Genomic DNA, 115,343 nt, shown 5'->3' on the forward strand with positions numbered 1-115,343 from the left:
TCTAATCAGACAGATCAAGTTGAGACTGATTCACCTTAGTGAACAAAATACTTTTTCTCTCAAGATTTGTACGACAAACCTTATGATATAGAGAGTTTGTCACTAATGTTTTCCCTTGTAGAACGATATCTGACCAGCTAATATCAAATTTCATTTATTACAAAAGGATAGGTTATGTTGCGTACTTTATTCGCTTTGCCGTTGCTCTGTATAACGCCATTCTCGACGTTAGCAAGCACGACTACTCCCCCTAACTCTCTCTATGTTCTGCAACTTGCAAGCAATTTAGGCTGCGAATCTCTTGAAATTGAATTATTGCCTGAGTCTGGCGAAAAAGCTTATGCATTAACCTATAACACAAGTGCTTATGCCGCCGTAGAGCTAAAGCCTGGAAATTATCAGTTTGGTAAAGTCAGCTGTGAAACAGACGGAACAAAACAGGTGTTGAATATTCTTGAAGGACAACTACCTCCATTAAACCTTGCTGAAGAAAAGATTTACTTTGGAGGGAAGCTCATCTTTAAGCAAAGTTCTGCGCTCGCGCTAAACGACGCACCAGATGTTTTAGATAACTGCCCTCGTCACACAAGTCGAGCACGCGGCACACCGAATAATTCTTGTCGCGACGGAAACGGCATCAGTACGGGCCCGAAGAAAATTAAAAAAGTTGATGTTTTTGCCCCAATCGTTGAAGAAAAAGACATTTCGATAGTGAGAAACGCTTTTAACGTAACTGAATCTGAAATAGCGTATTTACCGCTACAACAATAATGACCAGCTAAAAAGCGTGCTTATGCCTAAGGTGCTGTATTGACACCTTTGGCATGCTTGATGCCAAGCCGAAGTTCAAACAAAGTACATAAACCGTAACTGTGCGACTGACATCGTAAGTCGCAATTAGCTTCCTCGTTTTAAGGTTTTCTCCATCGCGCTTTGATCCCACGGGTATCAATATGGATAAACGGCCCTCGATGTGGTTTTGGTCCGTACACACCAAGACCACCAATTAAGCCCTTATATTCACTGCGTTTGTTAAGCTCGCCAATCATGGCCGCCATAACGTCTGCATCTTTAATATTTATCTTTCCGTCTTGGTTTAAGTCGTCCATTCTGTAGTTACCGTCATTATCTACAAAAATGTCGGCAGCATCGCCATAGACATGTCGGCTAAATTTAACGTTGCCGATAGCTTTATTGTATTGCGGAGTTCTGTAGCCGCTCATGATCACCATATTTGAAACATTAATGTTGTTTATGTTCATTTCCCTTCTTAGCATTTCCAGCTTCAAAAGCAGAGACGGACGAAGATACACGAACTTTGGATAACCAGAACGCTGTTTACTGGTAAATTCCTTTAGTTTGAAATGAGGTGACAACAATAGCTCTCGGTTCTTTTGAGTTACTTCAATAAAACCTTCAGGCTCTACGTAAACATCTTTATTTTTAATTTCACTCTCATCTGGGTAGGGCCCGATATGGTAATATTTTAGGCGTCCGCCTTGGACTTCCTCTGCGGGTATCATTACAAACACATTCAAAATCAGATTAACGTGTCCGTCTTCACTTCTTATCTCTAAACGCTGCTCACCTGGTGAGTCTTTGGCCTGCCAATGCCATGTCATCGGCTCAATTTTTTCGATCTTCACGCCATCTTCAAACAGCTGATAGGTTTTATTCGGTTGCGGATAAATAATCTCAAGCTCGGTCACCTCATTAGGCAGCACGAATAACGAAAACACATTGTAGGGCACTACAATGTTATCGATTTTCAAACTAAATTCAGCGTCGTCTAGGTGATCTTTGTTTTCAACCACAACGGGCTCATGCGGGGCTGCTTGAGGCATTTCTTGATTAGCTTTCCCCATAGCCATATCAATGTTTTTTTCATCTGAACTAGGCATGGCCGGTACCGAAATCATGCTAAATATTGCCACTAGTAAAGCGCTCATTGTCATCATACCTTTTGTTACCTTCATTATTTGTTTGCTCTTTTATTATAAAGACGCGACCTGATTGAGCGCCTCGGCGTCACGTCTATCGCGTTGATAAATATCGTTTCTAAAGTTCACCTTTCCGTTCTCATCGGTCCATGCCGTCCAGTAGACCAAATGAATAGGAAGTGGCTCTTCAAGATGAAAGGTTTTCGACTGCTTTAATTCGCGGGCTGATATTACATTATCCATTAAGCTTGCTACGCCCTGCTCTTCTGCAATTAACTGTGCTAAAGAGAAAGGGTCTTGCAGTCTGATGCAGCCGTGAGACGCTGCGCGGTTGGTTTCGTCGAACCACTGTTGATAGGGCGTGTCATGCACGTACACCGCATGACGATTTGGAAAAAGATATTTAACCTTACCTAACGGATTTTTGTCGCTCGGTAGCTTTACAAGAAAATGGTCAAACTGATAAGGCTTAATGTTTTGCCAATCAATTGAACTGGGGTCGACTAGCTCATCATCGACAAAGCTATTTTTACGAATAACAATATTGTTTTCTTCTAGGTAGTCAGGGTTGTCTGCTACTTTCGGAGCAATTTCTTTTGTCGCTATTGAAAGAGGAATACGCCATTCTGGGTTAACTACGAATTTTTCAATATGATCGCTAAAAGAAGGGGTGGCCCAGCTCGGTTTACCGACTACCACATCTTTCGTGGCTTTTATCTCACCTCGACTAATATAACGAAGGCGATATTCAGGAATGTTTACCAACACGTAAGCATCGCTGTCTTTTTCTTCGAACATTTCTAAACGCGTAATATTTAGCGCTAGTTGCTTCGCTTTCTCGTTTGCGGTCACATTGAGGGCAGCAAGGGTTTTTCTTCCAACAATACCGTCTACCACAAGGCCATGACGTCGCTGAAAATCTTCCACTGCGGCTTCTACATCTTCATTGTAAACGCATGGCGCGGCACTACTCGACGTTAGTGCGTGCGTACAGTTTGTATTTAATGAGGTATATTCTTTGCCCAAACGGGAGACCAACGCAGTTATAGCTTGAGCTTCGTCTTCACCGAGGGTGAATGCTTCGTCAGTTTCAGGCTTTTTCAATGCGCCATGCTTAAGAAGCACGTCTTCGTTTAAGGCTTCCCAGCCCCCCTGTTGAGCAATAGAGTAATAAAAAGCATAGGCTCTTTTCATTTGCTCTAACTGGGTTTGCAAAACAGAAATAGTGCCATTCTCTTCTGACGCTTTTGCCGTTGAAGTGGAAACGGTCGAGGCAACACCTACCAAGGGTACCCAGAACGTAGCAGCAACAATAATGAGCTTTTTCGCCATGCTGAAAGCTCGCTTTCTATGCGCTGAGAAGCGACCAAAAGCGTGCACATGTAAACAATTACTCTGGTGCAACTGGGTAGTATGCTTAACGGTTCGATGTTCGGTCTCCATTTTTCCTTTCCTTGAAAATAAACACATAGTCAAGGTCGCAAAACGAGTGCCAAGGGAATATAGTCAGCGCAATCTATTGAAAAATATGATTTATTTGCATAATTGAGAGATAGAAAAACTTAGATAACAGAATTATTATGTGTAGGTAATTCAGTTTTTACGTAAGATTTTTACAGGAAAAGGTTAGAAAACAGCCGTAAATTTTACAAAAATAGACGTGTTTGGGAGAAATACACCAACACTCGTTCCTGCGATACCATCAATATGAAGTATGTATTTACCTATAAAAGCTTTCATCCGTGCTGTAACGCTTAACTTATCTCAACGTGGCAAAAATATGGCTATCGTAAAAATGTCCATTCTTGAAAATAGCGCGCCGTAATATGGCTTCTGGTTCAAAGCCAGCATCCAACAATAACTTCTGTGACGCTTTATTAGGCGAAAAAACACATGCAAAAATTCGTTCAATATTTGAATTTGAAAAAGTAATATCAAGGATTTGGCACAGCGCTTGGCGCATAATACCTTTTCGCCAATGAGAGGAACAAAGCCAGTACCCGACTTCTCCAGATCTTTCGTATTCAAAGTTACCAGGGTTGACACCAATACACCCTACTAACCTGCCCTCATATTCAATGGCTTTTATAAAGCCTTCAGTACTTCCCTGTTCTACCCACCACGTGGCATCTTCTTTTGTATAAGGGCAGGGAATTTTTGTCGATAAGTATTGGGTGACCGACGGTTGATTTAAAATTTCCACCAAACTGTCTACATCACTTATTTCGAAATTTCTCAGTGTTACCCTATGCATTATCTTCCACCAGCCACATCAACAAACGACCCAGTAACATAAGAGGCCTGCGATGATAAAAGCCAGACTATTGTCTGCGCCACCTCGTCAGCCGAGCCTCCTCTCTGCATGGGGATTTGTGGGCTCAACCGCTCTACTCTACTGGGTTCGCCGCCATCCGCGTGAATGTCTGTTTTAATAAAACCAGGTCTTACGCTGTTCACTCGAATATTTTGTGCAGCAAGTTCTAATGAAAGCCCTTTGGTAAATGAGTCCATCGCCCCTTTTGACGTCGCATAGTCTACATATTCAAAGGGAGCACCGGTACGAGAGGCAATAGAAGAAACATTGACGATTGCGCCTCCCGAAACGTTTTGCTTGGTAAAAGCCTTCGAACACAAGAACGCGCTTAGCACATTGGTGTTCAGTACTTTGGTAAAACGTGCCGCACTGACGTTAATTAACTCAGTTTTGGTAAATAAAACCCCCACATTGTTAACTAGATGTGTTATCTCACCCCATTGATTCCTTACATATTCGAACATGTTTATCACTTGCGCTTCGTCAGAAACATCGGCTTTATGAGCAAGTGCAATACCACCATTGTCAGCTATAGAGGCACACACGCTATCCGCTGCGTTTTTATCCGATAGATAATTTACGCAAACTTTATAATCGTTTCTTCCCAACAATCTAGCAGTCGCAGCGCCAATGCCGCGACTAGCTCCTGTGACAATAACTATCTTGCTCACTAATTTATTCCCTTAACCCAAGCATTGAATGCAACAATAATCTAACAAGACTACGTTACCAGCTGGTCCCGTCTTCACAAAGTCTTATTCGCCATTGACAGGTAAACAGAAAACTTCACAATAGTGATACTTCATATTTTTTCGCGATCATCAATGTTGTACCTTTCCGAATTTCAAACAAAGCTTTCTAATCAATATATTACCCCGGCATTTTCGATATCACTCTGTGCTGAAAACGCACCTTCACACTTTCTAATTGCTGGTAGAAATAGTAGCGGGAAGTCGCTCTTAATTTCCGCGCTTGCCGGTAACGGAAAGGCAAAAAGCGGTAGTCGTGAATGTAATTCGGTTGTTGCAGAGGTATCGGTTCTAAAACAACAAACGTTAATTGAAGAAGAAAAACAAAAAGACAGCGCGGATATTTTAGACGTAATAGCTGAGCCAACGCAGGTTCGCGAACTATTCGCACGCGCTAATGACAACTATCAAAATCATCCGTACTACAACGAGCTTGCCTCGACTCTTAGAATTGAGCATTTACTCGATAATGCGTTTCTTTCACTTTCGACGGGTGAAACCCGCAAGATTATTATCATGTTGGCATGGTTAAGTAATGCCACTATTATTCTGATGGACGAACCCTTTGAAGGCTTAGATGTTGAAGCTGTTAGCGCGTTTAGTCATTTTCTTGTATCTCAGCAACAGGCCTCGTTGGTACTAACCGCCAACAAACTTTCAGATATTCCCAATAATATGCAAGCCCAGTTAATTGTCATGGATGCTTTAACCATTACGTGGAAATCTGAATGCAAACTCAGTTATACCGACTTGCGCTCAGAATTAAGTACGTGGTTTGCGCTAGAGTCTGATGATATTGATGTACCCGCTGCGCTTAATGTGAACAACAAATACGCTAATGATTTAAACGTAAACGAACCAAACCGCAATGTACATAACAGTGAATTAGATTCACTGCCCGACACCTTAATTCAGCTTAAAGATGGATTCGTGCGTTTCGATGGGCGAACTGTATTTGACAAACTAAACTTTACGCTTAATAAAAATGAGCATTGGCAGATCACTGGTCCTAACGGTTCAGGCAAAACCTGCTTACTTCAAATGTTTACTGGTGACAATTCCCATTGTTATACCAACGACTTAACAATATTTGGCATAAAACGTGGCACAGGCGAGAGCATATGGGACATTAAAAAGCACATTGGAATTATGTCGAATGCGCTGCACATGCAGTACAAAGTCAACCCAAGTGTTGAACACGTTATTATTTCAGGTTTCCACGACAGTATTGGTCTATACACCCACCCCACGCTTGCGGAGCGCACCGTGGCAGAGCAGTGGCTTGAAGTACTGGGTTTAAAACAGAAAAAGAACACGCCATTTCAGTCACTGTCGTTCGGCGACCAGCGGCTAGTGCTTATTGCTCGTGCTATGGTGAAGCACCCCGCTGTGCTTATTTTAGATGAACCCTTAAATGGTTTAGACGACTTCAACCGTCAAAAAGCGCTGAAGCTTATTGATATACTCGCTAACGCAGGCACGAGCACGCTGTTGTATGTAAATCACAATTCAGAAGAGCGTATCCCTAGTATTCAGAAAACGTTGAATATGAAAGACTATCAAGTTTAAAGATTGCTATTTAAAGCATAGGGCCCATGTACTTTTAGTTTTTTTCTGCGCTCGTGTGGCAAACACAACAAACCTACACTGCTTTTAATTAACAGCTATAGCCAACGGCAGAAATACGGTTTTTATTGAGAAAAGAAAAAAGCGCTATCACTAGGGAAACATTTGATAACTGTGATAGCGCAAAGGTAACTTGGGAAGAGGTGGGGCAGTTTCTGCTGCCTACATTGGATCTAATGTTAATAACACCCGTTGGGTATTGGGGTGTACTTTGCACGACCGGTGTACGGCGGCAAAATCTTCATGGCCCTGCCACGACTTTCCTTTAAGTAGGCCCACATCAAACGCCCCCATTTGTTTTACGCTGCTCTCTAGGTAGCGCTGCCCTAGCCTGTTTTTCAAAAGTCCCTGATTATGTTTTTCACCAAGCCCAATCATTGGGCTGGTAACTACACATTCTACCGGAAGCCACTCTGTACCTCCGCCTAGGTAGGTATTCACTAACCGAACAGGAATATTGTCAACGTGAAAGCTTGGACACATAGCCGAAGATAAGGGCACGAGCCTTACTCCAACACTTTCACAATTAAAAAGCGTGGTGAGCATGTCTGAAAGCAAATAAATATCGTTAATGGCTGCCTGTTTTCCTGAACTACTTCTTCCATCAGGTAACAGTTTTTCGATTTCCTCTTTCAGTGATGTTAAAGAGAAAACACCGCGGATCCCCATGCCTAACGCTCTAAAAACCTCATGATAATATTGCGAAATAAGTGACTCTTCGGGGCGAGTCCACACGGCAACACTGACTCCTTTTTCAACGATATCCCCCAGCACCATAGCATCGGCGCTAGAACGCCAAGAGCAGCTGTGTTCGAAAGCAATGTCGTGGTTCTGTAGTGCCTGCATATTAGTGCTCCCATGCAGGAAATGGATCAGGCATTTCGGCCCAAACATGATGACCTTGTATCAGCTGTTCATCTGTTAACAAGCAATTATTTAAGCGTTCAATAATCTCTTCTTTGCTAAGCCCTTGTCCTATGAATACAAGCTCTTGGCGCATGTCACCGAAAGGCTCCATCCATTGTTCTTCAATCGCGTTAAGGTATTCAGGATCTTCGGGCCACTGCTCTTTGGGTACGGCTTTCCAAAACAATCCAGCAGCGCCGTATCTCGCCATACCGCCAGCCTGGCTCCAGCTGCCAGCTAGTTGAGGACGTGTTGCCAACCAGAAAAAGCCTTTTGAACGAATTAATTTACCAGCAATATCTTTGCTATGTAGAAAATCATAAAACTTCTGCGGGTCGAACGGGCGTCGTGCTTCGTAAGTAAAGCTGCTGATACCAAACTCTTCTGTTTCTGGTACGTGCTCGCCGCGCATTTCTTTCAACCACCCCGGCGACTGCGCGCGCGCTCAAAACTAAATCGTCCTGTGTTCAGCACTTTATCGAGTGGCACTTTTCCATGCTCGATAGAAATTTGGGTTGCTTCGGTGTTAAGGGTTTGCAAAATACTTTTAAGACGCGCCAATTCTCGTTCAGAGACCAAGTCGGTTTTGCTTATTAGCAATATATCAGCAAACTCTACTTGTTCGATCAGCAAGTCTGCTACGCTCCGCTCGTCTTCCTCTCCCAAGCTCTCACCCACATCGTTGAGAAACTTGGCTTCATCATAGTCTTTAAGAAAATTCAATGCATCGACAACGGTAACCATGGTATCAAGGCGCGATATTTCTGATAAGCTTTTGCCGTCTTCATCGGCAAATGTAAAGGTTTCTGCTACCGGTAATGGTTCAGATATGCCGGTTGACTCGATAACCAGATAGTCGTATTTTCCTTCATGGGCTAAACGTTCAATCTCTTCAAGTAAGTCTTCTCGCAACGTACAGCAAATACACCCATTACTCATTTCAACTAGCTTTTCTTCGGCTCGATTGAAGCTCACTTCATTTTTAACCGTAGCAGCATCAATGTTGATTTCGCTCATATCGTTAACGATTACCGCCACTCTAAGCCCATCGCGATTATTGAGTATATGATTTAAAACGGTGGTTTTTCCTGCACCTAGAAAACCAGATAGCACAGTAACAGGAAGCTGATTTTGAACAGACATAACGACTCGCTTATTTTTATATTAAATTTTCAACCCCTAAAGATGTTATAACATAACAATTGAAATGAAAATGGCGATACGATTAATTTCTTGCAAAACACTCTCGAAATTGCCACTAGCCACGCTTTCGGTGACAACCTATTCTTTGACGAATTGCACTGACAAACTGAATAACTGCCTTGCTGAGTAACAATAGAAAATATCGCCATTATTCAACTAGGAGCCAAGAAACATTGAGTCAACCGTTGCCTAAAAAAGCATGCTTATACTGGCACGCATCAAAAAGACCGCGCTTTTAAAGAGACTCTATGCCTGACTTGCCCGACTCCTTTGTTTAACACAAGAAATAAGCAATCTATTGGGTAAGACAAACTCTCTTACACAAACCGCAAAATCAACGAAATTATCACACCGGTTACGATAAGTTGAACTAAGCAAAAACCCATAACATCTTTAGCTTTTAACCCCGCTATAGCAAGCACTGGCAGTGCCCAAAACGGCTGGATCAAATTAGTCCACGCATCACCCCAGGCTACCGCCATGGCGACTTTATTGATTTCGGCGCCCAGTTCAATGGCAGCGGGCACTATTACTGGGGCTTGCACCGCCCACTGACCTCCTCCCGAAGGCACAAAAATATTAACAATGCCTGCACTAACAAAACTCCATACTGGCAACGATTCTGCTGTTGCGAAGCTAATTAGCCACTGTGACATCGTTTGTGCTAGCCCTGACTGTACCATTACTGCCATAATTCCCGCATAAAAAGGAAACTGTATAATAATGCCACTGCCACCTTGAACCGCTTGTTGAAGACTATGCAATACATTACGTGGCGTTCCGTGAAGGACAATAGCGAGAAACAGAAATAACGTATTCACGATATTGAGATTAAGCCCGCCCCCTGATACAAAATAGTGAGTAAGGTATGCAAGCCCAGCAAAACCAACAAGTAAGCCAAGTACCTTGCTATTTTCGAGTTTGTCGGCAGGCCGTTCGTTTGATGCAGACGGTAGCGCGCTATCTTGTAGCTTTTCGCTATCGACAATGACGCTTTCAGACTTAGAAGGTAGCATTAATCGGTTAACAAGCGGAATGATCACAAACATGGTTGCTAGTAAAAGTAGATTGAAGCCACTAAAAATAGTCTCGCTGGTACTCACTACGCCAATTTGTGCTTCTGAAAAGTGACCAGGCGTTGCAATAGTGAGCGGCACAGAACCCGCTAAACCGCCATGCCATACAACGAAACCAGAATAAGCGCTTGCCACTAATAACCGATAATCTACTGTTACCTTTCTTGCTAAGGCCTTGGCAAACAATGCGCCAACAACAAGGCCAAAGCCCCAGTTTATCCAACTTGCTATTAGCGATACCACAGTAACCAGCACTATGGCGCTGCCTGCACTTTTGGCAAGATTCGCCAGCTTTTCAAGTAACGCCTTTACTAACGGTGTGCATGCCAACATAAACCCCGTCACCAGCACCAAGAGCATTTGCATTGAAAATGTGAGTAGCCCCCAGAACCCGTCTCCCCACTGCTGAATGGTGGTAAGTGGCGATTGGTTTTGAATGATTACCGCAAAAGTAAAGGTAATAAGAGTTAGCAATAATACGAAGATATAAGGGTCTGGCAGGTATCGCTCTACAAGTTTTACGAAGGGTTTGGACGCTCGATTTAGCACAAATACGCTCACATCTTGTTAAGAAGTTGTTGCATATTAACGTACCTTACTATCTTCTTGGTAGCGGCTATGGCGTTTTTCCTAGCCATTTGTGTAACGTTGAAATTACTTTTTCTTGGTCAATAGGCTTTGTGAGAAAATCGTCCATTCCCGATTGTAAGCACATTTCCCTGTCTCGTTGCATTGCGTTAGCCGTCATCGCTACAATTGGAATTGCTTTATACTGGTTTCCACCATCCCCCTCTCTAATTCGGCGTGTGGCCTCAAACCCGTCCATTTCAGGCATTTGGCAATCCATAATAACCAGCGAATATACCGTGCGACTACCGCATTTCTTGAGCAGTTCTAATGCCTCTCGACCGTTGTTTGCTACGCTCACGACAAAACCTTCACTTTCAAGTAAACTTTGCGCCACGAGTTGGTTAACTGCATTGTCCTCTACCAGTAAAATGCGCGCTCCACGTGACATGTGCTCTGTTGTTAGCGGCGCTGGATAAAGATGTTTTTCTGCATTTTGTTGCTCATTCGCCTTTTCATCATTCCACTGTAATTGAAACTGTTTTGCCTCACTGCCTTCCAGTGCAGTAATATAGTCGCATGTAGTTAGCGGTTTTGGAAAGCTTGCAAAAACGCGTGTTGCCCCATACTCAACAACACTTTCGACATCTTTGAACGCCGTCATTAGGATTAAACGCAACTCTGCATGCTGCTCGGTTGTCCGTGTTGCCTCACAAAAGCTTTCAATCGATTTTGCAGGCAACTTATTGTCAATAAACACTACGGTAATAGGTTGACAGCGAGTTAGTGCTTCCCGATAGCGCGCAACCCCTTCCGTTGCATTGGACGCAAGAGATACTTCGTTGCCCCACTGTTCCAGCTGCCGCTTCATAACGCGTTTATTTGACGCATTTTCGTCTATGATTAAACAGTGTGTTTGGGTGGCACTTAAACTGAGCGAGCATTCACCGTTTTCTGCCGGTTGAACCTCAATTTCAACCGTGAAACAACTTCCTTTACCAAGTTCACTGGTGACACTAATATCACCACCTAATAGTTCACATAGCTTTTTAGTGATGGTTAAGCCTAAGCCTGTACCACCATACCTGCGTGTGGTTGAAGCATCGACTTGGACGAATGCATCGAACAAATTCTTTAACTTATGCTCTTCTATTCCGATACCAGTGTCTTTTATTGAACAACGAAACAGTTGCCCCTCGCCGTTTTGAGAGGGCTCTGTTGCGGCGGTAATAACCAGTTCACCGTGCTGCGTAAATTTCACAGCATTACTTAACAAATTAGTCAGTATTTGCTGGATGCGATTGGGGTCTGAATTAACATTGGATGTGTTAATGCCCGTCACGTCAACAATAACCTCCACCCCTTTTTCTTGCGCGGTGTGGGAAATTGAACGAGAGAGACTTTCAATCAGGTGGCGCAAGTCAAAATCAACAAAATCTAATTCCAGCTTGTTTGCCTCAATTTTTGAAAAGTCCAATATGTCATTAATCAGCACAAGCAATGACTTTGCGCTGCCGTTGGCAATGTTCACGCGCTGTAATTGTTCTGGTGTAAGCGCGCTTTTTTCTAAAAGGCCAAGCATACCGATAACACCATTCATTGGCGTTCTTATTTCATGACTCATGTTAGCTAAAAACTCAGATTTAAGTTTGGTCGCCTCTTCCGCTCTCTCTAATGCTAACTTCAAGTCATTCGCTTGAGACTCTAATGATGCTGTTTTCTCAGAAACTTGAGATTCTAAAGCCTGCACAAATCTTTTTTGCCTGATAATTTCAATTTGATGCAGGCGCGTTCTTAAATAGACGAAGATAGTCACCAAAATGGCTAACAGTAGAAAGTAAATCGAATATGCCCACCATGTTTTCCAGGGCGCAGTCGCGACATGAATATTCACGGCTAGTCGTTTATCTCCCCATTTACCATTGGATTTTAAGGCCTTCACTAGCAGCGTATAGGTGCCACCATCTAAATTTGTGAAAGAGACACTGTTGCGGCTTCCAATATCAATCCACTGTTCGTCATAACCTTCAAGTTTATAAGCGAAATGAGCCCGCTTACTCTGAGAGAAATCTAGCAGAGCAAATTCAACGGAAAAGAAGGCATCTGTGTAGGAAAGAAAAATATCTGAGACGTAAGATAGGGGCTTATCAAGTGTGGTATCAGCGCCCATTTTGTTAAAACCAGTCAGTACGATATTGGCATCGAACGTGTCTGTTTGGCTTTTATTCAACGAAAAGTATTCAATGCCTCTTTGGCTGCTGGTAAAAAGAACATCATTTGCCGCTTTTAATAAACTATTTGAATAATAGTTTTTGCCCAAACCAAACGATTCACTGTTAAAACTCACAGCGCGCTGTTCATCGGCATCATACAGAAAAATGCCTTTGTTGGTAGTCATCCAAAGTGACCCATCAGAACTATCTGCTATTGCTCTAATCACCGTAGCAGGCACGCCATTTTTTTCATTTAAGTAAGTAAAATCAGACGATGCTGCATTGTATCGGAATAGCCCTGTTTGGGTAGCAATCCAGACATCACTATTGGCAGACTGGTGAATATCCTCGACGATGCTGTTTGGCAACAAGCCACTACTTTCAGATGCCAACTCGCCAAAAGAGCCAAACCCATTTTCATCTGGCTTCCATACGCTTATTCCTTTGCCAGTGCCTACCCACATATTGTTATTAGCATCTTTTAAAATTGTATGGATTTCAGGGTGTACCAGGCCATCTTTTGAGGTTAGATGTCGAAATTCTTCAGTTACTGTATTGTAAAGGTATACACCGTTTTTATACGTGCCTATCCAGAGGTTTTTTGCATTGTCCATGGCAAGCGCTCTGAATTCTCTGAACTGGCGATAATTACTGTTAGACTGGGGGTATTCAATACGCTTTACACTGCCACGCTTTCTATCAACTTTTGCCAGGTAATCGTCTTGCGCAACCCACAAGGTATGGTCATCTTCTCTAACAAGGATAGGTCGTTCGATAGCGCTATTTCTCTCATACCCTTCAAAGTTTGCAAATATCGATTCATAGCGCTTTTCAAGAATTTGTTCACCTGGCTTCCAAGAGTAAATCTCAGCGTTTGCAGTGGCGATAAGTAAGTCGCCATTTTGTTCTAGAGACAACCCGTTAGGCGCCGCCAATTCATCGCTATTTATCAATTTAACCTGACGACGTGGCACCAATTTAAAAATGCCGTGTACCTCACTGGTAATCCACTTCGTATGAGTATGATCTTCAAAGATTATGCGAAGGCCATTGCTATAACCAAAGTCCATTTTCTCGACCACATTTCCGTCGTTTGTATGACGGTAAAGACCATTAGTCGAAACAAACCATACCTCGCCATTATGATCCTCAATCATTGAGTTAACTTGACCAAGTGATTTTCCATCACGCGTCACTTGAGGAATAAAGATCCCCGTGTCAGGCAGAAACAAAAAAGGCCCATCTTGCGTGGCAACATATATCTGTCCCTGCGCTGTTTTTAATAACCCCCGAATTTCATTGGCGCCGGTTGCCGTTTCATTTTCGTTATCAGGAAAATAGTAACGCACAGAACCCGTATTTTTGTTCAGCAAATTAAGTCCAAAGCTTGTTGCTATCCAAAGCGCACCGCTGTCGGCGTCCAAGATATCCCACACGCGATTATGAGAGAGCCCTGGCTCATTGCCTTGTGCTTTTTTAATATGTTCGAACCTGCCATCTCCGATATATTTATTCAAACCCTCATCATAGGAGCCTAACCATATAGTTCCTGTTTGGTCGTGTAACAGAGATTGGATACGATTTGAAGAAAGTGATGAAGGATCTTCGGGGTTATGACGGAATTGCTCAAATGTTCCACGCGACGGATTGTATAAATTTGCCCCTCCGCCCCAAGTACCAATCCATATATTTCCATCGTTATCTAGCATCAAGTTACCGGCGTCGTTATGAGATAGTCCGTTACGCTTGTTACCTTCAGACTCAAATAAGGCGACTTGATTTCCGTCATATCTCATTACACCGTTTTCAGCGGTGCCAAACCATAAAAAGCCCTGACGGTCTTGAACTATTGAATAAATTTCAGATGATACAAACCCGTCTTCCTCAGTGAGAAGTTCTATGGCGTATTCGTTCATGAGTTTTTCAGAAGGGGCTGTCCTACTCAAAGCGCTATAAGAGATAACTATCAGCGCAACAAGTAATGTGCGCAGTAAAACAGCTTGGTTGATCATTGTATTAAACAGTATGAAATCTCAGATTCAGAGTGTGTGCGCGATTCTTAAGAAAAACCTTAGTTTAATTCTGAATAAATAGCCATTCAACGAAAGGTGCATTTATCGTGAGGTAGTAGTAAATCCACTTTAGAAAGCGTAGTTGAACATAAAAAAACCGACGCTATTCAATAAATTATTTCACAAACAAAAAAGCCGAGGATGCAACAGCCTACGCAATGGGAAAACCCATTTGTAGGTCTCGTTGCAAGCGCCCTCGGCTTTTTCTAAATGGTATCAGTTAGAGCTCATTCATACTCTTAACTGTCACTTCACCAATGCCTGCGGCTTCTACTTCAGCCTGTATTTTGCTTGCATCGCCGATAATGACCCATGTCAACTTATCCGTTTTTATGACCTCTTTGGCCGCTTCGCTCAAGTCCGCAACTGACAGGCTGTTGTACTTTTCAACTAACGACTCAGGATAGTCATATGCACGATTGAAACGATTGCTTGAAAGCAGGCTGTTCATAACTGAAACTGCCGTTTCAAATTGACCTGGTAGTGAACGAACAGAGTCTAATCTCGCTCTTTCTAACTCAAACTCAACTGGCGGCTTTTCACCAAGATAGGCATTAAGCTCTTTCTTAAGCTCTTGAAGCGACGGTCCTGTTTTATCGGTTTGAACCGGTGCGTAAACCATGAATGGACGTTGACCTCTCGCGTCTTGTAAGAAGGTGTAAGCACCATAAGACCATCCTTTGTCTTCACGCAAGTTCATGTTGACACGTGCAGTAAATGCGCCGCCAAGCGTCGTGTTCATTGCATCAATTGCAATATTATTTTCGGCACCCGTTGATGGCGCTAGGTGCGCAGCAAGGATTAACGACTGCTGAGATCCCGGTCTGTCAATGATAATAGCTTGACCTTTTTCCGGCAGGCTTGCCGTTGCAATCTGTTTGCTGCCTTTAGATCCCGATACTTTCCATTTGCCGAATTCTTTCTCGAGCATTGGTTTTATTTCTTTCATACTGGTATCGCCTACAACAAAAATTGTCGCGTTATCAGGGCGAAGCCATGTATTTTTGAAATTCACCAAATCGCTACGGGAGATTGCTTTCACGTCTTCAGCAGTGCCTGTCCCTGTGAAAGGAATGCCATAGGCATGGTCATCACCATAGATGAGCGGCGGCAGTAAAGTAAGCGCAATGCTAATTGGGCGTGTTTTCTGCTGTGCAATACTGTTAAGTAAAAGTGCACGTTGACGTTCAATTTCTTCGTTGTCAAACGTTGGATCTTTTATAATATCACCTAAAATAGACAACGACGGCTTCATATTTTCTTTGAGCATTGACATACTTACTGTCGTTGTATCCAGGTTTGAGCCACTGCCTAGATTTGTACCCAGCTTTTCTAACTCTGCCGCCAGTTCAAGGGCATCGTAGTCTCCGGCACCTTCGTCTAGCATACGTGTAGTAAAGCTCGCTAACCCCAGTTTTCCACCCGCGTCAGCTGCGTATCCGGCGTCAAATTGAAGCGCAACATTAACCAAAGGAACGGTTGCGCGCTGTGCAAACACAACATTTATACCATTAGAAAGCGTGGTTTGCTCTACGTCTGGAAAGCTCAATTGAGTTTCCGTGTCGATTGATGGAAGCCCTGTTGAACGGTCTACGCCCTCTGCTGTTGCAGCATGCTCAATAAAGGGTACTACAGTAATTTGGTGCCACCCTTCTTTGAGCCACTCATTAGCAGCTGCTTTCACGGCTTTAGGCGTCGCGCTTTCTAACTCTGCCAATTCTGTTTTGAAGTAATTTGGGTCCCCAGCAATATACTCGCCCGATGCAAGCGTATCAGCTTTACCGCCAAAACCACCTACTTCTTCAAGACCACGGATAATAGATGCTCTAGACTTAGTCGAAACTAATTTAACCTCATCTTTGCTCGGCCCTTTACGCAGGAAATTGGCAATAACTTTATCCATTTCCTTCTCAACTTGCGCTACATCAACGCCGTCTTTCACATCAACAGTAACACCAAAAATTGAAGCCATTTGAAGCTCGTAATTAAATACAGAGGCGTTAGTCGCTAACTGCTTGTCATAAACAAGTTCTTTATATAGACGTGAGTTTTTGCCATCGCCGAGCACGCTAGCAGCAATGAACAAGTCGGTCGCTGTTGGCGATGTATTTTGCGGTGAAACCCATAGTCGATAAATACGAGACTGCGGCACTTTATCTTGGATAACTTCCCGAGTATTCACGGTGCGGTTTGGCACCCAGGCTTCCCACTTTGATAGTGCTGGACCTGGCTCAATGTCTCCAAAATATTTGTTTACAAGGGGTTTGGCTTCATCCGCATTGATATCGCCACTAAGCACTAAGATAGCGTTATTAGGGCCATAATATTGATTAAACCAGTCCTTAACATCGTCTAGTGACGCAGAATTAAGGTCTTCCATTGAGCCAATGACTGGATGATGGTAAGGATGCTCATCTGGGAAAAGCGCTTTAATAATGTGAGTAAACACGCTGCCGTATGGCTGATCTTCGCCTTGACGCTTCTCGTTTTGAACTACGCCACGCTGCTCGTCTAGCTTTTCTTGAGTTACCGCACCTAGCAGGTGCCCCATACGATCTGATTCCATCCACAATATGCGGTCGAGCGCAGGTGTTGGTACAGTTTGGAAATAGTTAGTTCTATCAAAGCTTGTGGTGCCGTTTAATCCTGTCGCACCTGCCTCTTGCAAAGGTCCAAACCACTCGTCGTCGTAGTTTTCAGAACCGTTGAACATAAGGTGTTCAAAAAGGTGAGCGAAACCTGATTTGCCCTGCGGCTCGTCTTTAGAGCCAACTTTGTACCAAACGGCAACTGCCACAACAGGGGCTTTTCTGTCTTCGTGGACGATAACCGTCAAACCGTTATCTGTCGTAAACTTTTCATAATCAATATTGATATCATCGTTTGCGATAGCCGAGCTCAACGCTACGCTGCTAATAGCCACCGCACCAAAGCCTAGCCTAAAGCTTTTGGTTAGATGTTTTAATAAAGTCATCCTAATTTCCTTTAAATTATTATATGCATGATTTGCTAAAGGTGGAGATAAACCAAACTAACAATAAATCATTTCTCGTAATAATAAAGTAAAGAAAATTAGTAAACTGTAACGGATTGTAAACGACGAGGGGTGGCCGTGAAATTCACATTAAACACATTGTCGAAGTCGACAATTTAAACGCAAACTTTGTTTAGCATCCTGTTCCAAAGCGCAACTACTTTTTCAGCGTCATCCTCTTCTAACTCTTTATTTTGAAAAGCGTTAGTGAGGCTTTTTGTAACTTTGGTGTGTAGTAATTCTATTGATGCTTCTTTAGCCATTTCCAGTTGGCGTGCCTCAACGGCGAAGTGGCCCTGTAGATAGCTAGCAATAAATAATTCATCATCACTGCCATGATTAACGACATCGTCCAGAGCAGCTTCAATATCGGCAATGGCTTTAATAACTTCTTGCGGTGCCGCAGCAGGTGGTAACACGTTATTCTCCTATTAATTAAAACTAAATTAAGCAATGCTAACGTAGGATGTAAGCACGCTAAATAATGCTTCAGCATCAGTCATTGCTTAAGTTAAACTGATGTGCAAAACGCCATTCACACCGCTTGGCAAAGTACTTTATCTTTGTAACCTGTAATGACGGTAAACGGGCCGGCGAGCTCAGCGTCTAATGCTGCATCGTTTGAGTCTAGGCGCAGCGGCTTACCGTTTAAGGCCTGTAACTTTTGTTTAGTGGCAACGACAAGCATATTCTTTTTGCCAATTTGACGTATAAAAGCAGGGCTTAACTGCTGATTTCCGCGCCCCAGTATGTGGCCCTGACCTCCGATAACCGTCAAAATAACTTTGGTGGGTTTGTCGTTAGTCAGCGCAATCAGTTCGCTGGCAGTCACGTCACTTGCGACTAACTCTCCTTGCTTGACCACGTCCACACCTAACAAGGTGTTGTCGAGGCCCAAAAAGTCCATAATTGCGCCAACGGTAGAGCCCGACCCCATGACAAAATAGGTGTCGGGCTCATCGTCCATAATTTCGCTAACATAAGCGGCAATATCATCGAGCACCAAGGCCTCGTCTTCTTTGCCGCCCATTTTTACTGCCTGAACGTAAGTAAGTTCTGCGGGTACGCGCATTTCACCGTAATGCTTTGCAATAACTTTACCTTCGCGAAATGCGTTTTCGTCAATGTCACGTACTTCGGCGTCCATTTCACTCACAAGTTCGCCTGCAATCATTTGACTTACCACCTGTCCTGCCGCTGACGGCGACACACAATAAACACCAGAGTGAATTTTACAACCTGCAGGCACACCTAACACAGGCACCTGTGTGCCAACTACACTACAGATATTACGCGCTGTGCCGTCGCCGCCTGCAAAAAGCAGCAAGTCGACGTTTGCGTCAACCATTGCTTTAGCTGCGCGCTCTGAATCTTCACCTTCGGTTTGCTCTGCAATAGCTGTGTAGATAACTTCACAGGGAATACCTAAAGACTCACATACGGTTTCGCCCATGTCGCCTGAGGCTGTAACCACTGTGAACTGGCCTGACAACGCCTCTAGAATACTGAGTGCTTTTGCCATTTTTTCATTGGCTTTTTTCTCTGCGCCCATGGCCAGTGCTTTTTCTCGAATTTCAGCACCGTCGCTGCCTTTAAGTGCAAGGGCTCCACCGATGCCGGCAAAGGGGTTCACTACAACGCCCAATTTGAATTTAGGTTTGCTATCAGACATTGATTGGCTAAGATGAGCTTGATTCATTCGGCATCTACTCCTATCCCGTTACCTAATTCACTGCTTACAGCACGTTGGCAGGAATCTGTTGATGTACGGTTAATTATGTTGGTATTTACAACACGGTTAGGCCACCCAGATACCTTACCTGTGCCGAACACAGACAGCAGCGCATTAATAAATCGCTCAGCCCGGGGAGGAAAGCCCTCGGATTTATAACGTTTAAGCTGAGCGGCTACGTTGCGGGTAAAGCCCTCTCGGTCGGGCTCTGCACCATTTAGATTATCCGTACTTACCTGAAACGTCCTTCCTGCCGCTTCTGTAAACGCCCACTCAATGGCTTGGGGCTTAACTTCTACTTTTTCGAAGTCAGCTTGCTGCGCTGCATCTCGTCCGTCTGGGCAATACCAGTAACCGTAATCTTCTAATAGTCGACGCTTTTCCCCTGCAATGCACCAGTGCGCTATTTCATGTAGGGCACTTGAAAAGAACCCATGGGCAAACACAATTTGATGGTAAGGCTTGGCGCCGCCTGCGGGAATATAAATAGGTTCGTCATCACCTAAAACTAAGCGCGTATTGAAGTCTTTGAATGTAGAATTAAATAACGTAATTAATGCGGGGACCTCGGGGTCTTTTTCTAAGCAGGATGTACTTGCAGGCGTTTCTTGATGCATGATCGCTTTTTCACTTGCCAGGTTTGCAGCATCGGAACGCTTGGTGTCTATATTTTTAGTTTCAATCTTGTCAAACAGAGCGTGACTACCGGCGATGTTCATAACGAGTAATAAATTCTACACAACAGAGCTATAGTAATGGCCATGGAGTATACCAGTAAAACTTTGGCTTCTCACTTGAAAGGCACGCTTGCTTAGGTCAATCTAGGTTTACAACAGCGAACAAGCCACGTTAGCTCAATAGGGAGTTTGTCATTTGGCGCAAGAAATAATCAAACATATTCATCGGGTAAATGCCCTTCGTGACTTAGCCAATCAGTTGGGCATTATGCCTATCATCCACCAGCTGCAGCATTGGCAATGCGAGCGCTTGCTGGTCACGCACGATGACTTGGCGCAGCAAAAGCGTTATCAAAAAGCCATGGCGTTCTTTGTAGATGAATTGTACGGGCCGAAAGATTTTAGCCAGCGCGACGCTGACTTAGTTCGCGTTATTCCAAAGCTCGCAAAAGTACTCCCGGACAAAGCCATGAACGCCATGGACGACGCATTATCCTTAAATGCATTATCATTTGATTTAGATATGGCGATGGCCCAGTTTTTACAAAGTCGCTTTCCTGGAGAAAACATCAACCGAGATAACTACGCCTTGGCTTATCGCAATGTGGGCAGGATGGAAGATAGAGCGCATCAAATTGATATAATCTCCCACTTAGGCGATCAACTCTCTGATGTAATAAAGATTCGTGGTATTGGTATGTTGATTTCGTTATCTCGTCGTCCAGCCAAACTTGCGGGCTTGCTAGCCCTACATGAGTTTTTAGAGCGCGGCTTTAATGCATTCAAAGCATTAGGTGATGTGCAGAGCTTTATACAGCCGGTGTTGGTGCGTGAAAAGGCGATAATGCAGACGTTATTGAGTGACGAGTTGACGTTACCTGAAGATAACCCTCTGCCCGTGGTTTAGAGCAATATTCCAGATAGTCAGAAAAAAGAGTTAAATGATCAGAGTAAAGTGTAAGTTCAGAGCAATAAATGATTAGGAAAAAGATTTGAGTACACCAGCGCTTAATTGGATGTTAGACAGCCCCTACGTGCAGCAGTGGCATATTGATAAAACGCACATCGACCACTATCAGCACGTAAACAATGTGGCATACCTGTCGCAATTAGAAAGTTTAGCATGGGCTCATTCAAACGCGCTTGGCTTGCAGTTTGCCGATTATCAATCGCTAAACCGTGGCATGGTCATAAAACGTCACGAGCTAAACTACCACCTGCCAACACACCTTGGCGATACGTTAGAGTGCGCTACCTGGATAGTACATTGCGACAGCAAATTGACGTTGAAACGCCAGTTTCAATTTATCTGCCCAAAGCGCAACAAAACCGTATTTGATGCTATCACCACATTCGTGTGCGTTAGCCTTGATACGGGCGCCCCAAAGCGGATGCCTAAGCAATTCGTGGACATATATGGCAAAGCGTGTGTGGCACTATGAAAACATGGATAGCGGTAGTGATTTCGTTTCTTCTTTTTGTGTCGCTAGGCATCAACGTTTACCTGTGGCTTAGTTTAAAGCAGCATAACAAAAACGCGTATGAAATAGAGACAGGCTACGAGCATCGTTTAGAGAGCGAAAATCAGCCAGAAGCCCATTCTCAGTCTTGGGATAAAACTCAGGTAAAAGAAAGAACTGAGCCTTTCAACAATGAGCGCTCTCCTGCTTACGCTTCAAGCGGGACAGGCATTAACAAGCCATCAAATGAACCTGAAGGTCAGCGCTCATTCTCACCCCACGTAGACCAAGAAAAATTAGAATCACTCACCACCCTTCTCGATAACGGGCAGTATCCGTTGCTCGCCACAGAGCTTACAAAGTATTTAAAAAATGATCCGTTCAACGAATCGCTGCTATTGCTAGAAGGTGAACTGATTGAGTTAACTAAGCCTCTCCCTACAGCGATCGTGCACTACTACGACTTGGCTGAACTGCCTCTTTCAATTGGAACTCTTGCATTTATCGACACAAAAATTGCTACCTTGTATCAACACGCGCAGATCCAGTTAAGCCGAGACGAACAATGGGAACTGGTGGCAAAGCTGAATGAACCCTTGTATCAGCGCATACCCGATGCGAAACATTACACGCTGAATTTGGCAGAAGCCTACGCTTATCAGCAAAAGCTTACGTTAATGGAAGACGTGCTTGCTGCACTTCCATTAAACGACAGAGACGCTAATATCATTCGCAATAAAGCCTATGATATGCGCGATATTGCCAACGCAGACGCTGCGGAGGTCAAGAGTCAAACAGAGCCAACAGGCGCTGAAGCCGCACGTTATCAAACCCGTGTAGCCTTAGAGCGCATTGGCGATCAATATCGCCTTGAAGCAAAGGCGCTTAATCAAAAAGCCACCATGATTCTAGATACGGGTGCCAGCACAACAGCAATATCGTCACGACTATTCGCTCGCTTAGGTCGTATGCGAAACCTCACGTTTATCGGTAACTTCAACATTAGAACCGCGTCAGGAACCATTGAAGCCCCTCTGGTACAAATACCGCGATTTTACTTTGCTGGCTACGAGTTCAACGACGTTTCTGCCATCGTGCTACCCGAAGACGCGTTACCCGATTCTGATGGATTGTTGGGAATGAACGTTCTAGGTCAGTTTGACTTTGCGATAATGCCCCAGTCTAGTGAATTGATTTTGACTGAGCGGGGTGAGTAACACTTTAGTCAACGAAAGCGTGGAATATAAAAACTATTATTGTGATACAGTATAGCCGTTAATCGAAAGTCATGGATGTAGTAGTGTCGCGGTTGTTATCACTCTTTGTTTTATTCACGCTGTCAACAAGTGTCTTTGCTGTTGCACAAGCACAAGAAGCCGCAAATTGCGTAAGCTGTCATGAAGAGCAAGTTGAACAGTGGAAAATATCTGATCACGCCAAAGCAATGGGCCATGCTACTAATTCGTCAGTGCTTGGTAACTTTGACAATACAACTACTAGACATTTCACACAAACTGCGTACTTTTTCAAAAGCGGCAGCAAATTCTTCGCAAAGTTAACAGAAGGCGATGTTACAACAACCTATCCCATCTCCTATGTCTTTGGGCACTATCCGCTGCAGCAATATCTAGTAGAAACGCAGCACGGGCAATTTCAGGTTTTTCCCTTTGCATGGGATGCACGTGACAGCAAAGTAGGCGGTCAACGCTGGTATCCCAATTATTCATCAGAAGATATCGCCACCAACGACAGGTTGCATTGGAAACAACCATTGCAAAACTGGAACGGTATGTGTGCTGACTGTCATTCTAGCGGCTTAACGCGTAATTTTGATACCGACACCCTCTCATTTGACAGCCAGTTTGATGAAATTAACGTATCGTGCAAATCTTGCCACGGCGATATGTTGTCACACGCAGACATTAACAATGGTGATTTTGAGCAAAAAGGCGCTGAACTTAGCCACGTACGAGGGGCTGTTAGTAAATCTCGTAAAAAATCAGGTGAAAATTTCGCGATAAGACCTCACACACTATCGCGAAAGGAGCAAGCATCGTTAGGGAAATGGTTGTTAAAAGAAGGAAGTCGTATTGCAACATGGCATGAAGAAAAAGATGGCGAACTTGTTCCAGCGTCCCGGGACAATGCGTTTATGGATACCTGTTTCGCCTGTCATTCACTTCGCAGTACGCTTACTGATGGTATCAAGCCACAGCAACCTTTTTTAGACCAGTTTACCCCTTCGCTGCTGCTCTCCCCGCTCTACTTTGCAGACGGTCAGATTAGAGAAGAGGTATATGTTTACGGTTCGTTTTTGCAAAGCCGGATGTATGAGGCAGGCGTTAGCTGTATCGACTGTCACAATCCCCACTCTATGAAGCTTAAAATAGAAGGTAACGGCTTGTGTTTGCAATGCCATTCAGTCGCTACGTATCAGGGTGAAACCCACAGTAAACATGCAGAAAGTGAAGAGGCTAATCAGTGCGTCAACTGCCATATGCCAACCCGCACATACATGGGAGTAGATGCAAGACGCGACCACAGTTTCAGCATTCCAAACCCGCATATTTCAACTAAAACGGGAGCCCCAAACGCATGTTTAAATTGCCATGACAAAGATAATGTGTGGGTATCGAAGCAACTAACACAATGGTACGGAAGAGATTCTACCCTAAGTAGGATTGAAGAAGATTACGTGTCACTTATGCATGGCGATAGTTTTAATAATCAAGCTATATTACGCATTGCACGCTCAACTTCGTTGCCTGTAATAAAGCGAGCAACGGCGTTAACCATGCTCCCTTCAACTAATCAGCCGCTAAGTAGTAAAGATTTACGATATTTCATCCAAAGTAAGGAACCGCTAATTAGATTAGCGGCAGCGCAAGCCGGCCGCGCTCTTCCACTTCATGAACGAATGAAAACGTACGTCAAATTACTAGATGACGAATATCGAGCCATTCGCATTGCGGCGGCAAACAACCTCATTGGTTCGAGTCTAAAAAGCAAAAGCTTTAGGAGCGCGCTGTCAGAACTGACTTTGTCAAATAAGATAAATCAATGGCGTGGTGAAGGTAGCCTGAATCAAAGTTTAGTTGAATACAAGTTAGGTAATGTTAGTCAGGCAGAAGTATTATTAAAACAAGGGATCGGTGTAGACCCATACTTTGAAGCCAATTATATAAATCTTGCAGAGCTTTACCGTGCTCAGCACAAAACACAGTTAGAAAAACAGATCTTACTCGATGGGGCTGAAAACATGCCCAAGAGCGATTTATTCAATTACGCTCTCGGAATGTTTTATATTCGAAATCAAGATAAACCAACTGCGATCACTTACTTTAAGAAAGCCACAGCACTTGCACCGAATAAACCACAAAATTGGTATATCTATGCACTTGCACTAGATAGTATTGGTGAAACCGAAACGGGGATTAGCATTTTGAAAAATGTCATTACCACCACCCCAGATAGTTCCCTTGTTAAACTAGGCTTGTCATTGTCACAGAAACTCAGCGATGAAGACTCAACACGCTTTTTTCAATCAAAAATGAGACAGTAGACTGCTCACTTAGACGCAAAAATTAGATAGCGTGAGTTAGTACTAAAGGAAACGTCTCAAATGCCACGCCTTCATGCCCCGTTTTCATAAAGTTGCGAATATTGGCGTGATCGTCGCCGTTAGGGTTATGAAGTACGTCTTCGCGATAAAAACGTCCAAATAAGGCCAGCGTTTGCGCTTGATTGAGATTTAAGTGCTGACCCAGTGCAAGTAGCTTGCACGAGCCGTTGTTCTGGTTTGCTTCATTTGACACATCACCATTGGTAAAAGCAGTGGGCGTGAAAGTAAATGCGCTATCAATAAGCGCAATAACGTCGTTAAATTCGATAGTATCTGGGGAATTAGTAACTGCTTGAACTAAGTCTTGGGTGTTGCTGTATGCCATGTTTATCTCGAAAAAAAGAAAACGATAATAGCAGGTCTACGCTACCATCACAGACCGAAAAAGGTCAGGTTTCGGTAGTTTCATAAAAAATAGCAGCTTTCGGCTGCTAGATAAAATAACCCCCTCCGAAAAAGAGGGGTTTATAATGAAGCTGAAGCACCTATTGATAAGGTGCTTATATTTCTAACCGCACGTTTGCGCTAGGTAATTAAACCGCTGCGCACACCCGCGTGCCCTGGTCGATGGCACGTTTTGCATCTAGCTCTAGTGCTTCGTCTGCACCACCAATTAAGTGGTAAGGCATGTTTAAGCCTTCCACGATATCTCGCATAGGCTCTTGGCCTGCACAAATGATGATGTTATCTACTGGCAATACTTGGCTGTTACCGTCAACGGTAATATGTAGCCCTTCGTCATCAATTTTATCGTAGCTTACCCCTGGGATCATGGTAACGCCTTTGGCTAGAAGGCCTACTCTGTGCGCCCACCCCGTTGTTTTGCCTAAACCCGCACCAACTTTGGTTGTTTTGCGCTGCAGTAAGAAGATTTCTCTTGGCGATGGTTCTGGCTGCGGCTTAACGCCTTCAATACCAGCCCGGGCCGAGAAGGTCATATCAATGCCCCACTCTTTCATAAATGCAGGAATATCTTGGCTTGGCGTTTCTTTACCATGCGACAAGTACTCAGCGGTATCAAAACCAATTCCACCAGCGCCGATAATGGCTACCTTATTGCCAACGGGTTTCTTATCTTTCAATACTTCGATATAGGTCAGCACTTTTTCGTGCTCAATGCCTTCAATCGCTGGCGTGCGCGGCTTGATGCCCGTCGCAATCATCACTTCATCGAACCCTTCATCGTTTAGCGCAGCCGCATCAACGTAAGTATTCAATTTGAGGGTAATATTTTTATGAAGCTCAATCTGGCGCTTAAAATAACGCAGCGTTTCGTAGAACTCTTCTTTGCCCGGAACTTGTTTGGCAATATTAAATTGCCCGCCAATTTCACTAGACGCGTCATAAATCACAACGTCGTGACCGCGCTCGGCCGAGGTCACCGCCGCTGCTAATCCGGCAGGGCCTGCACCTACCACTGCAATACGCTTTTTGGTTTCTGCTGGTTTTACGTTAATTTCAAGCTCGTGGCACGCACGAGGGTTTACCAAACAGCTGGTCATTTTTCCGTTGAATACATGGTCAAGGCAGGCCTGGTTACAGCCAATACAGGTATTAATTTCATCGGCTTTATTTTGCTGCGCTTTGCGAACAAAGTCAGGATCGGCCAAGAACGGACGTGCCATAGACACCATGTCAGCATCGCCGCGAGACAACACTTCTTCAGCAACTTCAGGCGTGTTGATACGGTTCGATGTGATCACTGGAATTGAAAGCGCCTCTCGGAATTTAGCGGTAACCCACGTAAATGCCGCACGCGGTACTTTAGTGGCAATGGTTGGGATACGGGCTTCGTGCCAACCGATGCCGGTATTAATGATAGTTGCACCGGCTTTTTCAATTTCTTTACCAAGCTGCACGACCTCTTCGTAAGTAGAGCCACCTTCCACAAGGTCTAGCATTGATAAGCGATAAATAATGATGAAGTTCTTACCTACCGCCTCGCGCACGCGGCGTACCACTTCAATTGGCAAGCGTATACGGTTTTCGTATTCACCGCCCCATTCATCATCGCGGTGATTAGTGCGCTTTGCAATAAACTGATTAAGGAAATAGCCTTCAGACCCCATTATTTCAACGCCATCGTACCCCGCGCGCTGAGCCTGGGTAGCGGCAGTAATAAAGTCTTTAATTTGCTTTTCTATTTCGTCAGCTTCAAGTGCCTTTGGCTTAAACGGATTAATCGGCGCTTGAACCGCAGAAGGTGCAACAAGCTTAGGGCTATACGCATAGCGCCCCGTGTGCAGTATTTGCATACAGATTTTGCCACCCGCGATGTGCACCGCGTCAGTCACTTCTTTGTGGTTTTTAACTGCTTCATCTGTATCTAAACGAAACGTTGACGGATGAGTAGCACCCTCTTCATTTGGCCCGATACCACCTGTAACGATGAGCCCTACGCCGCCTCTGGCACGTTCGCCGTAGAATGCTGCCATACGTTTGTGGCCGTCGGGTAATTCTTCTAAGCCCGTATGCATAGAGCCCATGAGCACGCGGTTTTTAAGGGTAGTAAAGCCTAAATCTAACGGGCGAAATAAATGTGGGTAAACGGGATGATCGGTAACGGTCTGATTCATGATACATTCCTGAAAGTCGTTTTGGCTTGGTCAAAAGCCGTTAAAAAGCCTGTTTAAATATTTTCATTTGATGCGTTTCTACGTTAGAAGCGCTTTTTATTTACGTATTTCTATAATTCATACAACGAAAGTCGTGTAGCGCGCGAGCCTTGGCGTATCTTCGCTCATCATTAAGCCACTAACTGCAAGGAAAGCGCGATTGCATGCATAAACCTACGAATTCATTTTCTTAATCGCTGGATGCAACGGCGGATAATCCGGCAGCGTTTTGGTTTTCTGTGCTTCCATAGCTTTAAACACATCCTCCATTTGGAACATGCCCGCTTGCCATGTGGCCATATAGGTTAAGCTTTCTGCTACCGTGTGTTCTACCGCGTAGTTAATCATAGTCTTGGTACCCGAAACCGCTAGCGGCGAATTCATTGCAATTTGCTGCGCTATTTTCATTACCGCGTCAAGCATGGAACTCTGATCATCGAATACCTGATTTACAAAGCCAAGTTGCTGCGCTTCTGCGGCACCAAAGTTGCGTCCGGTGTAAGCCAACTCTTTCACAATGCCAATAGGGATCAGTTTTGGAAGGCGCTGAAGTGTGCCTACGTCCGCCGTCATACCTAATTGTGTTTCTTTTATGGTGAAAAAAGCATCTTGGGTGCAATAGCGCATGTCACATGCACTTAGCAAATCTACCGCCCCGCCAATTGCCCCGCCCTGTACGGCGCCGAGAACCGGCATACGAGCCTGCTCAATAGCGGTAAAGCTATCTTGAAGCAACATCACCATACGGCGCATGCGCTCTGCCCTGCGCGATGGGTCGCCCTTAAAGTCTTCTTTCATATTAAGGAATACCGATAAATCCATACCGGCCGAGAAATGTTTACCCGTAGACGAAATAACAATGACGCGAGCATTACCTTCATCGTCTATTTCACGAATAGCCGCTGGCAGTTCAGTCCAGAACTCTGGGATCATGCTGTTCATTGCATCGGGGCGATTAAGTACAACGTGGGCAATGTAGCCCTCTTGTTTTACTTCTAATGTAGAGTACTTCATGGTTTGCGCTGTCTCCTTGGGCTGTTCCTGTTAACAAATTTGCAAACTAGACAGCGTCAAGATAAAAGGCTATGTTGACAGTGTCAAGATAAAACGTTATCTATTCGTCTCAATTTTGAAAATGGAAACAGTGGGTTTATGGCTAATGCAGTACAAAGCTACCATCACGGCGATTTGCGCAGTGCGCTGATAGAGGCGGCTACTGCCCGCTTGTCTGAACACGGCGTTGATAGTTTATCGCTTAGAAAGCTGGCAGAAGATGCCGGGGTGTCACGTACTGCGCCTTATCATCACTTCAAAGATAAAAGTGCTTTATTAAGCGCTATCGCAGCAAAAGGCTTTAGCGACTGGCATAGCGCAGCAAAACGCATTTTTGAGCAAGAAGATAAAACACCGCAGGTACGTTTTCGCGAATTTGTGCACGAATACATTGGCTACGCTGCCGACAACCCGGAGATGTATGAATTAATGTTTGGTCGCACTATTTGGCAAAATCAAGCGGCAACCAGTGACCTGAAAGACGTCGCGTTCCCTTGTTTTCAGTTTCAAGTAACCATGACACGCTACTGGCAAAATAAAGGGCTACTTCCAAACAATCAGGATGCACTTAGACTCGCACAGGTGACATGGGGCACGTTACACGGGATTGCACGATTGCTCATTGACGGGATATATGCAGACAACAGTCATATTGAAGAGATGTGTGACTGTGCAGCGGACTTATTTATGCAAAAATAGCCATGTGCAGCGTTGTTATTTCGTTTCTTAAGCACACTGAAATGCTTGTACTATCTCTTAATTGTTAACACTGCCTAGACCGTTTAACCGCCGTGCGCGAATAGAGAGCCAAGAGTGAGAAAATCCCTGCTCTTGGCTATTTTAAATAACTACGCCGATTCTGCTTGAGCTAGTGAAACCGGCTGCCCTTCGTGCGTGGCTTTAATAAACTCTGCAGCACGTTCAGCAATCATTACCGTTGGCGCATTGGTGTTACCGCCAATGAGGCTGGGCATCACCGAGGCATCTACTACCCTCAGACCCGCTATTCCTCTAACCCTCAATTGAGTATCGACCACCGCCATCTCATCGTCATCACTGCCCATTTTACAAGTACCAATCGGGTGATAGATGGTTTCGGCGCGCTCACGCAAAAATTCTAATATTTCTTCATCTGATTGCGCATCATCGCCGGGATATAGTTCACTGCCTTGGAACTTGCCAAAACCCGGCGCTGAAAGCAACTTACGAGCAATACGCACGCCTTCAATCATGACTTGCTGATCTTCCTTTGCGGATAAATAATTCGGATCGATCAGTGCTTGATCAGCCGGATGGTTGCTTTGCAGCGATATTGTGCCGCGACTTTTAGGATACAAGCAGCACACGTGTAGGCCATAACCATAGCCAAAGGCTAGCTGCCTGCCGTGATCGTTTAAAATTGCGGGTAGAAAGTGAAACTGGATATCAGGGCCTTGCGTCGCCAAACTTGAACTGACGAAACCACCCGCCTCTGCTACGTTGGACGAAAAAATGCCTTTGCGCTTGAACGCGTAGTCAGCGGTGGCTTTGACGTACGAAGGTAGAGCTCCAAACGCGACAGCATAACCCTCTCTGGCTTTACAGGTATATTGCACTATAGCGTCAAGGTGATCTTGTAAGTTTTGACCCACTCCAGGCAGGTCTTGCTGAACAAAAATTCCCTTTTCTTCTAGCTCTGCTCTAGGGCCAATACCCGATAACATCAAAAGCTGTGGTGAGTTAATAGCACCACCGCATAAAATAACTTCGCTTTTCGCGAAATAACGATTTACAGCGCCTTTCTCTCGTACTTGAACGCCAATAGCCTTGCCTTCCTTAAGCAACACTTTTTCAGCAGCAACTTTGGTTAACACTGTAAGGTTGTTACGATGTTTCGCTTGGCTCAAATATCCTTTAGCAGTGGAACAACGCTGCCCGTTTATTTGCGTAACATGGTAATAGCCTAACCCTTCTCTCTCATCGCGATTGAAGTCATCTAACTGGGTGTAACCGGCAAACGACGCCGAGTCAACAAACGCATCAGATAATGCACATGTGTGACGAAGCTTACTAACGTTCAATGGTCCACCAGTGCCATGGTATTCATCTGCACCTTGTTCAAAGTTCTCAGACCGCTTGAAATAAGGTAATACATCATCGAAAGACCAGCCTTCTGCTCCTTCTTCATTTGCCCATCTATCATAATCTTCTTTTTGGCCGCGTATATAGCACATTGCATTAACCGAGCTACTTCCACCTAGCGTTTTACCCCTTGGCCAAAAAAGCTCCCTATCGTACATTTCCTTTTGGGGCGCAGTGTGATAACCCCAACCGATCCCTTCAAATCGACTAAGCAGAGACAATCCAAATGGAATATGAATGAATGGATTCGTATCTTTCGAGCCAGCTTCCAATAGCAAAATATCTAACGCTGGGTTTTCAGACAGTCGGGTAGCCAATACAGCACCGGCAGAACCACCGCCAACGATAATATAATCATATTTACTTAAGCTATTACTCATTTCACTGATATCCTGAAAACACGCGCCTGTTGTTATTAGCGCTTCATGAAAGTGTTAAAAAAACGTTGTGGTATGACCAGATTAGCAAACAAGTGTACGCTATGAAAAGTGTTTCATATTAAGATTTAAAAAAACTAACATTACTGGTAACTTAGCGAAAACATGTCGCACAAATAGACAACCAGGCCATTTGTCTTCTAAAGCAGACCTTAAAGCCAAGAATAAGAGGCTACTTTTGTCAAAGCATCTTTCATTCAAAGACACGTGTAAATTCTACGTTGCCCAGTGGTTGGTGGCGTTAGGAAAGCTTACGCACGACGATTTTACAAAATCAGAGCTACATGTTTTTTTGAAAGATAGTTTCCCCTACGATTGTAAATTTAATATCCCTATCGGCGAAGGTTCACTTAGCATACTTGAAGGAAACATCACCTTAGACAACGAAAATAATCGAATCGGGCTTCAGTGCCTTGCAGCGATTAAAATTGAAGCAGCTGCAACAACCTTGTACCGAGCACATTTAATTTTTACTGTGTCTGCAGTGCCTCACTACGAAAAAATTACGAATACGCTCTCGCTCAAAGACATTAGCACCGACAGCGTTACTCTTGTCAACGACGACTATGCATTTATCAAAGATACGCAATTTATTATCAATCGCTTCTTCCCAAAAACTGTCAATTCCCTTATCAACAGCACGTTGAAGTCGGCACTTTCAGTGCTAAGTGCGGGTACCGCCGATATTGCTGCCGATTATCTAAAGCTCTACTTAACGGGCTCGAAGCAAGCAATTTTGGATTATCACATTCCTCAAATCGATTCAGCCATCAAAAAACAGCTGGCGCAACAAGACTTGAGCCACACAATGCGTGAAAATCACTGGCGCGAAGCCTTATTTGCAAAACTTGGAAAAAGCGTTCGCGTTGAAGACGATGTTCTCCGCTTCTACTTGCGTTAACTGCCGGGCCTATCTAGTTATGAAGTGCAGTATGTAAATCAATTGGCGCATACGAATATTCATACACGCCTGTTAATCATCAGACACTATTGACACAGGGACAGCCTCTATCTGCTCTCCAATATCGTCAATATTTAACCTCGGATCATCAACACTAGCTTCAAGCATATCAAATGCCTCGCTGACATATCGGGCAAGTGGCTGCAGTGACTCAATATTCTTGTTACAGCAAACCATACCAACATTCGCGGTACCTGCGTAGGTCATCAACGTTATGTTGACTCCTCCACCGGGCGTCATTGTTGAAATGGGGTAACACGCAAGTAACTTTGCATCTTTGAGGTACCTCGTATCTTTTGGCCCAGGAACATTTGATATAAGAATGTTTGCTATGGGTTTGACTACACTTGATAGCTTGAGCCACTCGAAAACCAAAGCTAGTGATTGGATAACAATAGTATAGCCACTGAACGCCGCTGGTCGAGCATGCTGGGCAGCATGTTTAACAATGCGGTGGTTAACTACAATTTGGCGCAAGCGCAAATAGGGGTCAGTCTCACCGTGGGCTAGCTGTACAGGCACGATTGCTATTTTATTACCTGTTGTTTTCTCGCCAGGCTTACGAAGATTAATAGGCATATTGGTAAATAGTGCCTTCTTAAACACCTGCCCATGATCTTGAAGCAGCTTATGTACCCCGATATCGAACGCACACAACAACACTTCATTGGCCGTTGAACGGGTGCGCCGGGCTAGCGCTTTCACTCGCGTAAAATCAAGATCCATTGTGGCTACTGCCCGCCCCGCCTTCACTTGTCCAGTAAGCACCGTCTTCGTCCCAGTAAATGGCACTGGCATGTAGTGGGGATTAACCCATAAAATTTTCATGAAAATTCGTAAAAAAATCACGAGCAAATCGAAAGCAGTTTTAAGCGCATAGCCAACGCCAAGAAGGCGCTTATAGAAACTTACAGGTTCTCGACGCCTGTGACGTAACCGTTTAACCGCCCATACCGGTGTGAATTTTGTTTCGTGTGAGTGAGAGACATACCCTGCTTGGAACCAACGCACTAAAGTCGCGCCGTCGCCATACATGTGGTGAACACGTGCATAGATAGCGAAAGTCTCACTATTATCGTCAAATATAAAATGGTATTGCCACAGGGGCTTGTCAGGATCTAAACGTGAGGCATGCAGCCTTGCCACAAATGCATCTAACGCCTCTCGGTTCGTAATATCGGCTACACGATGGATTTGCACATGATAATCCATGTGAAGTTTTTTTACTGGCGCAAACCCGACCGGATAGCCCAATATCGTTTTAACTGCGCAATTAAAGGGTGATGTAGCACGAGCAAAACTTCTTATTTCGTGAAATAACTGGGGAACATAATCACTGCTATTTGCACCTTTCGGTATGGCGAGTAGCTGCAAACAAGCCACGTGTTTTGGGTTTTCATCTGACTCGGTAATCCAAAAAGACTTATCTAAGAAACTGAGCGTTTTTGCCATTACGATTCCTTCACACGAAGTCGAGGGGGGATGGGGTTGAAGCTTCTCTCACAAAATCATGCGAGTGTAGCATCTGTTCTAGCTGGTACTTTTGGTCATCGGATAGTGCCAATCTCGGCATTACGCTTACCATCATAAGTGACAAGGCATGATAGCGCTGCATTGTGCTATCCGTATGGCTATTTAACTCATCAAACTGGCAAGACTGAGTAATTATTAAAGATACTAGGTCTACCATTAGTGCTCTATCTGCTTTTGAAGCAATAAAAATATCTCGGGTCGATAATGATTCAAATAGAAAAGCGAGTTGTTTGTTCAACCCAGATAATATGTGCTGTCTAGGGCGCACGATGCTGGGATACTTTTCCGCTAGGTCGGCGGGGCTTCGATAGAAAAAACGGAATACATGAATACTGTCAATAAGAAGATAGAGATAATATATAATTTCCTCAGGATGAAGCGTGTCCAACTTTTCTCGGTTCAGGATTTTTTGCATCTGCTGCTCATGCATTTTCATTAATGCGTTAACCAAACTGTCCTTGCCTTTGAAATGGTAGTAGAGGTTACCTGGACTTATATCCAACTCAATCGCGATATCGACACTGGTTACCGTATTCTCGCCATGTTCGTTAAACAAGGTTAACGCTGTAAGCAAAATTTTTTGTGCGGTCTTCATACCGAGCCTTGTTTATCTATATCTACATAAACACAAAATAAAGCTGAGCAAAACCAGCAGCCATGCCCAGAATAGCCCCTGTTACGATAAGCTTCCACTCATCCTGCTGATACGCAGGTCGCAACACACCTTCAAACTCTTCAACACTTAACGCTTGCATGCGTTCACTCAAATCCTGCCCGATATGCATTGCATTATTCGCATAGTCAAAGGCATAACGCAGATACTTATCGGAATTATCGAATATCTGTTGTACTGCCAGCGCCTTCATTTTGTGGTAGTTCTTTGACCCAACACCTAACGCGAAATAAGGTTGCGCTATCGCAACATAACGCTCGATCGCGTCGTTGACATGCAGTTCTATTAGTTCCAATAGTTGTGCCGAACCCGAACCGTGGAGGATGATATGCGTGATATTCTGCGGTGTAATAAGCTTCTTTTCTATAATTGCAGAGTACACCTCAGAGACTTCTTTCTGACGCTTGAGAAACATACCTTGAATGGTTATTGGGCCTAACTTTACTGGGCGTTTGGGCTCAAAAATAATCTTGATGGCTATCCAGTTAGTTGCGTAACCAACAAGCAATCCCCCTAGCGGCAATATCCACCATGCTTGATAGAAGTACCACAGCAGCATTGTCGGCAGACCAAATAGAAACCCAAAATAAAAGCCAGATCGCACAATAAATGGAAACTCTTTGCTACCTGCAGTAAGAAAAATTTCATTAACCAATTCAGGCGCGTTTACTAACTGTTCAACAACGAGCTCTTTTATATCGAGTATTTCCGATACATTATGTTGGAAGTCGTCGACCATCTTGCAAACGACGTTGGGTATATCATTCTCAATTCTCTGATAAACCAAGTCTTTACCTTGAACGGGTAACGCTGCCCAAAGTTGAGGAGCAGACTCCGCCATCACATTGTTAACAACCTTCCTGATAACTTGAGATAGACGCCGTTCAATTGCTTTGGAGAGCTCATTTGGGTCAAGTCGTTGCGCCAGCTCTTCTACACTTAATAACTTGCCTAATACAAGTTCAACCTCAATTTCAGCCATCTCCCGTCGTTTCGCGGGGATCAGTCCTTGCCAGCCAAAAATTGGCTTTACTCCCACAAATTCAATGGGATAAAACATCATCTTTACCGCAAGAAAATTCGTCAACCAGCCGACAACGGCACTGATCAATGGAATTGATAATAAGGTTAGCGTTTCAATGTTCCATTCCATACTGCAGGTAAGTGGTCCGATTTATTATTTTCTCTATCAGGCTACTTAGTGCTTAGTAAATGGTCAATGTAAAAATGAAATTTATGCTAATTGTTGATTGTAAAGCCCACAATAACTGACTAAAAACTAGAAAGAAGATTATGTTTTACTTCACCGGCAGTTTAGGTAGTAGATTCTAAAATTGCGGTTTAGAGTTAGACAATGTACGAAAAGCATTATCAGCCTAGCGCTCGTATTGATGTGATTTGAGTTCGCAATTTTTTGAAATTAATGAATAGGTAGTTGCCATGGCAGTATTCGACTTGCGATTGAAAAAGCTCGAACGTGATATCGAGCACGCAAAAACATACGATGAATACGAAGCAGCGTGCATTGCACACGATAACCTTTCTGGCGCCGATGAATGGAAAGCGCTAGATGAGAGCGAAGACTTCGACTACAAGTTAATTCGTAAACGTGTGCAGCGTCTTCAGCTGGCCAGAAGTAAAGGCGACATTCATGCCCTGATGTCTATCTTGCACGAAGGCTTACATGGCAATTTGGGAAACATAGCAAATCCGATATTGTTAACGCATTGCAAAATTGGCACTAAACATCTTATCGAACAATTTATCGATGAAGTCACTCACGCATTAGAGCAAATCGTCAATGCTGAGGAAAATGACGTAGACTTTTACGAAAAGTTGTCTTTTTTTGATGAAACAGCACATGCATTCGGTCGAAGTTGTTTAATGCTGTCAGGGGGAGCTGGCCTGGGCTTTTTCCACGCGGGCGTAGTTAAATCCCTAAATAGCAAAGACTTGCTCCCTTCTGTTGTGTCCGGCGCAAGTGCAGGCTCTATTATTGCGGGTATGCTCGGTACGCGAAACCGCAGCGAGCTCGTCGAGTCTCTGAGCGCTGAATTTATTTACGAAACCTTTAAACATTGGCGCAGTTTTGCGGGGCTCGGAAAAAAAGGCTTATTCGACAGCGCGGTACTCGAAAATGCGCTTATTGAACTTTTCGACCTAACTACATTTGAAGAGGCGTTTAAAAAAACCGGCAGACACATAACAATAACGGTGTCTCCTGCTGACTTGCATCAACATTCACGCCTGCTAAACGCAAAAACATCGCCAAATGCAATAATTACGCAAGCTGTGCGAGCATCATGTGCCGTTCCAGTTATTTTTAGTCCCGTTCAACTTAGAGCGAAAACCCCCTCGGGCGACATAGTGCCGTACATTCCAAACAGGCGGTTTGCCGATGGTTCGTTGATGGCTGATTTACCGTTTGAGCGCCTTGCAAGGTTATACGGTGTAAACCACAGCATAGTAAGTCAAACTAACCCTCTCGCTGTACCTTTTATATCGCCAAATCGTATAGATTCAAACTCTTTGTGGGACATTTCTACTCGACATTTGAGTCAGCTAGCGAAATCAAACAGCATTTTTGCGATTGACATGGTAGAACGTTTAACGGCAAACAAAAGCGCTAAACTGGCTATCCATAAGGTACGTTCAATCATTGATCAGCAATACGTTGGCAACATCAACATTTTACCTAAACGACAGTTGAGAAATCTTACGCAAGTACTTTCTAACCCTACACTTGAAAGTATCGAGCAACTCATTCGTAGTGGCGAGCGTGCGTCATGGCCCCAACTCCACGTTATCAAAAGAAATACCAAAATTAGTGAAAAGTTGCGCTATCATTTAGCACAACTAAAAAAACGAGAAGCCTTCGAGCTAGGACACCTTGTGCGGTAATTGCGTTCAAAGGATTGACACTTGGGCTTCTCGCGGCCCGGCGAAAATGAAAATAAACAACGCCCAAATGATAAAGGACTACGGTGAGCGCACAAAGTCAGAACCCCGACAGCATCTATACACAACACGTCAAGCAGTTGCTTAACCAAATTTATCCTCAGGACAATGGCTACGGCTCTGTTTTCGAGGATGCGAGTAACTACTATTCTATTTCTCTCCCCCTTGAAGCACATATTGACGAACTTAACACTCAGTTGGAGCGTCTCGACGGTCGGGATGACAAAGAGGTACTTGCTGAGCAGTTAAAAAAACAAATTAGTAATAGTAAGAACAAACTAGAAGAAGAACGCCTGTCTCGCCTCGAACGCTTAGATGCAGTAGCAAGTAAAATTGTTGAGTTATGTGAGGGTGATAACTGGCAAGAGACTCAAGAACTCAGTGCCAAATTACTCGGAACTATCATGCTGCTGACTCGCGGGCCTGAAGGCAAATTTGCAAGGGTACATCAGCGATTTAAACCACTCTACAAAGCTGTTTTGACACTTCGCATTGTTGACAGGCTCCTGAATCACGACGCTATTGCACATAATTATCTTTCCAAGTATCGAGAATCGTTATCCCGATTTAGAAAAAATAAATATTGGAAGCAGAAATGGTTCAATGAACTAGGTAAACCGCTGATAACAGCATCGTTGTTACAAGACATTGGCTTGCAAAGCCCCGCTGCACTCTCGCTTCTGAAAGGTGAAGATGGGAAACAAGACGAATTTAGGCTTTTAGACGAAACACAGCGTAAAGCTCTGCTTAAGCTTAATTACCATTTCACGCTCAAATACCTTATTGATGGTTTGGGCGTACCTCACTATGTTGGCAATTCGCGTGAAGAAAAAGAACGGGTTACACAAACGCTCAATGAAACAAACGATTTTCTTATCAAGCTGGTAAAAGACGCATTCTTGTCGAAAACGGGATTAGGCGAGATCCTCAAAATACCTCAAATATATGTTTCAATCGTGCTGTCGACAAAACCAGATTACTGTAGGTCAAGCCTGCCTAAAGGCTATATGCTAATCGAACAGCTAGCCAAAAAAGGAGGCTTAAATAAGCAACTTGCCCAAGAGTTCATCGATATGGTGGGGTATTTTCCGCAAGGGTTCGGTATAAACTTTATACCTATCAATGATAATGGCACCGAAAAGGAGCAGTATGAATGCGCCATTGTTACCGGACTCAATCCAAAGGACCCGTCAGCCCCAGTTTGTAAAGTAGTAACGCGCAATAGAAAGTACATCACTACTGGTGGGATCGAAGTGATCACGAAGGAGCGAAATTTGTACTTTCAAGCAGCAAGAAAAAAATTAATGCGAATGGGCAAGGACCGATTAGGCGAAATAATGGGGCAGCTGTCTAACAATTTCACAGCCGATTCGGTTGACGACCTTATACCCAGCTTTTGGGAGCCTTATGATTTCTTTAGCTTTAAAAAACATCAAAACCTTTGGGTGAAAAAATAACACCCCCAACTGATGGCGCTCGCTAGCGTTTCTCTTACAATAAAATGATATTTTTGTTGGTTCTTACACAAACAAGGATGTTTTCGACGTCGTGAATTTAGTACTTTTTGACTTTGACAAGACCATAATTAATAAAGATTCTGGTGCAGCATTTATGCGCTTTATTATTTTCCGCAACCCAATCAGGCTCATGTTTTGCGCGCTAGCGGCGCCGTTGGCTGCCCTTTTTTTGGTTCACGAGAAAACCAAGCGTGTAGGCTTCTCTATATGGCTATGGATAGCAACGTTTGCAATGCATAGAAAAAAAGTGGTTCATTTACGCAATGCTTTTATCAAAGCATTTTCAAGCGACCGCACTACCCGAGTTCTAGCAAGAGCACAGCTCGCTCATCATTTCCAACAAGGCGATAGAATTATTATTGTGAGTGGTGCTTCAAAATGGATAGTTAGAAAACTCATTGCGCAAATGGCATTAACACACACTGAGTTAATTTGCTCGGAAGAAAAACGCATTGCTTTTGGAATGGTTTGCACATTTCATTGTATTTCCTCTAACAAAGTGCTTCGCTTAACCGAAACCGTTGACACCGCAAATTACAACAGCATTACTGGTTATTCCGACAGCGCCAGTGACATTCCTATGCTCAACATCTGCTCGCAGCGCATTGTTATCAACCCCACCAAACGATGTCTGAAAAAATTCACTCATGTTTTTCGTAACGACATGAAAATAAAAAAGTGGTAGTGACTTAATCGCTTTGTGATGGTAAAAAAGGATGAATTGAAGTTTTAATTAACGTGTCGAAAAGAAGCAGTAATCTTCTTTTCGACAGCGAAGTCGTCACGCATTCGCAACTTTTTTTACGCACAAATAAACAGAATGTTACTGTATAATACCGCTATTATCAGCCTAGTACGCTCGGTGTAAAGCTAACGGCAAATACATGCAAACTACGTTGCACTACGCGTCTTCAGGTTTTGAAGCAGTCGTACCACCCGTGTTTTTAGAGGGCGTTTTTTTGCTTGCGGCAGTGCTACGCGAGGCTTTAGTCGTACTGGGCTTTGCCGCTGTTTTTCTAACGGTACGCGCCGCGGGTGTCTTTTGAGCCGTACTTTTCGCCGGTGATTTAGCGGTTGTTTTCGCTTGTGTCTTCTTAACAACTGCTTTCACTTCATCCGGCTCTGCATCTTGCTTCGTAGTTGCTGGATTTGCAGCTGCTGGCTTTGCGACAGCCTTGGTACTGGACTGCTTTGTCGTTTTGGCTGCGGCTTGTTTTGCAGCCAAAAGCGCGACCTGTTCCACGAGTAAATCGACTTTTGCATTTAACAAATCTAGCTGCTGCGCTTTTTGATGACGTTGTCCCCCACCAGATAACACACTAAAAAGCGGTGTAGACATTACCAGCTTTTGGGCGTTGTCTAATAGCGCCATTGGATTTAAAGCACGCTTGATATCGGCCTCAACTTCCACGCCTTTGGCTTGCATGCTATTTAACGTTTCATGGGTGTTATCTAATGCTTGGCTTACTACTGCAGCAGCTCCATCCAATTTTGCAGCAATCAGATCAGATCCTGCGGACAACCAACCTATAAGCGGCGATGACTTCACTTGCTTGCTAAGTTCGACACTTACAGTGTCACGCTCATTACGTGTATTGCTTGATGCAGCAGACAGAGGAGATTCAGTTTTATCATTCATAACGCCTCCTTGTGAGGTGTTTTTGGAAGGACAGGACTCAAGAAAACAGACGACGTTTTAATTGAGACCTAATTGTAGAACGAATAAGCAGAGCGGGCGCAAATATAAAACGCCCGCTTTCAACGTTATTTTGAAGCAGCAAGTTTAGCCACAGCTTCAGTTAACGCGTCAATCTTTGCAGATAGCTCTTCAATACGCTGATCAGCAGGCTCTGAGTCCAAGCCAAGCTTTTTGCGCACATCTGCAACACGATTCTCTACATCGTTTGTCGTTGACTTAAACTTGCTACGCGCGTCTTCTTCAAGTGTTTCACCTTTGCTAACAAGCTCGTCAAACATTTTGTTGGCTTCTTCGCTAAGCTTCTCATAACGACCTTGTGCTTCTTCAACGCTTTTACCATAAGCGCCAAGACCTGCTAGCCAAATTTTACGAGCCATCTCTTCCGCTTCGTTAATCTTACCTTTGATAGTATCTGTAGTAGTCATTTTTAGCTCCTATGAATTGCTAATTTTGAGTGTCTCTTAACACCATGACTACACTGTAAGCGTTACAATTAGAAACTGCATACTAAAAACAAAAAAAATAAAAAAAACCGGAAAAAATCTTTTTTCCGGCTTTAGATGAACTGAAAGTTTCAATATCTATAAAGGGATGCCAGCAAGATGCAGCACAAAGCTGTACTCTAACGCTGTCGATTCAAAGCGCTTAAATCGGCCTGACGCTCCTCCGTGCCCGGCATCCATATCGGTTTTAAACAATAGAAGATTGTCATCAGTTTTAAATTCACGCAGTTTTGCAACCCATTTCATTGGCTCAAAATACTGTACTTGTGAGTCATGCAGCCCCGTTGTTACTAACATATTCGGATAGTCCTGAGCCACAATTTGATCGTAAGGTGAGTACGAAAGCATGTAATCAAATTCAGCCTTATTAGCAGGGTTTCCCCACTCTGTGTATTCCCCAGTTGTTAACGGGATCGTTGCATCACTCATTGTCGTGACGACATCGACAAACGGCACGTGTGCACTGACGCCTCGGTAAAGCTGAGGCTCCATATTAACAACGGCTCCCATTAATAAACCGCCAGCACTTCCCCCCATGGCGAATAGGCGTTTTTTGTCTGCATAACGCAGCGCTACCAAACTTTTACTCACATCAATAAAATCAGTAAAAGTATTCATTTTTTTGTGCATTTTACCGTCTTCATACCACTCACGACCGAGCATTTGCCCGCCACGAATGTGTGCTATCGCCACCACAAAACCTCGGTCGAGTAACGACAACCAGCTGCTTCTAAAGGTCGGGTCAATCGTTGAACCGTATGAACCATATGCATATTGGTAAAGCGGAGCAGTTCCGTCTTTATTAAATTTATCTCGACGGTAAACGAGAGAGACAGGCACTTGTGCGCCATCTCGAGCCTCAATCATCAGGCGCTCTGACACATAGTTTTCGGCATCAAAGGCATCTGAAACACGGGTCTGCTTTTTAATCTCAGTATCTAGCGTATCGAGGTTGATATCCACGATTGAGCCTGGAGTCGTCAACGAGCTGTAATATAACCTTACCGTATCGGTATCAATTTCAGGATTATCCCTGAAGTAAGCGCCGTAAATTGGATCTTGTGTAGGTATTACGTTTTGCTCTTTGGATGTTAGATTATGTACAACTAAGCGCAGCATGCCGTTTTCTTTCTCTTTTACTACAAGATGGTTTTTAAACACCTCTATACTTTGTAGAAAGACATTTTGACGGTGGGGAACAACCTCTTCCCATTGTGATATATCACCCGTTGCCAACACTGGCGCTCTCATCACTTTGAAATTCTTAGCATTAATGTTTGTCAGTACGTAAAAGAAATCACCAGACTTTGCGAGGCTATATTCCTGACCATCTTCTATTGGTAAAAACATAGTTGTAGGTAAGGTAGGTTTGTTGGCATCGATAAGCGTAACGCCGGTTTTATCTGTGTTGTCGTGATGAATGAAAACAAAGCTGTTATCTTTACTTTTACTTATGTAGGTATAAAACGTAGGGTCGGACTCTTCATATACGAGTACATCTTCTTTTTGTGATGTCCCAAGCTTATGACGGTACACTTGATAGCCAAGTAATGTTTGGGGATCTTTTTTTACATAAAACAAATGCAGGTTGTCATTTGCCCATACGACGCTCCCAGAGGTATCGGCTAACACATCATCTAACTTTTCTCCGTTAGCTAAGTTTTTAACATAGATAGTATATATTCTGCGGCTCAGTGTATCTTCTGAGTAGGCTAGTAGGTCATTACTCGGGCTCACAGCATAGCTTCCGATGCTAAAATAATCGTGTCCTTGTGACATAACGTTGGCATCGAGTAAGGTTTCTGGTTCAGCGTCTAGCGTTTTTTTACGTAGGTAAGCGGGGTATTCATTTTCCCCTGAAAACACGGAATAATACCAGTAACCATTCGTAAACACCGGTACTGTAGAATCATTTTTTTCAACGCGAGATGACAGCTCGTTGTAAAGTTTATCTCTCGTTTCTTTCAATGGTGCTAGCACGTTTTCAACGTATGCATTTTCTTTTTCAAGGTGTTCAAGAACGTCTGTATTGGTGCGGGCGTCGTCTCTCATCCAATAGTAATTATCAACCCTAGTTACATTATGAGCAGACAGTTCGTGCGGCTGTTTTCTTGCCACTGGCGCTTTAACATGAGTATTGAGCACTATTGGTTTAGACATCGTATCTACCTGTGGGTTAATTTCACTCACCTTGCTGCTATCACTACATGCAGATACTAATCCCCCTGCAGCGAGTGCTATCCATAAATATTTCATTTTTATTCCTATTGTGTATTTGACGCGCTTTTGTATTTTCATGCTACGGTAACTAAATCTACAGACAATAGTCTACAGTGGTAGTATCGCCTAAAGGCGCTTGACAAGATAAAAGTGTTACGAAGTATGTAAGGCAGCAAGCATGTAAGCTAATTCGAAACGAAAACAAGCGCTAAAAAGCGCTTGTTCTACTCAAAAAGGACGTTGGACGTCAAATTCTAGTCGACTAAATCTTTTGGCATTTCGTCGCGGATCTGCATCCACACTTTTCCACTTTCTATACCGTATTTTCTAACCACTACAGGAACGCGATCGTAATCGCCCTTCTCTGCTATTTCTAACAAATCAGCATAGTACTTATTCGCAACATCTCTCGCCTGCTGATGAGAAAAGAAATAACCACCAATTCGTGAATATAGCCCTCTAAATCCGTTCATCATTAAAACGAAAACGTTGTTTTTTGAAGCTAACGCAAGATCGTGGGTCATTTGATAATCAAATTGCGCAAATGCTAACCCCTCTTGCTCTACGTTTTTGTATCGCGCAATTATCTGTGCAGATTCTTCTGGGTTATTTCGGATTGCACCACGAATGAATACGGCACTTAGATTAGTTCTGGCCGCTAAGAGGTTATCAACGAGTTCAGGGATACCCTCTTGATCCAACCTGGCTAGCGTTTCCAAGATATTAAGACCACACGTTTCCCAGAAATTATTTACTTTCGTTGGTTTACCGTGCTGTATTGTCAGCCAGCCATCTCGTGCTAAACGTTGCAATACTTCGCGAAGTGTTGTTCGCGTTACGCCAATGAGTTCAGACAATTCTCGTTCCGCGGGCAATATTGTGCCGGGAGGAAAGCGTCCACTCCAAATTGATTCCACAATGTATTCTTCGGCAAATCCAGCGGGACTCTGGGCCTTATAAATCATAACTAATCGCCTGCACGTTATTGTTATTTTGTAACTGATTGTACCAGATGCCCATTTACTATCACAACGGTTAATAGCGCGTCCAGCAAAGGTTTTTAACATTTTGTTAAAAAAAACCGATGGATATGCTTAAAGAATCCGTTTTGCAAACACACATTGGTCAGTAATCATTCAAATTACAGATTATTTTTTATTGTCTATCAAAAAATCAGCAAAAATTCAGTGACTTTCATAGTGTGGGGTCTGTGATTTGCTTTCTCAAGGCGTTAATATCATGTACGCTTAATTTCCGACTATAATGACAGCAACAAAACCGCAGACAACACGAGACATCTCAAATGAGGAAGCGGTTTATGTATGCAATAACCGGAACTACAAAAGATAAAGATGCATAATTTGCGTGCTTTGTTGTAAAAGGAACAGGAACTGATGCAAACCTCTATGATCGCTTCGATCTATTCGAATTTCCTGGGACATGCGCCCGACTGGTACAAGAAAACCATCATTGCTTTTCTTATCGTCAACCCGTTCATATTTATGGTGGACCCGTACATTGCTGGGTGGACACTCGTCATTCAGTTTATCTTCACCCTTGCTATGGCACTAAAATGCTACCCGTTGCAACCAGGCGGATTATTGCTTATTGAATCGATGTTCATCGGAATGACCACACCAGGTCATATGATGCATGAGATAGAGGTCAATCTAGAAGTGCTTCTCTTGCTAGTTTTCATGGTAGCAGGCATTTACTTCATGAAAGACCTTTTGATGTTTCTTTTTACGAAGCTCGTTATAAAGGTACGTAACAAACTCGTCCTTTCACTTGCCTTTATCTTTGCTTCAGCCTTTCTATCTGCATTTCTAGACGCGCTTACCGTTGTTGCGGTCATCATTAGCGTAGGATTGGGTTTCTACTCAATTTACCACAAAGTAGCGTCTGGAAAAGAGTTTCACTCTGATCACGATCACACAAGTGATGACGAGTTAGGTAGTCATGATCTTGAAGACTTCCGAGCGTTTCTTCGCAACCTAATGATGCATTCTGCCGTGGGCACGGCGCTTGGTGGCGTAATGACGATGGTGGGCGAACCTCAAAACTTGATTATCGCAGACAAAGCCGGTTGGGATTTCGTTGAGTTTTTCATCCGTATGGCACCGGTAACATTGCCGGTATTTGTGTGTGGTCTGCTTACAACTGTTGTACTGGAAAAAACTGGCCTGTTTTCTTACGGCGCTAAACTACCTTCAGCGGTACGACAGATATTGGTCGATTACAACGAACACATGGACAAAGGCCGCAGCAAGCGCGAAAGCGCTAAATTAGTGGTTCAAGCATTAATTGGAATTTGGCTAATCATCGGTCTTGCCACTCACATGGCGTCGGTAGGTCTTATTGGTCTTTCTGTTATTGTACTTGCTACGTCGATGAGCGGTGTAATTGAAGAGCATGCCCTAGGAAAAGCCTTCGAAGAAGCACTGCCTTTTACTGCACTACTTTGCGTCTTTTTTGGTGTTGTAGCGGTTATCATTGACCAAGGCCTTTTCCAGCCAGTCATCCATTGGGTGCTGTCGTTTGAAGGCGAAACGCAAATGGTAATGTTCTATCTCGCTAACGGTGTGCTGTCTATGGTGAGTGACAATGTTTTTGTCGGTTCTGTGTATATCACAGAGGTAACTGCGGCCTTAGAAGCGGGTCAAATTACGCGCGACCAATACGATATGCTTGCTGTAGCAATTAACACAGGTACAAACTTACCAAGTGTTGCAACGCCGAATGGCCAAGCTGCTTTCTTGTTTTTGCTTACATCAGCTATTGCGCCGCTGTTGCGTTTATCGTACGGCCGCATGGTAATGATGGCTTTACCGTACACTATTGTACTGACTATCGTTGGCTTGGTGGCAACGTACGTTGGACTTGCCGACGCTACTCAGGTGTTATACGACATGCATCTTATCGAGCACCACACCGCAGCTGAAGCGGGTGCTCAAGCGGTCGGTCATTAAACGATGCGTGGTATAATACATAGCATCAGCCAGTGGGCAGAGCACAAGTCGTCATGGCTTGTGCTTTTTGCCACGTCATTGGCACTTGAGATTGCCGCTCTTTATTTCCAATATGGCATGGGTTTAAAACCATGCATTATGTGCATTTATCAGCGAACTGCCATGTACGGTATTGTGTTATCAGCGCTTATCGTCCTCGTTAAAAATAACGGGTTTACACGCATGTTCGGCTTCTTGGGTTGGGCTGTCTCAGCTGGGTGGGGCTTCATAATTGCAAGAGAGCATGTCGATATACTTACCGCTTCGAACCCGTTTTTTGCCAGCTGCGAAATAGTGCCTAATTTTCCATCATGGCTACAGCTTCATGAATGGTTACCGGCTGTGTTTGCCGCCGAAGGTGACTGTTTAGAAGACACTTGGCAGTTTTTGTCTATGGGAATGGCTGAGTGGATGCAAATCATCTTTGCTGCTTACTTTGTCGTTTTTGCGATAGTGTTTGCCTGCCGCATACTGGATAAAAAACCCTTTTGATAGACTTATCCATTTTACCGTCTCGGCTACCTCCTATCCAGACGGAACAAGGCCCCCTATCTATTCAGCGCATTGCAGAGAAACACTGTTATGCGCTTTGCGAGGCTGGACAGCAATCAATCCACCATGTAAAGCCTTGGTTTGGTTCATCAGTTTGTCCTGTTACGCCTGCCTTATCTAAACAGTGCATTATAAACATGGAGAAAGACCGCGATACTGGCTATGGCCTAACTTATTTGCTTATGCATGAAGATAAATGCTTGGGAATGGGTATTGTTAATCATATTAACCACACACATCTTACTGCAAACCTTGGTTATTGGCTCAGGCCCGATGCCTGCGGCAAGGGATTAGCGACCGCGCTTTGTAACACACTAAAGAAACTCGCATTTTCTCAAATGAATTTGCATAGGTTGGAATGCCTTGTAGAACCTAACAACAAGGCAAGTATTCGTGTAGCTGAACGTATTGGCGGAATAAAAGAGGGGCTATGTCGAAAACGTATATTTGGCCGTGATGCTCTTCTCTTTGCCATTACTAATGATTAGCGTCCAGTTTCCCCCGCTAGTCTATATCTTCTAAAGGCCAGATTGCGATGTAATCTTCAAAGTTGTTGAGGTCCACATCGGTTTCAAACACGGTTTTGTTTCGCACCGACATACCTTTTGCATGCATTACGTGTTTCTTACCTTTATTAAGCAAGGGGTGCCAAGAGGGAATTCCCCTCCCCTCATAAAGTCGACGATAGGTACAGCTGTTCGGCATAAAGAAAATATCTTTTAAGTTTTCTTTAGTTAGCTTTACACAATCTGGCACCAGCTCTGTACGCCTTTCATATTGTGTGCATTCACACTTTTTTGTATTCAAATACGAGCACACAATATTGGTGTAATGAATTTTTTCATTTTCATTTATATGGTCGGTAACTTCGTATTCTTCCACCGCATCATCGTCTATAAACTTTTGCAGACAACATTTACCACAACCATCGCATAACGACTCCCATTCCTTTTGGGACATTTCCTCTAAAGTCTTCGCTTCCCAAAACGCTACTGTCATTCTGCTATCACCTCAGTGCTGACAGCGAGGTAGCCTTCTAAAGACGCTTCAACCCTATCTGCTGGAAGAAGTTCACCCACGCCTTTGGGTGTGCCGGTAAGGATAACGTCACCGCTGTCTAGGGAAAATTGGGATGACATGTGTGCGATTAGGGGGATAACTTTATGCAGCATGAGTTCAGTATGCCCCGTCTGTCTAATCTTGCCGTTTATGGCCAAGGTAAAACGAAGGTCATCAAGGTTATTTACCTTGCTTATGGGAACAAAGCCAGAAAGTGGTGCGCTGTTGTCAAACGACTTCGCCCTTTCCCAGGGCTGCCCCTGCGCCTTAAGCTCAGCCTGAACCTCGCGAAGGGTTAAATCAAGACCAAGTCCAACACCCCATATCGCGGCTTTTACGTCATCATCACTGGCATTCTTCAATGGTGCCTTTAGCAGAACGGCGACTTCAAGCTCGTTGTGACACTCGCCTTTGTCGGTAGGAATGGCAATGGGCTTCTGCATATGACATAAGGCAGCCTTTGGCTTCATAAACAACAATGGCGCTTCAGACACCACCGCGTTCATTTCCTGTATGTGATCCAAGTAGTTTCTGCCTATGCATAGCACTTTGCCAACGGATAGGGCGATGTTATTACCCTGAGAATCAATATGTTGATATGCCATTAGTAACCTTGATTTATTCTTTCTGATAGATATCCAACCGAAATACCAAAATAAGAAGACCGATTCCACTTCATCAGTGTATGAAAATTGTTGTACACCAAGTAAATTCGACCCTTTTCACCATCAGGCATGATAAGTGATGCATTGATGTCGGCATTAGGAAGATCACTTCCATCGTAACGCTTCACACCATTCTCGTTCCAAAAAGAGAGCGGCTTCATAGAAGATTGTGAGAGTCCTGAAAATGGTACAGGTTGGGTAAGCTTGACTTGGCGCCCCCACGTTCCTTTATGGTTCCAGCCTTCAGAAGACAAGTAGTTAGCAATCGACGCAAACACATCTGCGGTGGTACCCCAAATATCCTTTCTACCGTCACCATCGTAGTCTACCGCGTAATTAAGAAATGATAAGGGCATGAATTGCGTTTGCCCCATCGCACCAGCCCAAGATCCCTTGAACGCTTCTACGTCAACATGCCCTTCATTAAGTATTTGTAGTGCGGCAAAGAAATTATCCTTAAACAGTTTCTCTCGTCTACCTTCATAAGCCAAAGATGCCAATGCTGATAGCACACTAAAGTTGCCTTGAATTTTACCAAAGTTAGATTCGTTCCCCCACAGCGCAACAATAAAGCGGGCCTGAACACCATACTTTTGAGCAATTTCTTCCAACAATACTTTGTGTTCATTGTATTGCTCTATCGCCTGCTTCACTTTCCAATCAGGCACTCTTGTTGCTAAATATTCGTCCAACGTTACCTTTTTCTCTGGTTGGCTTTTGTCAGACTTTACAACCGTCGGTCTAAACCTAATGTTAGCAAATGCTAATTCAAGCTTTGCCTGATCCAAGCCTCTTTCAGTTGCTTCTTTTTTTAGTTGAGCAACGTAACTCATGAAGCCACCTTCGTTTAGGCCGTAGTCACTGCTTGGTTGATGTTCAGCATACGCACTTAGTGAAAAGCTCAGGCTCAAACTCAATAAAAGTACGGCAAATTTGAGCGAATTAGTCCATAACATTCGAGTGATATACGTTAATCGTGTTGATATTGTGCCTAAGACACGGTTGATAACTTTTACAGGCATAGCAATTTTAAAACTTCTTGTCAGGCGTTTTTGAAAGTCCAAGGGATTCGCGATGCTGCTCTAACAGATTATCTTCCTTGGGAGGCATCTGAAGATAAAAACCTTTATCTTCTAGCTCATCGATAAGCTTTTGCTTATCAACCAAGCCGAGTTTTTCACGCTTCTCTAGGGCAATAATGGTCACTAATTCAGGGCGACCAAACTTCGCCATCAGCGGCTCAGGTACATCTTCAAAATGATCTTTTTTAGGCACGTACAAATACATGCCTTCTTTTTTTCTCGTTTTATAAACTGCGCATAACATAGATTTTTACTCGTTTCTTTTATTTCGTTCGTTTTGTGTCCACGGCCTGTTAAAACGTTGCGTTATTTGCCTTACCCTATCATGCAGGCACGTCGCCGAGTAACCGAATTACGTGCGAACGGAATAATGGCTCTCGCCATGTTGATAAAACGTCAGGCTTCAAACCCTGTACACGGGTTTCGTCAACAGAAAACCAATACCATTTTAGCAGTTGATTAAGCTGTTTTTTAGAGGCAATGACGTCACTATTTACCTCGTTGTCTTTTGCAATTTGCTCGCTGATGGCTTTTAGTTCGGCCAACGTTTTCTTGTACTTGGCAATATCAATAAGTCGCAACACAACGGGTAGCCTCAGTTTTTCTGGCGTTTGTGCATATTTAGCTCTTGCCTCTTCAATTAGCGTAATGATGGTATCGCCATAACGCCGTATCGACTGATGGTTTATTCCGTTAATTCGAGAAAGGCCCGATTTACTATCAATAAGACGCTGCGCGGCTTCAAACAAGTGCCCTTCTTTAAATACAAAGTTTAATGCTAGGTCTTTTTTACGCGCAGTATGTAAACGCCATGCTGCTAACGCCTGTAACACAGTGAGCTGCTCACTGTTTAAACGCCAGTTATTTTTTATGCTCAAATAAGCAAAATCTTCTGGCATGTGGGCGCGTTTTTTCTCTACTAACAACGCGATTTCTTGATAAATCCAATGTACTTTGTCAATCTTTTGCACTTCGCTGACTAGCTGCTGATAGCATGGAAGCAGATACAACACATCATTTGCTGCATAGCTAAGTTGAGCTTCACGTAGGGGCCTTGCTAACCAGTCGGTTCGTGACTCCCCCTTATCTAATGAGATGTCACACATCAGCTCAACAAGCTTCGCGTAGCCCAATGAAGGCCCCATATCCAGAATACTTCCAGCAATCTGCGTATCAAATACTGGCGTAGGCACGGTATCAAAGGCGGTAAGAAATGCTTCTATATCTTCGGAACACGAATGAAGTACCTTTACAACATGAGTATTTTCCATGAGCTCGATAAACGGTCGCATGTCCTCTATAGCGAGGGGGTCGATAAGTACCAGCTGATGACCATCATAGAGCTGAATGAGACCTAGATGAGGAGTAAGGGTTTTCGTTCTTACAAATTCGGTGTCTAAGGCTACAGCCTCCTGACGCTGTGCGGCAATGCACACTTTTTCGAGTTGTTCAGATGTTGTAATTAATTGATATTGCATATTTTTGCACAGTAATAAAAAAGCCGGCATACGCCGGCTTTTACAAAACTATTTCAATGAAATTAGTCTCGAAGCTCCCGACGCAGTATTTTACCTACATTGGTTTTTGGTAAGTCGTCTTTGAAAACAACTTGCTTAGGCACTTTGTAACCCGTTAAGTGATTACGGCAGTGCGCGATAACGTCTTTTTCAGTGAGTGAGTCATTATTTCGTACTACGAACAATTTCACGACCTCACCGCTGACTTCGTGAGGCACCCCAACTGCCGCTGCTTCAACAATATTGTCATGCATTGCAGCTACTTCTTCGATTTCGTTAGGGAACACGTTAAAACCTGAAACTAGGATCATATCCTTTTTACGGTCAACAATATAGAAGTAACCTTCATCATCTACTGTTGCGATATCACCTGTGGCTAACCAACCGTCTTTCAAAATTTCTTCTGTCGCTTCGGGTCGATTTAAATATCCCTTCATCACCTGCGGGCCTTTTACCCACATTTCACCGGGCTCGCCTTTTTCAACAGGATTACCGTCATCATCCAAAAGTTTGATATCGGTAGACGGCACAGGCATACCAATTGCGCCTTTATACGCTTCAATCTGTGGTGGATTAACCGCTACCACTGGTGAGCATTCTGTTAAGCCATAGCCTTCAAGTAACACAGTGCCAGTGACCTTTTCCCACTTTTCAGCAACTGGTCGCTGAACAGCCATGCCACCGCCCAAACCAAACTTAAAATTACTAAAGTCAAGTTCACTAAATCCTGGCGTGTTTAACAGCCCGTTAAACAACGTATTCACCCCTGGCAAAATAGTAAACGGATATTTACCTAATTCACTTACAAAAGCCGGCATGTCACGAGGATTAGTGATAAGAAGGTTTCTACAGCCATATTTAACGAACATGAGACAGTTCGCCAGCAGTGCGAAGATATGGTAGAGCGGAAGCGCGGTAACCACAAAGTCTTCGCCCTCTTCAATCACCGTTTCCAAAATACCAGATACTTGCTCCAAGTTTGCAACCATATTGCGATGAGTGAGCATTGCACCTTTAGAAACGCCGGTTGTACCGCCCGTATATTGAAGAAACGCTAAATCGTCGTTCTCAATATTAGGACGCTTATATTCAAGTGATTGGCCTTTTTTAACCGCAGACACAAACGACGTAGTTTCAGGCAAGCTGAACGACGGCACCATCTTTTTGACGTACTTAACCACCGCGTTTACCACCCAGCGCTTAGGCGCCGGCAACATGTCACCTAACGCGGTAAGAAATACTTCTTGAAGATTCGTATCAGCAATGACTTCTTGTAGCGTACACGCGAAGTTTTCGACAATAACGATTGCTTTTGCATTAGCATCGTTCAATTGGTGCTTCAATTCACGAGCGGTGTACAGCGGGTTAACATTAACTACGACCATACCAGCGCGTAAAATGCCAAACATTGCCACTGGATACTGAAGAAGATTTGGCATCATGATTGCCACTGCATCACCGCGCTTTAATCCACTGGACTGTAAGTAAGCAGCAAATTGAGCAGACAGCGTGTCTAACTCGTCAAACGTAATCGAATGCCCCATGTTGATGAAAGCTTCTTTCCCTTTGAACTTTTTTACAGATTGCTCGAATATGTCTACAACAGATGCGTAACGATCGGCGTCAATTTCTGCGGAAACGCGAGGGTCGTAATGCTTAAGCCAGGTTTTTTCCACCAAAACCTCCTCTTGATTATTCTTATACTATTTATAGACGCTAATAAACTGCGCCTATACAACTGGTCTGATAACTTGCGAATAGTATAGGAAGTGTAAAAAAAAATAAACGTTACAATTTACATTTGCTCAACAAAACTGCGAATTAGCTGCCCTACATCATCAGTATTTTCCATGTGAATATGATGCCCGCCTACAAATTGCTCATATCGTGCATTTTTAAACCACGCACGCCTTTTTGTAAAAACGGTGGGTAAATCTTTGAAACTATGAGTAGCACCAATGAATAATACAGGACAAACAATAGCACGCATCAAGTTTTCTGCCTGCTTTTCACTTAAGCGTAGCGTGGATTTAGTTCTCAGTTTAGGATCGCTAGACCAAAACCAATGACCTCCTGCATCCTGAGTGAGGTTTCTTGCAAGAATCGCTTGCGCGTGCTCCTTTGAAATGTCTGAAATCCTGCACCTTGCATCAACGGCAGCCTCAATGTCGACAACGTTCAACGTGTTACGAGATTTTTTATACCTGTTAACTATAGAGTCGCGCATTTGCTGCGCTGTCGTATCTTCGTCTTCAGTCAATGGACCACAAGCGTCAATACTCACTACGCCCAAGACATGCTCTGGAAACAACGCAGCAAACAAGCTTGCAATAATTCCACCCAAAGAATGCCCTATTAATATGACCTCTTGCCAATTTTGCTCTTGTATCAACGCATAAATATCCTGTAGATAATCAGCTTGATTGTAAAACGCGCCATTCGCTCGATGCTGTGACCGACCATGCCCAGCAAGGTCGATAGCCAAATACCGAAATGATTGTAAGTATGGTGCTAGACATCGCAAGCTTTCTGCATTGTCCAAAAATCCATGGATACCAATGACCACTGGTCCCGTACCTTCATTATCGAGTGCACTTATCGATAATGGCCCTGCGTTTAGCTGCTGTTCTAACACTGGCTTCCCTCATGCGTTTGCGGCAAACATTTGCCTAATTTTACTCACACACTTCACATCAAAAACAAAAAAGCGGCATATTTTTGCCGCTTTCATTTTCATTTGTTCACAGCTACTGCGACTTATCTTCGTCGTTAGGCTCTGCTTCTTTTGCATCGCGCGTTGGTGAGGTGGTGCGCGGTGGAATTTTCACTTTTCCTGGTGTATCTGGGTAACGAACAATGCGAGTTCGACCAAACCCACGTGCGCCCCATGGTCCATAAAAGTTAGGGAACGCAAAGGAATTATTGAACCGATAAAAGGGAGAGTACCAGCCGGCATGGTAATCGAAGAAAAAGCCGTCCATTTCATAGACTTCTTTTTTTCTCCACATGTGATAATCATCAACGGAAATTGTAGGGTACATGTAGGGCTGTTCGCCGACCATGCCTGTGGTGGGTTGAATGACTTGCCCCAAAAATGTTGCAGCTCGCCCTTCTTCAAATACGATCGGATCGATAAAGCCATTTATTTGAGCCTTAAACCGACCAATAGTTTCGCCATTTATAATGGGCTTGCCATAGTGATTGAGTGGAAAATGCGCCACTTCAATAAAGGTTTTATCCTGCTTATTTTGCACCCCGACTATCACCCCGCCCCAACGCGCTTGCTCCCCCTTTATAGCGGCGCCCGACGTAACTGCTTTTGAATAGCCAACAAGAGTCGTTCCTTCAGGAACGTCAATACTATCAGGTACGATTGAGCAGCCCGTGAAAATAAAAACAGACATTAAGACAAGAAATCGCGACATAATAATGCTCCCTTGAGCTTTTAAATCCTATTTATCACTTAAATAACAAACAACCTGCTGTTATGAAGAAACTAAGCCAAGTTGATGATGAGACAATAGATGCACCAGTTAGTTCTTTTCAACATTAGCATGTATTAGCGCCTGCAACCACTTGCAAAGTCTGACAAATTTTTAAACTTGGTAGTAAACGTCGCCGAGCAAATTTGAAAAAATTCGGTGGGTGAAAACTATAAACAACGCTAAGCGTAAATGTCTACGCCAAACATCGATTGAATCGATTCGCGTTGTTGTTGCTTTTCAAAGCTGGTATACGAGGCAATCGCATTTTTTGAATAGACGTTACCCTCTTCGCGGATAAACTGTTGATACGCTTTTGCGTTATCGGTGCCCTTTTCATCGGGCGCAACAACTATCGCCTCTGCAGACGACTCACTTTGCCCCTTATTTTGTTGCTCAGGGTCTTTGTTGATTTTTGCAATGCGCCCTTGAGAGGGTTCTGAGGACGCGATTGCGAAGCTGTTGTTAATTATCATGACAGTTGCATACAAGCAAAAGTCGCACCAAAAAAACGAACATTATTGGCTCGCTCGCCGTCTTGCGTGCACGTGAATTAGCTGACTATTCTCTGCCCGGCAATTTTTTCCATGTTACTTTGTCGCGCAAGTAAATAGGCTCTACGTTAACAGCGTCAGATATTTCTCCCTTTTCATACGCGTTTAGCGCGAGCTCTAGCATATACTGTGCATTGGGTAGTGTTACTTCAAGCAATGCCTCGCCACCAGCTTCAGACTTCCATTGATCGAGCTTCTCATAAGCAGACCAGCCCGTTCCGGCCATCAGAAATACCGTATTACTGTTATCGCGCAGTACTTTAAGCTGTTCAACCGCCACCTCTGGTGCACAAACCTGCTCTTCAATACGACGTTCTAGTCCGTCTGGTGACTGTGAGTAAACAGCAAAATAGACTTCGTCCATGCGGGCATCTGATGCCACCGCTATCAGCGCATTTTTGTCTTCTGTTTTAACAGACACCTCATACGCCATTGCTTCAAGCGTACTTACGCCCGCTACTTTTAAACCAGTGCCTAAAGCTAGACCTTGAATCATACCCGTAGCAATTCGAACACCAGTAAAGCTACCGGGTCCTCGACCGAAAGCCAATAAATCGATATCCCGCAAATCAACCTGTACTTCTTTAAGTACTTCGTCAACCATGGGAAGCAAGCGTTGACTATGCTGCTGCGGACATATTTCAAAGCGTGTAGTTACGGTGTCATTGTACTGCAGCGCAACCGAGCATGCCTCGGTCGCCGTATCTATGGCTAAAATATTCATGTTTATCTCTTATTTCATTTAAGCTGAAAACGGAATTTACCACCCCCAGCGCTTTAACTTAGGCTTCATCAATGCCAGCTAAAAATTTTTCTACTTCGTCTAAGCTTCTCGTTCGTTTCATATCCGGCAAGCTTCCAACAAATGTTTTGGCATAAGGCTTTGTAACTAGGCGATTATCACATATTACCAATACGCCTTTGTCGGTTGGATCTCGAATAAGCCGTCCCGCTCCCTGCTTTAACGTGATAACTGCTTGGGGTATCTGTATTACGCCAAATGGATTTGCACCTCTTTTTTTCACGTCTTCCATCCGCGCTTGCAGTAGCGGATCATCAGGTGATGCAAAGGGCAGTTTGTCGATCATCACGCATACTAAGTCATTACCGCGTACGTCGACCCCCTCCCAAAATGCACCTGTTCCCATTAAAACAGCCTTTTCATCCGCTAAATAAGCATCTAGTAGCGCCTGTTTCGTTGTTGTTCCTTGAACGAGGAGTGGATTATCTATTTCGTCTTCAAGCTTTTGAGCTATCTCTCTAAGCATAGCGTGACTAGTGAACAGTAAAAAGCATCGCCCACGGCTTGCTTTTATTAACCGTTTGGCCGTTTGCAGTAATGTCTCTCTCATTGCATAGCTGTTTGGTTCAGGTAAATAGCGCGGCACACACAGCATGGCCTGTTCAGGGTAATTAAACGGGCTATCTAATCCTAACGTCTCTGCGTCTTCTAAGCCCATGCGACGCTGAAAGTGCTCAAAGCCGCCGTTGACCATCAAGGTTGCCGATGTGAATATCCATCCGCGAGGGGGCGATGAAACAAACCGTCTAAATTTCGCGGCAATGGATAACGGAGTTAAGTGCATAATAAGGTGGCGCTGCGTTGTCTCATACCACAGACTCACATTCTCTTGCTTGTTATCGCTTAATGCGTCTAACTGCTCTCTTGCCGCAACAACACGTTCATACATGTTATCCAGGTCTTTATCGCGGCCAATATGTAATTTACACACCTCATGCAGTACACCCAGCGCTTCGGCTAATTTGCCCACCTGCATGCGCACGTCGTCACGGTCTAGCGCTTCGGCCCAGTTGCCGCGTTCAGCAGTATCCGGGAACAACAACCGTAAATCAGACGCAATCATTCTGCATTTATCTGCCGCTTTATCTAGCTGTCCAGCATCCTTGAGCACGGTTCTAAACAACAGCGTAATATCTTTGGCAATATCGTGAATTTGTCTTGTTGAAAGTGACTCGCCAAAATAGTCGCTGGCAATGTCTGGAATTTGATGCGCCTCGTCGAAAATTATAGCGTCCGCTTCAGGGATAAGCTCACCGAAGCCGGTGTCTTTAAGCGCCATATCTGCAAAGAAAAGGTGATGATTGACAACAATAATATCAGCATCAAGTGCCTTTCTTCGCGCTTTAACTAAATAGCAGTCTTCATAGTCTGGGCAATCACGTCCAAGGCAGTTATCTACTGTAGAGGTAACCAACGGTAAAACACGTGCATCTTCAGGCAGCGTTTTAAGCTCGCCCATATCACCGGTTTTTGTTGTACTTGACCAACGCTTCACTTCCGAAAGTTGACCAAGTACATCTTTTTCAACAAGCGTTGAGTTGCCGCCATGTTGCGCTAATCGATGAAGACAGAGATAGTTCGCTCTGCCTTTTAAAAGTGCGGTTTTGCGTTTACTGCCTAATGCTTTCTTTACCAATGGTAAATCGCGATGAAAGAGCTGCTCTTGTAAGTTTTTCGTACCGGTAGAAACAATCGCTTTACCGTCGCTTAATAATGCAGGGGCAAGATAAGCGAAGGTTTTGCCGGTCCCTGTGCCGGCCTCAACAATCAAACTTCCTGTGGTATCAATAGCGCGCTTAACCGCTTTTGCCATTTCAGTTTGTGCTTCCCGAGGCACAAAGCCCTTGATCGCGCTTGCCAGAAGGCCATCTGAAGAAAATACATTGTTTATTTTGGGCATGGTTCTAGCGCTGTTGTCATAATCCTACTGAAAGCCGTACATTATGCCAAAAAGGCATCAGAATGCCCATTAAAGCTTTTTGTTTGCCACTAGGTGTGAACAACAGACTTCTCGGGGCTTTCTCTCGACATTGGGTTTATCGACAGCACCGTTATAGATGCCGGACGACCGTTTAACGCCCGTACATAACTTAAGCTCCCATGTAGAAAGCGCGTGCATACACCGCCGAAGTATAAACCTTAAAATTATTGATTAATAAATCAGGTTAATAATACGAAGATTTTTCGTATCTTTTGTGTGAATTTCGGAACAGTTCTGGTTTAATCGCGATAAAATAATAACTTAGGGTTCATATGTTTGGCATTTTCAAACCTGCGGCACATATAACGCGTTTATCAAGCGAGAACGTTGATAACGATTATTCCAGACTTCGGTGGCAAGTTTTCCTCGGGATCTTTGTTGGCTATGCAGGCTATTATTTAGTCCGCAAAAATTTTTCTCTCGCCATGCCTTTTCTCATTGAAGAACAAGGCTTTACTAAAGGCCAGTTGGGCGTAGCGCTGTCTGCGGTATCTATAGCCTATGGCCTGAGTAAGTTTCTTATGGGAAGCGTTTCTGACCGAAGTAACCCCCGTTACTTTTTAACAACGGGCTTACTCATCTCGTCTGGAATTATGTTTTTGTTCGGGTTTACTTCGTGGGCCACACAAAGCGTAGCCGCCATTTTCATATTGCTCTTTCTAAACGGATGGGTACAAGGCATGGGCTGGCCGGCGTGCGGCCGCACTATGGTGCACTGGTTTTCGGGCAACGAGCGAGGCAAAATTGTTTCAATCTGGAATATTGCCCATAACGTGGGCGGAGGGTTAATTGGACCATTAGCGATACTTGGAATGGCATGGTTTAACGATTGGCACAGTGTATTCTACGTGCCAGCTATGGTATCGACGTTCATCGCTGTATTTATCTTTTTAACATTGAGGGATACACCACAATCCTGCGGGCTCCCACCCATTGAAGAATACAGAAACGATTACCCAAGAGATTACAGCGTCAGTCACGAGAAAGAATTCTCGACAAAAGAAATTTTTCTCACGTACGTACTTAATAACAAATTACTGTGGTTCATAGCATTTGCTAACGCATTTGTTTATTTGATCCGCTACGGGGTACTGGACTGGGCCCCTACGTACCTTTACGAAGTAAAAGACTTTTCCTTTGATAAAAGCTCTTGGGCTTATTTTCTTTATGAATGGGCTGGCATACCTGGCACATTGCTGTGTGGTTATATCAGTGACGCGTGGTTCAAAGGACGCCGTGCTCCGGCCGCTATACTTTATATGCTGCTGGTCCTCGTTGCTGTATTAGTATACTGGTTTAACCCCGCAGGCAATCCTAATGTTGATATAGCTGCTCTAATGGCGATTGGCTTTTTGATTTATGGCCCGGTTATGCTGATAGGACTGTTTGCACTTGAGTTAGTACCTAAAAAAGCAGCAGGTACTGCTGCAGGATTAACGGGACTATTTGGCTATCTTGGTGGCGCCGTCGTTGCCAACATTGTGCTTGGCTATACCGTTGACCATTTTGGGTGGGACGGCGGTTTTGTTTTGCTGGTAGCAGGCTGTGTATGCGCAATCGGGCTTATCGGCCTAACGGTGAAACACGAAGTCGCTCATGAAAGCAATCAGGCCCCGCAATAAGGGCTCACAGCAGCAAAAACCAGTCCGAAAAAGACACAATTTGGTGTTTCAAGGTGTTTAAATTGCACCTTGAAACGCCGTTAGCTTATTGCGTAGTGTGATTAAAAAATACAGTCTCGCCTATAACCTCATATAAACCAAAACTTTCCGACGAAGTAAACGCGTGCTCAACGATTTTAAGCACAACGTAACAATTAGCGCTCAAAGAAGGCGTCAACTAAGTCTGCGAGCGACTCCTCTAGCTCTTCTTCGAAAGCGTCGATATCAATGCCGAAACTGTCCATATATTTGGCCGCATTGTCGCGGGAAAGTACGGCATTTTTAATCTGAAATTCAAGCTCAGGCAGTGTCTTGTCATAGCGGGGTTTAATGGTCCATCTCAAGCAATGACCATGGTTGTCCTTTAGCTTTTTCTTGGCAAATACACAGAACTCCTCGACGTAGTCAGCACCTTGCGGCCCAAGGCAACCCGGTTCTATGCGGTACATCACCAGCAGCTTTTTATATAGCGGAAGTCGCGTTTCCATCACATCTTCAATTAGTCTAAAGACCTGATTATCGGAAAATTTGGAAAATTTTGCCAGCCACGAAAGGGGGGAATACGAGAAATGTTATATTCCCCCTTTATCACTACTCTGCTAGTTCAGGATCTTTTATAAACAGAATATCCATGATAATTGCAGGGTCCCACTCGCGCATCTCAGCTTCGCATTTCAATCGAATTTCGTCTAACTCACTTATCGTAGCAATCGAGAAGGCGTCATCCACAATAATATGGACCAAAAGATAAACATCCCTACCCCGCTTACTAATACGCACTTCTACATGCTCATACGGCACGTCAATCAAGGTTTTTTTGAATTTTTTCTCGATTACCGCCGATATGGCTTCAGGCGGTGCTTTGTTGATGACCTCGTTAAGACTTTCACGCAGGATCTTAAACGGCACCGGCAGCATTGCTGAGCCAAGAATAATCAATAAAATGGGATCAACGTACGGCGACAGCGCTCTATATTCAGTCAACTCCAACGCGTATGCCAAGATAAAAGCGAACAAAATGGAGGCACTTAGCACACCGTCTATCATCCAGGTGTGAGAATCCACTTTTACTAAGTCGGACAGCAAATGCTTGCCTTTTACACGCATGTAAAAAGAGATACTAAAACAGCCCAACGTTGCTACCACACCGTAGACCATACCAATACCATACTCAGCTGCATGCCCACCTGCTAATAAACTCTGAACAGAGCTCGCGACGGCATACACACACGTAGCAATAATAATAAGCGACTTAAACATGTTTAGCGTAGGCTCGATTGCCGTGTAACCAAAGTGGAACCGGTCATCATCAGGGCGTTGAACCAAGTTAGCTACTTTTAGCGTTAGCATTGACATAACAAAAGCAATTAACGAGTAAGCGGCATCAAATAAAATAGCGCCAGAGCTCGTTAAAATGGCAAAACCAAGCGCAATAACGACAAATGCACCGGCAATATAAAAAGAAAGCGTTAATAGGCGCTTTTCTTCAAGGTGATGGAAGCCAATGTCCATGAAAGTCACATCGAAATTAAGGTGCGCGGATTCTACTCCGTTATTTTAAAAAAAATAGTACTTTGAATAAAAATATTGCTATTTTTTTAATCAATTCAGTGATACATAGCGCCTATATAATTTCGACTTAACGCAATGCGTTTTTAATACTCATTTTTAAACTATGAAAACCGTTACCCACCCTTCTATAAAAAGTTACTTTGATGCTAATGAAAGCCAGCAGGAAATCGAACAGGCCTTCTCGCGTGGGCTTGCTTATGCGGGCCATTCTCTCATGGTGCCAGAGAAGTTTAGTTATCAAGTGCTACCGCACTTTAACGACCGTTATGTGTTATTTAATCAGGGTGAGAACCATGAACTTATATCCAATGTTTGCTTACATCGACAAGCACAGCTTCTTGAAGGGCAAGGTCGGGCACGCAGCATTGTTTGTAAACTCCACTGTTGGGGGTATGACAACACAGGCCAGCTTAAAGGTACGCCACACTTTAAGGGTGCACCTAACGGTCAGTTGAAAAAGGAACCGCTGTCAGTGTGGAACGGTCTTTTATTTCGAGGGCGCTCTCCTAATATGGACTTACCTGCCCTTGGGCTTGAGGACTATCTCGACTTTGCCGATTACTTTTACGCCGGTTCTGAAACGTCGGAATATCAATTTAACTGGAAGACATTCATCGAAATCTATTTAGAGAACTATCACGTGTACTCCATGCATCCGGGGCTACGCCAGTTTGTTAGGCCCGATGATTTAGAATGGTCGTTTGGCGATGATTTTTCAGTTCAAAAAGTAGGGCTAGGCGATGAGCTTACCAAGCGCACAACACCACGTTATAGAGAGTTTCAAGACGCATTAATAGCACGATTTGGGCAAACACTTCCTCGCTTTGGCGCCATATGGTGCTTTTTGTACCCTAATATTATGATTGAATGGTACCCAGACATTATTGTTATAAGCACGATTTACCCCAAGGGTGCAAGCGCGTGTATAAACCACGTAGAATTTTATTATCCAAAAGCGCTTTATAGAGACATGCCAGACTACTTTGCAGCAGAAAAAGCGGCATATATGGAAACAGCGGTAGAAGATGAAGAAGCCTGCCTGTTGTTAGAAAAAGGTCGACGGGCACTTTATTTATCGGGTGAAGAAGAACAAGGGCCCATAGAACCGTTTTTAGAAGCAGGCGTGGCGCATTTTTACGATTGGCTTGCTAAACAGTAGCAGCCTTAATGCTTTAAATAGTGTTATTTCACAAAAACGGCGTTTTGATGAACAATTACAAAGGGGCTTGTTTGTGCGGTTCAGTAACTTTTGAAATTGAGGGTGATTTTGACAGTTTTTATCTGTGCCACTGCAAACATTGTCAAAAGGATACAGGTTCGGCCTTCGCAGCCAACCTGTTTTCAAGTTCAGCACTATTAACTTGGGGATCGGGTGTTGACGCCGTGACTACCTTTACGCTTGAAAACACGCGTCATAGCAAAAGTTTCTGTAAAATTTGTGGCTCAGCCCTTCCGTGTACTCAACTCGGTAACATACTAGCCGTACCCGCGGGGTGTCTTGATACAAAACTAGTGATTAAACCTACTGCACATATCTTCGGCGAAAGCAAAGCTGCGTGGGAAGAAAGCTTAGAAACAATTTCAAAATTCGAACGTTTACCGTAACAAATATTGAGTACTCACTCGAAACCTAGTGACTTTATACTTAGCAACATTCGCTGCTTGAATAACGGCAGGTCGATTGTTGCTCGCATTTACAGCATGCTCCGCATAACGTGTTCCATTTTTGTCAAAAATAACGAGTAACTTTTTCAGAAAGTTCTATAGATCTCACAATTCCGCCTGTTGTCACACAACCTTTCAAAAAACATAAACGAATGATTTAAAGATGTTTTATTGAAATGGCATACGCTGTGAATAACACCTTGTGAATAATCTCCTCCGTTTTTAAGCAGTATGGAGGCCGAAAAACCAAGGAGTTAAATATGAAAAAGTTAACGATTGCTACATTAATCAGCGCCGCACTTTCTACTGCCGCGTTTGCCGGTAATGGTATCGAAAAAATAGACACGACATTTGTCGACCTGGATAACGATGACAATGGCTATATCTCACGAGAAGAAGCTGATGACGATGAGATTTATGCACACTTCTCCAAAATTGATACTAATTCAGACATGCAGCTTTCAATTAACGAGTTTAATTCTCATGTAATGCAGCACCCTCAACATTTCGATGATGAAGTTTTATCTACTGTAAAGTCGATGAAAGAAAGCATGGTCGCAAACGGTACGATAGAAACGAAAGTTAAGGTTGATACCGATGTAGATGAAATAGTCGCCGCAACGAAAGATAAAAGACTAACCCACGAACTAAGAGCTGAAACTGAACTTTTAAACAATGAGAATCTAAAAGAGACAACTGTCGAACGAGTGGCGAAAGATACTGTCGTTCACGATAAAACGGTTATCGCAGATGAAGCAGTTATTGCACGCAGTAAATTTGAGATGATCGACGCTAACAGCGACGGTAAACTTACTAAAGCTGAAGCCTCACGAAGTGGTGTAACCCGTGACTTCGATAAAATTGACGCAAATGACGATGAACTAATAACACGTACGGAATTTAAGCGTTATGAGCGTACATCTGAAGGAAATTTAGGCGATAACTCGGAAGAGTAATGACTCAGTAATATTAGGGCCGCACGGGCGGCTCTTTTTCTACGTTCACCGCATGTTTTACACACATGTTTTCAATGTTGTGCACGGCAAGAACTTTCCTTAATAGTCCATCACTTTATCGAAGAAAGATTTTTATGTTAGCTTCCACAGGAATTAAAGGCCTACTTGCGTTTCGAGCACTGCGAAAAATGAACAAGCCCAGTGCTAATACAACGCAAAATAAAGAGAACTTCTTAACATCTAGCACTTTGAGCAACGCAACAACACCTCCATCTGTTGTCGCCATTACGGGTTCTGCATACGCGCTATCTAAGATGACGCATGCACCAAAGGTGCAGCGCTTTCTTTTAAAGTCGACGTTATCAGCCTCAGTGGCGGGATTACTTAACGCGGGGCTTAAACGTTTGATTGGACGAAAGCGTCCAAGAGCAGAGAGTGGCCCTGAGATGAAAGGCCCCGCATTGAAAGACAAATTTAACTCTATGCCATCAGGACACGCATCAGCAGTAGCGGCTGTGGCTGGTTCAATACCGCGTAGTTCTGGGCCTTTGCTGTTAGCGTCAGCGGCAGGCTTAGCTGCTACAGCAGTTATAGGAAAGTCGAGGACTAAGCGCGACGCACATCACTTATCAGATGTTCTAGTGGGAAGTTGTTTGGGCTTTGGCGTGGCCTACGCGGTGTCGAAGCTCGAAAAGCCTGTTGAAGATGAAGTTAAAAGTTTTAAACAAGGCTCTCACCTGCCGAAACGATTTAACTAACGCTAATCACGGAAATACGAGCTACGGTGTACCCTCTCGCTTTTTTAGGACGGGACACACCTATAGTAGATGTAGTGCTCATATCATATCTCACAGTTTCAATGGATAGGTTTAGACCCATAACAATCCTACATTAAATTATGTTGTGTAATTATTAGGGGTTCTTAGTAACCACACAAGAGATCCCCTCAAAAAATACGCTGTAAGCCTCAATTCTAGGGACAATAGAGCACAGTTTAGATTTGTATTTGATGAGTAGTCGTAGTAATCAGCAAATTTGAGCATGTAAAGCTGATAACTCATTGATTATGAGATATTAGCTTAGAAAATGAGCCCGTTATTAAAGAGAATTCTTAGTAATATGCACCAAAAGCGTTTAATTTAATTATCATTGAGACTGTAAGAGGATGATATCCAAAACACTTGTGGAGTTTTGTTGCGTGAAACCTACTGCGTGTTGCAGTGAAGTCTCTATAATAAGATGTGAGTAGCCACTAGTATTTATATCTTTATGTCATTCAACATTGAACAAAAAATTATATTTGCATATTTACGTGGCACCTAACAATCAAATTAAGTCGTGCGCCAGGGCGCACTGGGACGCATACACGCGGGCGGCTTCGCCATTTTCGCCCACGTGTATACGCCCCTTATTAGGGTGTTAGGTTACTTAAAATTACCTTGGTGATTATTTAAATGGACTTGTTTAATGATTAAATTAATTTTGTTGATGATCGTTTGCTCTAATATTGTCTGTATTAGTTGTTACAGAAAGTATAAGTCGTCTTTTGAAAAGTTAGCATATTATAATGCTATCACTGGACTTGTAGTCCTTCCTATTAGTATCGTTGGTGTGTTTTTATCCGCGACAAATATTCAAGGAATTCACGGTAATACATCAATTTATAGTTTAGTTATCATTATTTGGGCTATTACAGTGTTAATCTCACTTTTTGGGATAGTTAATTTAATTATCAAAAGTTTAAAAAATTCACCTAACAAGTCGTTAAAGCAGAACAAATAACAGTTGGCTTTTGCTCCTTCGTCGCTTATTTTAGCCAACATATTATTTGCCTCTTAACGAGGCGTTATATGTTTCTTGATATTGGTGAATATTCAAAGAAAATCAAATGTTTAAATATGAAACACCTCCATGGGGAGCTAAGTTAATTTGCTTTTGTTATCTGGTTGTATCTTGTTTGATGCTGTTTGCTTTTTACACTTATGGTAATTGGGCAGGTAGTTCTCCTGTAGTTTTTAAATACATTTTTGTTATGTTAGGTTTTATCTTCGTTTTCCCGGCTTTAAAGCCAAGTAACTGGCGTGGTTGGGTTTACTTTTCAGCAGACAATCGAGGGATAAGTTTCCCAACTTCATTCGATGAAGTTAATAATCAGTCGTCTTTTAATGTTGCGTGGGAAAATGTGGGTGTTATAAAGAGTGAAATCCTTCATGGTCAGGTAAAAGGAATTACAATAGAGTTAAATATTTCACAAGCTGATATAGATTTACACTTTCGAAAAACAGATCTAACAAATAAACTTTTACGCTTAAACAATAAAAGAGGTAACTTTTTTGTCATTGCATACGCAAACAATGCGTTTCAAAAAGTTTCTAGTGTTGTAAACACATTAAATGAAATTAAGCGCTCAAACATATAACAATCGACTATGGCGTCAACCCTGACTTTAAGCTGCGTTTTCTTCCCACACGACATCATCTCTTACCATCGAATTGAGAATGACAATCAGCTTCTTATGCGGGCGTTAGGTTTCCAAGGAAGAACCGTGTTTATATGAAAAATAGATTTTTTCTTACCGCTTTTACAGTTCTGCTGTTTAGTCATAATGCTTTAGCAGGAAATCAAAGACTGTGTGACTCACTGAGAGTCAGGCTGATTAATGACTGGCCAAACTTTTCAAAACAATGTTTGTTTTTTGACTCCAGTGCTGCTGAAGTCTTTTGTAAATCATTAATAGCCAACACTTTCACTGAATTTATGAAGTTGAATTTAACCAGCATCTTGTCTTGTGCTAATGCTGATATTTCCTTTGAAAACCTGTCAATTGACGAACTTTCAGGTAGCTTAACAGTTTATGAAATTCCCAAAGTAAATGAAAATATTGAAATGACAATAAGGTTTTCTTTTGGCTATTCTCACATGAATGATTTTATAGAAATATCGACTCTATATGATAAGTTAGATTAGAAACCTAACAAGTTATTAAAGAAAGACTCGTCACGGCTTGCTCGAGCTCCTTCATCGCTAATTTTAGCAAGCCTAAACTCGCTTCTTAATGGGGTGTTATGCAGCATAAGGAAGGTGCAATTAGAATGGTTGAAACACAACAAAACAAACCTCTTGCCTATCTATTTATTAGTCTGTCTATCGCGCTAACTTGTTTCGCGGTGTACTTCGTTCTGTACTCTGAATTTCTGATTATGCCTCCCACGCTGCTCGGTATGGCCTTCTTGCTTTTACTTGTGGGAAGGCAAAGGATGAGAAAGTGGAGAATGGACAATTCAAAGTTCAACTCTTATGTTCAAATAGCATCCTCGGGCGTTTTATTGTTTGCTTTAGCCTTAATGCTCTTAAAAGGGGGTTATGTTACTTAGGAAAGTCATGCACAAGTTTTCTTTTTTCTGTTTTTGTTTTTCTCGTTAATGGCCAAAGCCGAACTTTTCAAACGTAATACAAATGGAAACCTTCAGGTTATTAATGCTTTGATAAATGCTGGCTCAGCCCCTAAAAATTTGCATCCAATCGAACATCACTTTTATTGCTTCGAAGAAACATGCATTGAAGCCTTAAAGAAAAAGGGCGAGGCATTAGGTTTCAAGCTAGCAAATTTAGGCAGTAACATAGAAGATGGTGTTGTTTACTGGTATGGAGACCTAATTAAACCTGAGGCTCTAGGTTTATCATCAATCAACAAAACCAATATAGTTATGCTCCAACTAGCGCAAGATATAGGCGCAGAGTATGACGGTTGGGGAACATCGGTGGTTAAGTAACATTACAAACGCGTAAACTCGCTCGCGGGTTCGCTGGGATAAAAACACATAGGCTCCCTTCGCTTCGCGAAGTATTATAGCCCGTTATGTGTTTAGCATGATTTTTAAATTGGAGTGTTTTTAAATGGAACTTATCCGTAAGTTTAAATTTGAGTGCATAGCTCTTATCGTTTTTACGATTCTTTCAGTTTTTTAATATCTTGATACTGGAGAGGTAAAAATAATAGGAGTTTTAGTTCTTTCTGTGTTTTTACTTTCAGGTATTATTCGCCTTTTTGAGAGTATTAATTCAAAAAGCAATGCTAAAATCGCAAATAAAAACACAAAACAAGCTTTTAAATAGGGCGTTAGTTGTGTTTCACCCTCACATCAAATAAGGATTTTAAAATGAAAATTAAGGCAAGTTTACTAATTACTACTTTAGTGGCGTCAGCGTCATGCTTCGCGGCCGATACATACCAAGTTTCTACATCTGTGTACTCCAAGGGCACATTGGTTGCGTCTCCAACCATGGTCGTTGAAGCAGACAAAATGGCCTCAATCACTATGGATAATGGCTTTAGTTATAACCTCACAGTAAAGCCAAACCAAGATGAAACCGCAGGTATTGTAGCTGCTGTTACTGTTGGTGATAGCACGATAAACCCGTCATTTACTGTTGCCTACGGAAAAGAAGCAACCATGGAAATTGGTGCTCAAAAACTGACACTACTGGTAAGTAAGGTTGGCAGCTAACAAGTTACTAAATTTCGTTCCGGCCACTAACATCGTGGCCTACACAGGACTGCCTACGCTACGGCAGCCCATTAGTAATGCGTTAGGTGCTAAAGGGATATGAGCTTCGAAAGATTTCATCAACATCGACATATCGTAGGTAGTAACTCCGTTTGCTTCTCCTACGACCGTTTTAACACTAAATTTGAAGTCAAGGTGGGAGACACTATTGCTTATTCAAAGTACTTGTTATTCTGGCCAAAGCATAAAGCAACTGTCCAAATCGGAACTAGTTCATATAGCCTCAGTGTATATTCGTTTCTTATATGGGGCGCATCTTTAAAAAAAGACAATTCAGTAGTTGTAAAAGAGCTACTTCCCAAACGTCGTAGGCGCTCAATAACACTTCTCGGCTATGGTGTTTTCATTGTTTTACTTCGGGCTGCATTTATTATTTTTGAGCCGTAGAACCGAACAAAAAACTGTAGTCGTTCGCTAGCGCTCACTGGGACAATACCTCAGATGAAATTTAGTCGTATATTCAAAGAAACAAAGCTAATTTGGGCTTCTAAAATTAACGTTGCTGATGGAAAACTTAGTAAAGAAGGTGGTTATTTCCCGCAATTGAGTGCTGAATGGGATTTGGCAGAAAAAGGAGTTTCGTCATTAAATGAATTCAATGAGCTAATGGTTTGGGCAATCTTTTGTGGGCTTCATAAATTAGCTATTGAGACTTTAAAATCAGGTGGTAATGAGATTTCAATTAAAAACATTGATCGCCGCTATGTAGAATATAAGTTTTCTGAAAGTTTAAAAAACCATGAGCGAGCCCTAAGAAATTCATACGTAAATGACCTTAAGTCATAACAGACGCATTAACACTCGCTATGCTCGCTAGGGACAAAAACACGTAGGCTCTCTTCGCTTTGCTCGGTATAATCGCCTACGTATTTTTGCCCGTTGTACAGGTTTTATCACAGTCCGCTTCTGGCACATATATAACTATCAGATTTGATTGAGTCCTATTATTCGAATCTGATGGCTAAAGTTGAGACTGTTCCACATTAAATGAACTAAGTAAGCATCTAACTTTCGGGTGTGGACTTAATCACTTTCTCGATTTCACTGTTGCCACTCAAGCGAGCGAGATCGATAAGGTAACCTTTTTCTAGCTTATCCAAAGTGTGCCCTTCAAGTCGCGCTTTAACCTCCTCCACATCACCATTGGCAATAGAAGTTTTCAGCGCAGCGTGATTATTTAGAGAGCGGTTTTCGCTTTTTTCAGCTGGATCATTTGTAGTCATAGTTCGTCCTTAATCTTTACTCAGTAAAAAATGAAAAATCTCATATACCTTTTGTAGTTAAACACTACGCCAAACGATCAACGCTTCAAGCTACCCAAATTTCAAACTGCCAAGGTTCAAGCTTACAGACAGAATCCGCTTTAAAATTTCGCTTCTCACCATGCTGCCAGTGTGTATATTCGTCTTGAAATAGTGGCTCTTCAAAAGTTACTTCTAGATGCTCATTTGAAAAATTAATTACAACAAACACTTTTTCACGCTCGTTATGACGTACGAAGCTAAAAACCTTGTCCATTTTAGAGTTTGGCACCTGAATCATTCTTGCCCCGTATTCTCCGTTCCCTAGCACGGCTTTGGACTTTTTAAGAGTAATTAGCTTGCGATACAAATTGCCTATTTCATGTTCTTGCCAGTGTATAGGGTCGCGCTCAAAGAACGCTAAACGCTTAGTTTCCCCAGCTTCTTGCCCATTATGAATTAGGGGCATGCCCTCACCTATTACCGACAAAGCAATGCAAGCTTCAAGCGCATCACCAAATTGTTCCCGCTGAGTGCCATCCCAAGCATTTTTGTCATGATTACTCACAAAGGTCATTCTGTAAGCGGAGTGAGGCCAGCTGCGTTCGTTCCACGAATAAAACTTGCGCAACCTATCCATAGAACACTGTCCGTGTGCGAGTTCGTGTAGCGTCTCGTTCCAGCTCCATGCGTATGTCATATTGAATGCATTTTCGTGCAGATCTCGATTCTCCCATTCAGCCAACATGAAAACTGGTCTGATTGCGCTTAGCGTTTGCACTGCTTGCTGCCAAAAATCGTTGGGGACATATCCCGCTACATCACAGCGAAATCCATCAATATCGAATTTTTCAACCCAATAGCAGAGCGCGTTAATCATGTATTTGCGAAGACCAATTTGTTCGTAATCGAACTCAATAATATCGCTCCAGTCCCACCAGGGAGATGGACGAAAATCTCCTTTGTAGTCTTTGGCGTACCACTCGGGGTGCTGTTCAACCAAAGGATTATCCCACGCACTGTGATTTGGCACCCAGTCTATGATGACTTTAAGCGAAAGTCGGTGCGCTTCTTCCACCAGCGCTTTGAAATCTTCTTCGCTACCAAATTCTGGGTTTATGGCAAGATAATCTTTTACTGCATAGGGGCTACCAAGCTCCCCTTTCCTGTTTTTTTCCCCAATAGGATGTACAGGCATTAGCCAAACAATATCCGCGCCCAGCGACTTAATGTGAACTAACCCTTTTCTCACTCCTTCAAAGTCACCTTCTTTCGAAAATTGTCGGGTATTGACCTGATAAATAACGGCATGAGAAGACCATTCAGGCTGAAGCAATTCGTATCGTTTTTGAGGGACAGGATTGATATCCATATTATCTTTCCTTATCGAGATGAGCGTTTAGAAGAATCTAAATTGCGTGCATTTTTTCGTGCGTCACATTACTTTTAGGCTTTACGTTTGTGTAAGCTAGGTTGTCAACGGTCGCGAGTTCATGAGTTAAAGAATAGGTAAACTTGTAACACCTAAAATTAGTACCCAAAGGCCGAAAAAAAGTTTTAAACGTTGAACAGAAAATGCCAAAACTACATATTTTGCAATTATTCCACCGATTATTGCACCAGCCCCAGCAAATAAAACAACCTGCCATATTACCGACTCGCTAACAAATATGTGATATGGCAAGGCAGACCATACGGTAAAAGCCGATAATATTACGGCTACAGCGATAGACATGGTGACATTGAAACCACGAATAATAAGGTAAACCGCCACTAGCTCACCCACCCCTACCGAGAGCCACGCGGTAATAATGCCGCCCACAAAACTAATGAAAGGTAAAAGCAAAAGATCTTTGGTGTGTAAGTCTTTTTTAAAATGGGTGCGCTTCATTAGCACAATAGAGGCAAATATTGCGATCGCCAATAGAATAGAAAAACTACCGAATGCAATATGAAGGTTATCAGCACCGCCCCACAACTGTGCTAACAGCAACTTACTTTGCGAAGAATACTGCGCAAACCCCATACCGCAAATTGACGAAGGAACCGTTAGCAACAGCGCGCTCGGCAACGCTTTCCAGTCGTCATTTTGTTTGTGCTGGCGTTTATAGTACGCCGCCCAGGTTAATGCGCCAGCGGTCATGCCGCAACATTGAATAGCAAAGCTGGTTGCCACAACGCTTTGCGCAGAGAATGACAGGTAATTAAAAAACGGAACAAAAACCACGCCACCACCTGCACCTGTAGCATTCGCAAATATCGCACCTATGATACCTAGCCCGCTAAATAAACCGAACTCTTTGATGAGTTCCCCAAGTGCAGGTTGCGCTAGCAAAATGGCAAACCATGCCAAAAGAAGTAACACTAAAGATGATTTGCCAGTATGGCGCTTTAATAAAGAAATCACACACGTCCCTAAGACAAAACTATGATAATTGTCAGAAAATAAACTCGCTTGATACGTTAACCATTCGCACCAGTACATTTTTCGAACTATTACTGGTGTGCAACGTATAAGCTTTTACTTACACAAATATCACTTACAGCACGTTGAACAACATGGTCGAAGTATCTACATTTGAGCAGAAGGTGCAACTGCATCTTTCACCAAACCGCTCTGCAACATGGCAGCAAACTAAATATCTTATTGCAGCTTTTGCCTTTTTTATTAGTTCAATTGCTATCGCGTGGACAATAGTGGGCGCGTGGGTCATCTTGCCGTTTGCAGGGTTAGAGGTTGGTTTACTTGCACTCATTATGTATTTGGTCTCAAAAGCCACCTACCGATGGGAGACCGTTCTCATTTCCACGCATAGTATTCACATATCCTGCTCAAACGGCGCTACATTATACTTTCCTCGACCAGACACATCATTGTTTTATCAAACAGATTTAAGTTTTAAGCGCGTTACACGATTAATTTTACAAACTCCTGTACAGCAATTTGAGGTAGGCGCATTTCTTAATTCACAAGATAAGAAAAAGGTACACGATAGCCTGCATCACGCTGGCATTATGGTGTGTACCAATAAATGGTGGTAACGCTTTCATGACACAAAATTAATGATCATTGTGACTATTTTTGACTAAAAAGAGTAAAACGCAGCCAATGTTAGCTGCGTCCTAACGAGGGCGATATAATGAATTTATACATAGAGTCATTAGAGGGTGGTAATTATTTAGCGTCTACGGGTATTGGGGCATCCCGTACATTGGTAAGAGATAAAAAGTCGCAACCTAAAACATTTCATTGCTTAAACGAAATTAGAGAGCATTTTGATTCGCAAGCGTTCGAGCATGTTTGGCTTCGCCAGAGTACGCCGTACGAAGAGATGGTCGGTCAAACAGATCACCCTGGCGCGTTAGAGCTTGAAATAGAATGGTAAGCGCTGGCGAACAACCCGCCCCATGCCAAAAGTGAACATCAAAAAGCTAACGATTGACTAAATCACCGCGATAAGTTTTTTGGGAATACGCCACTTAGCACAGTTTTTGCGTACAAGTCATGTAACGTAAATAAAAACGGTATTTTTTTGAATGACTAGCGGTAGAAATTGTCTTTTAGCGCAAGTCATAAAATACCACCATGCTAAGGAGAATTGCATGAAGATTAGTAAGTTAGCAATGAAGTCAGTATTTTTGGCTGCTGTTTTGGCATTAACTGCTTGCGCTTCCATGGGTGACGGTACTGTTGCAGAAAAGCAACAAGCTATTTTAGATATGCAAGAAAATGCGCTTACGCGCCTTTATACAGAGAAGCCCGACACACGCTCTCAGATCAGAGACGCAGCGGGATATGCCGTATTTACCAACGCCAATATAAACGTTTTCTTTGTGGCTGCTGGCACTGGTTATGGTGTTGTGAACAATAATGTTACCGGTGCAAGAACATATATGAATATGGCTGAAGGCGGCGTGGGCCTTGGTTTAGGCGCCAAAGATTATCGTATTGTTATGGTTTTCCACACTCAAAAAGCAATAAATCATTTTATTGAAAACGGCTGGACAGTTGGTGGAAATGCTGACGTCGCGGCAAAAGCGGGTAATAAAGGCGCATCGGCCGAAGGAGAAGGCTACCTTGGTAACGTTACTGTCTACACAATGACTGAAAGCGGTCTCACATTGCAGGCCACTGTAAAAGGCACGAAATTTTGGGTAGATAAAGAACTAAACTAATTCAGCCCCAACTATTCCTAATCAAATTCGCGATTAGTGCTCCAACTCACCGAAGGTCTCTTGAATGCAAGGGGCCTTTTTATTTTTCTCCATTAAATGCCTACCCACTAAATCTATTTTTTATCTAGCCCCCAAAAATATGCAATATCTTGTCGCTACATATTAGCAAGTTCATTTGCTACCACCTCATCTTCAACCGAAGTAAGTGCTCCTTCTACGTTTGCGATTTTTATTTTCACAGTGGGCTTGCTGAGTGCGAGAAGGTTTAACAAGCACCGTACTTTTTGCAAATAGCATCAGGTAACGAACTGGCAAGAGGAGTGAGGCAACCATAAAGCGCCCTCTTCTTCTTGCCTTGATTCAGCCAAGCTATTTACGTTGCTCGTGTTGTTTTTCCTCAATTCTCATCCACTGTGCGCGCGTGCAGTTTTCAAGCAGTTCAAACGCTTCAACAACGACATCTTGACCTTGGACAAAGGCATGTTTTTCATTACTTTCCCGGTTACTTAAGGCCTCAAGCTTTTCTCTTGTTCCGGCACGCCCAGGATGGTTCGATAAAAAAACATCAATATTTTGTTCTTTTACTAATCGTTTCATCGTCATGGCAGAGTCAGTATAAGACTGAATGCGCGAGACATCAGGACCGTAGTTGAGCCCAGTACCGCCCCATAACACAGCCCGATGTCTTTCGTTTCCGTCAATTACGGGAAAAACGACCGTTAACGTTCCTGGCGTATGGCCCGGCGTAACATGAAGCGTTAATTCAGTACCGTTAACATTCAATTTTTCACCATCGGCTACCGCCACATCTCGGCTTGGCTTTTTACCCCAACGATAACTGGCGAATTTATCGTTTTCGAGGTAATCCCAATCTACACTACTCATGACTATGCGAGGATTATATGTTGACTTGATAAGTTCAAACCCACCATAGTGATCGCCATGGCCATGAGAAATAATGAGGTGAGAGATTGGCTTATTGCCTAATCCGAGTGCAGAAAGGCCATCAATTATGTACTGCTGAGCTTGCTCGTCATTATTCAACGCATCCACCAGAACAATGCTTTCGCCCGTATCGATTGCCCAGCTTGCAACGTTGCCTGCCCCCACGTAGTAGAGATTATCAAAAACCTGCTGGGGTGGTATTTGGCGCCGCCCCTTGCCTTTGCGGTCGGGCTTGCCTGCACTCTCGGCACGCTTAGGTCTTTCTCGTCGCTTTTCACTAAGTTTGAACATATCTCTAGGTGGAACACTAATATCACAGAGGTTTGCCAAACCAGGAAAATGGTCAGCGCTCTCTAGGCCTTTTCGGGCATAATCTTGAGCGGTTAGCGAAGAGCTAGCAGTGCAGCTAGCGCACACACAAACAGCCCAGGCAATAACCGCTATTTTCAGAACGTCCAATTTAACCCTAGCCATAGTCTTCTGCCATCTTCAACGTACCCAAACTCGTCATATCGCATTGTTTTATCTAATGCATTGTAGAGCCCCGTTTGCAATTTAATATTGCGCGTAAGCTTGGTGTTGTAACCTATGTCAAACAAACCGACCCCTGGGGACAGAATAGAACGTGAAGATACTGACGTTAACGCCGTTTCTTCCCCTCTTACTGTCCACCTAGACCAAATTTCGCTTTCTTGAGATAGGCGATATGTGGTGTTTAGCGTGAACAAATGCTTAGGCTGTTGAACCAAAGGTAGGCCTTCATTTGAACCTGTCTTTTGTTCAGAACGCGTGTAGCTGTATGCACCATTAAATGACCAGTTTCCAACGTTATACTTTGCAGCGAATTCTGCACCGTAAGATTCAGCTTCATCGATATTGATATTGTAGCGGTCCGTTTCATCCAAACAGACTGGTAGTTCACATGATGCGATGGCAATTTTATCATCGAAGTCGTTATGGAACACCGTAATACTGTACTCCAAGCCAGCATCACCGGAATAGTAAAGCGCGAGCTCTTTGTTTAACGTAGTTTCAGGTGACAAGTCCGGATTACCGTAAACATCTCCCCCTCGGCTTTCTTGAATCCATCCCTCAGCCATTTCTCGAAGCTCCGGCGTACGATAGCCGGTAGAAACACCACCCTTCACTACCCAATTATCATTGAGGTTGTACACCGCATACGCACGAGGGCTAATTTGTGAGCTAAACTGTTCATTGTCATCAAGACGAATACCTAGCGTGAAGGCCAACCTATCGTTAACACGCCATTCATCTTCGCCATATAAAGACCATTGGCTGTTTTCAATATTGGTCGCCTCGCCGCCGTTTGTATCAAAATCATCCAGTGACTCTTCGAGAAACTCTGTGCCAACCGTAAGCATGTGGCTATCGCTTGCAGCCCAAGACCATTGAGAATTAAAGACCAGATTATCAATAGTGATATCTCGCCCTACGTTTTCAACCGACTCTTGCTGAATGTAACTTCGAGCAGTCACATCATCATACTTCCCTTCGTGAGTCAGCGCATATGAATGTCTCTCGCTTTCAGTCTCTGATAAGGAATTTCTTTCTGGCAACGACTTACCAGGTGTAGATAAACGTGTCTGATCTTGGAAGATGTACTCAAACGTGAGTGTATCTGTAGTATTTGGTGTTAAGTGAAACGCTGTACGAATGTTGCTTAGATCTTTTTCTGCGTAGCCTCGTTCAATATCGTCCTCTTCTCGCTTTTGATAAAGACCGCTGGCTGTAATGCTCAACAAATTCTCGATTAACGGCCCAGAAAACGCCAGCTGAACTTGACTATCTGAGCCACTGTCTGAATTTTCTTGAATTTTTGTTTCTGCGCGAAGGTTACCACTCCATTTTCTGAAGTTTTTTCGCGTAATGATGTTGATCACCCCACCCATTGCGTCTGAACCATATAAGGTAGACATAGGCCCGCGCACAATCTCAATACGTTCTATGCTATCTAATGGTGGTAACCAATCTTGTTCATACCCGCCGCTGCCATTTGGCTGGGACTCTCTACCTGTTTGTTTTTTTCCATCAACAAGTATAGATGTGTACTGTGCTGGTAGGCCTCGAACGCTGATATCTTGGCGGTATCCGCCACCCGTTACAGTAACCCCCGGCACATCTCGAAGTGCGTCTGTAATGTCCTTGTAAGCTCGCTGCGCCAATTGTTTTCTATCGATGACGCTCACTGACGCGGGTGCTTGAGACAAAAGCTGTTCAAAGCCAGAGGCTGTAACAGTAATGCTCTCCATGTCATCTTGCTCGTTAGATTGAGCAAGAACATTCTGAGAGAACAGTGAATACAATGGAATTGCCAGTAAAGTGGGAGTAAAACGCATACTTAATCGATTAATATAAAATAATACCCAATGATAATCATTATCATTAATATGTAAAGTTGAATTTCATTTTTATCGTCACGCTTAGGTATTTTTACAAAGAGCAAACGATCAAAATAAAAAACAATACTTTGCATCCACAATCGTATTTGGGCATATTTTAGTCAACTGATGTGTTCAATAACCGTTTCAACATAGGGATTGCGTATGATTGTCGTGGTATTTAATCAAAAAGGTGGGGTGGGTAAATCAACGATTAGTACCAATTTAGCCGCACAAAGCGCGAAATTGGGTCACAAAACGTTATTAGTGGATCTGGATGCCCAAGGTAACAGTACTCACTACGCGGGGTTTAACCCCAACGAGAAAAGCCTTTCTGTTGCTGATATGTTTAAACAAGTGGTGGGAATATTCAGAACGGCTAAAAGGCCTATTGAGTTTGTTCATTCCACACCTTTTGAAAATCTCTTCGTCATGCCGTCTTCACCAGCCTTAGCTGATGTAGAACGAGAACTCGAATCTCGATACAAGATTTTTAAGCTTAAAGATGCACTAAAGGAGTTGAAAGGCGAATTCGACCATATTTTTATTGATACGCCACCAAATTTTAATTTCTATTCAAAAGCGGCACTTATTGCTGCAGATGGTTTCTGTGTTCCTTTTGATTGTGATGACTTTTCCGCACAAGCTATCGAGCACTTGCTCTACAATGCAGAAGAGCTCAAAGAGGACCATAACCCAGAACTTAAGCTATTAGGCATTGTAGTTAATCAATTTAATAGTCAGGCTAAACTGCCTTCAGAACTGGTACAATCGCTCAAGCAGAAAGGATTACCAGTGCTAGAAAGCTACATAGGTGCTACGGTGAAGGTGAAAGAGTCTCATTCTAAACGGGAGCCACTGCCGTTCTATTTGCCAAAGCACAAAGTCACAAAGCAAATCGAAGGGTTATTTGAAGAGCTTTTTGCAAATAAAACCTAGTGCTAAAAAGACATCTTAAACATCAATATCGATGTGCTTTAGCCCGCCCCTCTTTTTGTCTCTATCTTTGTCTTTCGAGTTCTCAGCTGACGCGTCTATTACCTCGGTTCGCTTCACGTCTTGGAACTGATCGCGCTCTTCTTCACTGAAATGCTCAGATTTTTTGGTCTTTTGCACTTTTTTCACGCGGTCGTCCGGCTCAACCGGCACTTTTGTGTTGCGAGGCAAAATGGGAAACAATAAATCGTTGCTCATACGCACTCCTAAAATGTGTATAGGTTTATATAATTTATCGGCCGAATGGTGCTCAAAATTATGGTTCACAACTACTTCATAACGAATAGTTTTATTATATACACATTAAATTAGAGTTAATGTAGGAAAAGAGTTCACTTTTGCCTTGCAAATCGAGGCTCAAACCGCTAATGTTTCAGCCGTTCGAAATTAGGAATTAGATTCACCAAAATGATTAACTGCGCGGCGAAACATCACCATCACCACAAAGCATAACCTTTCAGGTTCGTGCTGGAAGGTCTGTATTTCCTTCCAACGGCGCAGATAGAAAAATTCTCGACCCTCGGAAGGAAACTTCCGGGGGTTTTTCGTTTTAGGCGCAATCAAAAGTTAAAACACAACGTGTAAGGAACGTTTCAATGAGTAACAGCAAAAGACTTCGAATTGCCGTACAAAAATCAGGTCGTCTAAGCGATGACAGCATCGCCCTACTTAAGGCGATAGGCATAAAATTAAACATTCGTGATCGTTTGCTGATTGCGCATTCAACGAACCAGCCTATTGATTTACTGCGCGTGCGTGACGACGACATTCCTGGCCTTGTCATGGATGGCGTGGTTGACCTTGGCTTTATCGGCGAAAACGAGCTTGAAGAGAAAATGCTTGAACGCAAAGCGGCAGGCAAGCCTTTCGAATATGAAGTATTACGTCGTCTAGACTACGGTGGTTGCCGTCTGTCAATTGCAGTACCAAACGAAATGGACTATGACGGTATCCAATCTCTAGAAGGTAAAAAAGTAGCAACGACGTACCCTTACCTTCTTGAACGCTACTTCAAAGATCAGGGCATTAACGCAAAAGCAGTCATGCTTCAGGGCTCGGTAGAAGTAGCCCCACGTGCAGGTGTAGCTGACGCAATCTGTGACCTTGTATCTACAGGCGCAACCCTTGAAGCTAACGGTCTTGTTGAAAAAGATGTCATTTTCCGCAGTAAAGCGGTTCTTATCAAGCGCGCTGACGGCGAGCTTAGCGACGAAAAAGAAACACTGGTTAATCGCCTTATGCCTCGTGTTGATGGCGTGTTACTAGCAAAAGAAAGCAAGTACATCATGTTACACGCACCAAAAGCCTATTTAGAGCAGGTGAAAAGCCTACTTCCAGGTGCTGAAAATCCAACGGTGCTTCCATTAGCTGGAAATGAAGAGCAAGTGGCTATCCACGTTGTTTCTACAGAAACCTTATTCTGGGAAACCATGGAAAAGCTTAAAGCCCTTGGTTGTAGTTCTATTCTTGTAATGCCAATCGAAAAAATGATGGGCTAAAAGGCAGACAATTATGATTACTTGGTCATCTCTCTCGGCAAATGAGAAAAAACAGGCGCTAGCCCGCCCGGCTATGGCCAATAGCCAACAGTTAAAGCAAACCGTGAGCGAGATTATCGCCCGCGTTGAAGCAGAAGGTGATGCCGCAGTACTTGATTACACGCGTAAATTTGACTGCCCCGACCTAACTAGCCTTGTACTTTCGCAAGACAACATTGATGCTCTTGCCTCCAAGGTAACACCTGAGGTTGCAAGCGCTATCGACACAGCGTTTAACAATATTAAGGCGTTTCACGAAGCGCAGATGCCAAGTGACATCGCATTAACCACTACGCCAGGTGTTAAATGCGAGCTTCGCTTTACCGCCCTTGATGCAGTGGGTCTTTATATTCCAGGCGGCAGTGCTCCACTTCCATCAACCGTATTGATGCTAGGCGTACCTGCATTGGTGGCGGGCTGCGAAAATAAGCTACTTTGTACTCCGCCAAACAAAGAACAGCTTATCGCGCCTGAAATTGCGTATGCGGCCAGAAAGTGTGGTATCGACAAAATTTTTCTATGCGGTGGCGCTCAGGCTATTGCGGCTATGGCGTTAGGTACAACTACAATCCCGCAAGTCGATAAAATTTTCGGCCCTGGCAATAGCTTTGTTACCGAAGCTAAACAGCAAGTTAGCCAACGCGCTGATGGTGCAGCTATTGATATGCCGGCTGGCCCATCAGAAGTATTGGTGCTTGCTGATGAGTTCGCAAACCCTGAGTTTGTAGCTGCAGATTTACTGTCTCAAGCCGAGCACGGCCCAGATTCCCAAGCAATTTTGGTATCTAACAGCGCTTCGCTTATTGAAGAAGCAAAAGCCGCGGTTGAGCGTCAATTAGCTACGCTATCTCGTGCTGAAATTGCCCGCCCAGCTATGGATAATGCACGCTATATATTGGCCGATTCAATTGAACAAGCCATTGAAGCAAGCAACGCCTATGCAGCTGAGCACTTAATTGTCCAAATTGAGAATGCCCGTAATTACCTGCCAAAAATCAAATACGCTGGCTCTATATTCTTGGGTCCGTGGTCACCAGAATCAGCTGGTGATTATGCGTCAGGTACAAACCACGTGCTTCCCACATACGGCTATGCAAAGAACTACTCTAGCCTTGGTCTTTTAGACTTTATGCGCCGCTACACTATTCAAGAACTAAGCGCAGACGGCATGCGTAATCTAGGCCCTGCGATTATGGCACTGGCCGCTGCCGAGGGCTTAGATGCGCACGAGCAAGCCGTTGCACTTCGTATGCAGGCACTTAAGCAGGGAGACGCCTAATGTCGACGCTTATCGATAACCTAATTAACGAAAATTTAGTGCCGCTAAAGCCGTATGAATCGGCACGTCGACTTTTCTCAGGTGGTCAAGACTGGCTTAATGCTAACGAATCACCTTATGCCAACGAATACAGTGTAGATAGCGGTAACTTTAATCGGTACCCGTCTTGTCAGCCTGAAGCGGTAGTCAGTGGTTACGCTAACTACGCAGGTCTTGATAAGTCTCAGTTGATCGTTACTCGTGGCGCCGATGAAGGTATTGAACTGCTTATTCGTACCTTCTGCACGCCGGGTAAAGACAGTATTTTGATTTGCCCGCCTACCTACGGTATGTATGCAATAAGTGCTGAAACCTGTGATGTGGGCATTAAGAAAGTGCCGCTTAACGACGACTTTAGCCTTAATGTAAATGCGGTATGCGCTGAAGATGACGTTAACGTGATTTTCATCTGTGCGCCCAACAACCCTACTGGCACGCCGGTTGCTCGCGAAGACATTAAAACTGTGCTTAATCACTTTGCTGATAAGGCATTAGTGGTGGTAGATGAAGCATATATTGAGTTCGATGCTGACAATACGTGGGCAAATGAAATTAACAATTATCCGAACTTAGTGGTACTTCGTACGCTGTCTAAAGCGTTTGCACTGGCTGGGCTTCGCTGTGGTTTTACACTTGCTCAGGCACCCGTTATTCAAGCTCTGCTTAAAGTAATAGCGCCCTATCCTATTCCAGAGCCAGTAGCGCAGATTGCAGCACAAGCATTGTCGGCTGAGTCGCTAACGTTACTTGAGCTTCAGGTGGCTACCATCAATCGGGAAAAAGAGGCCCTAGCCGAAGCGCTGGCATCTATTGAAGGCTTTGAATTAGTGGGTGATAGACGAGCAAACTTTATCTTATTCCGCTACGCAAAAGCGCAAGCCTTAATGCAATACTTGGTAAGTCAAGGCATGCTTATTCGTGACCAATCAAAACAGCTTAACTTACAAAACTGTTTACGCGTAAGCATCGGAACTGAAGAGCAAAACCAGCGTTTAATGCAGCTAATTAACGAATTTAAAAATAATGAGGACGCGGCATGAGTCAGCAAGCCATTTTATTTATTGACCGCGACGGTACACTCGTAGAAGAGCCGCCAGTAGATAAGCAATTAGATAGTTTAGAGAAGCTTGTTTTCGAGCCAAACGTTATTCCTGTGCTACTTAAACTAAAAGCAGCTGGTTATAAACTCGTGATGGTAAGTAACCAAGACGGCTTGGGCACAGACAGTTTCCCGCAAGAAGACTTCGACAAGCCACACAATGCCATGATGGCCATTTTCGAAAGCCAGGGCGTAGTGTTTGACGACGTGCTTATTTGCCCGCACTTCGATGCTGATAACTGCACATGCCGCAAACCAAAGCTTGGCTTAGTACAAGAATACCTACAGCAAGGCAAAGTGGATTTCACCCGCTCGTTTGTGATTGGTGACAGAATTACCGATGTACAGCTCGCCGAAAACATGGGTATTCGCAGCTTTCAGTACAACCGCGAGAGCTTAAACTGGAATGATATTCAGAAAAGCTTGCTTGCATCTTCACGTATAGCAGAAGTGGTACGCACAACCTCTGAAACCGACATTCGCGTTCGCGTAGATTTAGACTCGCAAGCTAAGTCGACAATTCAAACCGGCATGGGCTTTTTTGACCACATGCTTGACCAAATTGCGACCCACGGTGGCTTCGAGCTAAACCTAACTACTAATGGTGATTTGCACATTGACGATCACCACAGTGTAGAAGATACCGCCCTAGCCCTTGGCGAAGCCCTTAAAAAAGCGCTGGGCGACAAACGCGGCATTGGCCGTTTTGGTTTTGCGTTGCCAATGGATGAGTGTCGTGCGGAATGTATTATGGATATTTCGAACCGCCCGCACCTTAAGTTTGAGGCTGAATTTAGCCGTGATCAGGTAGGTGAAATGGCCACTGAAATGGTGCCGCACTTCTTCTACTCGCTCGCACAAAGCATGGGGTTATCATTACACCTTTCCACCAGCGAAGGTAACGCTCACCACCAGGTAGAAAGCCTGTTTAAAGTATTTGGTCGTGCGCTACGCCAGGCCATTACGCGCCAGGGTGATGCATTGCCAAGCAGTAAAGGAGCGCTGTAATGTCAGTGGTAAACACCAGCCAGCGACAAAAAATAGTTATAGTTAATACCGGCTGCGCGAATATTTCGTCGGTACGCTTTGCCCTTGAACGCTTGGGCGTTGAAGTGGACGTATCTGACGATGTAAACGTGATTAAAAGCGCTGACAAAGTGTTTTTACCAGGTGTTGGCACCGCAGCCGCAGCTATGGCAAGCATTAAGCAAAAAGCCTTAGTGGAAACCCTTCAAACGCTAACTCAACCTGTACTAGGCGTGTGCTTGGGCATGCAGCTTATGGTTGAAACCAGTGCCGAAGGTGGTTTTCAAGGTACAGGTAACATCGACTGTTTGAACCTAATGCCAGGTCATGTGGCTCGCATGGAATCAAAAGGCGTGCGCTTACCTCACATGGGGTGGAATACTGTGACGCATAACAACGAAAGTTTGTTCAAAGGCATTCCTCAAGATACCTACTTTTATTTTGTGCATAGCTTTGCAGTACCAGAATACGAGCACACGCTTGCAAGCTGTACTTACGGCAACGCCTTTTCAGCCGCTATAAATAAAGACAATTTTTACGGGGTGCAATTTCACCCAGAGCGTTCTGGCGAGGCCGGAGCACAACTACTGACTAACTTTGTGAACCTATAATGATTATTCCAGCGATTGATCTTATTGACGGACACGTAGTGCGCCTTTATCAGGGCGACTACGAGCAAAAAACCCAATACGAACTGGACCCAGTAGACGTGGTTCACGACTATGCCGACCAAGGTGCAACCTGGTTGCACATTGTTGACCTAACAGGCGCTAAAGACACCACTAAGCGTCAGCTTTCACTTATTAAGTCTATGGTCGACACCAAGCGCATGAAGTTTCAAGCGGGCGGCGGCATTCGAAGCGAAGAAGAAGTAGCGCAGTTACTAGAAACGGGCGTTAGCCGTGTAGTGATTGGTTCTTTGGCTGTAAAACAGCCCGAGCTTGTAAAGTCTTGGGTTAAAAAATACGGCCCAGAGCACATTGTATTGGCTCTTGATATTAATATTAGCGAAAGCGGCGAAAAGCTTATTGCCACCCACGGCTGGCAAGAAAACTCTGGTGTCGCCCTTGAAGGCTTACTAGAAGACTTCGCCTCAGTTGGCGCAAAGCACGTACTGTGCACCGACATTAGCCGCGACGGTACGCTACAAGGCGCAAACACTGAGCTATATCAAGAAATGGCGGCCCGTTTCCCACACGTTAGCTGGCAAGCATCTGGTGGTATCGGTAGCATCGCTGATATCGAAGCGCTAAAGCCCACAAACGTTGGCGGTGTTATTTTAGGCCGCGCGTTGCTTGAAGGTAAGTTTACAGTGAAGGAGGCTATCGCATGCTGGCAAAACGCATAATTCCCTGTTTAGACGTACGCGACGGCAAAGTTGTAAAAGGCGTTCAGTTTAGAAACCACGAAATCATTGGCGATATAGTGCCTCTTGCCGAGCAATACGCAAAAGCGGGAGCCGATGAGCTGGTATTTTACGATATTACTGCAAGCTCTGATGCCCGCGTAGTGGATAAAAGCTGGGTAAGCCGCATAGCACAGGTTATTGATATTCCGTTTTGCGTAGCAGGCGGCATTAAAAGCATTGAAGACGCTGGGCGCATTTTGGAAATGGGTGCAGATAAGATTTCAATTAACTCCCCTGCCCTTAATAATCCAGATCTTATCAATCAACTGCACGATGTTTACGGTCAGCAGTGCGTAGTGATTGGTATCGACAGTTTCTATAACGAAGCAACCGACCAATACGAAGTGTATAAATTCACCGGCGATGAAGCGCGTACGCAAAAAAGCCAATGGCAAACCATCGACTGGATTAAAGAAGTACAGTCGCGCGGTGCTGGTGAAATCGTACTTAACTGCATGAACCAAGATGGCGTGCGCAAAGGCTACGACGTGAAGCAGCTAAAAGCCGTGCGCGATGTCTGTGAAGTGCCGCTTATTGCATCAGGTGGTGCGGGTGAAATTGCTCACTTTACGGATGTGTTTCAACAAGCTGATGTAGATGGCGCTCTAGCGGCATCAGTATTTCACAAAGGCATCATTAACATTGATGAGCTTAAAGCAGAGTTAACCAGCAATGGCGTTGCCATGCGAAAGCGTCACGGATTAACGGCGCAAGCAGAAGGAGTAAACCCGTGATCATTACTAACGAAAACAGCGATAAACTGGCTTGGGATAAAATGGACAACCTGCTGCCCGCCATTGTGCAAGACGCACTGTCTGGCAAAGTATTAATGCAGGGCTACATGGACCAAGACGCCCTAGCGAAAACCCTTGAAACGGGTAAAGTGACTTTTTTCAGCCGCTCAAAGCAGCGCCTTTGGACCAAGGGTGAAACGTCTGGTAACACGCTAGATTTAGTGAGCGTTGCTTGTGACTGCGACCAAGATTCACTGTTGGTACTTGCTAACCCTAACGGCCCAACATGCCACACTGGTGTTGAAAGCTGTTGGTTCGACGGCAACACGCCAGCCTTTACGTTTCTTGCAGATTTAGAGCGTGTGCTGGCAGCCCGTAAAGATGCCGACCCAAAAAGCAGTTATACCGCTAGCCTCTACAACAAAGGCATTAAGCGCATAGCGCAGAAGGTGGGCGAAGAAGGTGTAGAAACCGCATTGGCGGCTACTGTGCACGACAAAGAAGAGCTTAAAAATGAAGCCGCTGATTTGTTGTACCACTTAACGGTACTGCTTCAAGCAAGCGATATGTCGTTGAACGATGCATTAGATGTACTGCGTGAGCGTCACAAGTAACCAGCTGAAAGTTCGTTTATTATTCAAAAAGCCCTTCTCGTTTTCTGCGCGAAGGGCATTTTTGTATAACGCTTATCTATTTCTCGATTTCCCTTGCCACTTGCCCATAAGCCAGCAGCGCGAACAGCCCTGTGCCGCCAACAATATTTCCCAGTAATGTAGCGCCAATGAGTGAGAATGTTTCAAGAACGCTTATTTTATTTTGTAGCACTAACAAGAAAAGTTCGGTTGAGCCGGCTATCACATGCGTAAAGTCACCTACAGCAATAAGGTAGGTAAAAATAACAATCATCAATATTTGAGAATGCTTAACCGAAGGCTTCATCCATACAATAGCGGCAATAATAAACCCAGACGTAATGCCGTATGAGAAGGCGTCTGACGGTGATAATTTTGCGTAATGCTCAGATATGGCAGTCATCCCTTTAACAAGCTCTGGTGGAACAGCTTGCAGGCTATAGCTGAAAAACGCGGCCAAAAAGGTGCCGAACATATTAGCGGCGAATACAATGCCCCACAATCGTGCGATGCACACTCCCATGTTAACCGATGGCTTGCTTAGCAAAGGCAGGATAACTGACAGCGTATTTTCGGTAAATAGCTGTAGCCGGCCTACAATTACCAGTACAAAGCCTACCGTATAACCTAGATTCTCTATTACAAACTGATGAGGGGAGTTTACAAAAAGGTGATGCAATATCCCTTCAGCTAAAATAGACAGTGAAATACCAATACCAGCAGCAACCCCAGACCACCACAATGACATCATTGGACGCTGCAGCTCTTCCAAACCCTCTCTATGAACAATGGCATACAAAGAAACAGAGTTTAAACTTTGATTATCTCGTACATCTTTTTCTTCAGTATGGCTAAGGGCTACATCTTGGTCTTGGTGCCCAGACGCCTTTATTTTTTCCGTCACTCATGCCTCCCGCATCGCGTTTTTAGGCTTATTCACTCAAACAGTCACAAAATCAATTAGCAACTGCTCTTGTATACCGCTGTATAAGAAGCATTACTAAGCCCTTGTTATCAGTTACGTTAGTTTTGTGTGTTTTCGGTCACATAAAAATTTTAACTACCTCAGATAAAACGCCCGTTTAAACAAAAAAGCCCGAATGAAGTTCACTCGGGCTTTGGTTTTATTGACGGTTGTTACCATGTTCGCTCAACGCGCTACTTATACCTGCGGTAACACGCCGTAGTTGCGAGCATTTTAAATCTCGCTGAGTAGGTAATGACCTACATAGCTTGTTGTTAACTAAGGGTTCAGCAAGGTGGGCTTCCCCAACCCAAGCGCTTCTAAACGCTCAAACTGGGTATCTTTGTCCCCTACTATCAAGAAAATCATCTTGTCAGGGTGTACATGCTCACCGTAAAGGCGCTTAATATCATCAACAGTTAAAGCCTTTACTTCCGCTTCTTGCTGTAAAACATAATCATTAGCTAAACCAAAATCGCTGATTTCACTAACCATATTTAATTTCGCCCCTAACGTTTCAAACGCCCGTGCGCCAGATTTAAGTGTAAACCCTTTAGTAATGTCTAAGTCTTCATCCGAATAGTTTGCGCCAAACGCTGCTAATATATCCATAACGGCTTGTGTTGCCTCTAAGGTAACGTTCGACCGTACAGCGCTTCGAATGGTAAATTCGCCCGTATATTGATCGCTAGAAAACGATGAACGAATACCATACGTGTAGCCTTTGTTCTCACGCAGTTCTTGCATAAGCTGTGAAGCGAAACCGCCCCCGCCTAAACGATAATTCATAACGCTTATCTTATAGGCATCGTCATGCGTTACGATGGGAGCGGTGTGGCCAAAATAAAGCACTGACTGCTTAGCTCCTGGAACATCATAAAAGAACAGTTGTGCATTTTCTGGCAGTTCGGGCACTTGCACCTTCATAAGGGTCACGTCTTTCGGTATCCAGCGCTTATTCAGTGGTGATAAGCTTTTCACAACGTCGGCTTGTTTAATATCTCCAACAACATGAAATTTTGCCAATGACGGTGTGAAGTATTTATCGTAATACGCTTTCACATCTGTAAGTGTTATATCGCTCACGGTTTGCTTATCACCAAGCACTGTTTGAGCGAATGGGTGACCTTTCCCATACAGCAATGTTTTAAACTCAACCGATGCAATGGCATTCGGATTCGCTTTTATTTGTTCAATCTGATTAATGGTATCGTCTTTAGCTAATTCAAACTCCTGTTCATCAAAGCGAGGAGAAAGTAATACCTCAGTGACAAGCTGTATTAATTCATTGTAGTGCTTAGACAGTACCGTTCCGCTAATAGTAATGTCTGTCTCAGAAGCACTAGCTTCTAGAGAGGCGCCTAATAACTCAACTTCCTGTTCTAGCTGCTCGGGTGTTTTTTCCGCCGTACCTTTTAGCAAGGTTGCAGCGAGTAAATTAGCAGTACCTGTTTTGCCTTGCGCATCGAAAAGCATCCCGCCATCTACCTTTAACTCAAACGTGACCAACGGCACCTCATCGTTGGCGATACCTGCAACGTTAACGCCTGACGACATTGCATGTTTCCAAACTTCTGGTGGTGTAATTTCTATTGATTCACCATATGCTGGCTCTTTCGCGCGATCAAAAGATGACGGAGTACGTTCGTATTCCGCCGCAACGGATGCATCAAAGCTCTCTTCTGCCCCTGCGACAATTTCCTCTTCAACTACGTCGGCTTTAGTTGACCCACTCAATATTAAATCTTGCTGCCCTTTAGGTACAAAGCTAGAAGCAACAAAGGGCTTGTCCTTAATGTAGGTGTTGTATACACGCATTACGTCTTGTTCTGTAACGCCAAGAATTTTTTGAACATCTTGGCTTATGAATTCAGCCCCACCCGCAAAAATTTCGTATTGCGCCAATTGAAAACCTTTACCTAACACGCTTGAAAGCCCTTGGTAAAACTCTGTTTCTTGTCCGGCCTTTATACGCGCCAAGTCTTTTGACGAAATCCCGTCTTTTTCAAAGCGTGCGAATGCTTCATTAATGCCTTTTTCAACTGTGTTTAAGTTAACACCATTAAACGCCATAACCTGCAGCTGAAGCTGACCGGCTATCTCTGCATCGTAGCCATAAAGATAAACGTCACTGGTAAGCTTCTTTTCATCAATGAGTACCTTGTTGAGCGGAGCGTTTTTACCCTGACTGAGATACTGGGAAAGTACTTGAAGTGGGTAATAGTCATCGTGATATTCGGGTACGGTTGGCCATACCATCGTCAGCATGGGCGCTTGCGCAAAATTATCTATATGGAATCGCTTTATAGTCTCATTGAGCTTCGCTGGTTGCGGCGGTAACTTATTGATTTTTTTTCCTGCTGGAATTTCATCGAAGTACTTTTTTACCCATGCTTTGGTTTGATTTACGTCAATGTCACCTGCAATGGTAAGTACCACATTGTTAGGTACATACCATGTTTTGAAAAACTCTTTTACGTCAGCAAGCGTTGCATTTTGAAGGTCATCTAACGAGCCAATAACTTGCCAACTGTATGGGTGCCCCTTGGGATAGAGGTTCTTGTCGATAACATACTGATTATGCCCATACGGACGGTTATCCACACTCTGGCGCTTTTCGTTTTTCACCACCTGCTTTTCTTTAGCAAGTACAGGCTCTGTTACGGTATTAATGAAGAAACCTAACTTGTCGGCTTCAGCCCAAATCATTTTTTCTAGCGCATCAATGGGGACCGTTTGGTAGTAATTAGTACTGTCACGGCTTGTCGAACCATTTGCGCCGGAGCCTCCAATTTTGGCGCTTAGCTTATCAAGACCGCCTTTACCCAAATTTTCTGATTCAAGAAAAAGTAAATGTTCGAACAAATGAGCAAAACCTGTTCGACCTTCTTTCTCTCTCGCTGAACCAACATGCGCAGTAAGCGCAACTGCGGCAACAGGATCTGACCTGTCTACATGAAGCACAACGGTGAGTCCATTATCTAGCGTGAAGCGCTCGTAATCTACGTTGAATAATTGGGGTGTTTGGGAAGTACTACTGTTTGCTGAATGAGTAGTGGTACCGCTCGTGACGTTGCGGGTAGTATCGGTGTTCTGCGTACACCCTATCGATACTGCACTTAGCGCTACTACCGCAATTGCAGTGTACATTCTTGTTCGTTTGAATGTTTTAAGCATCGTTCTTATTCTTTGCCAATCAAAAACGTAACAAGTACCACAAGTACTTCTTAAGTGCCATGACATTCCTTATCATAACAATTTTCACATCTCTGAAGAGACTGTTCTTATACCTTGCACCTCATCTCGTAACACGCTGTTTTAATGTAACTTTATCAACAAAATCAAGTATGAAACACGTCATATCTAAACCACTATGGATGAACTAGCGACATAGTTCGTTACATTTTCCACACCACGATGTTGAACAATTTAACCCACCCACAATCTACACCTATTACAGAAGCATCGGCCTGAAAAAAGCGCTGATATCACAAACAAACCTTTATTTAATGAGTACCAAAACCGTGTTAAATCTAAAACAAAGCATTAAAAGCAATCTACCGTTCATCGTGTTTGTTACTTTCCTGTTCTCTTTTCGCAGCAGCGTCGCTGATTGGTACCATGTTCCAACGGGCTCTATGGAGCCTACAATTCAGGTGGGCGACCGTGTAGTCGTTGATAAGTCAGCTTACACACTAGAATTGCCGTTTACCGACATTGTTATTGCGAAGACCGGTAGCATCAATCGCGGTGACATTGTAATTATCGACAGTAGTGCAGCGAATACTCGATTGATTAAACGTGTGATTGCTGTTGAAGGCGACGAGATCAAATTAGAAAACAACGTACTTTTTATCAATGGTGAGAAAGCCGCGTTAACCGCCGAGAGTCAATACCTTTTTTCTGAGGAAATTCTGGGGCAAACCAGAACCATTGCGCTTAATCCTTTGCCGGCTCCGGTTAAGAGCTTTAATTTAGTCACCGTACCGAAACATCACGTGTTAGCGTTAGGCGATAACAGAAATAATAGTGTCGACTCACGCTACTACGGTTTCATTCCCGTTAAAGAGATTCAAGGTAAGGCCAACTCTGTAGCATTTTCGTTAGATACAGATAATATGTATTTACCGCGAAAAGATAGGTTTTTACATCAGTTAGATCGCACTGAATAACAACCTTGTTAGAAGAAGTACTACGCCGAGCCTTAAGTTGAATTCTACCTATCGACAGTAGGTTCTGTGGTAGGTAATAAAGCATGGGTATTCACGTATCTAAACAAAGTAATAGGGGCTGTTGGTTATACGTAAACTTTACAATTGATTCGCGTTTATTGGTTTATGTTCTTATCAACCTCCCCTTTCCACAGTACTGATTAACAAAGCTAGAAGCCTCTAATTACATACCGTTCGACGTTCACTTAATACCCTGTTTCAAGCCACCCTTCACGCAAAAAGTAATACATGGTTTACACATTTTGTAACTAAGTGTCACATCTTTCCTTTTTTACTCTATTGCAACATAAGTACGAGGAATGCTATTCATAAATCTGCAACAAGATAATGTTGCATACAACAAGTAAACGGACAATAAGGAAATAACAATGAAACAAGGTCGTAAAGTAAGTGCAATTGCAGTGGGAATAGCACTTTCAGGATTAACCTCAATATCCCCTGCATATGCACAGCAAGCTGATGAGGACGCAACCAACCTTGAACGAATTGCAGTAACGGGTTCTCGTATCAAGCGCACTGATATAGAAGGTCCTTCACCGATTCAATCGATTGATGCAGCAATGATTGAAGGTATGGGCTATGAAAACTTACAGCAGCTATTAGAAAGAATGCCTGCTACCGGTGCGGGTACTTTCTCAACCCGTAACAATAGTCAAGACTCTACCGCCAATGGTGCCGCAGCGGTATCGCTTAGAGGCATGGGCCCAGATGCTACCCTAGTACTTATTAACGGTCGTAGGGTGGCAATCAGTGCCTTTGCTGAAAGTATTACTAATTCATTTGTAGATATTAACTCAATCCCAGTATCTGCTATCGAACGAATCGACATATTAAAAGACGGTGCCTCTGCGATTTATGGATCAGACGCGGTAGCAGGTGTGGTAAACGTAGTGCTTAAGAAAGACTATGAGGGTCTTGAGATTAATGCGGGCTATGGGGGTACAACAGGCCCAAGCTACGATGAGACAACCGCCAGTGTTCTATGGGGATCTCAAAGCGAAAAAAGTAGTGCGACGGTAATCATCGATTACTTCAACAACAGTAGGCTTGGCGCAGACGAAATGGGCAGATTCGGAACAGCTAACCAATCTCCATATGGCGGTATGGATTTTCGCTCATCACGGGGGTACCCAGGCTACTTTTATGTAGATGGCGTTAAAACTATAGACCCTGACTGTCCAGCAGAAAACGCGACGGCGTCTGGTAGTTGCCTGTTTGATTATGGTCCGTTTGGTCTAACTATACCGTCTTCTGAGCGCGTTGGCTTCATTGGTCAGTTCGACTATAAGATTGGTGATGACACCACAGCATTTATGGAAGTGGCAATGCAGCATAACACGTCTGAAGCAGGCGGTGCAGCAACCCCTCTTGATGAAGATGCTGGATTAACCGTTCCTGGCACTCACCCAAATAACCCGTTTGGACAAGACATCGAAATTGGCCGCTATCGACCTGTTGATGCAGGTGCTCGTCGTTGGGATATCGAGTCTGACACCTTGCGTTTGGTGGCAGGCCTTCGCGGTACATTCAATGATTACGATTGGGAAGCATCTGTACAAAAAGGTCGTAGCCGTTCAGAACAAAGCGGAGATCAATCACAAGGCTGGGTCCGCGTAGACTGGCTGCAAGAACAAATTGATCTAGGCAACTATAACCCATTTGGTGGTGTTACTAACCCGCAAAGCGTAATTGATGAAATTACTACTAGCCTTGTTCGCCGTGGCGAATCTCGCATGACCAGTGTTGATGCGCACATTTCAGGTGAAGCATTCGACTTTGGTGACGACGTAGTAATGATGGCAGCGGGTGTCGAGTATCGCGAAGAGCAAGTGAGCGACATTCCAGACATTCAGTTCCAGCGCGGATTGATCTTCGGTACAGAGTCAGTTTCTGCTGCCGCTGAACGCGATCAGTATGCCGCTTACTTAGAGCTATCTATTCCGCTTACCGAGCAGTTAGAGCTTCAACTAGCTGGTCGTTACGACCATTTCAGCGACTTCGGCAGTACAACTAATCCAAAAATAGCATTACGATGGGCGCCAAGTGACGAAGTAACCGTACGAGGTTCTTGGGCTCAGGGCTTCAGAGCCCCCTCTCTTGCACAAGTTGGCCTAGGTCCGTCACAGAAAAGTGTCTTTTTCCTCGACAGTTACCGCTGCGACGCGACAGGTCAAGATTGTGAATCATTGGATTACAATATTGAGTTTGCAGGTAACCCAAACCTTGATGCGGAAGAGTCAGAGTCTTGGAATGTAGGTGTTATCTACGCGCCTGTTCAAGAGTTAGGCTTAAGTATTGACGTGTGGAGCATTACACAAGACAACAAAATTGACGAGCAGCAGTTTGGTTTGGTTTACAACGCAGAGTGTAATAATCAAGACAGTACAATCTGTGTACGCTTAGATCCACAGCCAGGCGAATCGTTGGGGGTAATTCAGAAGATTTTCAATACGTATCAAAACGTATCATCTCAAGAAGCATCTGGTGTTGATTTCAGCGCTAACTATCGCATGGAATTGCAAGAGTACGGTAACGTTCGTTTCAACCTAGACTGGGCTTACATGAACAAGTTCGAAAGAAACGACATGGACTTTACCGGTGAATACGGCTATCCAGAGCATCGTTGGTTGTTTGGTACTACATGGTCTAAAGGTGCATTCGATGCAAACTTAAATATTAGCTTCATTGGTGAATTTGAAGACACGCCTGACATTGACTTCGACGGTGTGTTGGACTTTGAAGAAAACACGTCGCGAACTGTTGATTCTCAGATGTTGGTAGACTTGCAATTTGGATATAACTACAGCGATAACCTTCGCCTAGTTATTGGTTCAAACAACTTGCTTGATGAAGAGCCTCCGTTTGCGATTGGTGATGGTGATGGCGACCTGTACGGTTATGTAGGAGGTGTGCACAACCCGCGTGGCCGCTTTGTATATTCTAAACTAACTTATCGCTTCTAAAAGCCCATAAACAAGCGCTCTGGGTATTACTCTACGTTACTGTGCCTAGAGCGCTTTTTGCTCCTCTATCAGATGCAATATACGGAAACGACCAGAATTTATCGTCGTATTTATCTTACAATCCAAAATGAATGAGCACCAAATTACCCACGGCTGCACAAAGCATAGCGAGGAAAGTGAGGATCATGCCCGCGAAGCGTTGCCAACTTACGCCAGAGTGACGACCTAATCCATAGGCGTGTAGAACGCGGCCAAATAACAACGCGCTTCCTAAAGCATGAACAGCCCAAACTTGACCAGTGTTGGCTTCAAAGCACGCTATCATGATAAGAGTAATGGGCACATACTCACTGAAATTGCCGTGCGCTCTAGATAAACGAATAAGATCTTCATGGCCACCATCGCCAATACCTACTTGGTGACGGCGTCTGGCACCGATGACTAAAAACGATAGATAAAGGTAACAAATACCCAATAAACTGGCGTAAAACGCCGTGATTGGCAAAACCATGGTCTACTCCACATGTTATAGTTATATCGCGTTGTTTAAGCTTGTGCTCAATTTCACATTTGTTGATGTGTAATTAAACGTTATCCGCAAATAAGTTACAAGCAACAAAAAAGGCCGCCCAAGCGACCTTTTATAAACGTTTCCGACGATTAGCCTAAACGTTCAGCAAGCTCAGCACTTACATCTTCAACTGGACGTGTGCCGTCAAGTTTGTGGTACTCACAGTTCCCAGCTTCCGCTTCAGCGCTGTAGTAATTAACAAGTGGTTTTGTTTGCTCATGATAAATCGCTAAACGCTTACGTACAGTGTCTTCTTTGTCGTCGTCACGAACGATCAGTTCATCACCCGTCACGTCGTCTTTCCCTTCTTCTTTTGGCGGGTTGTAAACAACATGATATACACGACCAGAGGCTGGGTGAACTCGGCGACCGCTCATACGTTCAACAATGACATCATCAGCCACATCAAATTCGATACAGTGATCAACCGTAACGCCTGCTTCTTTCATTGCATCTGCTTGCGGTATAGTGCGAGGGAAACCGTCAAGTAAAAAGCCATCTTTGCAATCGTCTTGGGCGATGCGCTCTTTAACAAGCCCAATAATAATATCGTCAGAAACTAATTTACCTTCGTCCATAACACGCTTTGCTTGCATACCAAGCTCAGTGCCAGCTTTAATCGCGGCGCGCAGCATGTCGCCTGTAGATATTTGTGGAATACCGTATTTGCCCATTAAAAACTGAGCCTGTGTGCCCTTGCCCGCGCCAGGAGCGCCGAGAAGAATAATTCGCATGAGTGCGTTCTCCGCTTATGATTTTTAAACTTTTACTTCGGGCACTTTACACATTCAACACTAGAGTGACAAGTGTAAGGAGTACCGTAATGTTAATCTTAAGACTAATGGCGAATATACGTTCAACTTATAGATATTTTGTAGACAAAATGCCTAGTCACTTGTGAAAAAACAGAAGTGTTTCAAACATATTTGTTGCATTAGAAATGTAGATTAACGCATAAATATAAACCGCCAAAATATAGCATAATAAATAGCGCTTACTTACAGAAGTTGCTACTAAAAACAAAAAAACGGGCGTAATGCCCGTTTTTACGTATGACCATTTAGATCTATGTGCTTATTTAGCCAACTTCATAAGCAGCGTGTTCAAATTCTGAACAAACGTTGATGGATCTTTCAAACTTCCCTGTTCAGACAGAGCAGCCTGATCAAACAACACCCCAACCCACTGCTTAAACAACTCTTCATCTTGCGTGTCGGCCAGAAGCTTCACCAAGCTGTGTTCAGGGTTAAGTTCGAAATGATATTTAACCTCTGGCACGCTCTGACCCGCAGCCTGCATAAGTTTCATCATCTGTGTAGTCATGCCATTGTCGTCAGCGACAATTACCGCAGGTGAGTCTGTTAAACGATGCGTAAACTTAACATCAATGACCTTATCTCCTAGCGCTTCTTTAGCACGCTCTAATACACCTTCAACCTGCTTTTCTGCTTCTTCTTGCGCTTTCTTAGACTCTTCATCGTCTAAATCGCCCAAATCTAAGTTTCCTTTCGCAATTGATACAAACTGCTTTTCATTAAACTCAGTAAGGTGAGACATTAACCATTCGTCAATGCGCTCGCCCATAAGCAGTACTTCGATCCCTTTCTTGCGGAAAATCTCAAGATGTGGGCTTGATTTTGCAGCTTGCAGGCTATCTGCTGTCACATAGTAAATCTTATCCTGGCCTTCCTTCATTCGCTCAATATAATCAGCCAATGAAACCGTTTGGGCATCAGACTCACCGTGTGTAGAGGAGAAGCGCAACAGACCAGCAATTTTTTCACGATTGCTAAAGTCCTCAGCAGGACCTTCTTTCAAGACGTTGCCAAACTCGTTCCAAAATGACTGATACTTCTCGTTGTCGTTCTTAGCCATCTTTTCAAGCATTTGAAGTACACGTTTGGTACAGCCCTGGCGCAGCGCTTGCGTTATCTTATTATCTTGAAGGATTTCACGTGACACGTTAAGCGGAAGATCATTGCTGTCTAGCAGCCCCTTCACAAAACGAAGATATGTAGGCATGAACTGCTCTGCATCGTCCATAATGAAAACGCGCTGCACATAAAGCTTGAGACCGTGATTCTGGTCGCGATTAAACATGTCAAACGGCGCTTTTGAAGGGATATAAAGTAGGCTTGTATACTCTGTTTTCCCTTCTACTTTGTTATGAGCCCATGCAAGGGGATCTGCAAAGTCGTGAGAAATATGTTTATAGAATTCATTGTACTCTTCATCAGTAATTTCTGACTTTTCACGAGTCCAAAGCGCGGTCGCTTTATTAACAACTTCCCACTCGCCTGGCTGACCTTCGATTTTTTCACCGTCTGGACCTTCGCTCTCAGGCACTTCATCTTTCCACATTTGAACAGGAATACTGATATGATCAGAATATTTGCTCACGATAGAGCGTAAGCGCCATGCATCAGCATATTCCTTTTCGTCGTCGCGAAGATGAAGGGTAATTTCAGTACCGCGAGAAGGTTTGTTGATTTCAGCAATGGTAAATTCACCTTCACCGTCTGAGATCCACTCAACACCTTGCGATGCATCAGCACCAGCAGCGCGGGTTCTCACCGTGACTTTATCCGCTACGATAAACGCAGAATAAAAGCCAACACCGAATTGGCCTATAAGTTGTGAATCTTTAGCGCTATCGCCAGAAAGTTTGCTGAAGAAATCTTTAGTACCTGACTTTGCAATAGTACCCAAGTTAGCAATGACTTCATCGCGAGACATACCAATACCGTTATCAGTAATAGTAACGGTATTCGCATCTTTATCTACGCTTAGTTTTACGTTTAAATCGCCATCGTTTTCATAAAGACTATCGTTTTCAAGCGCGCGAAAGCGAAGTTTATCCGCAGCATCGGCCGCGTTTGACACTAACTCGCGTAGAAAAATTTCTTTGTTTGAATACAAAGAGTGAATCATCAGATGAAGAAGCTGTTTTACTTCTGTTTGAAAACCGTGGGTTTCTTTTTGGGCTGCTTCAGCCATAATCCAATATCTCCTCGTTGAATGGATCACGTTTCGTGTTATTCAGGTAAGGTCACTCAACGCACTTTTCAACGTTTAGGACGAAAAATTATTTTCATGAAGATATTTTTGATTGGACATTGCTTATTTTGCAATCGACTGAAGGGAATACGAGGAGACCAAAAGGACATTAGGTTGCGTTGAGGTTATAAATCACTGCAAAAACTAACAACGCAAAGCACTTATAATTTACGCCGACCTGAAAATGCGTGGGTAAGCGTATTGCCGTCAATGTATTCAAGCTCTCCGCCCACTGGAACGCCATGCGCAATACGAGACGCCTCAACATTATGATTTCCACATAACTGAGCAATGTAGTGTGCCGTGGCCTCGCCTTCTACAGTTGGGTTTGTAGCTAAAATAACTTCAGTGACCCCTCCTTTACCTAGGCGTGCTTCAAGCTCTGTCAACCCAATTTCCTCAGGCCCTACGCCGTCAATAGGAGACAAATGGCCCATGAGTACGAAATACTGCCCTTTATAGCTTAAGGTTTGCTCTATTGCTAATACGTCTTGCGGGCTTTCAACTATGCACAACAAGCCACTCGCCTCTCGCTCAGGATGACGACAGATGTCACACAACTCATCTTCGGTAAACGTTCGGCAGCGCTTGCAATGATGAATATGTTCCATTGCGTTGTGTAACACATTACTTAAATCAATCGCTCCAGTGCGATTGCGCTCTAGTAGATGAAACGCCATGCGCTGAGCGCTCTTATTTCCTACACCTGGAAGACATGTGAGCGCTTGAATTAATTCTGAAAGTAACGGACTGAATTTCATAAATTTACTGCTTTAAAGGCTGTTCGTTTTGTTTTTCACTTTGGCGATATTTAATCACGTTCCGCTTCGCTTGGTCGAGCTTAACTTCGTAAATATTTCCACCTACCAACCCCTTGTACTCTTCATCGGTGAAAACAAGGGTATTATTATCATAAAACGTTACGGCTTCTTTTTGCGTAACTACGCCTAGGTCAATGCGCGACACGTCGCCGCTAAAAAAGTTGTCAGATTCAAAGTTTTCAAACAACCAAAGACTAGTTGAATCAAGAAGCACCAGCTTTTTTCTATCCGGGCTAAGTGCAGCTGACGTTATCCAACACAGTTTTTCGAGGGTTCTACAAGTTTTGAACTCGCCGATTAACTGCGCGTCAAAATTAGCAGCGTGATCGCCCACCTTATAGAGTTTAGTAATACCGTCAAATGGTTGGGTACGATTTTTGGTGAACAGGTAGAGATGCCTGTTGAACTCCACAAATGCTTCTAAGTCGAAATTTTTTTCATGAGGCTTTACTTTACCTTTCCTCATTTGTGGATAGGTAAACTTAATAATTTCCGCCTCGGTAGTATCGGTTTTAATATCAATCGGATTTTCAATTTTATAAATTGTTAACCATCGACGATTATTGTCATTATTACCAAAGTCACCCAAAAAGAAATGACCAAATTTATTTTGCGTCATATCTTCCCAGTCGACATTTTTTGCATTGGTGACAGTGACCTGCCGTTGAATGCGGCCTTCTTTATTTAACATATATAAAACTGGACCATCGCCGCTATCATTTATTGCCCACAGTCGTTTGTATTTATCGAATTCTATACCCGATATTTCCCTTAATTTAGGGTCGACGGTAACCACTTTCATTTTGAATAGGTCATGTATACTTATCAAAAACAAAACGGTAGCTATAGGAAGCAAAACAACCGTGGTGATAACTAAGCCTTTCCTTAGCACTGTAAAAAACCTCTGTTAAGTTCGATCAATTTTGCTGTTTGGGTTCAGCCGCAAGCGCTAAATTGTTGTCGCTACGTTGCACTTGATGATATCCGGTTGACTCACTCTTGGGGACCGTGCCTATTTACTAATCTTATAAATACGCCCTAACAAACGAGTCTTTTAGAAAACAAGCAATTTACTGCTTTTTTCTTCAAAATAGAAACAAAAAAGCTCGGACAAACGCCGAGCTTTTGTTGACCCCTTGAATACTTTAAAAAGCCAGGGGCTGTAATGATAAGGCAGCCTAAAACGGCATTTTGAAGCCAGGAGGTAACGGCATTCCGCCAGTCACGTCGCCCATTTTCTCTTTGCTTGTTTCTTGTACACGACGTACCGCGTCATTAAACGCTGCCGCAACTAAATCTTCAACCATGTCTTTATCGTCGTCCATTAATGACTCATCAATGTCTACGCGGCGCACGTTGTGGTTGCACGTCATGGTTACTTTAACCATGCCGGCACCCGCTTCACCCGTCACTTCAATCTTAGCCAGGTCGTCTTGCGCTTTTTGCATGCGCTCTTGCATTTGCTGCGCCTGCTTCATGATATTGCCCATTCCACCTTTAAACATAATTTTTGTCTCGCTTCGTTTTGGTGTTAATAATCCTGCTATCGCGCTTTAACCGAATCGGTTAGTACTGACGCATCGAAAGTCGATAGCAATGTTTGAATTGTATCGTCGGTTTCAATCACCGAGTGTGCATGCGCATGGCGCATAGCATGAATTTCTTGTTGTAACGCAAAAGGTGTAGATGCTGGTTCACCCAATGTGATATTTACGTCTACGTTTTCACCCAAGCCATGGTGTATTGCATCAACTAATTGTTTTTTTGCACTATCATTAAATAGATGCGTCTGACTATGGTCAATTTCAAGGGAGACTTGATTGCCTTCTCGAGAAAATGATGCGTGCAGCACCAATTGTTTGAGTAAGCCAGCAACCGGCATTTGCTCAACCAAGTTGCTCCACTCGTCAATTTGACTGGCGTGAGTTAGTTTATTTCCATCATTTAAATAGGGTTTTAACGGCCCGTCATACGTACTGCTAAATGGCGAATCAAAATTAAGTGCATCCCGCGCAAAAGATAAGTCACCTTTGCTTTCCGTCTGTTCTGGAAAGCCTACAGTATTCGTACTGCCGCTAAACGTTTCTTGCACGTGGCCAGAATCTACAGCAATAGGAGAGGATTGAGGCTCGTCATCTGTCGCCCAAGGTGGCGTATCTTCAACTTGTGATGTCTCACTTTTTTGCGTAGTTACTTCGTCATTTGAAAAGGGCATGTCCTCTTCAAATTCATCAAGCGCAAAGTCATTTGTTTCGTTTGCGCCAGGTTGCCCAATTTCTAACGTGCTGCCTTGCTCTGTGTCTGCGGGTAATGCTTCAGTACTATCTTGGAACAAGCCAGTGTCGTCTTGCTGATAGCGGTTACTGTCGCCAAGCACGTCTTCATGGTCACTGCACGGCGTATTGCTGCTTTCTTCACCCTCGCTGCTCGTCTCTGTAGTGACATCAGCATTTTTGATATTAAAACCTGTAGTTTGCGCAGAAGTTGCGGCTTCGTCTTTACTTCGGGTAAAACGCGCCTGAATATCGCTTGCACTTTCGGTTTTAGCACTCGCTGCGCTGTTATTTTTGGCATCAGCGTCTTGTGCTTTTTTTTGCTTTAGCTTCTGACGAAGCGCCAACATATCAGCCGTCGACGTAAGCTGTTCCTCTGCGGTTAACGAGGGTGCTTGGCTTTGTTGCGCCAATGGATCGCCGTTATTATGAGCGCTATCAGCCTGTTGAGAGCCGACAGAGTTATGAGAGCCGTCAGCCTGTTGAGAGCCATCAGCGTTAAGAAAACTCTCAGCGTTATGAGGAACAAAGTTCTCAACATTATGGAAGTCTTCAACTACATTTCCACCCTCTTCAGACGGAGGTGGCATGTCTTCCATATATGCATCTAGCGGAGGTCCATCGAAATGTTGTTCTACTTCATTATGGGTCGCGCTGACTTGCTTAGGCGTTGGTTTAATCTCAGCAGCACCGCTTTCTGTTTGTTCAGCGGTGTCTTCTACCGGCACTCCTTCACTAATAGGCGAAACTGGGGCCTGCTTTTCGAATTCATCACCAAGTGCAGTATGACGGCCTACTAACGTTGCTTGAGTCGATGTAGCGTCTAACTCTACATTTAACTGCGTCGTCTGAGTATTCTCTTCACGCAACGCACTTTCATTAACGGTAGTCTGTTCTCGCTCTTGCCTCGATTCGAACAAAGTCGTCGTTTGAGGCTGTGCTTGCTGCTCTTCATCAATTATCGATGTAGCAGGAGAATCTGGGATAGAGGGCGCATTTTCTGACGTCTGTTCAGAGGTAGATTCAACCGATAGATGTGAAAGTGTCTCCTGCTGCTCCTTAGTTGCAGAAGTTTCGCTTAACGGCGCTTTCTCCTGCTTACCGACGTTTCCCGGGCCACCACTGGAAGAAGCATGTTCGACAGGTAAACTATGCTCACTCCTCCCGTTTTCAATCTCACTTGTAGTGTCGTCAATGGGGGTGTTTGGAGCAAACGACATCATACGCATCAATGTCATTTCAAACGCACTTTTTCCATCAGCAGCAAACGGTAAGTCTTTTCTTCCTTGCAGTGCAATCTGATAGAGCAACTGCACTTGCTCCGCTGGAATCGTTTTCGCTAATTGAAATATCGCCTTAGCAGAGGTGGTTTCTAACTTACAGGCTTCAGGCACCCATTGCGTTAGCGCTATTTGGTGCAGCAGGCTAGCCAATTCGCTGTGTACGTTGTCATAATCGGGGGCTTGCTCTGCGATGTCGTTAACGAGCTGAAGGACTTCAGCAGGGCTTTTATTTACCACAGCATGAACCACTTTAAGCAGTTGGTTCTTATCCATCAGGCCCAGCATATCGGTTACCACCGATGCCAGCACTTGATTTCCACCCTGTGCGATAGCTTGGTCAGTTAAACTTAGCGCATCACGCATACTGCCTTGGGCAGCTCTTGCCAAAAGCGCTAGCGCTTGTGGCTCAAAAGGCAGCTGTTCATGCTCTAGAATATGCTGTAGCTGTCCAACAATCTGCTCCCGAGACATAGCTTTCAAGTTAAATTGCAAGCAACGGGATAAAATGGTTATTGGAAGCTTTTGAGGATCGGTGGTCGCCAATAAGAACTTAACGTGTGGAGGTGGTTCTTCCAGCGTTTTTAACAGCGCATTGAAGCTGTGTTTTGAAAGCATGTGTACCTCATCGATAAGGTACACTTTGTAACGCCCGCGAGTTGGTTTGTATTGCACATTATCAAGAAGCTCGCGAGTATCCTCAACTTTGGTTCTTGATGCAGCGTCAATCTCTAACAAATCAACGTAGTTCCCCTGCTCTATCTCTTTACAGGTGTTACATTGACCGCAAGGGTTTGCCCCTTGTCCTTCTTCGCAGTTAAGGCTTTTTGAAAAAATACGTGCAATGGTGGTTTTACCTACGCCTCGCGTACCTGTAAACAGATAAGCGTGGTGTAGACGATCGTTATCCAAAGCATTTGAAATGGCAGAGACAACATGTTCCTGACCCACAAGTTCACTGAACTTGCCCGGTCGCCACTTCCTTGCTAGTACCTGATAACTCATTATTACGTATTTCGCCTTTTGCTAGTCATGCTTTATAGCGATTATTCGCCTTCAAACTCACAAATAGAGTAGCTTTCTATATCAAGCGTACTCAATTTCGTTTCGCCACCTAGGTCCGGTAAGTTAATAACAAAACCTGCATGGTTTACTTCACCGCCTAGTGAACGAATTAGTTTCGCAGAAGCGGCTATCGTTCCACCAGTTGCAAGTAAATCGTCAATAAGAAGGACTTTATCACCTGGTTCAATGGCATCTTTATGGATTTCCAATGTATCCATGCCATATTCAAGCTCGTAGCTCTCGCTAACTACTTCACGAGGAAGTTTGTTGGGTTTTCTCACTGGAACAAAACCAATGCCCATTTCGATGGCCAATGGCGCACCAAAAAGGAACCCGCGTGCTTCAGTACCTGCTATCTTGGTAAATCCCATACCTTGATACTTTTCTACAAGTAACGAGATACAGCTACTAAATGCTTTGTGATCTTCTAAAACGCTGGTCACATCTCTAAATAAAATACCTGGCTTTGGATAGTCAGGTACGGTTTTCACTACTGATTTAATATATTCTGCAGTCACAATTATGCCTTGAATGTCTGCGTTATAACCAGAAGGTGAACCAGCCGGCGATGATATGCATCAACGGGAACGCGATTAGAGTTACTAGCGATGCTAGAAAGTACCACTTGTTATAGACTTCTTTGAAATCTGAATTGTCAGCCATTTGCACTACCTAAACAATTTTGTGAACAAAAAAATGGTGCTAAATGTTAATCGAAAGCAAGCCCGATTGACAGCGCTAATATGACCGATCGCTCACTTTCAGACCAGATCCTAGCGAAAGTTTAATATAAAGCAGGTAAATAGTAATGGTTACTTAGGATACTGGAAGCAGTATTCCTTTTTGTAACATGTCAGTGAGGGTCTGGTTCATACCATTTATAAGCACGTTTGAAGGAATTTGGGGAAGTTGTTGGCACAACGACTCAGCTAATTGTTCTATTTCCATCCCCAGTTCATTTTGTTCCAGCGTGTTGACTAAAATAGCCGTCACCGGATTAACATGAGCAAATTGAACGTCAAACTCACGGTCTCTGTAAACAACGTAGAACTGCTGTTCTTGGGCAGGTTGCTCTGGGATATAATCCTCACCAATTAGATGGACTTCGAACTGATATGCCGCCAACGAGGCATACGGTGACACCCTAATGGAGGTCACATTGTTTCCTTGTTGATAAAATTCAACGTTGTCTTCGTTTTTTCTGATACTGACGTCAAGCTCTAGCCACTCATAGTGAGCAAGCTCCGCAGCAAAATCAGGAAGCGTAATATCGAAGGTTGGCTGTGTTGATAGGTATTCAACGAACTCTTTACTTATTTCTACAAAATAAGGCGAACGACACTCGTGCTCAATAAAAAACTGACGAACAATACTCTCCCAGCCTTTTTCACCATACTGTTTTACCACAATAGATTTTAAAACGGGAAAACCGGTACTGACGAAATTATCGATATTATTAAAAAAAAGGGATTGATATATTTTCATCCGACGAATGTTGTCAGCGTCGGTATCACAAAGTGTCTGTGGGTCTTTGATCGCATCAACAAATGCTTTCTGAGTAGTTTGAAATGACTGAGTCACGCGACACTTCCTTTAACGTTCGATGCTTGAACGGCTTCGCATTTTGCTTGAATTTGCTTAATTTTCTTAACTTCAGCCAGTAATTCGCTTAACGGAGGAATATTAAAATCACGCTCTAGTAACGTTGGAAATACGCCGTGAGTTAGGTAAGCCTGCTCCAACAAATCCCAAACGGGCTCAATAACATCAGCCCCGTGAGTATCAACTTTCAAATCCTCAGCTTCATCATAGTGACCAGCAATATGTCCATAGACTATTTTGTCTGAGGGCAATCCGTTTATAAAGGCTTTCGCATCGTATTTATGGTTAATACTGTTCACGTAAACATTGTTTACGTCGAGAAGCATTTGGCAACCCGATTCTTTTAGTATGCTCTTGGTAAATTCAAGCTCATCCATTTCTTGACCCGGTGCAATGTAATAAGAGACATTTTCTAATACCAGGGGGCGTTCGATAATGTCTTGAACTTGAACAATTCGTGACACAACGTGCTTTATCGCTTCTTCAGTAAAAGGAATTGGCATCAGATCGTACATATGACCGTTGCCAGAACAAAAGCTTAAGTGCTCGCTGTACAATGCAATATTGTTTACATCCAAGAATCGCTTAACGGTTTTTACAAATTCGACATCTAGTTTGTCGCTACTTCCGATAGACAAGGATAAACCATGCGTTGTAAAGGAAGCTTGCGAAGACGCTTGCTGAAATTGTTCTTGATACTTCCCACCAAGTGGGATCCAATTTTCAGGGGCTACTTCCCAAAAGTCGATCTCAGATGGCAATGTAGGTAAAAGCTCTTTAAGCATTTCCCGACGAAAACCAAGTCCTGCGCCACAGATGTTATTCATATCTTCCCCTTTTACCGCATGGGATTGCACAATAGCAACGTACATGGTTAGACAAAAATGGCCATCATTCGACAGCCATTTGTTGCTAAGCGTAACTCGTGTAGCCTCCTTCTGTTTCAAGCTACACGATGTTTTTTGAATGGCGGTTACATGCTACCGCATTTACCTTCGCCGCACTTGCCTTCTTTTGCAGCTTTCTTGTCGCCGCCGCATTTACCTTCGCCGCACTTGCCTTCTTTTGCAGCTTTCTTGTCGCCGCCGCATTTACCTTCGCCGCACTTGCCTTCTTTCTCTGCTTTGTCGCCACCGCATTTACCTTCGCCGCACTTGCCTTCCGCAGCGAATTGGCTATAACCAGATTCTAGTGCTTGCATACCAAATGGATTTACATCTGCTACTGCAACCGTTGACGCTAAAGAGCCAATTACAACTGCGCCTAATGCTGTCGCTACTGATGATTTTTTGATTTGTTTCATTGATTTACCCTCAATAATATAAGTCATGTTTGACGCACAGTAAGCGCGTGTATTTTAAAAGACCTTGCCAATACAAAAAAAATTACAAGAAATATTAACTTTTTTACATTATCTCTTTATTCATTCACTCATTATGCGCTTAATATAGGAAAAAAAGTGAACATTTCACATTAAATAAAAAAGAATAGTGTATTGGGGCAGAGCGTGAGACAAAAATTTTTTTTAGGCGATTGGCAAGTCGAACCGTCTAATAATAGATTGACGTTGGGGAAAATAAAGCGAAGCATTGAGCCTAAGTCAATGGATGTTCTGCTTTTGTTATGCCAAAAAAACAATGAAGTAGTCTCAGCGGACGAAATTGTTTCACAATGCTGGCCCGATTCTCCTACCGGTGACAATCCAGTACATAAAGCAATCACACATTTAAGAAGGGCATTAAACGATAAAGCAACAGCCCCCCAATATATTGAAACCGTTCGCAAACGAGGTTATCGAATAATCGCTGACGTTCAGTTTTTGGTGAACGACACAGATAATACGGTAGCATCTACATGGACCGAACATCCCCCATTCGTAGGATTAAATGCGTTTACTGCTAAAGAGAGTGAAATATTTTTCGGTCGAGACGCGCTAATTAGAGATATTGTTTCGCACAAGGCGGAATTATTTCGCAAAAAAAGGCCTTTCTCATTAATTTTAGGCCCTAGTGGATGCGGTAAAAGTTCATTAATACATGCAGGTGTACTCCCTCTTTTTCTTAGAAATAAAGGGCTAAACAGTATCTATGCGCATGACTTTGCTAGTATCGATGTTGCCGACATAGAATCTTCGAACAATGAATTTGCTATCTTTGTTGAGCTCGCCTCTTATATGATCGACTGGGGCGATGAAAATAGTTACGTCTTTAATAATTTAAGTGCAACAGAACTTGCTGAACTGCTGCTAAATGAAGCAGACAAAGTTATAGCAATTGTCTCTGATTGGCTTGCAGAACGAGATCAGGGGGTTAACTTCCCATGTTTTGCAATCATCATAGACCGACTAGAGGCGTACCTGGCAGATCAGTCTATTCCCACGTCTTCCAAATCACGTTTTTTTAGTATTTTAGAACAGCTGAGCCAAAGCAATTTTTTCCTCACCTTCCTCATCAGTAGAAACGATTTTTACCCGCTTATTTCTACCTTCGAAACATTAATGAAGAACAAAGGAAAAGGCGCACATATAGACGTTACGCCCCCCTCATTGAACGAGTTAAGTCAAATTATTAAACGACCCGCGGTTGCCGCAAATATTGCCTGGGAATTCGATGAGAACACAAATTCACGACTGGACGATATCATTCTATCCGATGCATCTCGCGCACCTAATTGTCTTCCATTGCTGCAATACACACTTCAAGAATTATATTTGCAAAGAGCGAACAACAAGCTATGTGTAAAGACATATAACGAATTAGGGGGCATTGAAGGGGCTATAGGACACAAGGCTGAGCAACTTTATGAAAGTCTTTCTGACGCCGTGAAAAATGCGTTAGATAATATCCTTCCTCTTATTGTTAATGTAACGCAGTCGGGTAACACATTGACAAGCAAAACGGCACATTGGGACACACTACAAACGCAGGACGAGCGAGAGTTAGTTAAGCAAATGGTCGAGCATCGCTTATTTGTTTCTTTCTCAAATAAAGGAAAAGCAAGTTTCAAAGTTGCCCATGAAGCCGTGTTGCGAAAGTGGGAGCGCGTTCAGAAGTGGGTGGAGACACATCACAACAGCCTAATTCTGAAAGCAAGGTTAGCAGAACAAACTAGTCTGTGGTTAGTAAATAACAAAAACCACGCTTTTCTATTGTCAGAAGGAAAACCATTTTTCGATGCAATCATGTTGACTAGTCTAGCGAATATTCGTCTTGACGAAAGCGAAAGGGAATTTATTGCGCAAAGTCAAAAGCGTATTAGTCGACGGAAAGTTTTAAAAGGTGTTACTGCTGCAACATTGGTTGTACTACTCGTTGTTTCATCCATTGCTACTATATACAGCCAGCAAGCGCGTGAGCTAGCAGAAAACAAACGAAAAGAAGCAGAAGACTTAATGGGGTTCATGATAGGTGATTTTGCAGATAAGCTTCGCACCGTTAAAAGAATGGACTTATTAGAAGGCATCAGTGAACAAGCGCTGCAATATGTCGAACGCGCTAAACAAACTCAAAATACTACTTTGTTTAATACACAATCAGCTAGTTTTGAGCTTCGTTTTCAGCACGCTTTGTCTGTTCAAGCCATGGCCGAAGTTAAATTTTATCGTGACGAAATCGACACCGCTAAAGAAGCGTACGACGAAGCATCAATACGTCTTGAAGAATTACTAAAAGAACAGCAAACCAACCAGCAACTTCTGAAAGCGTATGGCGCAAATCAATTTTGGCTAGGTCAAATTCACTACATTAACGGTGCTATGAGTGAGTCAAAAAAATACTTCGATAGTTATCTTAGTACAAGTAAAGCTATGCTCGCAGCGGCTCCAAATAGTCTTGAAGCCATGATGGAAGTTTCTTATGCAGAGAACTCCGTAGGCACTATTGCCTTTGAGCAGTTTGACTTTGAAAATGCAATCAAGCATTACCAGGCATCGCTTGAATATAAAGAAAAAGTAATAGAAGCCGATCCAAGTAATACAGAAGCATTATTGTATTCAGCCGACACGCGATCTTGGCTAGCTTCGATGGTGTTGCATTTAGGTGAATTTGAAAGCGCGGAACGTTACTATCGCGAAGGAGCTTCTCAACTCCAGTTATTGTATGAACAAGATGGTGAAAATGCGGCAGTTATGCAAACTTATGTGGCGTTACTCACCAAACAAGCCACGTTGCTTTTAATGCGAAATAATGACGAACAAGCATTACATTCAATAAATAGAGCACAATATTTAATAGAAAAAGCGCTGCAACAAGATCCGAAAAACACAGAGTGGATAGGCGATGACGTTTATATTAAAACGCTTAAGCATGTTTACTTTTACACACAAGACGTTGAAGACGAAACGTCCAAACTTATTAGCTTAGTATCTGATAAAAATGAATATCGCTCTATTTCTACGCTAATACGCTTTTTACAATCTAAAGACAGCTGGAAACACGCCGGTGAACTTATTAATCAGCTCGAAACGCTTAAGCCAGAACTGCAGTCACAAGAACCCGTTTCTGATTTTTATTCTCTTCAGTCACGAAATGAGTACCTAACTTTAAAAATTAACCAGGAACTTCACAACGATAGCGAGCAAATTGAACGGCTCTGTGCGCATTTGTCTAGTTTGAACGATAGTGTTGCCAACAAAAGTCAACACTACAGCATACTGTATGCACAACATGTTGCATCTATATGCTTGAATTCAGAAAATCCCCCTTACAGTAAAATAGACGAAATGCGTAAATTCTATACTCACTTACTCCAATAACTATAAATCACTTAGCAAATAAGAGAGAAACAATGTCATCACCTACTCCATTAGTCCAGTTCTATGTATCAATAAGCCCTGAAAAACATACGTACACATTTTATACCGACATTGAAGGCACTACCTTGGCTGAATCGACACTTGTCGTAACAGAACCTAACACAGTAATTTCTTACACCTTGATTAAAAACGAGCAACAGCTTGGTTTCGTTGGCCCCATCATTTCCGGCGATGCTGATAATGATTTGACCTTTAGTATCTCAAATGATCGTCAGACAATTATTTTTGTCGACTCCGACCATTCGAAAGAGGATATCTGCATGAAATTAGTCACAGCCCCATTAAACTGCATTTTTGTCAGTCCAGATCCACAGATGATTAATCGCAGACCAGGTTAACGTTCTCATGGACTAGACCAAGAAACATGGCGGTTATCCGTCGATATTGCGCGTTCAACTTTTGTAATGATGTTGAGCGCGTATTTACCATTCAGGCTTTGCGAATACCACTACAAATAACAAATTTGATTTCTCCCTTGCGCTTTAGCTTGGTACAAAAGAGTATCTGCGCCGTTAATTAACGATTCAGGAGATGCATACCTGTGATTGTGATGCGTAGCGACACCAATACTTACGGTTAACTTAGTATCAGTTTCAAGTGCAAATAGCTTTATACTCAGTTGTGCAAGATGGCGTTTTAGACGCATTGCCAATAATTGTGCATTCTGTGCGTGACAATTCGGTAAAACAATGGCGAACTCTTCCCCGCCATAGCGAGCGGCAAGTGCATCTCTATTCGGCAAGCTCAAAGACAACACATCACCAATTCGCTTAAGACAGCGGTCGCCGGCTACATGACCATATTCATCGTTAAAGCGCTTAAAATGATCGATATCAATCATCAACAGGCTGATTGGAAGATTATTGTCCACGCAGTGAGTCCACTGTTGCGACATGTACGAAGAAAATTTGTGCCTGTTAGCTAAACCTGTAAGAAAATCAGTTTCGGCTTTTCTTTTAAGCATGGTGTATTCAGCTTTATGCACTGTCATGTCGCGGAGAATACAAAGAAATAGCGAATTTGATGAAGAAAACTCTTCCGGTAAGGAAGAAATAGATAGTTCAACGTCTAATGATTGATCGTCGGATTTCTCGTGTTGAAAAGTAACTTCGATTGGGGGCACCTGTATGATACGCTCTTTTCCAGCATTGAGAGAACGTTTGATTAGACTGTTTTTATCGGAACCGCTTTCTATATAATCGAGAAAATTTTCACCAATTATCTGCTCTCGTCGCGCGCCAAGTAAATCAGAAGCGTTAGAATTTAACATTTCTACAATTCCATCAATGTTCAACACTACAATAGCTTCATTGATAAAATTTATCATTCTTGCGAGGGAGCTGTTCTGATAGTAATTAAACAGTTTGGTCGGGTTGCTAACTGGTTTTTTGTTACTTTGCATGGCGATTTACATCCTTTTATTGCACTATTACTGCACTAGGTATGTATACAAAGTTACTTTACTTTTACGAGTTCAACCTTCTGCTTACCTTCCCATTTAAAGCATTGTTTTATCTTGCTTTTTTAAACTAATTCTCAATGGAAAAGTTATTTTTCTTATAAAAATCTAAAATTGAATAACTGCTTATATCCATCATTGCTTGCTTAAGGTTCGTTATTAAACTGTCTTTCTGATCACTCGTTTTAGAGACAGCTAAAAATGAAGGTATATTTCGACGTTGAGAGACAAGAAGTTCGCTCACTGTAGAGCCATTATTAGCTACATAAAACATGTATGGCGCTTCGTAAGTGAGAAGATGTGCAGTGCGATGCATCTCGAAAAGCTGAATAGTTTCCGATGCGTTGGCCATATCGAAAAAAGTGTATCCTTCTTCTAGCAACTCCTTGCGCATACCAAGAAAGTCGTAGCCTCTTACCGCCGCAACAGATTTCTCGTTTAATCGTTTTTTGTTTGATACTAACAAAGTAGATAAAAAGACGACGGGCTTATCTAAGAAAATAACATTATCATCTAAAGCGCGAGTGCCCTTTACATTTATTGTTAAATCAACAACACCTGTTCTAACTCGTTCAAACAGACGAGCTGGGGGAGCACATTCTACTCTAACTTCATAGTTTAACTTGGTGAGAAGTTCGCTGATTGCATCAATAATGTCTCCATGGCACTTCAGTGTAGTGGGGTCTTTCATCACGAGTGGTGGGAATTCAACAACACCAAGCACCACACGTTGTTTTATTACATCAGGTTTATTATCGACGCTCTGTTCATTTGACATCGCGAAGAGCGAAACAAAAGCTAGGGCAAAAATCATTTTCACAAGCAAGGTTCTTTTTATTATTGTTCTAATGTTATTTATATAAGCTTTGCTTCGTCAGGAGTAGTGGTTATATACATTTTGTTACGAAATATCCTTTTTACTCAAATGGAAAATATGAAGGATACTATAGGAAACATCAAACCAAACGTCATACACTAGTGCATATATCTATACAAAATACTAATGCTGCCTTTGACGTAAAAACATGTTGTATAGAATCAAAAATATGACGTTCAACGCCCTAAGCATTTATAAATAGACACCACAATATGATTAAACCCTTAATGACACTAATTGCATGCTTTGCTTTTTCGCAATCGACGTATGCTAATTGTCCACTTTCACCAAATGATATAAAGCTTGAGAAAAATAGCACTTCGCTAACGCTAGATCAGCAAATTGCTTGCCTTAGTTCCGACGTAGCTGATATTAGGGACGGCATTGCATTTAGTATGCTTAGCAAGTCTTTACGAGACGCAACGTTACCGCTAAACGACGTTAAACATGTGCATGATGAGCTAGTTCGAGCATTTAATGATAAGACCCATACACCTCATCATCATTCGTTCATTATTCTCTCGCTAGCGGAAGTTGCGCGCTTTGATAGAAAAACGCCGTTTTTAAATAATAATGAACGAAAACAATTGTTAAAAATCAGTACTGATGCTCTTGTAAACGTAGATGATTATACCGGTTTTAGTGAAGATATCGGTTATGTACACCAAATTGCACATGCATCAGATCTAGCACTTCAACTATCACTTAATGAAACGATTAATGAACCGCAATTAAAAGCACTTTCTCAAGCTATTTATCAAGCTATTAATCCAAGTGAGATACACTTTTACCACTATGGTGAGCCTGATAGATTGGTGCGAGCAACGGTTTATTTAATGTTAAGAGAGTCTATGACACTAGACTATTGGAGTGAGTGGCTAACAGTAGCGGCACAACCACCTTTTTCTTCATGGCAAGAAGCGTACAAGACAAACAAAGGATTAGCTGCTTTACATAACACGCAAAGCTTTTTTAATAGACTTCTGGTTTGGACTGCAAGTTCTAAAAATGCAAAACTAACCGCTATAAATGAACAAGTATTACAGCACCTAAAGACAATTCGGTAGATTTTCATAACACATAACGTTTCAGCTACCAACTTCACCGAAAACTTTTATACCAATTTCTTTCTTTTCCAAATGCAAAAAATCCGCCGTAAGGCGGGTTCTTCTTAACGGACCTGGCAGTCTGGAGGGCCAGCCCGTCCTACTCTCACGAAACTTAAAGAGCAGAAAGCAAAAAATCCGCCGTAAGGCGGGTTTTTCTTAATAGGACCTGGCAGTGTCCTACTCTCACATGGGGACTTCGCTTATGCAAGCTCAGTGTCAAGTAGATGGTGGAGCTAAGCAGGATCGAACTGCTGACCTCCTGAATGCAAATCAGGCGCTCTCCCAGCTGAGCTATAGCCCCATAAACTTGTGTCGTTCTTCATTTTAAACAAGACTATCTGTGTAGGCACTGCATCAAGGCGTCTTTCGACGTAATGGTAAGGAGGTGATCCAACCCCAGGTTCCCCTAGGGTTACCTTGTTACGACTTCACCCCAGTCATGAAACACAAAGTGGTAATCGTCCTCCCGAAGGTTAGACTAACTACTTCTTTTGCATCCCACTCCCATGGTGTGACGGGCGGTGTGTACAAGGCCCGGGAACGTATTCACCGCAGTATTCTGACCTGCGATTACTAGCGATTCCGACTTCATGGAGTCGAGTTGCAGACTCCAATCCGGACTACGACATTCTTTAAGGGGTCCGCTCCACATCACTGTCTCGCTTCCCTCTGTAAATGCCATTGTAGCACGTGTGTAGCCCTACACGTAAGGGCCATGATGACTTGACGTCGTCCCCACCTTCCTCCGGTTTGTCACCGGCAGTCTCCTTAGAGTGCCCAACTTAAGGCTGGCAACTAAGGACAAGGGTTGCGCTCGTTGCGGGACTTAACCCAACATCTCACGACACGAGCTGACGACAGCCATGCAGCACCTGTGTCAGAGTTCCCGAAGGCACCAATCCATCTCTGGAAAGTTCTCTGCATGTCAAGTGTAGGTAAGGTTCTTCGCGTTGCATCGAATTAAACCACATGCTCCACCGCTTGTGCGGGCCCCCGTCAATTCATTTGAGTTTTAACCTTGCGGCCGTACTCCCCAGGCGGTCTACTTATCGCGTTAGCTTCGCTACGCACAGCCTTAAAGGCACACACAGCTAGTAGACAGCGTTTACGGTGTGGACTACCAGGGTATCTAATCCTGTTCGCTACCCACACTTTCGCACATGAGCGTCAGTCTTTGGCCAGGGAGTCGCCTTCGCCACTGATGTTCCTCCAGATATCTACGCATTTCACCGCTACACCTGGAATTCCACTCCCCTCTCCAAGACTCTAGTCTGCCAGTTCTAAATGACCATCCCAGGTTGAGCCCGGGGCTTTCACATCTAGCTTAACAAACCGCCTGCGTGCGCTTTACGCCCAGTAATTCCGATTAACGCTCGCACCCTCCGTATTACCGCGGCTGCTGGCACGGAGTTAGCCGGTGCTTCTTCTGTTGTTAACGTCACGGCTAGCAGGTATTAACTACTAACTTTTCCTCACAACTGAAAGTGCTTTACAACCCGAAGGCCTTCTTCACACACGCGGCATGGCTGCATCAGGGTTTCCCCCATTGTGCAATATTCCCCACTGCTGCCTCCCGTAGGAGTCTGGGCCGTGTCTCAGTCCCAGTGTGGCTGATCTTCCTCTCAGAACAGCTAGAGATCGTCGCCTTGGTAAGCCGTTACCTTACCAACTAGCTAATCTCACTTGGGCCTCTCTTTGCGCCGGAGCCGAAGCCCCGTTTGGTCCGTAGACATTATGCGGTATTAGCAGTCGTTTCCAACTGTTATCCCCCTCGCAAAGGCAAGTTCCCAAGCATTACTCACCCGTCCGCCACTCGTCATCTTCTAGCAAGCTAGAAATGTTACCGTTCGACTTGCATGTGTTAGGCCTGCCGCCAGCGTTCAATCTGAGCCATGATCAAACTCTTCAATTAAATATATCGAAATATGAATCGTCGTTGTGACACTCTTAACGAGTGCCCACACAGATTGTCTTGTCTAAATTTTTAAAGAACGTTACTAGCTTTTTGCTAGCTGCCTCTCCCGAAGCGGATGCGTATCTTACAGCGCATCTTTTTTTTGTCAATAACTTTTGTTTATTTATTTTTAAACTTGGTTTTTGACACCCTCATCAGTTGTTAGCGTTTTGCTGTTCCCTGTTG

97 protein-coding genes, 1 tRNA gene, 1 rRNA gene, 2 pseudogenes and 1 other annotated feature are annotated in these 115,343 nt (G+C 43.5%); of the genes and pseudogenes, 41 read left to right on the plus strand and 60 right to left on the minus strand.

From position 1 onward, the window contains the following. The first annotated feature begins 174 nt into the window (after positions 1-174). Positions 175-771: a hypothetical protein gene (locus BK026_RS07050; protein WP_071815214.1), complete on the plus strand. Its 597-nt coding sequence runs from the start codon at positions 175-177 to the stop codon at positions 769-771. Positions 772-911: 140 nt separating this feature from the next. Here BK026_RS07050 and BK026_RS07055 read toward each other — a convergent pair whose 3' ends face one another. The 4 genes from BK026_RS07055 to BK026_RS07070 form a co-directional block, all read right to left on the minus strand. Next, complete coding sequence (locus BK026_RS07055) at positions 912-1,976, minus strand: D-Ala-D-Ala carboxypeptidase family metallohydrolase (protein WP_071815215.1); 1,065 nt, start codon at positions 1,974-1,976, stop codon at positions 912-914. Between the two features lie 18 nt (positions 1,977-1,994). Beyond that, the gene (locus BK026_RS07060) at positions 1,995-3,383 is read right to left on the minus strand and encodes a murein L,D-transpeptidase (protein WP_071815216.1); all 1,389 of its coding nucleotides are present in this window, start codon (positions 3,381-3,383) and stop codon (positions 1,995-1,997) included. Between the two features lie 316 nt (positions 3,384-3,699). Next, the gene (locus BK026_RS07065; protein ID WP_071815217.1) at positions 3,700-4,194 is read right to left on the minus strand and encodes a GNAT family N-acetyltransferase; all 495 of its coding nucleotides are present in this window, start codon (positions 4,192-4,194) and stop codon (positions 3,700-3,702) included. Beyond that, a complete protein-coding gene (locus tag BK026_RS07070; protein WP_071815218.1) occupies positions 4,194-4,925 on the minus strand; it encodes an SDR family oxidoreductase in 732 nt (243 codons plus the stop codon). Before BK026_RS07070 ends, BK026_RS07065 begins: the two co-directional genes overlap by 1 nt. Before the next feature lie 120 nt (positions 4,926-5,045). Here BK026_RS07070 and BK026_RS07075 point away from each other — a divergent pair, with 120 nt between their 5' ends. Then, positions 5,046-6,572 (plus strand): ATP-binding cassette domain-containing protein, encoded by a 1,527-nt coding sequence (locus BK026_RS07075; RefSeq protein ID WP_071815219.1) that lies wholly within the window; start codon positions 5,046-5,048, stop codon positions 6,570-6,572. A gap of 219 nt (positions 6,573-6,791) precedes the next feature. On the opposite strand, the gene BK026_RS07080 is transcribed toward BK026_RS07075, so the two are convergent. The 8 genes and pseudogenes from BK026_RS07080 to BK026_RS07115 form a co-directional block, all read right to left on the minus strand. After that, entirely contained in the window at positions 6,792-7,475 is a 684-nt protein-coding gene (locus BK026_RS07080) for a DUF1826 domain-containing protein (protein ID WP_071815220.1), read from the minus strand. A gap of 1 nt (position 7,476) precedes the next feature. Beyond that, positions 7,477-8,678, minus strand: a pseudogene (gene zigA, locus BK026_RS07085) (zinc metallochaperone GTPase ZigA). A 377-nt stretch (positions 8,679-9,055) separates the two neighbouring features. Further along, positions 9,056-10,363, minus strand: a complete 1,308-nt coding sequence (locus BK026_RS07090) for a short-chain fatty acid transporter (RefSeq protein WP_071817539.1) — start codon at positions 10,361-10,363, stop codon at positions 9,056-9,058. A 67-nt stretch (positions 10,364-10,430) separates the two neighbouring features. Next, positions 10,431-14,606 (minus strand): hybrid sensor histidine kinase/response regulator, encoded by a 4,176-nt coding sequence (locus BK026_RS07095; RefSeq protein ID WP_256253714.1) that lies wholly within the window; start codon positions 14,604-14,606, stop codon positions 10,431-10,433. 280 nt (positions 14,607-14,886) lie between these two features. Beyond that, on the minus strand, positions 14,887-17,640 hold the full coding sequence (locus BK026_RS07100; RefSeq protein ID WP_071815221.1) for a pitrilysin family protein: 2,754 nt from the start codon (positions 17,638-17,640) through the stop codon (positions 14,887-14,889). A 176-nt stretch (positions 17,641-17,816) separates the two neighbouring features. Next, positions 17,817-18,119 carry a YfcL family protein gene (locus BK026_RS07105; protein WP_071815222.1) on the minus strand — a complete coding sequence of 101 codons (303 nt, stop codon included), beginning with the start codon at positions 18,117-18,119 and terminating at the stop codon, positions 17,817-17,819. A 116-nt stretch (positions 18,120-18,235) separates the two neighbouring features. Beyond that, on the minus strand, positions 18,236-19,399 hold the full coding sequence (locus tag BK026_RS07110) for an ATP-NAD kinase family protein (protein WP_071815223.1): 1,164 nt from the start codon (positions 19,397-19,399) through the stop codon (positions 18,236-18,238). Next, entirely contained in the window at positions 19,396-20,151 is a 756-nt protein-coding gene (locus BK026_RS07115; protein WP_071815224.1) for an elongation factor P hydroxylase, read from the minus strand. The genes BK026_RS07110 and BK026_RS07115 overlap by 4 nt, the downstream gene beginning before the upstream one ends. Before the next feature lie 154 nt (positions 20,152-20,305). On the opposite strand from BK026_RS07115, the gene BK026_RS07120 reads away from it, so the two are divergent. From BK026_RS07120 to BK026_RS07135, 4 genes are all read left to right on the plus strand, one after another. After that, positions 20,306-21,016 carry a hypothetical protein gene (locus tag BK026_RS07120; protein ID WP_071815225.1) on the plus strand — a complete coding sequence of 237 codons (711 nt, stop codon included), beginning with the start codon at positions 20,306-20,308 and terminating at the stop codon, positions 21,014-21,016. Between the two features lie 85 nt (positions 21,017-21,101). Beyond that, the gene (locus BK026_RS07125; protein ID WP_083575046.1) at positions 21,102-21,551 is read left to right on the plus strand and encodes a thioesterase family protein; all 450 of its coding nucleotides are present in this window, start codon (positions 21,102-21,104) and stop codon (positions 21,549-21,551) included. Then, entirely contained in the window at positions 21,548-22,786 is a 1,239-nt protein-coding gene (locus tag BK026_RS07130) for a TIGR02281 family clan AA aspartic protease (protein ID WP_071815227.1), read from the plus strand. Before BK026_RS07125 ends, BK026_RS07130 begins: the two co-directional genes overlap by 4 nt. A gap of 83 nt (positions 22,787-22,869) precedes the next feature. Continuing rightward, the gene (locus tag BK026_RS07135) at positions 22,870-25,131 is read left to right on the plus strand and encodes a multiheme c-type cytochrome (RefSeq protein WP_177247891.1); all 2,262 of its coding nucleotides are present in this window, start codon (positions 22,870-22,872) and stop codon (positions 25,129-25,131) included. Between the two features lie 22 nt (positions 25,132-25,153). On the opposite strand, the gene BK026_RS07140 is transcribed toward BK026_RS07135, so the two are convergent. From BK026_RS07140 to BK026_RS07150, 3 genes are all read right to left on the minus strand, one after another. Further along, positions 25,154-25,516: a HopJ type III effector protein gene (locus BK026_RS07140; protein ID WP_071815229.1), complete on the minus strand. Its 363-nt coding sequence runs from the start codon at positions 25,514-25,516 to the stop codon at positions 25,154-25,156. A 208-nt stretch (positions 25,517-25,724) separates the two neighbouring features. Further along, the gene (locus BK026_RS07145; protein WP_071815230.1) at positions 25,725-27,767 is read right to left on the minus strand and encodes an NADPH-dependent 2,4-dienoyl-CoA reductase; all 2,043 of its coding nucleotides are present in this window, start codon (positions 27,765-27,767) and stop codon (positions 25,725-25,727) included. 213 nt (positions 27,768-27,980) lie between these two features. Next, positions 27,981-28,820, minus strand: coding sequence for a crotonase/enoyl-CoA hydratase family protein (locus tag BK026_RS07150; protein ID WP_071815231.1), 840 nt, complete (start codon positions 28,818-28,820; stop codon positions 27,981-27,983). A 138-nt stretch (positions 28,821-28,958) separates the two neighbouring features. Here BK026_RS07150 and BK026_RS07155 point away from each other — a divergent pair, with 138 nt between their 5' ends. Beyond that, complete coding sequence (locus tag BK026_RS07155; protein WP_071815232.1) at positions 28,959-29,558, plus strand: TetR/AcrR family transcriptional regulator; 600 nt, start codon at positions 28,959-28,961, stop codon at positions 29,556-29,558. Between the two features lie 149 nt (positions 29,559-29,707). On the opposite strand, the gene BK026_RS07160 is transcribed toward BK026_RS07155, so the two are convergent. Continuing rightward, on the minus strand, positions 29,708-31,360 hold the full coding sequence (locus BK026_RS07160; protein WP_071815233.1) for a GMC family oxidoreductase: 1,653 nt from the start codon (positions 31,358-31,360) through the stop codon (positions 29,708-29,710). A gap of 235 nt (positions 31,361-31,595) precedes the next feature. Between BK026_RS07160 and BK026_RS07165 the strand changes: the two genes are divergently transcribed. Next, a complete protein-coding gene (locus tag BK026_RS07165; RefSeq protein ID WP_071817541.1) occupies positions 31,596-32,318 on the plus strand; it encodes a DUF1439 domain-containing protein in 723 nt (240 codons plus the stop codon). A gap of 72 nt (positions 32,319-32,390) precedes the next feature. On the opposite strand, the gene BK026_RS07170 is transcribed toward BK026_RS07165, so the two are convergent. The 3 genes from BK026_RS07170 to BK026_RS07180 are packed head-to-tail and all read right to left on the minus strand — an operon-like array spanning position 32,391 to position 35,737. After that, entirely contained in the window at positions 32,391-33,830 is a 1,440-nt protein-coding gene (locus tag BK026_RS07170; protein ID WP_071815234.1) for a wax ester/triacylglycerol synthase domain-containing protein, read from the minus strand. Positions 33,831-33,840: 10 nt separating this feature from the next. After that, positions 33,841-34,506, minus strand: a complete 666-nt coding sequence (locus tag BK026_RS07175) for a TetR/AcrR family transcriptional regulator (RefSeq protein WP_071815235.1) — start codon at positions 34,504-34,506, stop codon at positions 33,841-33,843. Positions 34,507-34,528: 22 nt separating this feature from the next. Beyond that, positions 34,529-35,737, minus strand: a complete 1,209-nt coding sequence (locus tag BK026_RS07180; RefSeq protein ID WP_071815236.1) for a DUF445 domain-containing protein — start codon at positions 35,735-35,737, stop codon at positions 34,529-34,531. Positions 35,738-36,024: 287 nt separating this feature from the next. Between BK026_RS07180 and BK026_RS07185 the strand changes: the two genes are divergently transcribed. From BK026_RS07185 to BK026_RS07195, 3 genes are all read left to right on the plus strand, one after another. Further along, positions 36,025-37,485: a DUF3336 domain-containing protein gene (locus BK026_RS07185; RefSeq protein WP_071815237.1), complete on the plus strand. Its 1,461-nt coding sequence runs from the start codon at positions 36,025-36,027 to the stop codon at positions 37,483-37,485. Between the two features lie 83 nt (positions 37,486-37,568). Continuing rightward, complete coding sequence (locus BK026_RS07190; RefSeq protein ID WP_071815238.1) at positions 37,569-38,999, plus strand: hypothetical protein; 1,431 nt, start codon at positions 37,569-37,571, stop codon at positions 38,997-38,999. 91 nt (positions 39,000-39,090) lie between these two features. Then, positions 39,091-39,744 (plus strand): HAD-IB family phosphatase, encoded by a 654-nt coding sequence (locus BK026_RS07195; protein ID WP_071815239.1) that lies wholly within the window; start codon positions 39,091-39,093, stop codon positions 39,742-39,744. Between the two features lie 216 nt (positions 39,745-39,960). Here BK026_RS07195 and BK026_RS07200 read toward each other — a convergent pair whose 3' ends face one another. From BK026_RS07200 to fadR, 4 genes are all read right to left on the minus strand, one after another. Then, positions 39,961-40,698 carry a hypothetical protein gene (locus BK026_RS07200; protein WP_071815240.1) on the minus strand — a complete coding sequence of 246 codons (738 nt, stop codon included), beginning with the start codon at positions 40,696-40,698 and terminating at the stop codon, positions 39,961-39,963. 125 nt (positions 40,699-40,823) lie between these two features. Beyond that, positions 40,824-41,183, minus strand: a complete 360-nt coding sequence (locus BK026_RS07205; protein WP_071815241.1) for a phasin family protein — start codon at positions 41,181-41,183, stop codon at positions 40,824-40,826. Between the two features lie 156 nt (positions 41,184-41,339). Beyond that, positions 41,340-43,517: a S9 family peptidase gene (locus BK026_RS07210; RefSeq protein WP_071815242.1), complete on the minus strand. Its 2,178-nt coding sequence runs from the start codon at positions 43,515-43,517 to the stop codon at positions 41,340-41,342. 218 nt (positions 43,518-43,735) lie between these two features. After that, positions 43,736-44,446, minus strand: a complete 711-nt coding sequence (gene fadR / locus BK026_RS07215) for a fatty acid metabolism transcriptional regulator FadR (protein ID WP_071815243.1) — start codon at positions 44,444-44,446, stop codon at positions 43,736-43,738. Between the two features lie 429 nt (positions 44,447-44,875). Between fadR and nhaB the strand changes: the two genes are divergently transcribed. Genes nhaB through BK026_RS07230 form a run of 3 tightly spaced genes read left to right on the plus strand, consistent with a single transcriptional unit; the run spans position 44,876 to position 47,529 of the window. Further along, positions 44,876-46,450 (plus strand): sodium/proton antiporter NhaB, encoded by a 1,575-nt coding sequence (gene nhaB / locus BK026_RS07220; RefSeq protein WP_071815244.1) that lies wholly within the window; start codon positions 44,876-44,878, stop codon positions 46,448-46,450. A gap of 3 nt (positions 46,451-46,453) precedes the next feature. Then, positions 46,454-46,981 carry a disulfide bond formation protein DsbB gene (gene dsbB, locus BK026_RS07225; protein WP_071815245.1) on the plus strand — a complete coding sequence of 176 codons (528 nt, stop codon included), beginning with the start codon at positions 46,454-46,456 and terminating at the stop codon, positions 46,979-46,981. Beyond that, positions 46,978-47,529, plus strand: coding sequence for a GNAT family N-acetyltransferase (locus BK026_RS07230; protein ID WP_071815246.1), 552 nt, complete (start codon positions 46,978-46,980; stop codon positions 47,527-47,529). The genes dsbB and BK026_RS07230 overlap by 4 nt, the downstream gene beginning before the upstream one ends. A 16-nt stretch (positions 47,530-47,545) precedes the next feature. Here BK026_RS07230 and BK026_RS07235 read toward each other — a convergent pair whose 3' ends face one another. The 11 genes from BK026_RS07235 to BK026_RS07285 form a co-directional block, all read right to left on the minus strand. After that, complete coding sequence (locus BK026_RS07235; RefSeq protein WP_071815247.1) at positions 47,546-48,040, minus strand: YcgN family cysteine cluster protein; 495 nt, start codon at positions 48,038-48,040, stop codon at positions 47,546-47,548. After that, positions 48,037-48,705 carry a fumarylacetoacetate hydrolase family protein gene (locus tag BK026_RS07240; protein ID WP_071815248.1) on the minus strand — a complete coding sequence of 223 codons (669 nt, stop codon included), beginning with the start codon at positions 48,703-48,705 and terminating at the stop codon, positions 48,037-48,039. The genes BK026_RS07235 and BK026_RS07240 overlap by 4 nt, the downstream gene beginning before the upstream one ends. Continuing rightward, the gene (locus BK026_RS07245; protein ID WP_371264968.1) at positions 48,705-49,721 is read right to left on the minus strand and encodes a lytic transglycosylase domain-containing protein; all 1,017 of its coding nucleotides are present in this window, start codon (positions 49,719-49,721) and stop codon (positions 48,705-48,707) included. The genes BK026_RS07240 and BK026_RS07245 overlap by 1 nt, the downstream gene beginning before the upstream one ends. 73 nt (positions 49,722-49,794) lie before the next feature. Then, complete coding sequence (locus BK026_RS07250) at positions 49,795-50,091, minus strand: YcgL domain-containing protein (protein ID WP_071815250.1); 297 nt, start codon at positions 50,089-50,091, stop codon at positions 49,795-49,797. Positions 50,092-50,170: 79 nt separating this feature from the next. Beyond that, on the minus strand, positions 50,171-51,325 hold the full coding sequence (gene rnd, locus BK026_RS07255) for a ribonuclease D (protein ID WP_071817542.1): 1,155 nt from the start codon (positions 51,323-51,325) through the stop codon (positions 50,171-50,173). Between the two features lie 62 nt (positions 51,326-51,387). Next, entirely contained in the window at positions 51,388-53,040 is a 1,653-nt protein-coding gene (gene fadD, locus BK026_RS07260; protein ID WP_071815251.1) for a long-chain-fatty-acid--CoA ligase FadD, read from the minus strand. 119 nt (positions 53,041-53,159) lie between these two features. Further along, a complete protein-coding gene (locus BK026_RS07265) occupies positions 53,160-53,999 on the minus strand; it encodes an alpha/beta fold hydrolase (protein ID WP_071815252.1) in 840 nt (279 codons plus the stop codon). Between the two features lie 112 nt (positions 54,000-54,111). Next, entirely contained in the window at positions 54,112-54,789 is a 678-nt protein-coding gene (locus BK026_RS07270; protein ID WP_071815253.1) for a Slp family lipoprotein, read from the minus strand. Positions 54,790-55,028: 239 nt separating this feature from the next. Continuing rightward, positions 55,029-55,322: a hypothetical protein gene (locus BK026_RS07275; RefSeq protein ID WP_071815254.1), complete on the minus strand. Its 294-nt coding sequence runs from the start codon at positions 55,320-55,322 to the stop codon at positions 55,029-55,031. 85 nt (positions 55,323-55,407) lie between these two features. Beyond that, the gene (tsaB, locus tag BK026_RS07280) at positions 55,408-56,124 is read right to left on the minus strand and encodes a tRNA (adenosine(37)-N6)-threonylcarbamoyltransferase complex dimerization subunit type 1 TsaB (RefSeq protein ID WP_071815255.1); all 717 of its coding nucleotides are present in this window, start codon (positions 56,122-56,124) and stop codon (positions 55,408-55,410) included. Between the two features lie 58 nt (positions 56,125-56,182). Beyond that, the gene (locus BK026_RS07285; protein WP_071815256.1) at positions 56,183-58,102 is read right to left on the minus strand and encodes an ATP-dependent DNA helicase; all 1,920 of its coding nucleotides are present in this window, start codon (positions 58,100-58,102) and stop codon (positions 56,183-56,185) included. Between the two features lie 353 nt (positions 58,103-58,455). Here BK026_RS07285 and glpT point away from each other — a divergent pair, with 353 nt between their 5' ends. Then, the gene (gene glpT, locus BK026_RS07290; RefSeq protein WP_071815257.1) at positions 58,456-59,805 is read left to right on the plus strand and encodes a glycerol-3-phosphate transporter; all 1,350 of its coding nucleotides are present in this window, start codon (positions 58,456-58,458) and stop codon (positions 59,803-59,805) included. A gap of 194 nt (positions 59,806-59,999) precedes the next feature. On the opposite strand, the gene BK026_RS07295 is transcribed toward glpT, so the two are convergent. Both BK026_RS07295 and BK026_RS07300 read right to left on the minus strand, forming a co-directional pair. Then, entirely contained in the window at positions 60,000-60,332 is a 333-nt protein-coding gene (locus BK026_RS07295; protein ID WP_014976933.1) for a hypothetical protein, read from the minus strand. A gap of 103 nt (positions 60,333-60,435) precedes the next feature. Continuing rightward, positions 60,436-61,356 carry a cation diffusion facilitator family transporter gene (locus tag BK026_RS07300; protein WP_071817543.1) on the minus strand — a complete coding sequence of 307 codons (921 nt, stop codon included), beginning with the start codon at positions 61,354-61,356 and terminating at the stop codon, positions 60,436-60,438. Positions 61,357-61,519: 163 nt separating this feature from the next. Between BK026_RS07300 and BK026_RS07305 the strand changes: the two genes are divergently transcribed. The 9 genes from BK026_RS07305 to BK026_RS07355 all read left to right on the plus strand — a co-directional run bounded on the left by BK026_RS07305 (position 61,520) and on the right by BK026_RS07355 (position 69,391). Next, the gene (locus tag BK026_RS07305; RefSeq protein ID WP_071815258.1) at positions 61,520-62,575 is read left to right on the plus strand and encodes an aromatic ring-hydroxylating dioxygenase subunit alpha; all 1,056 of its coding nucleotides are present in this window, start codon (positions 61,520-61,522) and stop codon (positions 62,573-62,575) included. 47 nt (positions 62,576-62,622) lie between these two features. After that, positions 62,623-63,021, plus strand: coding sequence for a GFA family protein (locus BK026_RS07310; protein WP_071815259.1), 399 nt, complete (start codon positions 62,623-62,625; stop codon positions 63,019-63,021). 320 nt (positions 63,022-63,341) lie between these two features. Further along, positions 63,342-64,037: an EF-hand domain-containing protein gene (locus BK026_RS07315; protein ID WP_071815260.1), complete on the plus strand. Its 696-nt coding sequence runs from the start codon at positions 63,342-63,344 to the stop codon at positions 64,035-64,037. Positions 64,038-64,171: 134 nt separating this feature from the next. Beyond that, entirely contained in the window at positions 64,172-64,795 is a 624-nt protein-coding gene (locus BK026_RS07320) for a phosphatase PAP2 family protein (RefSeq protein WP_071815261.1), read from the plus strand. A 1,130-nt stretch (positions 64,796-65,925) separates the two neighbouring features. Next, a complete protein-coding gene (locus BK026_RS07325) occupies positions 65,926-66,456 on the plus strand; it encodes a hypothetical protein (RefSeq protein WP_071815262.1) in 531 nt (176 codons plus the stop codon). Positions 66,457-66,590: 134 nt separating this feature from the next. Next, on the plus strand, positions 66,591-67,004 hold the full coding sequence (locus tag BK026_RS07330; protein ID WP_071815263.1) for a hypothetical protein: 414 nt from the start codon (positions 66,591-66,593) through the stop codon (positions 67,002-67,004). A gap of 455 nt (positions 67,005-67,459) precedes the next feature. Continuing rightward, positions 67,460-67,810 carry a ribonuclease E inhibitor RraB gene (locus tag BK026_RS07340; RefSeq protein WP_071815265.1) on the plus strand — a complete coding sequence of 117 codons (351 nt, stop codon included), beginning with the start codon at positions 67,460-67,462 and terminating at the stop codon, positions 67,808-67,810. Between the two features lie 387 nt (positions 67,811-68,197). After that, complete coding sequence (locus BK026_RS07345) at positions 68,198-68,545, plus strand: hypothetical protein (RefSeq protein WP_071815266.1); 348 nt, start codon at positions 68,198-68,200, stop codon at positions 68,543-68,545. 501 nt (positions 68,546-69,046) lie between these two features. Next, complete coding sequence (locus tag BK026_RS07355; RefSeq protein WP_071815268.1) at positions 69,047-69,391, plus strand: hypothetical protein; 345 nt, start codon at positions 69,047-69,049, stop codon at positions 69,389-69,391. A 218-nt stretch (positions 69,392-69,609) separates the two neighbouring features. On the opposite strand, the gene BK026_RS07360 is transcribed toward BK026_RS07355, so the two are convergent. From BK026_RS07360 to BK026_RS07370, 3 genes are all read right to left on the minus strand, one after another. Further along, positions 69,610-69,828 carry a hypothetical protein gene (locus BK026_RS07360; RefSeq protein ID WP_071815269.1) on the minus strand — a complete coding sequence of 73 codons (219 nt, stop codon included), beginning with the start codon at positions 69,826-69,828 and terminating at the stop codon, positions 69,610-69,612. Positions 69,829-69,913: 85 nt separating this feature from the next. Then, positions 69,914-71,218, minus strand: coding sequence for an alpha-amylase family glycosyl hydrolase (locus BK026_RS07365; RefSeq protein ID WP_071815270.1), 1,305 nt, complete (start codon positions 71,216-71,218; stop codon positions 69,914-69,916). 126 nt (positions 71,219-71,344) lie between these two features. Further along, positions 71,345-72,253, minus strand: a complete 909-nt coding sequence (locus tag BK026_RS07370; protein WP_071817544.1) for a sulfite exporter TauE/SafE family protein — start codon at positions 72,251-72,253, stop codon at positions 71,345-71,347. Positions 72,254-72,405: 152 nt separating this feature from the next. Here BK026_RS07370 and BK026_RS07375 point away from each other — a divergent pair, with 152 nt between their 5' ends. The 3 genes from BK026_RS07375 (at position 72,406) to BK026_RS07385 (ending at position 74,022) form a co-directional block, all read left to right on the plus strand. Next, on the plus strand, positions 72,406-72,888 hold the full coding sequence (locus BK026_RS07375) for a DUF2244 domain-containing protein (RefSeq protein WP_071815271.1): 483 nt from the start codon (positions 72,406-72,408) through the stop codon (positions 72,886-72,888). A 98-nt stretch (positions 72,889-72,986) separates the two neighbouring features. Continuing rightward, positions 72,987-73,232: a DUF6482 family protein gene (locus BK026_RS07380; RefSeq protein WP_071815272.1), complete on the plus strand. Its 246-nt coding sequence runs from the start codon at positions 72,987-72,989 to the stop codon at positions 73,230-73,232. A gap of 217 nt (positions 73,233-73,449) precedes the next feature. Further along, positions 73,450-74,022 carry a YSC84-related protein gene (locus tag BK026_RS07385; protein WP_071815273.1) on the plus strand — a complete coding sequence of 191 codons (573 nt, stop codon included), beginning with the start codon at positions 73,450-73,452 and terminating at the stop codon, positions 74,020-74,022. 369 nt (positions 74,023-74,391) lie between these two features. On the opposite strand, the gene BK026_RS07390 is transcribed toward BK026_RS07385, so the two are convergent. Both BK026_RS07390 and BK026_RS07395 read right to left on the minus strand, forming a co-directional pair. After that, positions 74,392-75,441, minus strand: coding sequence for an MBL fold metallo-hydrolase (locus BK026_RS07390; protein WP_071815274.1), 1,050 nt, complete (start codon positions 75,439-75,441; stop codon positions 74,392-74,394). Beyond that, positions 75,414-77,324, minus strand: a complete 1,911-nt coding sequence (locus tag BK026_RS07395) for a TonB-dependent receptor domain-containing protein (RefSeq protein ID WP_071815275.1) — start codon at positions 77,322-77,324, stop codon at positions 75,414-75,416. Before BK026_RS07395 ends, BK026_RS07390 begins: the two co-directional genes overlap by 28 nt. Before the next feature lie 207 nt (positions 77,325-77,531). Between BK026_RS07395 and BK026_RS07400 the strand changes: the two genes are divergently transcribed. After that, positions 77,532-78,305 (plus strand): ParA family protein, encoded by a 774-nt coding sequence (locus tag BK026_RS07400; protein ID WP_071815276.1) that lies wholly within the window; start codon positions 77,532-77,534, stop codon positions 78,303-78,305. Between the two features lie 15 nt (positions 78,306-78,320). On the opposite strand, the gene BK026_RS07405 is transcribed toward BK026_RS07400, so the two are convergent. Further along, the gene (locus BK026_RS07405; protein WP_071815277.1) at positions 78,321-78,560 is read right to left on the minus strand and encodes a hypothetical protein; all 240 of its coding nucleotides are present in this window, start codon (positions 78,558-78,560) and stop codon (positions 78,321-78,323) included. Positions 78,561-78,790: 230 nt separating this feature from the next. Continuing rightward, positions 78,791-78,908, plus strand: a sequence feature (His leader region). Positions 78,909-78,958: 50 nt separating this feature from the next. On the opposite strand from BK026_RS07405, the gene hisG reads away from it, so the two are divergent. From hisG to hisIE, 8 genes are read left to right on the plus strand one after another with little or no spacing between them, the layout of a single operon-like run. After that, positions 78,959-79,861, plus strand: coding sequence for an ATP phosphoribosyltransferase (hisG, locus tag BK026_RS07410; RefSeq protein ID WP_071815278.1), 903 nt, complete (start codon positions 78,959-78,961; stop codon positions 79,859-79,861). A gap of 13 nt (positions 79,862-79,874) precedes the next feature. Then, positions 79,875-81,179: a histidinol dehydrogenase gene (gene hisD / locus BK026_RS07415; RefSeq protein ID WP_071815279.1), complete on the plus strand. Its 1,305-nt coding sequence runs from the start codon at positions 79,875-79,877 to the stop codon at positions 81,177-81,179. Then, on the plus strand, positions 81,179-82,258 hold the full coding sequence (hisC, locus tag BK026_RS07420) for a histidinol-phosphate transaminase (protein ID WP_071815280.1): 1,080 nt from the start codon (positions 81,179-81,181) through the stop codon (positions 82,256-82,258). Before hisD ends, hisC begins: the two co-directional genes overlap by 1 nt. Next, positions 82,255-83,325 (plus strand): bifunctional histidinol-phosphatase/imidazoleglycerol-phosphate dehydratase HisB, encoded by a 1,071-nt coding sequence (gene hisB / locus BK026_RS07425; protein ID WP_014979739.1) that lies wholly within the window; start codon positions 82,255-82,257, stop codon positions 83,323-83,325. Before hisC ends, hisB begins: the two co-directional genes overlap by 4 nt. Beyond that, positions 83,325-83,954, plus strand: coding sequence for an imidazole glycerol phosphate synthase subunit HisH (hisH, locus tag BK026_RS07430; protein WP_071815281.1), 630 nt, complete (start codon positions 83,325-83,327; stop codon positions 83,952-83,954). Before hisB ends, hisH begins: the two co-directional genes overlap by 1 nt. Continuing rightward, entirely contained in the window at positions 83,954-84,691 is a 738-nt protein-coding gene (gene hisA / locus BK026_RS07435; protein ID WP_071815282.1) for a 1-(5-phosphoribosyl)-5-[(5-phosphoribosylamino)methylideneamino]imidazole-4-carboxamide isomerase, read from the plus strand. Before hisH ends, hisA begins: the two co-directional genes overlap by 1 nt. Continuing rightward, on the plus strand, positions 84,673-85,485 hold the full coding sequence (hisF, locus tag BK026_RS07440) for an imidazole glycerol phosphate synthase subunit HisF (RefSeq protein WP_014950033.1): 813 nt from the start codon (positions 84,673-84,675) through the stop codon (positions 85,483-85,485). The genes hisA and hisF overlap by 19 nt, the downstream gene beginning before the upstream one ends. Further along, positions 85,482-86,099 carry a bifunctional phosphoribosyl-AMP cyclohydrolase/phosphoribosyl-ATP diphosphatase HisIE gene (hisIE, locus tag BK026_RS07445; RefSeq protein ID WP_071815283.1) on the plus strand — a complete coding sequence of 206 codons (618 nt, stop codon included), beginning with the start codon at positions 85,482-85,484 and terminating at the stop codon, positions 86,097-86,099. The genes hisF and hisIE overlap by 4 nt, the downstream gene beginning before the upstream one ends. A 76-nt stretch (positions 86,100-86,175) precedes the next feature. On the opposite strand, the gene BK026_RS07450 is transcribed toward hisIE, so the two are convergent. Together BK026_RS07450 and BK026_RS07455 are read right to left on the minus strand one after the other, a co-directional pair. After that, entirely contained in the window at positions 86,176-87,021 is an 846-nt protein-coding gene (locus BK026_RS07450; protein ID WP_071815284.1) for a formate/nitrite transporter family protein, read from the minus strand. A 339-nt stretch (positions 87,022-87,360) separates the two neighbouring features. Beyond that, positions 87,361-90,258, minus strand: coding sequence for a pitrilysin family protein (locus BK026_RS07455; RefSeq protein ID WP_071815285.1), 2,898 nt, complete (start codon positions 90,256-90,258; stop codon positions 87,361-87,363). A gap of 332 nt (positions 90,259-90,590) precedes the next feature. Here BK026_RS07455 and lepB point away from each other — a divergent pair, with 332 nt between their 5' ends. Both lepB and BK026_RS07465 read left to right on the plus strand, forming a co-directional pair. After that, positions 90,591-91,253: a signal peptidase I gene (lepB, locus tag BK026_RS07460; protein WP_071815286.1), complete on the plus strand. Its 663-nt coding sequence runs from the start codon at positions 90,591-90,593 to the stop codon at positions 91,251-91,253. Positions 91,254-91,681: 428 nt separating this feature from the next. After that, entirely contained in the window at positions 91,682-94,276 is a 2,595-nt protein-coding gene (locus BK026_RS07465; RefSeq protein WP_071815287.1) for a TonB-dependent receptor, read from the plus strand. A gap of 115 nt (positions 94,277-94,391) precedes the next feature. On the opposite strand, the gene BK026_RS07470 is transcribed toward BK026_RS07465, so the two are convergent. The 12 genes and pseudogenes from BK026_RS07470 to BK026_RS07520 form a co-directional block, all read right to left on the minus strand. Beyond that, complete coding sequence (locus BK026_RS07470; RefSeq protein ID WP_071815288.1) at positions 94,392-94,787, minus strand: MAPEG family protein; 396 nt, start codon at positions 94,785-94,787, stop codon at positions 94,392-94,394. A 149-nt stretch (positions 94,788-94,936) separates the two neighbouring features. Beyond that, positions 94,937-95,581 (minus strand): adenylate kinase, encoded by a 645-nt coding sequence (gene adk, locus BK026_RS07475; RefSeq protein ID WP_071815289.1) that lies wholly within the window; start codon positions 95,579-95,581, stop codon positions 94,937-94,939. A 340-nt stretch (positions 95,582-95,921) separates the two neighbouring features. Then, positions 95,922-97,844: a molecular chaperone HtpG gene (htpG, locus tag BK026_RS07480; protein ID WP_071815290.1), complete on the minus strand. Its 1,923-nt coding sequence runs from the start codon at positions 97,842-97,844 to the stop codon at positions 95,922-95,924. Between the two features lie 221 nt (positions 97,845-98,065). After that, positions 98,066-98,665, minus strand: coding sequence for a recombination mediator RecR (recR, locus tag BK026_RS07485; RefSeq protein WP_071815291.1), 600 nt, complete (start codon positions 98,663-98,665; stop codon positions 98,066-98,068). A gap of 4 nt (positions 98,666-98,669) precedes the next feature. Beyond that, positions 98,670-99,617: a hypothetical protein gene (locus BK026_RS07490; RefSeq protein WP_071815292.1), complete on the minus strand. Its 948-nt coding sequence runs from the start codon at positions 99,615-99,617 to the stop codon at positions 98,670-98,672. Positions 99,618-99,903: 286 nt separating this feature from the next. Beyond that, on the minus strand, positions 99,904-100,230 hold the full coding sequence (locus tag BK026_RS07495; protein ID WP_014950049.1) for a YbaB/EbfC family nucleoid-associated protein: 327 nt from the start codon (positions 100,228-100,230) through the stop codon (positions 99,904-99,906). Positions 100,231-100,268: 38 nt separating this feature from the next. Beyond that, a complete protein-coding gene (gene dnaX, locus BK026_RS07500; protein WP_071815293.1) occupies positions 100,269-103,283 on the minus strand; it encodes a DNA polymerase III subunit gamma/tau in 3,015 nt (1,004 codons plus the stop codon). Positions 103,284-103,324: 41 nt separating this feature from the next. Beyond that, positions 103,325-103,861 (minus strand): adenine phosphoribosyltransferase, encoded by a 537-nt coding sequence (gene apt / locus BK026_RS07505; RefSeq protein WP_039222840.1) that lies wholly within the window; start codon positions 103,859-103,861, stop codon positions 103,325-103,327. Positions 103,862-103,883: 22 nt separating this feature from the next. Next, positions 103,884-104,006, minus strand: a complete 123-nt coding sequence (locus BK026_RS19780; protein ID WP_256253717.1) for a hypothetical protein — start codon at positions 104,004-104,006, stop codon at positions 103,884-103,886. A 153-nt stretch (positions 104,007-104,159) separates the two neighbouring features. Next, positions 104,160-104,924 (minus strand): DUF2063 domain-containing protein, encoded by a 765-nt coding sequence (locus tag BK026_RS07510; protein ID WP_071815294.1) that lies wholly within the window; start codon positions 104,922-104,924, stop codon positions 104,160-104,162. Then, the gene (locus BK026_RS07515) at positions 104,921-105,772 is read right to left on the minus strand and encodes a DUF692 domain-containing protein (protein WP_071815295.1); all 852 of its coding nucleotides are present in this window, start codon (positions 105,770-105,772) and stop codon (positions 104,921-104,923) included. Before BK026_RS07515 ends, BK026_RS07510 begins: the two co-directional genes overlap by 4 nt. Positions 105,773-105,927: 155 nt before the next feature. Beyond that, positions 105,928-106,248 (minus strand): annotated as a pseudogene (locus tag BK026_RS07520) (hypothetical protein); the annotation flags it as partial. A gap of 204 nt (positions 106,249-106,452) precedes the next feature. Between BK026_RS07520 and BK026_RS07525 the strand changes: the two are divergent. Together BK026_RS07525 and BK026_RS07530 are read left to right on the plus strand one after the other, a co-directional pair. Continuing rightward, positions 106,453-109,698, plus strand: coding sequence for a winged helix-turn-helix domain-containing protein (locus BK026_RS07525; RefSeq protein WP_071815296.1), 3,246 nt, complete (start codon positions 106,453-106,455; stop codon positions 109,696-109,698). A 32-nt stretch (positions 109,699-109,730) separates the two neighbouring features. Next, positions 109,731-110,096, plus strand: coding sequence for a DP-EP family protein (locus tag BK026_RS07530; RefSeq protein WP_071815297.1), 366 nt, complete (start codon positions 109,731-109,733; stop codon positions 110,094-110,096). A 110-nt stretch (positions 110,097-110,206) separates the two neighbouring features. On the opposite strand, the gene BK026_RS07535 is transcribed toward BK026_RS07530, so the two are convergent. Together BK026_RS07535 and BK026_RS07540 are read right to left on the minus strand one after the other, a co-directional pair. Further along, positions 110,207-111,160 carry a sensor domain-containing diguanylate cyclase gene (locus tag BK026_RS07535; protein ID WP_071815298.1) on the minus strand — a complete coding sequence of 318 codons (954 nt, stop codon included), beginning with the start codon at positions 111,158-111,160 and terminating at the stop codon, positions 110,207-110,209. A 127-nt stretch (positions 111,161-111,287) separates the two neighbouring features. Beyond that, positions 111,288-112,031 carry a transporter substrate-binding domain-containing protein gene (locus tag BK026_RS07540; protein WP_071815299.1) on the minus strand — a complete coding sequence of 248 codons (744 nt, stop codon included), beginning with the start codon at positions 112,029-112,031 and terminating at the stop codon, positions 111,288-111,290. Positions 112,032-112,306: 275 nt separating this feature from the next. Here BK026_RS07540 and BK026_RS07545 point away from each other — a divergent pair, with 275 nt between their 5' ends. Then, positions 112,307-113,161 carry a DUF2785 domain-containing protein gene (locus BK026_RS07545; protein WP_071815300.1) on the plus strand — a complete coding sequence of 285 codons (855 nt, stop codon included), beginning with the start codon at positions 112,307-112,309 and terminating at the stop codon, positions 113,159-113,161. A 267-nt stretch (positions 113,162-113,428) separates the two neighbouring features. Here BK026_RS07545 and BK026_RS07550 read toward each other — a convergent pair. Together BK026_RS07550 and BK026_RS07555 are read right to left on the minus strand one after the other, a co-directional pair. Beyond that, positions 113,429-113,504 (minus strand) — tRNA-Ala (locus BK026_RS07550). A gap of 77 nt (positions 113,505-113,581) precedes the next feature. Next, positions 113,582-115,115, minus strand: a 16S ribosomal RNA gene (locus tag BK026_RS07555). Positions 115,116-115,343 lie beyond the last annotated feature (228 nt).

Source organism: Alteromonas sp. V450 (genome assembly GCF_001885075.1).
In the GTDB taxonomy this organism is placed as follows: domain Bacteria; phylum Pseudomonadota; class Gammaproteobacteria; order Enterobacterales; family Alteromonadaceae; genus Alteromonas.

Coding starts and splice junctions, on each gene's coding strand:
- BK026_RS07380 (WP_071815272.1), top strand. CDS start 72,987: ATGAATTTATACATAGAGTCATTAGAGGGTGGTAATTATTTAGCGTCT.
- BK026_RS07325 (WP_071815262.1), top strand. CDS start 65,926: ATGTTTAAATATGAAACACCTCCATGGGGAGCTAAGTTAATTTGCTTT.
- BK026_RS07535 (WP_071815298.1), bottom strand. CDS start 111,160: ATGCAAAGTAACAAAAAACCAGTTAGCAACCCGACCAAACTGTTTAAT.
- glpT (WP_071815257.1), top strand. CDS start 58,456: ATGTTTGGCATTTTCAAACCTGCGGCACATATAACGCGTTTATCAAGC.
- hisH (WP_071815281.1), top strand. CDS start 83,325: ATGTCAGTGGTAAACACCAGCCAGCGACAAAAAATAGTTATAGTTAAT.
- BK026_RS07060 (WP_071815216.1), bottom strand. CDS start 3,383: ATGGAGACCGAACATCGAACCGTTAAGCATACTACCCAGTTGCACCAG.
- BK026_RS07310 (WP_071815259.1), top strand. CDS start 62,623: ATGAACAATTACAAAGGGGCTTGTTTGTGCGGTTCAGTAACTTTTGAA.
- BK026_RS07400 (WP_071815276.1), top strand. CDS start 77,532: ATGATTGTCGTGGTATTTAATCAAAAAGGTGGGGTGGGTAAATCAACG.
- hisC (WP_071815280.1), top strand. CDS start 81,179: ATGTCGACGCTTATCGATAACCTAATTAACGAAAATTTAGTGCCGCTA.
- BK026_RS07395 (WP_071815275.1), bottom strand. CDS start 77,324: ATGCGTTTTACTCCCACTTTACTGGCAATTCCATTGTATTCACTGTTC.
- BK026_RS07235 (WP_071815247.1), bottom strand. CDS start 48,040: ATGACAGTAGCGTTTTGGGAAGCGAAGACTTTAGAGGAAATGTCCCAA.
- BK026_RS07515 (WP_071815295.1), bottom strand. CDS start 105,772: ATGAATAACATCTGTGGCGCAGGACTTGGTTTTCGTCGGGAAATGCTT.
- BK026_RS07110 (WP_071815223.1), bottom strand. CDS start 19,399: ATGAATCAAGCTCATCTTAGCCAATCAATGTCTGATAGCAAACCTAAA.
- BK026_RS07095 (WP_256253714.1), bottom strand. CDS start 14,606: ATGATCAACCAAGCTGTTTTACTGCGCACATTACTTGTTGCGCTGATA.
- BK026_RS19780 (WP_256253717.1), bottom strand. CDS start 104,006: ATGGCTGACAATTCAGATTTCAAAGAAGTCTATAACAAGTGGTACTTT.
- BK026_RS07050 (WP_071815214.1), top strand. CDS start 175: ATGTTGCGTACTTTATTCGCTTTGCCGTTGCTCTGTATAACGCCATTC.
- BK026_RS07285 (WP_071815256.1), bottom strand. CDS start 58,102: ATGCCCAAAATAAACAATGTATTTTCTTCAGATGGCCTTCTGGCAAGC.
- BK026_RS07065 (WP_071815217.1), bottom strand. CDS start 4,194: ATGCATAGGGTAACACTGAGAAATTTCGAAATAAGTGATGTAGACAGT.
- BK026_RS07330 (WP_071815263.1), top strand. CDS start 66,591: ATGAAAAATAGATTTTTTCTTACCGCTTTTACAGTTCTGCTGTTTAGT.
- BK026_RS07455 (WP_071815285.1), bottom strand. CDS start 90,258: ATGCTTAAAACATTCAAACGAACAAGAATGTACACTGCAATTGCGGTA.
- hisA (WP_071815282.1), top strand. CDS start 83,954: ATGATTATTCCAGCGATTGATCTTATTGACGGACACGTAGTGCGCCTT.
- BK026_RS07530 (WP_071815297.1), top strand. CDS start 109,731: ATGTCATCACCTACTCCATTAGTCCAGTTCTATGTATCAATAAGCCCT.
- hisB (WP_014979739.1), top strand. CDS start 82,255: ATGAGTCAGCAAGCCATTTTATTTATTGACCGCGACGGTACACTCGTA.
- BK026_RS07405 (WP_071815277.1), bottom strand. CDS start 78,560: ATGAGCAACGATTTATTGTTTCCCATTTTGCCTCGCAACACAAAAGTG.
- lepB (WP_071815286.1), top strand. CDS start 90,591: ATGAGTACCAAAACCGTGTTAAATCTAAAACAAAGCATTAAAAGCAAT.
- BK026_RS07375 (WP_071815271.1), top strand. CDS start 72,406: ATGGTCGAAGTATCTACATTTGAGCAGAAGGTGCAACTGCATCTTTCA.
- tsaB (WP_071815255.1), bottom strand. CDS start 56,124: ATGAATATTTTAGCCATAGATACGGCGACCGAGGCATGCTCGGTTGCG.
- BK026_RS07345 (WP_071815266.1), top strand. CDS start 68,198: ATGAAAATTAAGGCAAGTTTACTAATTACTACTTTAGTGGCGTCAGCG.
- dsbB (WP_071815245.1), top strand. CDS start 46,454: ATGCGTGGTATAATACATAGCATCAGCCAGTGGGCAGAGCACAAGTCG.
- BK026_RS07250 (WP_071815250.1), bottom strand. CDS start 50,091: ATGTTATGCGCAGTTTATAAAACGAGAAAAAAAGAAGGCATGTATTTG.
- BK026_RS07300 (WP_071817543.1), bottom strand. CDS start 61,356: ATGGACATTGGCTTCCATCACCTTGAAGAAAAGCGCCTATTAACGCTT.
- BK026_RS07100 (WP_071815221.1), bottom strand. CDS start 17,640: ATGACTTTATTAAAACATCTAACCAAAAGCTTTAGGCTAGGCTTTGGT.
- BK026_RS07160 (WP_071815233.1), bottom strand. CDS start 31,360: ATGAGTAATAGCTTAAGTAAATATGATTATATTATCGTTGGCGGTGGT.
- BK026_RS07140 (WP_071815229.1), bottom strand. CDS start 25,516: ATGGCATACAGCAACACCCAAGACTTAGTTCAAGCAGTTACTAATTCC.
- BK026_RS07270 (WP_071815253.1), bottom strand. CDS start 54,789: ATGTCGCGATTTCTTGTCTTAATGTCTGTTTTTATTTTCACGGGCTGC.
- BK026_RS07245 (WP_371264968.1), bottom strand. CDS start 49,721: ATGTTATGGACTAATTCGCTCAAATTTGCCGTACTTTTATTGAGTTTG.
- adk (WP_071815289.1), bottom strand. CDS start 95,581: ATGCGAATTATTCTTCTCGGCGCTCCTGGCGCGGGCAAGGGCACACAG.
- htpG (WP_071815290.1), bottom strand. CDS start 97,844: ATGGCTGAAGCAGCCCAAAAAGAAACCCACGGTTTTCAAACAGAAGTA.
- BK026_RS07180 (WP_071815236.1), bottom strand. CDS start 35,737: ATGGAATGGAACATTGAAACGCTAACCTTATTATCAATTCCATTGATC.
- BK026_RS07210 (WP_071815242.1), bottom strand. CDS start 43,517: ATGAAATATTTATGGATAGCACTCGCTGCAGGGGGATTAGTATCTGCA.
- nhaB (WP_071815244.1), top strand. CDS start 44,876: ATGCAAACCTCTATGATCGCTTCGATCTATTCGAATTTCCTGGGACAT.
- BK026_RS07185 (WP_071815237.1), top strand. CDS start 36,025: ATGGCAGTATTCGACTTGCGATTGAAAAAGCTCGAACGTGATATCGAG.
- BK026_RS07240 (WP_071815248.1), bottom strand. CDS start 48,705: ATGGCATATCAACATATTGATTCTCAGGGTAATAACATCGCCCTATCC.
- BK026_RS07080 (WP_071815220.1), bottom strand. CDS start 7,475: ATGCAGGCACTACAGAACCACGACATTGCTTTCGAACACAGCTGCTCT.
- BK026_RS07170 (WP_071815234.1), bottom strand. CDS start 33,830: ATGGCAAAAACGCTCAGTTTCTTAGATAAGTCTTTTTGGATTACCGAG.
- rnd (WP_071817542.1), bottom strand. CDS start 51,325: ATGCAATATCAATTAATTACAACATCTGAACAACTCGAAAAAGTGTGC.
- BK026_RS07355 (WP_071815268.1), top strand. CDS start 69,047: ATGAAATTTAGTCGTATATTCAAAGAAACAAAGCTAATTTGGGCTTCT.
- BK026_RS07055 (WP_071815215.1), bottom strand. CDS start 1,976: ATGAAGGTAACAAAAGGTATGATGACAATGAGCGCTTTACTAGTGGCA.
- BK026_RS07495 (WP_014950049.1), bottom strand. CDS start 100,230: ATGTTTAAAGGTGGAATGGGCAATATCATGAAGCAGGCGCAGCAAATG.
- BK026_RS07155 (WP_071815232.1), top strand. CDS start 28,959: ATGGCTAATGCAGTACAAAGCTACCATCACGGCGATTTGCGCAGTGCG.
- BK026_RS07470 (WP_071815288.1), bottom strand. CDS start 94,787: ATGGTTTTGCCAATCACGGCGTTTTACGCCAGTTTATTGGGTATTTGT.
- BK026_RS07150 (WP_071815231.1), bottom strand. CDS start 28,820: ATGAAGTACTCTACATTAGAAGTAAAACAAGAGGGCTACATTGCCCAC.
- fadR (WP_071815243.1), bottom strand. CDS start 44,446: ATGATTTATAAGGCCCAGAGTCCCGCTGGATTTGCCGAAGAATACATT.
- BK026_RS07540 (WP_071815299.1), bottom strand. CDS start 112,031: ATGATTTTTGCCCTAGCTTTTGTTTCGCTCTTCGCGATGTCAAATGAA.
- hisF (WP_014950033.1), top strand. CDS start 84,673: ATGCTGGCAAAACGCATAATTCCCTGTTTAGACGTACGCGACGGCAAA.
- BK026_RS07315 (WP_071815260.1), top strand. CDS start 63,342: ATGAAAAAGTTAACGATTGCTACATTAATCAGCGCCGCACTTTCTACT.
- BK026_RS07465 (WP_071815287.1), top strand. CDS start 91,682: ATGAAACAAGGTCGTAAAGTAAGTGCAATTGCAGTGGGAATAGCACTT.
- recR (WP_071815291.1), bottom strand. CDS start 98,665: ATGAAATTCAGTCCGTTACTTTCAGAATTAATTCAAGCGCTCACATGT.
- BK026_RS07205 (WP_071815241.1), bottom strand. CDS start 41,183: ATGACTACTACAGATACTATCAAAGGTAAGATTAACGAAGCGGAAGAG.
- BK026_RS07175 (WP_071815235.1), bottom strand. CDS start 34,506: ATGAAGACCGCACAAAAAATTTTGCTTACAGCGTTAACCTTGTTTAAC.
- BK026_RS07390 (WP_071815274.1), bottom strand. CDS start 75,441: ATGGCTAGGGTTAAATTGGACGTTCTGAAAATAGCGGTTATTGCCTGG.
- hisG (WP_071815278.1), top strand. CDS start 78,959: ATGAGTAACAGCAAAAGACTTCGAATTGCCGTACAAAAATCAGGTCGT.
- BK026_RS07320 (WP_071815261.1), top strand. CDS start 64,172: ATGTTAGCTTCCACAGGAATTAAAGGCCTACTTGCGTTTCGAGCACTG.
- BK026_RS07385 (WP_071815273.1), top strand. CDS start 73,450: ATGAAGATTAGTAAGTTAGCAATGAAGTCAGTATTTTTGGCTGCTGTT.
- BK026_RS07365 (WP_071815270.1), bottom strand. CDS start 71,218: ATGGATATCAATCCTGTCCCTCAAAAACGATACGAATTGCTTCAGCCT.
- BK026_RS07130 (WP_071815227.1), top strand. CDS start 21,548: ATGAAAACATGGATAGCGGTAGTGATTTCGTTTCTTCTTTTTGTGTCG.
- BK026_RS07340 (WP_071815265.1), top strand. CDS start 67,460: ATGGCCAAAGCCGAACTTTTCAAACGTAATACAAATGGAAACCTTCAG.
- BK026_RS07360 (WP_071815269.1), bottom strand. CDS start 69,828: ATGACTACAAATGATCCAGCTGAAAAAAGCGAAAACCGCTCTCTAAAT.
- BK026_RS07295 (WP_014976933.1), bottom strand. CDS start 60,332: ATGGAAACGCGACTTCCGCTATATAAAAAGCTGCTGGTGATGTACCGC.
- hisD (WP_071815279.1), top strand. CDS start 79,875: ATGATTACTTGGTCATCTCTCTCGGCAAATGAGAAAAAACAGGCGCTA.
- BK026_RS07545 (WP_071815300.1), top strand. CDS start 112,307: ATGATTAAACCCTTAATGACACTAATTGCATGCTTTGCTTTTTCGCAA.
- BK026_RS07145 (WP_071815230.1), bottom strand. CDS start 27,767: ATGAATCAGACCGTTACCGATCATCCCGTTTACCCACATTTATTTCGC.
- BK026_RS07275 (WP_071815254.1), bottom strand. CDS start 55,322: ATGATAATTAACAACAGCTTCGCAATCGCGTCCTCAGAACCCTCTCAA.
- BK026_RS07200 (WP_071815240.1), bottom strand. CDS start 40,698: ATGAATGATAAAACTGAATCTCCTCTGTCTGCTGCATCAAGCAATACA.
- BK026_RS07305 (WP_071815258.1), top strand. CDS start 61,520: ATGAAAACCGTTACCCACCCTTCTATAAAAAGTTACTTTGATGCTAAT.
- BK026_RS07115 (WP_071815224.1), bottom strand. CDS start 20,151: ATGAACATCGCCGGTAGTCACGCTCTGTTTGACAAGATTGAAACTAAA.
- dnaX (WP_071815293.1), bottom strand. CDS start 103,283: ATGAGTTATCAGGTACTAGCAAGGAAGTGGCGACCGGGCAAGTTCAGT.